This is a genomic window from Streptomyces sp. NPDC050732 (genome assembly GCF_040654255.1).
In the GTDB taxonomy this organism is placed as follows: domain Bacteria; phylum Actinomycetota; class Actinomycetes; order Streptomycetales; family Streptomycetaceae; genus Streptomyces.
This window is the reverse complement of record NZ_JBFAHP010000025.1, coordinates 1-113,529: the sequence shown is the minus strand read 5'-3', so window position 1 is coordinate 113,529 and position 113,529 is coordinate 1. Positions and strand designations below refer to the sequence as shown.

Below are 113,529 nucleotides of genomic sequence, written 5' to 3'. Positions count from 1 at the left end.
GCCCTGACCGTCCTCGCCGTCGTCACCCTCGCGGTCTGGCTGCTCGCCTTCCTCGTCCCGTCGGGGCAGTACGACCGCGACCGCTCCGGCGCGCCCGTCGAGGGCACCTACCACCGCGTCGACTCCGGGCAGTCCTTCGTCGACCGTCTCAACGACCTCTTCCTGGCGCCCGTCAACGGGCTCTACGGAATCCAGGACGAGAAGACCTCGCTGGTCGCGCCCGACAACGTCGGCGCGCTGTACGGCAGCGCGGGCGTCTTCCTGTTCGTGCTGGCCATCGGGGCGTTCATCACCGTCGTCTTCGCGACCGGTGCCCTCGACCGCGGCATCGGGCGGCTCGCGCACCGGCTGCGCGAGCGCGGGGCCCTGCTCATCGCCGGTGTCATGGCCGTCTTCTCCGTGCTCGGCACGGTCGAGGGCTTCGCCGAGGAGACACTCGGCTTCTACGGCCTGATCGTGCCGCTCATGCTCGCCCTCGGCTACGACCGCATGACCGCCGTCGGCGTGATCATCCTCGGCGCGGGGGTCGGCGTGCTGTGCTCGACCGTCAACCCCTTCGCGACGGGCGTCGCCTCCTCCGCGGCCGGTATCTCCCTCGGCAACGGGATCGTGCTCCGCTTCGTCATGTGGTTCGTCCTGACCGGCGTCACGGTCGCGTACGTGATCCGGTACGCGAAGCGCGTACGGAAGGAACCGGGGCGCTCGCTGTCCGGGTTCCTGCCGGGCGACCGTGAACAGTCCGCCACCGAGGCGGAGGAGGTGCCGGAGCTGACCCGCCTGCACAAGGCGGTGCTCGTCGCCACCGCGCTGGTCTTCGCCTTCATGATCTTCTCGGTGGTGCCCTGGTCGAGCGCGCTCACCGGCAAGGCCGACGCGCGGCCGTACGGCTTCGAACTCGGCTGGTCCTTCCCGCAGTTGGCGGCCCTCTTCCTGTGCGCGGCCGTCGTCGTCGGGCTCGTCGCGCGGATGGAGGAGCAGCGGCTCAGCTCCACGATCATCCAGGGCGCCGCCGACTTCGTCTCGCCCGCCCTCGTCATCCTGCTCGCCCGCGGCGTCACGACGATCATGAACAACTCGAAGATCACGGACACCGTGCTCCACTCCATCGAAGGCGTGGTGAAAGGCACCTCGTCGGGGCTCTTCGCGGTCATCGTCTTCCTCGTGAACCTGCCGCTCGCCTTCCTGATCCCCTCCACCTCGGGCCACGCCACGCTCGCCATGCCGATCCTCGCCCCGCTCGCCGACTTCGCCGGCGTCTCGCGCGCGGTCGTCGTCACCGCCTGGCAGGCGGCCAGCGGCTGGATGAACCTGTGGGTGCCGACGACGGCGGTGACCATCGGCGGGGTGGCGCTCGCGAAGGTCGGCTACGACAGGTACCTGCGGTTCGTGTGGCCGCTCCTCGCCGCCCTCGCCGTCCTCGTCTGCGGCTTCCTGGCGCTGGGCGCCGCGCTGACGTGAGCGTACGGGGGAGGGGCGGCCGTGGCGCCGACGTGGGCATACGTACGGTGGAGGGCATGGACGGCCTGAGCGAACTGGATCAGCGGATCACCGGGTGCCGCGCCTGCCCCCGCCTCGTCGACTGGCGCGAGGAGGTCGCGCGCACCAAACGCGCCGCCTTCGCCGACTGGACGTACTGGGGGCGCCCGGTGCCCGGCTTCGGCCCGCACGACGCCGCGCTCCTGCTCGTCGGCCTCGCGCCCGCCGCGCACGGCGCCAACCGCACGGGCCGCATGTTCACCGGCGACCGCTCGGGCGAATTCCTCTACCCGGCGCTGTACGACGTCGGCCTCGCCTCCCGCCCCACCGCCGAGAGCGCCGACGACGGCCTGGAGCTGTACGGCACCCGCATCACCTCGCCCGTGCACTGCGCCCCGCCCGCCAACAAGCCCACCACGGAAGAGCGTGACACCTGCCGCTCCTGGCTGGTCAGCGAGCTGAAGCTGCTCGCGCCGACGCTCAGGTCGGTGGTCGTGCTCGGCGGCTTCGGCTGGCAGGCCGCCATGCCCGCCTTCGCGGCGGCGGGCTGGCGGGTGCCGAAGCCGCGCCCGGCCTTCGGGCACGGCGCGCACGTCCGGCTCGAAGGCGGCGAGGGCCAGGAGCCGCTCGACGTCTTCGGCTGCTTCCACGTCAGCCAGCGCAACACGTTCACGGGACGCCTCACGCCCGCGATGCTGCGGGAGGTGCTGCGCTCGGCGGCCTTCGAGGCGGGCCTGCACCCGAACGGCCCAGCAGAGTGAGCCGCGCCCGGCACTGATTCCTAGCGTGAGGACGTGGACGAGACTCGTACGGCCAAGCCCTCCGACGCCCTCGGGGCCAAGCCCTCCGGCGCCGCCTACCGCAATCTGGCCGTGGCGACCATCGGCTTCACCCTCACCTTCTGGGCCTGGGACCTGGTGGCGCCGCTCGGCAGCGACTTCAAGGACCGCCTCGGCCTGAGCTCCTTCGAGCAGTCCCTCCTGGTCGCCGTGCCGGTGATCGTCGGCTCGCTGGGCCGGGTGCCGGTCGGCGCCCTCACCGACCGGTACGGCGCCCGGCTGATGTTCCCGCTCGTCTCGGCGCTCACGATCATCCCGGTGCTGCTGATCATTCCGGCGAAGAACAGCTTCGGCGCGATGCTCGCGGTCGGCTTCCTGCTCGGCCTCGGCGGGACGACGTTCGCCATCGGCATCCCGCTGGTCAACTCCTGGTTCCCGCCCGCCCGCAGAGGCTTCGCGCTCGGCGTCTTCGGCATGGGCATGGGCGGCGTGGCGCTCTCCGGATACTTCACGCCACGCATCGCCGAGCACGGCGACAACCTGCCGTACGTCATCGTGGCGATCGCGCTCGCCGCCTTCGCGGTGCTCGCCGCGTTCCTCATCAGCGACCGCCCCGACCGGCCCGTGCCCACCACCTCCCTCGGCACCCGCCTGGGGCAGGCGGGCCGGCTCCGGGTCACCTGGGAGCTCTCCGCGCTCTACGCGATCGGCTTCGGCGGGATCGTCGCCTTCGGCGTGTACCTGCCCACGTACCTGAAGACCTGGTACGACCTCTCGCCCACCGACGCCGGGACCAAGGCGGCCGGATTCGCGCTCGTCACCGTCGTCTTCCGACCCGTCGGCGGCTGGCTCTCCGACCGGCTCCACCCGGCCACGGTCACCACCGTCGCCCTCGCGGTGGTCGCCCTCTTCGCCGTCGTACAGGCCTTCGACCCGGCGCTGAACCCGGTGGGCACGATCTGCTTCCTCGTCATGGCGGCGGGTCTCGGCACCGCGAGCGGCAGCGTCTTCGCGCTCGTCTCCCAGGTCACCCCGCAGCCCCAGGTCGGCTCCGTCACCGGCATCGTGGGCGCGGTGGGGGGCCTCGGCGGGTTCGTGCCGCCGCTGGTCATGGGCGCCATCTACAGCGCCAAGGACTCGTACTCCATCGGCTTCATGCTCCTCTCCGACCTGGCGCTCGCGGGCTGCGTGTACGCGTACGGGCGGATGCGAAACGCCCGTGCGGAGTGACGAGGGCACCACCTAGGCTGCCCCGATGGGCCTCTATCCGGACATCGAACCCCACGACAGCGGCATGCTCGACGTCGGCGACGGCAACCGCGTGCACTGGGAGGTCTGCGGCAATCCGCACGGCAAGCCGGCCGTGGTCCTGCACGGCGGCCCCGGATCCGGCTGCACGCCCTTCTTCCGCCGGTACTTCGACCCCGACGCATACCGCATCGTCCTGCTCGACCAGCGCGGCGCCGGCCGGTCCACGCCGCCCGCGAGCGACCCGGCCACCGACATGGGCGTCAACACGGTCAAGCACCTGATCGACGACCTGGAACTGCTGCGGCGCCACCTGGGCGTCGAGAGGTGGCTCGTGTGGGGCGCCTCGTTCGGGTGTGTGCTGGGCCTGCGGTACGCGCAGACGCACCCGGACCGGGTCTCGGAACTGGTCCTCACCGGCATCGCCACGGGCAGCCGCGCCGAGGTGGAGCTCATGACGCGGGGGCTCGGGCGGATCTTCCCCGAGGCGTGGCGGGCGTTCCGCGACGCGGTGCCGGAGGAGGACAGGGACGGCGAGCTGGCCGCCGCCTACAACCGGCTCCTGGAGTCGCCCGACCCGGCCGTGCGGGCCACCGCCGCGCGGGCCTGGACGGACTGGGAGACGGCCTTCGTGCCCGCGCCCCCGAGGTCCGTCCCCCGCTACGAGGACCCCGACTTCCGGTTCCGCTTCGCGCGCACCGTCACCCACTACTTCGCCAACGACCACTGGCTCGGCGGCGACGAGGTCGTCCTGCGCGACGCGTACTCACTGGCGGGCATCCCGGGCGTACTGGTCCAGGGCAGCCTGGACTTCGGCAACCTCCTGGGCATCCCGTGGCGGCTCCGGCAGGCGTGGCCCGGCAGTGAACTCGTCCTCGTGGACGACGCGGGACACAACGCGGGGGCGCGTGGCATCGCGGACGAGCTGGCGACGGCGACGGACCGCTTCCGCCGGCCCTGAGCCGTTCCGCCCGACGCGGCGATACGCGGCGATACGCGGCGATTCCGCTCCGGCGGAGTGCTCCACCGCTCTTCCCCGGCGGAGTGCTCTTCCGCTCTTCCGGGTGAACTGCCGGGGACGGGCCCCGGCCGGGGCGCCTCGATCGCCCACACTCCGGGGAAAGCGCCGAGCACCGCCGGCGCCGGATCAGCCCGAACGACTGGAGCCGCCCGGTGTCCCAGCAGCCCTTCCGCCGTTCCCGTCCGCGACCCCGACGCACCCTGACCCGAGCGATCCTCGCCGCCGCCCTGCTCCTCGGCGCGGCGGTGACCGGCGGCGTGGCGGCGTACGGAGCGGGGTCCGCGGAGCCGGCCGAACCCGTGTTCTGGGTCGACCCGCACAGCGCCGCCGCCCGCCAGGTCGCGGAGTGGCAGGCGGCGGGCCGCACCGAGGACGCCCGCCTCATCGAACGCATCGCGGGGCGCCCCCAGGCCGTCTGGCTCAGCGACGAAGGCCCCGGCGCGGTCGTCCGCACCCATGTCGAGGCGGCGGCGATGGCGGGGCGCACCGCGGTCCTCGTCGCCTACTTCGTCCCGCACCGCGACTGCGGCTCCTACTCCGCGGGCGGCGCCCGCGACGCCGCGCACTACCGCCGGTGGATCGACGACTTCGCCTCCGGACTCGGCACCCGGGGCGCGTACGTGATCCTGGAACCCGACGCCGTCGCCCAGCTGGTGGCGGGCTGCCCGGAAGCCGACGCCGACGAGCGGTACGAACTGCTCGCCCACGCGGTCCAGCGCCTCAAGCGGCAACCGGCCACGAAGGTCTACGTCGACGCGGGGAACGCCGCCTGGATCCCCGACGAGCGGCGGCTGGTCGCCCCGCTGCGCCGCGCCGGGATCGCCGAGGCCGACGGCTTCGCGCTGAACGTGTCCAACCACCAGACGGACCAGGTGACCTCCGAGTACGGCCACCGGCTCGCCGCGGCACTCGGCGGCGACAAGCACTTCGTCATCGACAGCAGCCGCAACGGCAACGGCCCCTACTCGGGCAGCCAGCCGTGGTGCAACCCGCCGGGCCGCGCCCTCGGCACGCCGCCCACCACCCGCACCGGCACACCCCTGCTCGACGCCTACCTGTGGGTCAAGCGCCCCGGCGAGTCCGACGGCACGTGCCGGGGCGGGCCGCGGGCGGGCCAGTGGTGGCCGGAGTACGCACTGGACCTGGCGCGCAGGTCGCGCGGCTAGTCTTGCTGAACGGGGCCGTCGGGGACGACGGCGGTGGCGGTGATCTCGACGAGCTGGCCGCGGTAGCCGAGACAGGACGTGCCGAGCAGCGTCGAGGTGTGCGGGCCCGCGTGCAGGTCGCTGAGGCTGACGACGTCCCACGCCGTGGTGAGGTCGGCGGGTTCGTGCCCGACCACGTACACGGTGCTGGCCACGACCTGCGACAGGTCGCTGCCCACCGCGCGCAGGGCCTCGTCGAGGTTGGCGATGACCTGCTCCGTCTGGCGGGCGATGTCGCCCTCCCCGACGAGGTTGCCCTCGGGGTCGAGCGGGACGGAGCCCGCCATGAAGGCGAGCCGGGTGCCGGCTTCGACGACGGCGGCGTGGGCGTAGCCGGGGGGCGGGAAGAGGGTGGGCACGACGGTGCGGGCGGGCGTGGTGGCGCGTTCCGGGGAGGTCATGCCGCGATCGTGCGCGACATCGTTCGCGTACGCACCTGAATTCCGCGGAACTCGCGTGGCACCGGACGCCTCCCACTTGGTCGACCCGCGCGGTTCATGGCCCGGCACGCGTTGTCAGTGGCCTCGCCTAGGGTGGCGAGCACGGTGACAGGTGGCGTGAGCAGGGGCTGAGTGAGGCGGCGGTGGCGATGACGACGGAGGCGGCAGAGGAGGAGCGGGCCCCTTGGCGAGCCCTTCTCGTACGCTCCTGCGCCGCCGTCTTCCTTCCGGCGGAGGTGCCCCGGGAGGGACGTATCGCCTTCTGGCGCCCGGACGGCGGAGAGCTTCCGGACGAGGCCGGGGGTGACCTGTCGGGTGAGCCCGGGCCCGGGGGCGTACCGGAAGGGCTGCGCGGCGCCACGCGGGGCGACCTCGTCGTCGCCCGCAAGCACGGCAAGGGCGCCCGCGCCCGCACCGTCCCCGCCCTGTTCCTGCCCGTCACCGACGCCGTCTCGCTGCTGCTCCGCACCGCGCGCCCGCACCCCGCCGCGGCCTGCTGGGCCACGGCCGCGCGGCACGCGCTGCACCTGGCCGCGCGGGGCAGGCTGCTGCCCGGCCTGACCGCCGGGGACAGGGACGCGTGGCGGGCGGGCCCGATGGACGAGGCCGACGTCGCGCACTTGCGGGCCATCGCCGCGGCGCTGCCCGCCGAGGCGCACGCGGTGCCGCTCGCGGGCCCCGGGCCGCTGCGGCTGTCGCAGCCGTTCGCCCTGGTCAGAGCGTTCGTCGACGCGGTGGTCGACGCCCTGCCACGCACCCCCGCGGCCGCGCACGCGGTCGGCGCGCCGTTCGCCGCGCGCGAGCCGCAACGCCTGCCGGGCGCTCGGGAGTGGGCCGCAGAGGTCGCCGCCGGAATGGACGCCGGCGTCCGGGTCTCGCTCCGCCTCGACCTGCGGGCCCACGAGGTGTTCGACGGGGGCGAGTACTCCCGGGACGGGACGGCTGACACCGAGGGTTCCGTGGCCACCGCGGGGGACGGCTCCGTGGCCGCCCGGCAGGGCTTCGCCGCCGCAGCGGACGGATCCGGCGAGGCGGTGCCCCGGGCCGCCGTGGCGAGCCCGGCCGCCGCCGTCGTCCAGGTGCACAGCCTCGCCGACCCGGCACTCGTGACGGACGTGCCCGGCCTCTGGGCGGGCACCGACCACTTCGGGCCGCGCGCCCGCGTCGACACGCTGCTCGCGCTGCGGCGCGCGGCCCGTGTGTGGCCGCCGCTCGGCCGACTCCTGGAGCGGCCGCGCCCCGACGTGCTGCCGCTCAGCGAGGAGGAGCTGTACGACCTCCTGGGCGCGGCGGCCGGCCGGCTCGCCGCGGCCGGGGTGGCCGTCCACTGGCCGAGGGAGCTCACCCGGGGCCTCACCGCCACCGCTGTGGTCCGCCCGGCCCCCGGCACCGCCGCCGACAACTTCGACTTCTTCAAGACCGAGAAACTCCTCGAATTCCGCTGGCAGGTGGCCTTCGGCGACCAGGAGGAGCCGCTGACCGACGCGGAGCTCGACGTCCTGGCGGAGGCGCACCGCCCGGTCGTCCGCCTCCGCGACCAGTGGGTCGTCGTCGACCCCGAGATGGTCCGCAAGGCGCGCAAGCGGGACCTCGGCCTGCTCGACCCGGTCGACGCCCTGTCCGTCGCGCTCACCGGCACGGCCGAGGTGGACGGCGAGCGCGTGCCCGCCGTCCCCCTCGGCGCGCTGGCCCGGCTGCGCGAGCGCGTGACGGACGACCTCGATGTGCTCGCCCAGCCGCCGGGCCTGCACGCCACCCTCCGGGACTATCAACTCCGCGGTCTGGCCTGGCTCGACCGCATGACCTCCCTGGGCCTCGGCGGCTGCCTCGCCGACGACATGGGCCTCGGCAAGACGATCACGCTGATCGCCCTCCACCTCCACCGCCGGCACCCCGCGCCGACGCTGGTGGTCTGCCCCGCGTCGCTGCTCGGCAACTGGCAGCGGGAGATCGAGCGGTTCGCCCCGGGCGTGCCGGTGCGCCGCTTCCACGGGACGGGCCGCACCCTCACCGGCCTGGACGCCGACGGCGGCTTCGTCCTCACCACGTACGGCACGATGCGCACGAGCGCGCCCGAACTGGCCGAGCAGGCCTGGGGCCTGGTCGTCGCGGACGAGGCGCAGCACGTCAAGAACCCGCACGCGGCGACGGCCAAGGCGCTGCGCACGATCCCCGCGCCGGCCAGGGTCGCGCTCACCGGCACCCCCGTGGAGAACAACCTCTCGGAGCTCTGGGCGCTGCTCGACTGGACGACGCCGGGACTGCTCGGCCCCCTGAAGGCGTTCCGCGCCCGCCACGCGCGCCTCGTGGAGGGCGGCGATCCGTCCGGGACCGGAGAGAACGACGAGGCGCTTGAGCGCCTGGCCCGGCTGGTCCGCCCCTTCCTCCTGCGCCGCAAGAAGTCCGACCCGGGCATCGCCCCGGAGCTGCCCCCGAAGACCGAGACCGACCACCCGGTCACCCTCACCCGCGAACAGACCTCCCTGTACGAGGCGGTGGTGCGCGAGACGATGGCCCGCATCGAGGCGTCGGAGGGCATGGCGCGCCGCGGCCTGGTCATGAAGCTGCTGATGGCGCTCAAGCAGATCTGCAACCACCCCGCGCAGTATCTGAAGGACGGCATGCTCACAACCCGCACCGGCCGCCCCCGCTCGGGCAAGCTGGAGCTCCTGGACGAACTCCTCGACACGATCCTCGCCGAGTCGGAGAGCGCGGGCGCGGTCCTGATCTTCACGCAGTACGTGCAGATGGCCCGCCTCCTCGAAGCGCACCTGGCCGCCCGCGGCATCCCCACCCAGCTGCTGCACGGCGGCACCCCGGTCGCGCGCCGCGAGGAGATGGTGGACCGCTTCCAGTCCGGCGAGGTCCCGGTCTTCCTGCTCTCCCTGAAGGCGGCGGGCACGGGCCTCAACCTCACCCGGGCGGGCCACGTGATCCACTACGACCGCTGGTGGAACCCGGCGGTGGAGGAGCAGGCCACCGACCGCGCGTACCGCATCGGCCAGACCCAGCCGGTCCAGGTCCACCGCCTGGTCACGGAGGGCACGGTCGAGGACCGCATCGCCGAACTCCTCGCGGCGAAGCAGGCGTTGGCGGACGCGGTGCTCGGCGACGGCGGCGAAGCGGCCCTCACGGAACTGTCCGACGCGGAGCTCGCGGACCTCGTGGCGCTGAGGAGGACGGCATGAAGCAGCGGAGCGGGCCGCCCGGCCACGGTGGTGGCCTGGGCCGGGCCAGCGGGATGAGCGAGACGAGCCGCATGGGCAGCGGCCGCGTCTTCCCCGCCCTGCCGGCGAACCCCGACCCCGGCGCCCCCTTCGCCACCTCCTGGTGGGGCAACGCGTGGCTCGACGCGCTGGAGGGCAGCGCCCTGGACCAGGCCCGCCTCGCCCGCGGCCGTGCGTACGCGCGCGAGGGCGCCGTCGACACCATCACCGTCGCGCCGGGCCGCATCGTCGCGTACGTCCACGGCAGCCGCCCCCGCCCGTACCGCGCGGAGATCCGCCTGCGGACGATGCTTCCCGAGCACTGGGACCGCTTCCTCGACGCCGTGGCCACCGACCCCGCGCGCATCGCGGCGCTGCTCGACAAGGAGATGCCGCACGCTCTGGCCGACGCGGCGGTCCGGGCGGACGTCCCCCTCCTCCCCGGCGCACGCGAGCTGGCTCCCTCCTGCACCTGCCCGGACCGCGGCCACCCCTGCAAACACGCGGCCGCCCTCGCCTACCAGACGGCCCGCCTCCTGGACGCGGACCCCTTCGTGCTCCTGCTGCTGCGCGGCGGCGAGGAACAGGACCTCCTGGACGAACTGTCGCACAGGAACACGCGGTTGTCGGCGGCGGAGCAACACGAGTCGGCGACCCGGAAGGCACCCGACCCGCACTCACCCGAGCCACACTCCTCCGCGACCACCCCGGGCCAGACCACCCCAGACCCCGCCCACCCCGGCCCCGCCCTCCCGAGCGTTCTGGCGCGAGAGGCCCTGGCCACCGAGTACCGCTCCCCGCTCCCGCCCCCGCTCGCACCGCCGGCGCACGCGGGCGAGCCCCCGGTCCTCCCGTCCCTGCCCGGCGCGCCGGACCCGACGGCGCTGGAGTTCCTGGTGACGGACGCGGCGGCCCGCGCCCACGCGTTCCTCACGACGGGCGCGGACCCCTTCACGGCCGTGTCCCCCTGGCACGACGCGGTCCGCCTGGCCGCCTCGCACCCCGGCCTCACCGGCCGCCGCACGTTCAGCCGCCAATTCGCCGAACTGGCCAGGTCCGTGGGGCACACCCCCGCCGACCTCTCCCGGGCGGCGGCGGCCTGGCGCCAGGGCGGCGAGGAGGGCCTTGCGGTCCTCGAATCCCCCTGGGACCCCCCGGCGGGCCCCTTCGACCGCGCCCGCGGCGCCCTGACCGCGGCGGACCTCCCCCGCATGACGATCCACCACAACCACCTCACGAACGCCGAGCGCACCCTCCAGCTCCGCTACGGCCGCGACGCCCGCTGGTACCCGTACCGAAGCGAGCCGGGCGCGGACGACTGGTGGCCGGAGGGGGAGGCGGACCTGGACCCGGTGGGGGCGCTGTCGGGGGTGACGGAGGCGTAGGGCGGCCGGGCCCGTCGCGTCACGCCCGAAGGTGCGCCAAGAGGTCGTCGCCCGCCGGGTAGGGACGCTCCGGGGGCAGCAAACGGGATGCCTCCACTCCCTTCCCGTCCCGTACGAGTGCGTGGATCTCCCGTGCGCGGTCGGTGACGTCCGTGATCGACACCGTCCACTCGTCCGCGTACCGCCGTGACGCCTCGCCGGACAGGCCCAGTTGGAGGGAGCGGTGGGGGAGCGGGTTGAGGTGGAGGTCGCGTTCCGGGTCCCACTGGACTCGGGCGGGGGTCCGGTGCAGGGTGCGCTTCCAGGTCGCCCGGTCCGGGTGGAGGCCGCGGACGTAGTGGGAGAGACACGCGTTGCGCAGCGCCCAGTCGAAGCCCTCGCGGGTGATCTCGACCGCCAGGACCGTCTCCTGGCCCTCCTTCGTTGCCCAGCCGCACCGGTACATCATCCAGAGGAAGGACGGCTTGATCCACGTCATGCGGTCCCGTTTCCAGGCGTCGGGAAAGCGTCCGGTGCGGGCGGCGGGAACGCCGAGTTCCGGCCGGTAGGCCTGGTAGACGGTGACGGTCGAATCGGTGTGCAGGGCGCGGATCTGGTGGTTCATGGTCGACCAGCGTGCATCCGGCGGCGCCGGACCGCCAGCGAATTGTCGGTGGTGCGCGCTACCGTAAAAGCCTCGTGTACGGAGAAGGGGGTCCGGTGGACGCTGAGTTGACGGCGCTGGCGGCGGCGGGGGCGACGGCGCTCGTGCAGCAGATGGTGACCGAGAGCTGGGCCCAGGCGCGGGACCGGGTCGCCCGGTTCTTCGCGCGGGGCAGTGGTGAGGAAGGGGCCCTCGCGGGGGAGCTGGAAGAGGCGCGGATCGAAGTCGTCGCCGCGCGGGGCGCAGAGGACGAGGCGACCGCGGCCGACGTGCAGGCGGAGTGGCGCTCCCGCCTCCGCCGCAGGCTCGCGGCGGACCCCGGGGCGGCCGCCGAACTGCGGGCCCTCCTCGCAGAACTGTCCCCGGATGCCGACGCGCCGGCACAGCGCGTCACCATCACGAACAACACCATCAGCGGTGGCACCATTCACGGCACGTCGATCCAGGCAGGCACCATCGGGACGACCATCGGAACCCAGAACAACAGCGGCACCGGCCAGTGATGCGGCGGCAGCGGCTCCCGTCCAGCCGTCCAGCCGTCCGCCACCGCCGCGCGTTCCGTCTAGAAGTCGACCCGCGTCCGCTCGTCCAGCCGCGCCACCGAGTCCTGCGCGAACGCCTTCTCGTAGTCGCTGCGGATCTCCTCGATCTGCCTGTCCCGCTTGCGCGCCTCGGTCGTCGGGTACAGCAGGATCAGTTCGTACGAACGCTCCCGCTCGATCCTGCCGTTGGAGTCGCGCCACTGCCCGCGCCCGTCCTGGATCGTCAGCCCGTCCGGGAAGCCCGGTGTGACCTCCTTGTCGATGAAGGCCATGAACTGCTTGTCGGTCACCGCAGGCCCGCCGTCGGGCCGTTCCGTGCCGAAGAAGAGCCGCGTCTCGGTGAACGGCTTGCCGCGGGCGACGGTCGACGTGGCGGCCGGTCCTGCGGCGCCTGCCGGGCTGTCGTCCTCCAGCGAGGCGTACGCGGCGGGAGCACCGACGGCCAGCACGGCGGTGGCGGCGGCGGCCACGGCGAGCCGGGTGCCGGAGACGCGGGGGAAGGTGAGGGCCACAGGGCGTTCCTTTTCCGAGGAGGGGTGGTCCATGACGGCGGCAAACCGTAGCGGACTGCCGTGCGTCCGGTGTCCTTCATCCGGCGATATGGCCTGATTGGCCCAGCCGGTAGGTCGTGAGGTCCCGCCAGCCCTTCCCGGGACCGTCGGTGACGATCAGGTGGACGGTGTCCACGCGACTGACGATCGGGAGTGACGGGGCGAGTGTCGTCTCCAGGGCGTCGTAGGCCGCCTCGTAGGTGGCCGGGCCCTCGTGGTTCGCGAGGGTGAGGTGGGGGGCCAGGGGTGGGGTGAAGACGCCGCGGTAGGGGACGGCTTCGGGCCAGCGGGTCGTGAGGGAGTGGGTGAGGGCGCGTACGGGGGCGTCGGGGGCCGGCGGGAGGTAGAGCACGCCCGGATAGCGGCGGAACTCCCGGAACGTGAGGGTGAAAGGGGCGTGGGCCGCGAAGAGGTCCGCGAGGTCCGCGTGGGTGGACGCGGTGAAGCGGGTCTCGTTCAGGAACGGGTACAGCACCGTCACGTGGGCCGGAAAGCCCGCCCTCACCAGCGGGTTCGCTTCGGGGATGCGGATGGTCAGGGCCGTGTCGCCGGGCAGGTCGGGCCAGCCGTCCGACTCGTCGGTGCCCGCCGACGCGGCCCGTTCCCGTGTCCCGGTGCTCACCGCACGCGGTGCAGGCGTGCCGAGAGGTGGTGCTGCAGCGGTTGGCCCACGGCCGCGAGGTCGTGGGTGAACGTGAGGGTGTCGTCGTCCGTCAGCGTGTAGCGGCGGCGGGTGGCCGTGACCTCCTTGGCGGTGGGGGTGAGGGCCACGTCGTGGGTGGAGAGGTCGAACGTGCCGTCGGCCGCGTGGCCCACCGCGATCTCCGCGATGCCGGTGGGCTGGGTGACCAGCGCCTCCACCCGGCCGTCGGGCTGCAGCCGCCACCAGCCGCTCTCCCGGGCCGCGGGACGCAGCGGAACACCGTCGGTGTCGGCGTCGGTGTCGAGCAGCCACGCCCGGGCCTCGTAACGGAGGAAGGGCCGGCCGTCGTGGCTGAAGGTGACCTCCTGCGCGTACGAGAAGTCCGCGGGGAGCGTCGGGTACTCGCCGCGCCCCCGCCCGCGCCACGTGCCGAGGAGCCCGAGCACGGGCCCGAGCAGCGCGTGCGGCGCGGGCGCCTCGTCCGGGTGGCTGCTGTCGGGATACGGGTGCTCCGGTGCGGGCTCGAACACGGTGGGCTCCTGGGGATGGTCGGGCGGGCGGGTGCCGGGCGAAGTTCGGGTGCCGGAGGAAGCTTAGGGGGCGCGCCCTTCGAAGGGGTGGTCCGTGCTCCGTCGCCGTAACGTGCCGTCTTCCCCTGCGTCACCCAATTCCCGTACGTTGCACCGGACTTGCCAAGGCGTGGCGGGAGAGGGCGGTGGGCGTGATGGTGCGCAGGAGCGTCGGCAGGAGTGCGCGCAGGAGTGCGCGCAGGGGTGCGGGCAGGAGTGTGGGTGGGCTGCTGGTGGGGGCCCTCGTGTGCTGGGGTGTGCTCGGCGGGGCCGGGGCCGGGACCGTAGCCTCCGCGGGCCCCCGTGGCGCCGACGAGCCCGCGCCGGGAGCCTCCTACTCCGCCACCACCGGCGTCGGCGTCCACAACGCCTACGAGAAGGCGAAGTACCCGTACTTCGCGGACGCCCTCGACTCCGGTGCCGCGATGCTCGAACTCGACGTGTGGACGAACGCGTTCGGCAGCGGATGGCGGGTGTCGCACAACAACCCCCTCGGCAACGACAACAACTGCGAGAACGCCCAGAGCCCGGCCGAGCTGCGCACCAAGGCACGCAACCAGAGCCTCGCGGGGTGCCTGAAGGACATGCGCAGCTGGCACGACGCGCACCCCGGCCACCGGCCGGTCCTCGTGAAGGTCGAGTTGAAGGACGGGTTCCAGGGGAAGCGGGGGCGCGGCCCCGCCGACCTGGACGCCCTCCTGACCGGCGTGCTCGGCGACGCCGTCTACCGCCCGGGCCAGCTCGCCGCCGGGCACGCCACCCTCGACGACGCCGTACGGGACAGGGGCTGGCCCGGACGCGCCGAGCTCGCCGGCAAGTTCGTGGTCGAACTGATCCCCGGCACCGTCGAGCGCGGCAACCCCGCCGACACCCTCTGGACCGACCGTGAGTACGCCACCCACCTGCGCGACCTCGCCGCCGCGGGACGCCTCGGGGACGCCGCCGCCTTCCCCGCCGTCCTCGGCGCGGAAGCGGGCGATCCGCGCGGCCGGTACCAGGACGCGTCGCTCCGGCCGTGGTTCGTGCTGTTCGACGGGGACGCCGCCGCGTACGCGGGCGGCACCATCGACACCCGCTGGTACGCCGACCGGCGGTACCTCGTCGTCATGACCGACGCCCACAACGTCGCGCCCGCCATCGACGGGACGCGGCCGACCGAGGCCCAGGCCAGGGAGCGGGTCGCGCTGCTCGCGCGGAAGCACGCCAGCGTCGTGTCCGCCGACTGGTACCCGCTGCCCGGCGTCCTCTCGACCGTGCTCCCGCGCGGCTGAACCCGGCCGCGGCCGGGCCCCGGAGGCCCCGCACACCGAACGCTCAGGGCTGGATCCGCATCCACACCGGCGCGTGGTCCGACCCGGTCGCGTCCCTCCGTACCGCCGGATCGCCGTCCGCCACCGACGGCAGCGCGCCCGCCGCGGCGCCCGGCGCGCCCGTGTCCGCCGTCCGCACCTGGTCCAGGAGGCCCCGGCTCACCAGGACGTGGTCGATGAGCTCGCGGCGGCCGGCGTGGATGCGGGAGAAGCGCCGGTCGGGCGGGATCAGCGGGGCCACGTTCCACAGCCGGGTCGCGTCGCCCTTGTCCGGCCTGTCGAAGCCCGGCGTGCCGATCTCGGAGCCGGGCGGGCCGAGCAGGATCTGCGTCGTCGCGGCGCCGACCTCGTCGTTGAGGTCCCCGAGCACCGCGACCCCGTGCTCGCGGCCGTCGCCGTGCAGCAGCCGGTCGGCGAGCGCGCGCACCGCGGTCGCCTCGGCGGCGCGGCGGTGCAGGGCGTACGCCGCGTACCGCGCGCGCTCGCCCTCGTCCAGCGGCTGGAAGCGAACCCCGGGGCGAACCCCGGGACGGCCCCCGGAGCGACCCCCGGGATAGGACAGCAGCTTCGACTTGAGGTGGCACACCACCACGTCGAAGAAGAACGCGCGCGTCGACACCGTCACCGCGAGAATCCCGCGCCCGGCGCGCGACGTCGTCCGGCCCGTGTCATCGGCCTGCACCGGCCGCACCCGTTCCGGAAAGGCGGCCTCGTCGGCGACGACGGAGACCGGGAGGCTGGTGAGGAAGCCGACCCGGATGCCCCGGTCGTCCGCGTGCCGGGAGAGCGTGAGGTGCCAGGTGCCCTCCAGCAGGCTCGCCAGATCCTCCAGGGCCGCCCGGTCGCCGACCTCCTGCACACCGAGGACGCTCGGCCCCAGCGCGGTGACCGCCGCCGCGAGCGAGGCCAGCTTCGCCTCGTACGTGACCTTGTCCTTGGGGCCGTACTCCCCGCCGGGCCGGTAGAGGTTCTCCAGGTTCCACGTGCCGACGATCATGTCCGCCTCCCGTGTGGTCGGACTCGGTCCCCTCGGCCGGTCGGCGGGTGAGGCCAGCGTGCCCGCGAAACCGTCCCCGCGACAGGGCCGCCGGATGCGCACTCGCACTACCGTGAAGAGATGACGCCGCCTCCCGCGACAGGCCCCGCCGGACTCACCCCCCGCGGCCCCCACGGCCCCGCCGACCTCGTCGTCACGGGCTGCACGGCACTGACCCACGACCCGCACGGCGAGATCGTCTTCGTCGACGACGCCACGATCGTCGTACGCGACGGGCTCATCGCCTCCGTCACGGCGGTCGGCGCCCGGAATGCCACCGCCGCCGAGCACGTCACCGCCCCCGAGCACCTCCCCGCCGCCGAGCACATCGACGGCCGCGGCACCGTCGCCCTCCCCGGCCTCGTCAACTGCCACACGCACACCCCGATGGTGGCCCTGCGCGGCCTCGCCGAGGACCTGCCGGCCCACGCGTGGTTCAACGACTGGATCTGGCCCGTCGAGTCCAACCTGACCGAGCGCGTCGTCGGGCTCGGCGCGCGGCTCGCCTGCGCCGAGATGATCCGCGGGGGCGTCACCACCTTCGCCGACCACTACTTCGCCATGGACGCGGTCGCCGCCGCCACCGAGGAGAGCGGCCTGCGCGCCCTCCTCGGCCAGACCTACTTCAGCTCGCAGGGGCCCGAAGGACGCGCCGCCTCCCTCGACTTCGCGCTGCGGCTGCGCGGCGCCGCCGACGGCCGCATCACCACCTGCCTCGCCCCGCACGCCCCCTACACCGTCGAAGGACCCGACCTCGCCGCGACCGCCGAACTCGCCGGGGAGCACGGCCTCCTCGTCCACATCCACGCCGCCGAGAACCGCGAGCAGACCGACAACAGCCTGGCCCGCCACGGCCGCACCCCCATCGAGGTCCTGGAGCGCGCCGGACTCCTCGACGTCGACCTCCTCCTCGCCCACGCCACCGGCCTCGACACCGTCCGCGACCTGCCCGTCCTGCGCGGCGCGGCGGAACGCTCCGGCGGCCGCGTCGCCGTCGCCTCCGCGCCGCGCGGCTACCTCAAGTTCGGCTGGGACACCACGCCCGTACGGGCCCTGTGCGAGGCGGGAATCCCGGTCGGCCTGGCCACGGACGGCGCCGCCTCCAACAACACCCTCGACGTGTGGGAGTCCATGACGCTGACCGCGCTCGTCCAGAAGTACGTGGAACGCGACCCGACCTGGCTCACCGCACGCCAGGCCCTGGACCACGCCACCCTGCAGAGCGCGCGGGCCGTCGGGCTCGGGGACGAGATCGGCAGCCTCGCCGAAGGGCGGCGCGCCGACCTCGTCCTCGTCGACGTGACCGGACCGCACACGCAGCCCGTGCACGACCTCGCGGCCACGCTCGTGCACAGCGCGCGCTCCGGCGACGTGCGCACCACGATCGTGGCCGGCCGCGTCCTGATGCGCGACCGCGAGCTGCTCACCGTCGATGTGTCGGAGGTGGTGGGGGAGTTGGGCGCCCTGCTGCCGGGACTCGTCGACCGGAGCCACGGGAAGCGGATCCAGGAGTACGAGGGATGAGTGACGGCGCGGGCTCCCGATGACTCGCGATGGCGCCCGATGATTCTTCGGAACTTTTTCGCCCGCGAGCGATGAGTTCCGCGAACCCCGCCGGTCCACCCTTCGCAGACGTACGCCCGAAGGGTGGAGGAGACACGCCATGGGACTTCCGGACATCGTCACGCGCGAGGAGTGGCTCGCCGCGCGTGAGGAGCTGCTGGCCAAGGAGAAGGCGGCCACCCGCGCGCGCGACGCGCTCAACGCCGAGCGGCGCCGGCTGCCGATGGTCGAGGTCGACAAGGAGTACTACTTCGACGGTGCCGACGGGAAGGCGACGCTGCTCGACCTCTTCGACGGCAAGGACCAGCTGATCGTCTACCACTTCATGTTCGCCCCCGAGTGGGACGCGGGCTGCCGCAGCTGCTCCGGTTTCCTCGACCAGATCGGACACCTCGCGCATCTGCGGGCCCGCTCCACGAACTTCGTCGCGGTGTCGCGCGCGCCCTTCACCAAGCTGCTGACCTTCAAGGCCCGGATGGGCTGGACAGTTCCTTGGTACTCGACGAACGGCGGCGACTTCAACCACGACTTCCAGGCGTCGTCCCCGGAAGAGCCGCACGACGTGCCCGCGATCAACTGCTTCCTGCGGTACGGCGACCGCGTCTTCCACACCTACGCGACGTTCGCCCGCGGCCTGGACGGCGTCGGCTCCACCACCAGCCTCCTCGACCTCACCGCGCTCGGCCGGCAGGAGGAGTGGGAGGAACCCGCGGGGCGCGCCTCGGTGTTCGGGGCCCCCGCGGGCAGCTCGCGGGTGCGGTACCACGACGAGTACGAGGACTGAGCCGGGCCCCGGACCCCGGGAGAACCCTGGGAAATGCCCCTACTCCGTCTCAGTTGCGTCACGCCGCGCACCCGCGGGGCCGCCCCGCGCGTTCTCCTCAGTACAGAGTCCGTGCACCGCGGACGTGACGGAACGGCACGGGGGACAGGGATCATGATGAACGGACGAATGGTGTTGGAGCGGTTCCCCGCGGGCGGGCCGCGCGGATCGTGGCCCGCGGAGGAATTCGCGCGGGCCCGACGGCAGGAAGGACAGCGCGCGGAGGTCGTGATGGACCTCGCGTCGGACGCCTTCCTGGTGATCGTGCGCGCGCCCGACGAGACCGCGGAGCTCGCCGCCGTCTGACGCGCGGCCCCGGACCACCGGGACCACCGTGGAGCGGAGCCGGGCGCTCACGCGCTGAGGGCCCGCGACCAGCCCGGTGTGGTCCCCGTGACCCGGCACAGCGCCAGATACAGCGGGATCGGCGGCGTGTAGGGGACGTCGTCCGCGGGACGGTTGATCAGGACCGGCGGACAGTCGGCGTCCCGCACCACCGCGCCCGCCGAGTAGGCGACGGGCGACGGCCACTCCATGGCGACGTCCGAGTCCGCGGGCACGATCCACCACCAGCGCGCCCCGTCCTCGTACACACACCCCACGCGGGGCAGCCTGGACATCAGCCGGGGTCCGAACGCCGCGGGCACCGCCACCGCGTCGCAGCCGAGCGGCTCGGTCATCCCCTCGGGCAGATCGAGCCGCAAAGGCGGTGGCGTCGGTCTCCCGGTGCGCTGCCGCCGTCGCGACAGACGGACCAAGGTGTTCAGATCCAACGGCCGCACCGTACCCGCGCTCACATGCCCCCCGCCCGTGTCACTGCCACGCTCGTTCGTTTCGTTCTCCGCGTGCGCCGGTCCGCGCACACGCCGTTCCGTACAACCCGTTCGTACAATCCGTTCCCGGCACACGCCGGCGTCGGTCAGGACGCCGACCGCCGCAACTCCGCCCACACCGTGAGCCCGAAACCGGGCCCCGCGTCGTGGACGCCCCACGCGCTGCTCACCGCGTCGACGAGGAGCAATCCCCTCCCGTGCTCCTCGTCGGCCCCCCTGTGCGCGGGGCGCGGCGTCCCTGAACCGCACCCCTCGTCACGCACGGCTATTCGCAGCTTCTCCGGATCCGCGCAGAGCTCGCAGATGATCCGCCGGCTCGCGGTGTGCACCACGGCATTGGTGACCAGTTCGGAGAGAACGAGTGCCGCCGCGTCGCAGGCGTCGTCGTCACGCACCGCCCACCGGTCCAGCTGCGTACGCATCAGGCTTCTCGCCTGTGCGACGGAGCCCGGACGCGGTGCGAGGGCGAAACTGACGCAGACCTCGGCGGCCTCGGGCCAGGCCTCGGCGAGATCGCCAAGTCGGCCTTCAGCGGCGTCGGTTCGTAACGGCGCGGGCGGAGTCACGCTCTCCACTATCGCCCCGCCCAGAACACCTTGGCAAGACCCACTCTGAAAAGTGCACAGTGGCGTGTTCCTCCGTGACGGCGCATGGCACACTGCTCGCTACAGCTCGCGGTGCGGTGTGAGTTGAAGCAACGCGGAGTCAGGTGGAGGTAGGAGACGTGAGCGAACCGCGGTCAGCCCCGACCGTCGGCCAGGTCGTTCTCGGTCGTCGCCTGCAGGATCTGCGCGAGAGCGCGGGCCTGAAACGCGAGGAGGCCGCGAAGATCCTCCGCGTCGCCCCCGCCACCGTCCGGCGCATGGAGACCGCCGAGGTCGCCCTGAAGATCCCGTATCTCCAGCTGCTCCTGAAGTCCTACGGCGTCGCGGACGACGAGGCCGACGCCTTCGTCACGCTCGCCGAAGAGGCCAACAAACCCGGCTGGTGGCAGCGGTTCCACGACATCCTGCCCGGCTGGTTCAGCATGTACGTCAGCCTGGAGGGGGCCGCCAGCCTCATCAGGTCGTACGAACCCCACTTCGTGCCGGGCCTCCTGCAGACCGAGGAGTACGCGCGCGGCGTGATGCGGTCCGGCGCCATCGGCCAGACCCGCCCCACGGACATCGAGCGGTACGTGGCGCTCCGCATGGAACGCCAGGCGCTGCTCACCCGGGACGACGCGCCCCGGCTGTGGGTGGTCATGGACGAGACCGCGCTGCGCAGGCCCGTGGGCGGCGCCGACGTGATGCGGGAGCAGTTCGACCGGCTCCTCGAAGCCGCCGAGCTGCCCCATGTCACCCTGCAGGTCGCCACCTTCGCGGCGGGCCCGCACCCCGGGACGTACGGACCGTTCGTGCTCTTCCGCTTCGCCATGGCGGAGCTGCCCGACATGGTCTACAGCGAGTACCTGACCGGCGCCGTCTACCTGGACGCGCGCAAAGAGGTGGCCACCCACCTGGAGGTCATGGACCGCATGGCGGCGCAGGCCGCCACCGCACAACGCACGAAGGAGATCCTCCGGGACCTCCGCAAGGAGCTGTGACATGGACCGACATCGAGCCGGAACGCGCCCTGCCGGTCCGCGTTCACCCGGAGCCCGCGACGACTCGCGCAGCGAGCTCCGGGAGTCCCGGATCTACAACGGCATGCCCGCCCGCGACCTGGGCACCGAGGGCTGGCACAAGCCCTGGAGCGGCGGCAACGGCGGCAACTGCCTGGAAGCCATGAAGCTGGCCGACGGGCGCGTCGCCGTGCGCCAGTCCGCCGACCCCGACGGTCCCGCGCTGATCTACACGCACGGGGAGATCACCGCGTTCATCGAGGGTGCCAAGGCGGGCGAAGCGGACTTCCTGCTGTCGTGACCGCCGCCGTTCGCCGTCGACGTTTGGAGTCCGCATGACCGACCCGTCGTACATCGACACCAGCAAGCCGCATCCCGCACGGATGTACGACTGGTTCCTCGGCGGCAAGGACAACTACCCGGTGGACGAGGAGATGGGCCGACAGCTCGTCGCCATGGACGGGCGGGTCCTGACCACGGCGCGGGCCAACCGGGCGTTCATGCAGCGCGCCACGCGCTGGCTCGCCTCCCAGGGCGTACGGCAGTTCCTGGACATCGGCACCGGCATACCCACCGAGCCGAACCTCCACCAGATCGCTCAGGCGATCGTCCCGGACGCCCGCGTCGTCTACTGCGACAACGACCCCATCGTCCTCGCCCACGCCGAGGCGCTCCTGCGCTCGACGCCGCAGGGCGTCACCGAGTACATCCAGGCGGACTTCCGCGAGCCGGCGAAGATCCTCGAAGAGGCCGCGCGGGTCCTCGACCTCGACCGGCCCGTCGCCCTGTCGCTCGTCGCGCTGCTGCACTTCATCGCGGACGAGGACGGCGCGTACGACCTGGTGGACCGGATGATGCGCGCCCTGCCGGCCGGCAGCCACCTGGTCCTCTCGCACGGCACGGCCGACTTCACCCCGGCCACCGCGAAGCAGGCCACGGAGCTCTACAAGGCGCGCGGCATGACCCTGGCGCTGCGCACACGCGCGGAGGTGGAGCGCTTCTTCCAGGGGTACGAACTGGTGGACCCCGGCGTGGAGATCCTCGACCGGTGGAAGCCGGAGCCGGGCGAGCGGGGGCCGGCGCCGGAGGAGGGTCCGACGCCCGGGTACGGCGGGGTGGCGCGGAAGCTCTGATCGCGGCAGGGCGGGTCCGGGGCAGGGCGGGTTCAGGTCAGGCCGAGGACGAAGCACGCCGTCGCGGCGAGCGACGCGACACCGCGGACGTGGTTCCACACGGTCCACTCCCTGACGTACGTGCGCCAGTACGCGGCGCCCTCCGCGCTGTCCGGGTCGACCTCGGCGAGGGCGTCGTTGCGGGGGACGTTCGCCACGACGGTCACCCCGAACGAGCCGACCAGATACAGCGCGCTGCCGAGCAGCAGTTCGACCGTGCCGTCGTCCGGCCAGAGCACGAACGTCACGACGGCGAGCACCGCGCAGAGGCCCGTCGCGCCCAGGAACACGGCCATGAAGGCCGGGGTGACCGCGGTGACGTTGATCCGGTTCATCGCGGCGATGCCCTGCGCGGGGGGCAGCGCCGCGAGACCCTTCATCACGAAGGTGGAGAACGCGGCGAAGACCCCGGCGACGAGGCCGCAGGCGAGGGCCCCGAGCACGGTGAGCACGAAGTACGGTCCGTCGATCATGACAACTCCCGTGGGGCCTTGGGCGGTTACGTCGGTCGGTGGAGCGGCGTCGGGTGACGGAGACTACGTCGGCCGACGGTGGCGAGTGATCCTGCAGTGCGGCCCCGATCCACCACAAGTCAATTCCCGTCGGCCCACGACCGCCATACGCGACGCTCGCGGCCGCATACGCCGCCGTCTCGGCGGCGTTACGCGCCTGACCGGCGCGGGTCGTCCTCGTCCCGCGGCTCGCGCCACTCCCGCAGCGTCGCCTGCACCGCGGCGCCGATCCGCCGCCGCGCCTCCCCGCGCGGCACCCCGCTCATCAGCAGCCGGTCGTACGGCGTGGCCGTGTGCCGCACCGCCGCCGCGACCGCCGCCGTCACCGCCCCCTCCGAGAGCGCACGCCCCGCCGCGCTCCGCCCCACCCGGCCGCTGCCGCGCACCGACGCGTGGGCGGCGACGGCACGGGCCCGGTCCTGCGGGCAGCCGGGAAAGATCCGGCGTATCTCCGCGGCGAACGCCTCCGTGAACCGCACGTCCTCCGCGGCCCGCCGCGCCGCGTCGCGCGCCCGGCGCCGCGCCCGCGCCTCCGCGTCGGCCAGGCACCGCTCCTCGGCGCGCGCGAGCGCCGCCTCCTCGACGAGTACCCCCTGCCGTTCGTAGCGGGCGCGGCGGCGGTGGAAGCGGACGACCACGGCCGACAGGCCACTGTCCTCGCGGGCCCGTCGCGTGAGCGCGGTGTCGCCGCGCGGCAGGTACACGAGGTGCCCCAGGTCGGCGCAGTCCAGGCAGCGCGGCTCGCCGCCCTCCAGGACGAGCAGCGGAAGCGGTCCGGAACGGCACTCCGCACAGTGCCTCCGCCGCAGCGGCTGGAAGACCAGGAGCCCGGTGCGGGCTCCGGTGCGGGCGGAGGGGATGACCGGGGAGCTCGTCATGCCCCTTTCATCCCCGCGCCCGTTCGCCGCGAAGCGGCGCCTCCGGTACCTGTGGTGCCGGTGCCGGCACCGGGCATCATGGGCCCGTGCGACTCGAACCGATCACCTGGGAACGCCTGGCCGACACCCTCGCCGACCGCCTGCTCGACCTGAAGACGGCCGACGGCGGGGCGTGGCCGCGGGTGGCCGTCGACGGGGCACCGGCCGGCGGCACCGGTGAACTGGCGCGCCTGGTGGGCGACGCGCTGCGCCCGCGGGGGCGGAGCGCGCTGGTCGTCGGCACGGAGGGCTTCCTGCGGCCCGCGTCGCTCCGCTTCGAGTACGGCCACGAGGACGTGGAGGCGTACTACAGCGGGTGGTTCGACACGGGCGCGCTGTGGCGCGAGGTCTTCGGGCCGCTCGACCCCGGCGGCACCGGGCGGGTCCTGCCCGATCTCTGGGACCCGGCGACCGACCGCGCGACCCGCAGCCCGTACGTCGGACTCCCGCCCGGCGGGCTGCTGTTGCTGCACGGACCGCTGCTCCTCGGCCACTGGTTCCCGTTCGACCTGACCGTGCACGTGCGGCTCTCGCCGGGCGCCCTGCGGCGGCGCACGCCGGAGAGCGAACGGTGGACGCTGCCGGCCTTCGAGCGGTACGAGGCGGAGGTGGACCCCGCGGCCGCGGCCGATGTGGTGGTGCGGGCGGACGACCCTCGGCATCCGGCGTGGACGTGCCGATAGCTCGGGCTCCGGATGCGGGCCGCGGTGGGCGCCGCGAGAATGAGGAGCGCCGGGACCAGCCGCGCCTCCGCGCCGCTCCGGACACTGCCCGGCAACGGGAGGTAGCGATGACCACCGCCGGAGACATCATGCACCGGGGTGCCCAGTGGATTCCCCGTCACGAGACCCTGGACCGCGCGGCCCAGTTGATGCGCCGACTCGACGTGGGCGCGCTGCCCATCAGCGACGAGAACGAACGGCTCTGCGGCATCCTCACCGACCGCGACATCGTCGTCGGCTGTGTGGCCATGGGGCGCGACCCCGCCCAGGTCACGGCGGGCGAGATGGCCAAGGGCACCCCGCGCTGGATCGACGCGGGCGCCGACGTCGACGAGGTCCTGCGGGAGATGCAGGGCCACCAGATCCGCCGCCTTCCGGTGATCGAGAACAAGCGGCTCGTCGGCATGATCAGCGAGGCCGACCTCGCCACCCACCTCACCGACGACCAGCTCGCGGGCTGGGTCGAGAGCGTGTACGCCAAGAAGTGACCCGGGCGGTGCCCCGGGCGGCGCGCCGCCTCACAGCCAGCCGTTCCGCCGGAAACCGCGGTACAGCAGCACACAGGCCGTCACGATGACGGACATGACGAGCGGATAGCCGAACCGCCAGTGCAGCTCAGGCATGTGGTCGAAGTTCATGCCGTACATGCCGCAGACCATCGTCGGCACCGCGATGACCGCCGCCCATGCGGTGATCTTCCGCATGTCCTCGTTCTGCGCGACCGTCACCTGCGCGAGGTGGGCCTGCAGGATCGAGTTCAGCAACTCGTCGAACGCGGCGATCTGCTCGGTGGCCCGCTTCAGGTGGTCGTCGACATCCCGGAAGTACGCCTGTATCTCCGGGGCGATGATCCGCATCGGCTGGGTGGCGAGCACCTGGAGCGGGCGGCCGAGCGGCACCACCGCCCGCTTCAGTTCGAGCAGTTCGCGCTTGAGCTGGTAGATGCGACCCGGGTCGGCCCGCGCGCCGTCCGGGGCGAACACGTCCGTCTCGACCTGGTCGATGTCCGCCTGCACCGCGTCGGTCGACGCGAGATAGTCGTCCACGACCTGGTCGGCGATGGCGTGCAGCACCGCGGCCGGGCCCTGCGCGAGCTGCTCGGGCGAGGCCTCCAGCTCCTCGCGCAGCGGCCCGAGCGAACCGTGCCTGCCGTGCCGGACCGTGATGACGAAATCCCGGCCCACGAAGACCATGATCTCGCCGGTGTCCACCACCTCGCTGGTTGCGGTCAGCACGCCGTGTTCCACGTAGCAGACGGTTTTGAACACGGCGAACAGCGTCTGGTCGTACCGCTCCACCTTGGGGCGCTGGTGCGCGTGCACCGCGTCCTCCACCGCGAGCGGGTGCAGCCCGAAGAGGTCGGCGATGTCGGCGAACTCGTCCTCCGTCGGCTCGTGCAGCCCCAGCCAGACGAAGCCGTCCCCGGACTTGCGGATCCGCTCCACCGACTCGACCAGATCGCGGCCCTGCGGCTCGCGCACCCCTTCCCGGTACGTCACGCAGTTCACCACCGACGAACCCAGCGGGGAGCGGGCCGGGTGGCTCAGGTCGACGCGGGTCCCGCGGCGGGCCAGGCGCGCGACCTTCCGCAGGCCGCCGACTCCGCGCAGGCCGCCGACCTTGCGCAGGTTCCCGACCTTTCGCAGATTGCCTGCCATCGACATAGGGGCTCCTCGTGGTGACGACTTGGCGTGCCAGTCTGTCAGCACGGTCCGGCCGCTCGCCAAGGCCTGTGGGAACGGAGTGCTCCGTTCCGGATTGACCGGTTCTGCCTCCCGGGAGCAAGCGGGACAACTGGGATGATCGCGGCATGACGCACATCGACGGTCATCTTCTCGACCCCCGGCAGTACCCCGGCCCCCGGCAGCTCGCCGAGCACCGGCAGCTCTCCGCCGCCCGCCAGTCCGAGGCGCGGTCGCGCTCCGACGCCTTCGCCGCCCTCTTCGACCCCACGACCTTCGGGCACATCGAACGCCTCGGCATCGGCCCGGGCTGGCGCTGCTGGGAGGTCGGCGCGGGCGGCACTTCCGTGATCTCCTGGCTCGCCAGGCGGGTCGGCCCCACCGGCCGGGTCCTCGCGACCGACATCGACACGTCGTGGCAGACGCGGGCGGCACGCGCCCCCCTCGAAGTGCGGGTCCACGACGTCGCCGCCGACCCGCCGCCCGCGGGAGGCTTCGACCTCGTGCACGCCCGGCTCGTCCTGTCCGACGTCGGTGACCGGGAGCGGGCCCTGGCGTCGATGCACAGGGCGCTGCGGCCCGGCGGCAGACTCCTCGTCGAGGAGCCCGACCCCGCGCTCCAGCCGCTGGCCTGCCCCGACGAGCACGGCCCCGCCCAGGAGTCGGCGAACCGGCTGCGCCGCGCGGTGTGCGCCCTGCTCGCGGAGCACGGCGCCGACGTGGCGTACGGACGCGGGCTGCCCCGGCTGCTGCGCGAGGCGGGCCTGCGCCGGGTGGAGGCCGACGCGTACTTCCCGCTCGCCTCACCGGCCTCGGCGGCCCTGGAGACCGCCACGCTCCAGCAGCTCCGCCCCGAACTGACCGCCGCGGGCCTGGCCACGCCCGAGGACATCGACCAGCACCTGACCGGCGTCGCGACAGGCGCCCTGGACCTGGCGGCCCCGCCCCTCATCTCGGCGTGGGGGAGGAAGGCGTAATCGGCGCGCGGACGGAGCAACCCTGCGGAGGGCGCGACGGCCGTCAGGCTGTCGGCGTCGGGTCCGGCGGCCTGCCGCCGACCAGTTCCACGGCCCGCGCCCCCGCCAGGCACCCCTCCGCCGCCGCCTCGCCCAGCTCCGCCCCGCCGAGCCGCGCGGCGAGGAACGCGCCGGTGAACGCGTCACCCGCCCCCGTCGAGTCGCACACGCGCGCGGGCACCGCGGGAACGCGGACCAGCACCTGACCGTCCCGCGCCACCAAGGCCCCGTCGGCGCCCGACTTGACCACCACGGCCGGAAACCGGTGGCTCAGCTTCGACGCCGCGTCCGCCGGGTCGGCGAGCCCGGTGAGCAGCTCGGCCTCGTCCCGGCTCGGCAGCAGCACGGCCACCCCGTCCACCGCCGAGAGGAACCGCTCCACGCCCGTCTCCGCGAGGAACCCCGCCGACGCGGGGTCGACGGTCACCGGCACGCCGCGCGCGTGGGCCGCCGCCAAGGCCGCGCGGGCCGCCGCCCGGCCGGGTTCGGCGAAGAACAGGTAGCCGGACAGGTGCAGCAGGGCCACGCCGTCGAGGAGATCGGGGGACCAGTCGGCGGGGGAGAGCCGCAGCGCGGCACCGCTGTCCGTGAGGAACGTCCGCTCGGCCGCGGCACCGCCGTCCACCAGACAGATCACCGTCCCCGTAGGCGCCCCCGAGTCGACGACCAGCCGGGGCCGCACCCCCGCGCGCGTGAGCGCGGCCTCGTGCCACGCGGCCGCGTCGGCGCCGACCCGCCCGAGGAACCGCACGTCGGGGCAGCCCCGATGCGCCGCCCAGCAGGCCACGTTGGCGCCCGCGCCGCCGGGCACGGTGCGGATGGCGGCGGCCGTGTCGGTGCCGGGTGCCAACGCCGTACGGTGCCGGGCCACGATGTCCGTGACGACGTCCCCGACGACCAGCAGGGCACCGGAGCCCGAGGACGCGGTCGCCCGCTCCCTCACCGGTCCCGCCCGGCCCAGGCCGTCGCGATCCGCCCCGCGAGCCGGACGTTGCCGCGGACGGCCGCGAGGTTGGCCTCCAGCGACGCGCCCCCGGTGCGCCGCACCAACTCGCCCAGCAGGAACGGCGTGATGGCCTGCCCCGTGATGCCCCGCTTCTCGCACACCTCCAGCGCCTCGGTGAGCACGCGCGCGTGGAGCGACGGATCGAGCTGCTCGTCGCACGGCACCGGGTTGGCCACGATCAGCGCCGACTCCGGTCCGCCCAGCGTGTCCTGCGCCCGCATCGCCTCGGCGACCTCACCGGGTGTGCGCAGCGTCCAGTCCACCGGGTGCCCGGAGTCCGCGAGATAGAAGCCCGGAAAGCGGTCGGTCCCGAACCCCGCCACCGCGACGCCCAGCGTCTCCAGGCGCTCCAGCGTCGCCGCGACGTCCAGTATCGACTTCACGCCCGCGCACACCACCGTGAGCCGCGTGCGGGCGAGCAGGCCCAGGTCGGCCGACTCGTCCTGCGACTGCGTCCACTGCCGGTGCACGCCGCCGAGCCCGCCCGTGGCGAACACGCGCACGCCCGCGCGCGCGGCGAGCAGCGCCGTCGCCGACACCGTCGTCGCCCCGCTCGCGCCCGTCGCGACGGCGAGCGGCAGATCGCGGTGGCCCAGCTTGCGGATGCCGTCCTCGTTCGCGACCCGGTCCAACTGCCCCTTGTCCAGGCCGACCCGGGGCTTCCCGTCCAGTACGGCGATCGTCGCGGGGACGGCGCCCTCGTCCCGTACGACCGCTTCGAGTTCCTCGGCCACCTGGAGATTGCGCGGGCGCGGCAGGCCGTGCGCGATGATCGTGGACTCCAGGGCCACCACGGGGCGTCGCTCCGCGACAGCCGTCTGCACCTCGTCGGACACCACCAGCACGGGCCTGCCTCCTGCCTGTCGGGTCTCCCCTCATCCCTGGCGGGCGGCGCGCCCCGGCAAACCCCCGCCCGCGAGCGGCCTCCCGGCCCCCGGCTAGGGTGACCGGACATGACCACGAATGATCAGACCGCTGCGTCTTTTGCCGTGCACATTGCGGATGTCGAGCTGGAGGCCGAGCCGCTCGACCCGGCGCAGATCGTCTCCGGCGACCCGGTGGTGACCGGCAAGGTGCTGTGGGAGTCCGCCGACGGCAAGCAGCTGCGCGGTATCTGGCAGATCACGCCGGGTGTGGTCACCGACACCGAGGCCAATGAGCTGTTCGTGGTCGTCAGCGGCCGCGCCACCGTCGAGGTCGAGGGCGGCGACACCCTGGAGATCGGCCCGGGCGACGCCGCCGTGCTGCGCGAGGGCGACCGCACCACCTGGACCGTGCACGAGACGCTGCGGAAGGCGTACCACATCACGCTCCCGTGACCACCGGCACGCGGCACGCGGCACGCGATACGTGGCCAGGCCGTCAGGCCTTCTTGACCGACCTGCGGGCGACGAGCGCGGCCATCGGCAGCAGTACGCAGACGCCGACGAGGTTGAGCCAGCCGTAGCTCGCCCGCGCCACGATGAGGCCGGCGGCGGCGCCACCGATGCCCGCCGCCGCGTTCATCGTCAGGTCCGACAGGCCCTGCACGGCGGCCCGGGCGGGCTGCGGCACCGAGTCGGTGAGCAGCGCGGAGCCGGAGACCAGCCCCGCGGACCAGCCGAGGCCCAGCAGGAAGAGCCCGGCGGCGGTCTGGCCGTGGCTGGGCCCCGCCGTGCCGGCGAGCAGCGCGGCACAGCACAGCAGCCCCACGGCGAGCCCGATCACGGAGAGCCTGCCGAACCGGTCCGCGAGCCAGCCCATCACCGGCGAGAACGCGTACATGCCCGCGATGTGGCCGCTGATGACCAGGCCGACCAGTTGCAGGCTCGCGCCGTGGTGCCCCAGGTCGACCGGGGTCATCACCATGATCGAGACCATCACGGTGTGCGACGCGGCGACCGTCACCAGAGCGAGCCGGGCCATCGGCGACGCCGCCACCGCGGCGATGCCGGCCTTCAGCGAGCGGCTCTGCGAGGTCCCGCTGTCCTGCGGGGCCAGCGCGCGGGCGGTGAGCAGCGGGTCGGGCCGCAGCAGCACCGCCACCACCAGCGCGGCGGCCGCGAAGATCCCGGCGGCGAAGAGGAAGGGGCCTGCCTCCTCGGGAATGGAGGTGCCCTTGAAGACCCGGCTCGCGGGCGCGGAGATGTTCGGGCCGAGCACGGAGCCGATCGTGGTGGCCCAGATGACGTGGGAGATGGCCCGGCCGCGCCGGTCGGGCTCGGCGAGGTCGGCCGCGGCGAACCGCGCCTGCAGCGTGGCCAACGAGCCCGCCCCGAAGGCCGCCATGCCGAGCAGCAGCAGGGCGAAGCTCTCTACGACCGAGGCGAGCACGACGATCCCCGCGCCCAGCGCGCCGATCACATACGCGAGGACGAGCCCGGCACGCCGCCCGCGCGCGTTCATCAGCGCGGCGAGCGGCAGCGACAGCAGGGCCGTGCCCGCCACGGAAGCGGTCGACGCGAGTCCGGACAGCGCCTCCGTGCCGCTCACGGCGGTGGCCAGCATCGGAGCCAGGGCGATGCCGATCGGCACCCCGAGGCCGCCCAGCATCTGACTGGCGATCAATACCGCGTTCGTACGGCGGCGGAGGGCGGTCAGCGCCTCCGGCCCGGGTATGTCAGGGGCGTCGAGGGTCGAAGTCACTGACGCAGTGTGCCAGGGCGTTCCCCCGCACGAAACGGGGAGTTCTCGGAACATCCGAAAGGAGGAGTCCTCAGAACAGCGGCTGCGGCAGCACGCCCTCCAGGGCCAGCAGCCGCCGCTTGGTCTCCAGGCCGCCGCCGAAGCCGCCGATGCCGCCGTCGCTCTCCACCACGCGGTGGCACGGCACCACGACCGGCAGCGGGTTGGCGCCCATCGCGATGCCCACGGCCTGGGCCGCGCCCGGGCTGCCGACCCGGCGGGCGAGGTCGCCGTACCCCACCACCGTGCCGTACGGCACGCCGGTGGCGAGCTCGCGCAGCACCTGGCGGTTGAAGCCGGATATCAGCGACCAGTCGAGCGGCAGCCCGAAGTCGCGCAGGTCACCCGCGAAGTAGGCCGCGAGCCGGCGTACCGGCTCGGCGAGCAGGGGGGAGTCCGGCGCGTGGACCGGCTCGGCGCCCAGGCGGGAGCCGAGCCGGTCCAGAGTCGTGTCGCGCACCGCCTCGGTGGCGTGGAAGGCCACGGTGACGAGCCCTTCGCCGGTCGCGGCGAGCAGCAGCGGACCGATGTCGCTGTCGACGACGGCCCACACGGCCGCACGCTGGTCCTGCGCAGTGGCGTTCATGTCGACCACCGTACGACCGGCCACTGACAACGCGGCCGGCCGACGGTGAAAGGGGTGGTCTCGAAAGGGGTGGTCCGTCAGTCCTCGCGCAGCGCCTTGCGCACGACGTCGGGCTTGTTGGTGATGATGCCGTCCACGCCGAAACCGGCCGCGCGCACCGCGCCCGGCGCGTCGTTGACGGTCCACGTGAAGATCTCCAGCGGCTTGCCGTGCGGGCCCTTGAGATCGTGGATCGCGGAGACGTAGTCGGCCGAGATGGAGGTGTGCGTCGAGTTGATCTGGTCGGCGAACCGCGCGTAGGAGGGCAGGTCGGCGACCGCGGGGGTGCCGAGGAAGCCGGTCTTCACATCAGGCCGCAGCTTGTGCACCGTCTTCACGCTGTCCGCGCTGAAGCTCTGGATGACCAGCCTGCTCTTGACGTGGCGCCGGTCGAGCCAGCCCTCCTTGTGCAGCACCTGAAGGCCCTGCTTCTCGATTCCCGGGTACAGCTCGGGCTTCTTGAACTCGAAGACCAGCTTCTGGTGGTTGTGCGAGACCCGCCGCATGTACTGCTTCAGGGTCGGCACGCGCTCACCGGCGAACTCCGGGCCGAACCAGCTGCCCGCGTCGAGTTTCGCTATCTCCGCCGCCGTGAAGTCCGCGACCTTCCACGGAGCGCGGTCGGGGAAGAGCTCCTCGACGTTCGTCGTCCGCTTCAGGGTGTCGTCGTGCATGATCACCAGCTCGCCGTCCTTGGTCCGCTGGACGTCGTTCTCGACCCAGCGGAACCCCATGGCGCGGGCCTTGTCGATGGCCGCGAGGGTGTTCTCCGGAGCGTAGGCCGAGGCGCCGCGGTGGGCGACGACCAGCGGCCTGTCGTGCCGGGCGGTGCCCGATGCCGCAGGGGCCGTGTGGGGCTGCGCGGTGGCGGCGGCGGTGGGGAGGACGAGTGCACCGGCTCCCAGGAGGGCGACGGTGGTGGCGGCAGCACGTGCGTACACGGGTACTCCTCGCGTCGTGTGATCGCGGACCGGTCGAGAGTGACAGTCCTCTGCCAACGGGAAACAGGTGCAGGATGGCCACAGGTTGAACGGAGTCATCACCGACGAGGACCCCGCGCGTGGGGAAAGCGATTCTTTGCCGGAAAATCGTTCGAACGTCCCGGCGTGAGCTTTACTCTCTGCCTCAGCCGACGGTCTTTCATATGACCGACGGTAGGGGGTATATGGGACGTTTCATTGCATTTGGGCACGAAAAGCGGAAGGGCTACCGCGCATGCAGGGCACGGTCGACGGGTTCAGCTACGGAGTCGTCACACCGGTGGTGGCCTATCTCATGGCCTGCCTCGGGGGCGCGCTCGGCCTGCGCTGCACGACCAGATCGCTGCTCCTCGCGCACTCCTGGCGGCCCGGCTGGCTCGCGCTCGGCTCGGCCGCGATCGGCTCCGGCATCTGGACCATGCACTTCGTGGCGATGATGGGCTTCACCGTGGAGGAGGCCCCGATCCACTACGACAAGGCGCTGACCTTCGCGAGTCTCGCCGTCGCCATCGTCATGGTCGGCATCGGCATCTTCATCGTCGGCTACCGCGGCGCCACGGGCACCGCCCTCTTCACCGGCGGAACGATCACGGGCCTCGGCATCGCCTCGATGCACTACCTCGGAATGGCCGGTATGCGTCTTCGCGGGACGCTGGAGTACGACACCCTGACCGTCGCCGCCTCCGTGGTGATCGCCATGGCCGCCGCGACCGCCGCGCTCTGGGCGGCGGGACAGGTCAGGGGAATCCTGTGGAGCCTCGGCGCCAGCCTCGTCATGGGCCTCGCCGTGAGCGGCATGCACTACATGGGCATGGCGGGGCTCAGCGTCCACCTGCACGACTCGGGGGCCACACCGCCCGGCGACTCGCCCGCCGAGATCCTCGCGCCCATGATGATCGGCCCGCTCGCCTTCCTGCTCCTCGCGGGCGTGATCGTGATGTTCGACCCGCTCATGGTGATGGGCGGCCAGGCGGACGTCAGGAAGCCCGCGAACGGCGGCCGCGCCCGGCAGTCCTACCCCGTCCCGCGCTCGGGCGACCGGCACGTGCCCGCCCGCCGCCGGACCCGGTCCAGGTCCCGCACCCGCCCCGGCTCCCGCTCCCCGCAGAACTGGTGACCGGGCCGCGCCACCGCTGACCCGGCCGGTGCCGGGCGGCCGATCCGGCCCGGTTGTCAGTGCGGGGTCGTACGGTTGATTCCATGCGGCCCGTATCCAAGATCGAACGCACGGTGGCACCTTTCGAGGTCGTCAGTCCGTACCAGCCCAGTGGCGACCAGCCGGCGGCCATCGCCGAGCTGGACCGCCGCATCCGCGCAGGTGAGAAGGATGTCGTCCTCCTCGGCGCGACCGGCACCGGCAAGTCGGCCACCACCGCGTGGATGATCGAGAAGCTCCAGCGCCCCACCCTCGTCATGGCGCCGAACAAAACGCTGGCCGCCCAGCTGGCGAACGAATTCCGCGAGCTCCTGCCGAACAACGCGGTGGAGTACTTCGTCTCGTACTACGACTACTACCAGCCCGAGGCGTACGTCCCGCAGTCCGACACCTACATCGAAAAGGACTCCTCGATCAACGAGGAGGTCGAGCGCCTGCGCCACTCCGCGACGAACTCGCTGCTCACCCGCCGTGACGTGATCGTGGTCGCCTCCGTCTCCTGCATCTACGGCCTCGGCACCCCGCAGGAGTACGTGGACCGGATGGTCCCGCTCAAGGTCGGCGACGAGATCGACCGCGACCAGCTCCTGCGCCGCTTCGTCGACATCCAGTACACGCGCAACGACCTGGCGTTCACCCGCGGCACCTTCCGCGTCCGCGGCGACACCATCGAGATCTTCCCGGTCTATGAAGAGCTCGCGGTCCGCATCGAGATGTTCGGCGACGAGATCGAGGCCCTCTCCACCCTCCACCCGCTCACCGGCGAGGTCATCAGCGACGACGACCACCTGTACGTCTTCCCGGCGTCCCACTACGTAGCGGGACCCGAGCGCCTGGAGAAGGCGGTCAACGGCATCGAGAAGGAGCTCACCGAGCGCCTCGCCGAGCTGGAGAAGCAGGGCAAGATGCTGGAGGCCCAGCGCCTGCGCATGCGCACCACGTACGACCTGGAGATGCTCCGCCAGATCGGCTCCTGCTCCGGCGTCGAGAACTACTCGATGCACTTCGACGACCGCGCCCCCGGCACCGCCCCCAACACCCTCCTGGACTACTTCCCCGAGGACTTCCTCCTCGTCCTGGACGAGTCGCACGTCACGGTCCCGCAGATCGGCGCGATGTACGAGGGCGACGCCTCCCGCAAGCGCACCCTCGTCGACCACGGCTTCCGGCTGCCCTCCGCGCTGGACAACCGCCCCCTGAAGTGGGAGGAGTTCCTCGGCCGTATCGGCCAGACGGTCTACCTCTCGGCCACCCCGGGGAAGTACGAGCTCTCGCGCGGCGACGGCTTCGTCGAGCAGATCATCCGCCCCACCGGCCTCGTCGACCCCGAGGTCGTCGTCAAGCCCACCGAGGGCCAGATCGACGACCTGGTGCACGAGATCCGCCTGCGCACCGAGAAGGACGAGCGCGTCCTCGTCACCACCCTCACCAAGAAGATGGCCGAGGACCTCACCGACTACTTCCTGGAGCTCGGCATCCAGGTCCGCTACCTCCACAGCGACGTCGACACGCTGCGCCGCGTCGAGCTCCTGCGCGAGCTGCGCGCCGGCGAGTACGACGTCCTGGTCGGCATCAACCTCCTCCGGGAGGGCCTCGACCTGCCCGAGGTCTCCCTGGTGGCGATCCTCGACGCCGACAAGGAGGGCTTCCTGCGCTCCGGGACCTCCCTGATCCAGACCATCGGCCGCGCCGCGCGCAACGTCTCGGGCCAGGTCCACATGTACGCCGACAAGATCACCCCGGCCATGGAGAAGGCCATCGACGAGACCAACCGCCGCCGGGAGAAGCAGATCGCGTACAACACCGAGAGGGGCATCGACCCGCAGCCGCTGCGCAAGAAGATCAACGACATCGTGTCGGCGATCGCGCGCGAAGAGGTCGACACCGAACAGCTCCTCGGCTCCGACTACCGCAAGCCCAAGGCGGGCAAGGGCGCCAAGGCCCCGGTGCCCTCGCTCGGCAGCGAGGCGGCCGCCCCCGCCAAGGCGAAGGCCAAGGGCAAGAAGGGCGCGGAGACGGTCCCGACCAACCGCCCCGCGGCCGAGCTGGCGGAGCAGATCGAGGAGATGACCGAGCGCATGCGCGCGGCCGCCGCCGACCTGCAGTTCGAGATCGCCGCCCGGCTGCGCGACGAGGTGTCCGAGATGAAGAAGGAGCTGCGCCAGATGAGGGAGGCGGGACAGGCCTAGAGAGCCGCCCGGGGGAGGGGTGGCGGCGTACTGCCCGGTCTGTTGCAAGACCGCCACAAAGTGTGACCCGCGGTGCTGCACCGCAGGTCGGCCTGCATAGGGTGCTGGGCAACCGCAAGAGGCGGTTGCCCAGGCAGTTCGAGAGGGGACAGCGCGTGACGGTCAACATGACCAAGGGTCAGGCCATCAGCCTGCAGAAGGACGACGGGGGCGCCCTGTCCGCGGTGCGCATGGGACTCGGGTGGCAGGCGGCCCCGCGCCGCGGCCTGTTCGGCTCGCGCACCCGCGAGGTCGACCTGGACGCCTCGGCGGTGCTGTTCGCGGACAAGCAGCCGGTGGACGTCGTGTTCTTCCGCCATCTGGTCAGCGACGACGGCTCGGTGCGGCACACCGGGGACAACCTCGTGGGCGGCGTCGGCCAGGGCGGGGACGACGAGGCGATCCTCGTCGACCTCCAGCGGGTCCCCGTCCACATCGACCAGATCGTCTTCACGGTGAACTCCTTCACCGGCCAGACCTTCCAGGAGGTGCAGAACGCGTTCTGCCGCCTGGTCGACGAGACCAACGGCCAGGAGCTCGCCCGCTACACCCTCGACGGCGGCGGCCAGTACACCGCGCAGATCATGGCGAAGGTGCACCGCGCGGGCACGGGCTGGCAGATGACGGCCATCGGCAACCCGGCCAACGGCCGCACCTTCCAGGACCTGATGCCGTCGATCCTGCCGCACCTGTAGGCATCACATGTAGGTGAGCACCATCCGTACGTACGAGGGGGAACGAACGCGATGACGGCCGAGCTGGTGCGGGGGCAGAACCACCCGCTTCCCGCGACCCGCCTGGAGATCCGCGTATCGGCCGGCCGGCCGGTCGTGGCGGGCGCCACGCTCGGCGACGACCGGGGCAGGGTCCGCGGTGTGGAGTGGGTGGCCCACCCGGGCTCGCCCACCCTGCCGGGCCTCGAAGTGTCCAAGCAGGCGGCGGCCGACCACCGCCTCGCCGTCGACCTCGACGCCCTGCCGGACACCGTCCACCGCGTCAGCGTCCTGCTGGCGCTGCCCGTCGGTGCCGGAGCCCCGGCCAGTTTCCGTGCCCTCGCCGCCCCCTTCGTGGCGGTCACCGGTCTCGACGGCACCGAGATCGCCAGCTACACCATCACCGACCTGGACGCCGAGTCCGCCGTCGTCGCCCTGGAGCTCTACCGCCGCCAGGCCGCCTGGAAGGTCCGCGCCATCGGGCAGGGCTACGCGGCAGGCCTCGCCGAGATGCTCACCGACCAGGGCCTGCCCCAGGCCCGCGAGCTGGCAGGCGCGATCAACGACGCCGTGGCCCAGGGCCTGGCCCGCTCGGTGGCGGTGCCGCCGCCCCGCCCCACCGACACCCGGGTGCGCACCGCGCCCCAGGGCCCGGCCACCACTGACCGGGCACCCCAGGCACCCACGGCCTCGGACCGGGCCGCGTCGCCGCAGGGACCCACGGCCTCAGACCGCGCCGCGACGCCTCAGGGACCCACGGCCTCGGACCGGGCCGCGGCGCCCCAGGGCCAGGCCGCCGCAGACGGCGCTTCCGCCCCGCCGGCCCCGCCCAGCGTCCCGGGCCCTGTCGACTACACCCACCCGGGGCGACGGCCGGCCACCGCGCCCCCGCCGCCACCGCCCGCCGTGCCCCCGGCCCAGCCCGGGCAGCCCGCCCAGCCCGTCGCCGGGGATGCCACCGGCTGGTCCCCGGAGGAGCGGCTCTACAACCAGGTGTGGGGCATGTTCGAAGACCTGGCCCGCACCACCGCGGCGTACCGGAGCGCCGTCGACTTCGCCGACTCCCGCATGGAGCAGGAGCTCGACAAGGTGCTCTCCGACCCGCGCAGCCGCATCGGAGGCGCGGCCGACCCCGCTCGGGAGGCCGCCCGCGCCCGGCACGCCGACCTCGTCGACCGGGCCAGGGCCGCCCTCGACCGCGACCTCGCCCAGCTCGCCGCCGAGGCCGACGTCGTCGAGCCCGCCCTCCCTCCGGCGTACGCGGCGTGGCACAGCCCCGCCTGGCACGCCTACCGCGCGCCCATGGAGATCCCCATGGCGCTGCGCCTCGGCGATCTGCACCTCCCCGAGCGTGTCGACCTCCGCATCCCGCTCCTCGTCCGGCTGCCCCTGGAGCGGGGCCTGTGGATCGACAGCGGCAAGGCCCTGACCAACCACGCCACCGACTCGACCGAGCTGCGGCGGCTGGCCGTCGACACCGCGGTCGCGCACGCGGCCCGGCTGCTCGCGGCCTATCCGGCGAACGAGTTCCAGGTGCACGTCATCGACGCGGCGGGAGCCGCCGCGCCCGCTCTCGCGCCGCTCGTGACGGCCGGTGTGCTCGCCGGGCCCCCGGCGTCCGGCGCGGCCGGCGTCTCCGAGGTGCTCGCCAAGCTGACCCAGCGCGTCGACCTGGTGCAGATGGCGGTCCGCGGCGGTGCCGCCGACGCGCTGCCCCCGGACCTGGACACCGCCGAGCAGCTCCTGATCGTCAACGACTTCCCGCACGGCTTCGACGACCGCGCCGTGACCCAGTTGCGCTACCTCGCGGACGAGGGCCCGGCCGTCGGTGTGCATCTCATGATGGTCGCCGACCGCGAGGACGCCGCCGAGTACGGCCCGCTGCTCGACCCCCTGTGGCGCGGGCTCCTGCGGCTGACGCCGGTGCCCGACGACCACCTGGCCGACCCGTGGGTCGGCCACGCGTGGACGTACGAACCACCCGTCGTCCCGCACGGCAGCCAGATCCTGCGGCGGCTCCTCGACCAGGTCGCCACGGCCCGGCGCAACGGCGGGCGTTGACGGCAAAGCGACTTTTGTACTCCGCTGACCAGGCATTTTGGCTTCTGTTTGCCATCTCCTTTACCAATGCTTGGTGTTTCGCGTACTCTTGCATCAGCGGAGGGGAGTACTCCCGGCTGCGACGTACCCGTCAATACGGACCGCCATCGGTCCCGGGGCGTCGGCCCGATCCATGGCGGTGACCGCCTCGGGTGGAAGAGACCTCCGGCAGCGACGACGCTGATCAGTAGCCGTACGAAGCCGGAGGCGCAGTGGACGTTTCAATGACCATGTGGGTGACGACCGTTCTCGGTCTGTGTGCCCTGATCGCGGTCGACTTCTTCATCGGGCGCAAGCCCCATGACGTGTCGATCAAGGAAGCCGGAGTCTGGACGGTCGTCTGGATCATCCTCGCGGCGCTCTTCGGCCTCGGCCTGCTGATCGCCGGCGAGAGCCAGGCGTCCGGCGAGTTCTTCGCGGGCTTCATCACCGAGAAGTCGCTCTCCGTCGACAACCTCTTCGTCTTCATCCTGATCATGGCGAAGTTCTCGGTGCCGAGCCATCTGCAGCAGCGTGTGCTGCTGTTCGGCGTGCTGATAGCGCTGGTCCTGCGCGCGATCTTCATCGCCGCCGGCGCCGCGGTCATCGCCAACTTCTCCTGGGTCTTCTACATCTTCGGCGCGTTCCTGATCTACACCGCCTGGAAGCTCATCCAGGAGGCCCGTGCCGACGAGGAGGAAGAGGACTGGGAGGAGAACCGCCTCCTGAAGTCCATCGAGAAGAAGTTCGGCGTCTCCGACCGGTACGAGGGCACGAAGCTGTTCGTCCGGAAGAACGGCAAGAAGATCATGACGCCCCTCATGGTCGTCATGCTCGCCATCGGCACCACCGACGTGCTCTTCGCGATGGACTCCATCCCCGCGATCTTCGGCCTCACCCAGGACCCGTACATCGTCTTCACGGCCAACGCCTTCGCCCTGATGGGCCTGCGGCAGCTGTACTTCCTCATCGGCGGCCTGCTCAGGAAGCTGGTCCACCTCAGCTACGGCCTGTCGGTGATCCTCGGCTTCATCGGTGTGAAGCTCGTCCTGCACGCCCTCCACGAGAACGGGGTGCATGTCCCCGAGATCTCCATCCCGGTCTCGCTCGGCGTCATCTGCGGCGTCCTGGTGATCACGACGATCACCAGCCTCATCGCCTCCAAGAAGCAGGAGCGGCAGGCCGCGGCCGAGGCCGCGGACGACACCCGCAAGGACAGCATCGAGGCCTGATCAAGGCCTGACGGTCAGCTCTCCCGCCCGGCACCGGGCGGGAGAGCACCGAGTAGCGGCACCCAGGCGCCCGGGGCAGCATCGAGTCATGGTCACTCGGCTCCGGGCGCTCGGCATGCAGTGGACGGCCGTGGTGCCGGTCCTCGCGATCCTTCTTCTCGCGCTCACCTGGGGGCGGGACTTGCCGGGCCCGGTCGTCGCCGTGGTCACGCTGGTCCTCGCCGGGGCGGTGCTCGCCGCCGTCCACCACGCCGAGGTGATCGCGCACCGCGTCGGCGAACCCTTCGGCTCGCTCGTCCTCGCGGTCGCCGTGACGATCATCGAGGTGGCCCTCATCGTCACCCTCATGGCCGACGGCGGCGACAAGAGCTCCACTCTCGCCCGCGACACCGTCTTCGCCGCCGTGATGATCACCTGCAACGGCATCGTCGGGCTCTGCCTCCTGGTCGGCGCGCTGCGCCACCGCACCGCCGTCTTCAACCCCGAGGGCACCGGCGCCGCCCTCGCGACCGTCGCGACCCTGGCCACGCTCTGCCTGGTCCTGCCGACGTTCACCACCACCAAACAGGGCCCCGAGTTCTCCACCGCCCAGCTGACCTTCGCCGCGGTCGCCTCCCTCGTCCTCTACGGCATCTTCGTCACCACCCAGACCGTGCGGCACCGCGAATACTTCCTGCCCCTCACCAAGCAGGGCGAAGTCATCGACACCGATGGCCACGGTGGGGGCCCCTCGTCCCGGGCGGCGCTGATGAGCCTCGGGCTGCTCGCACTGGCGCTGATCGGGGTGGTCGGCCTGGCCAAGGGCGTCTCCCCGACGATCGAGTCCGGCGTGGAGAGCGCCGGCATGCCGCACGCCGTCGTCGGCGTGATCATCGCGCTCCTCGTGCTGCTCCCGGAGACCATCGCGGCCGTGCGCGCCACCCGCCGCGACCGCGTGCAGACCAGCCTGAACCTCGCCCTCGGCTCGGCCATGGCCAGCATCGGGCTGACCATCCCGGCCGTCGCCGTCGCGTCCGTGTGGCTGTCGGGCCCGCTCGTGCTGGGCCTGAGCTCGACCCACATGGTGCTGCTCGCGCTCACCGTGATCGTCGGAACGCTCACGGTCGTGCCCGGGCGCGCCACGCCGCTGCAGGGCGGGGTCCACCTGGTGCTGTTCGCGGCGTTCCTGGAGCTCGCGGTCACCCCGTAGCGGCCGCCGGCTCGGGGCTCACGACCGGCCGTGTCTCCGGAAGCAGCGCGAAGCAGCCGAGGCTCAGCAGCGCGATGCCCGTCAGATACGCGGCCACACCCCACGGCTTCCCGTCCCCCTGCGCCGCCGCCGTCGCCACGATCGGGGTGAGCGCGCCCCCGAGCACCCCGCCGAGGTTGTAGCCGACCGCGGCGCCCGTGCAGCGCACCCGGGGCTCGTACAGCTCCGGCAGATACGCGCCGATCACCGCGAACATCGTGATGAACGCGAGCATCGCCACCAGGAACCCGGTGAACATCAGCAGCGGCTCCCCGGTCGAGAGCAGCGCGACCATCGGGAACATCCACAGGGCCGACGCGGCGCACCCGAGCAGGCACAGCGGCCGCCGTCCGTACCGGTCGCCGAGCACGGCCGCCACCGGCGTCAGGGCGCCCTTCACGAGCACCGCCGCCATCACGCAGGCCAGCATGACCGTGCGGCTGACGCCGAGCCGCTCCACGCCGTACGAGAGGGACCAGGTGGTCACGGCGTAGAACACCGCGTACCCGACGGCGAGTGCGCCCGCCGTCAGGAGTACGAGGCGCCAGTGTCCGCGCACCACTTCGGCGAGCGGCACGCGCGCGTGCTCACGCAGGCGCAGGAAGTCCGGGCTCTCCGCGAGCGAGGAGCGCAGCGCGAGGCCCGCCGCCACGAGCAGCCCCGCCGCCCAGAACGGCACGCGCCATCCCCAGGCCGCGAACTGCGCGTCGGTGAGCGTCGCCGACAGGGCGAGCATGACGCCGTTGGCGAGCAGGAATCCGATCGAGGGGCCGACCTGCGGGAAGCTCGCCCACAGGCCGCGCCGCTCGGGCGGCGCGTGCTCCGCGGTCAGCAGCACGGCGCCGCCCCACTCGCCCCCGAGTCCGAGCCCCTGCAGGAACCGCAGGACGAGGAGCAGCACGGGAGCGGCGGCTCCGATGGACCCGTACGTCGGTACGCAGCCGACCGCGACCGTGGCGACTCCGGTGAGCAGCAGCGACACGATGAGCACGGGCCGTCGCCCGTGCCGGTCACCGATGTGCCCGAAGAGGATGGAGCCGAGGGGCCGCGCGACGAAGCCCACTCCGAAGGTCGCGAAGGCGGCGAGCGTGCCCGCGAGCGGCGAGAAGGTGGGGAAGAACAGCGGCCCCAGGACCAGTGCGGCGGCCGTTCCGTAGATGAAGAAGTCGTAGAACTCGATGGCGGTCCCGGCGAGCGAGGCGGCCGCGAGCCGCGGCAGTGACGGCGGTGCGGCCGGGCGTGGGGGCTTCGTTTTGCGCATGCCGGATCAACTACCCACAGTCACTGCCAGTAACGCATGGCGACTGCCCTCGCTGTGACCGGCTAATAGGCCACGTCTAGTAGGTCACGTCTAGTCGTCTAGTAGGTCACGGTGATGCGGCGGGCCGGGCCGTCGACCCGCACGATTCCCCCGTAGGGGATGACGACTTGGGGATCGGTGTGCCCGAGGTCCACGTCGAAGACCGCCATGGTCCCCGGCGCGTACGCGGCGAGCGCCTTCTGGACGGCCTCGCGCTGCTCGCGGACGTACGCCGCCTTCCCGGCGGTGTCCGAGGGGCGCTGGAAGGACCAGGCCTTGGCGCGGCCCATCAGGAGGGCGGGGAAGCGGTGCAGCAGCCCGCGCTCGCCCATGTTCCGCAGGATGCGGAACACGTCGTCGGCGGCGGGCAGTTCCTCCGACGTCTCCAGGAACAGGACGCAGCCGTCGTACGCCGACAGGTCCCGCTGGATCTCGCGGTCCGCCATCAGGAGCCAGGAGAGTATCTCCAGGTTGCCGCCCCAGGAGCGGCCCTCCACGACCCGCTCGGGCCCGTGCCAGAGCCAGCCGCCGCCCGGCTCCGTGGACGGTTCCGCCAGGAGGAGCGCGGGGTCCTCCCAGGGCAGGTCGACGTCGCGATAGCGCTCGGCGGGACGCAGTTCGTAGGGGCCTGAGGTGAAGAGCGCGGCGCGCAGCGAGTCCGCGGTCTGCGGTGCCATGGCGCCGGGGCGGCCGAGCTCGCACATGACGGACGCGCCGTGATAGCCGACGATGCCGGACTGCCACAGATGGGCGAGCAGATTGGTGTTGTCGCTCCAGCCGAAGAACGGCTTCGGGTGCGCGCGGATCAACTCCCGGTCCAGGTACGGCAGGACGGTGATCTGGTCGTCGCCGCCGATGCTCGCGATGACCGCCTTGACGGTCGGATCGGTGAACGCCGCGTGCAGGTCGTCGGCCCGCTCCCGGGGTGTCGAACCCATCTTCCGGGTCGTCGGATACTCGACGGGTTCCAGGCCGAACTCCTCGCGGAGGCGCTTCAGGCCCAGTTCGTAGGGGAGCGGGAAGAGTTCGGGCAGCCCGCTGGAGGGGGAGAGCACGGCGACGCGGTCGCCCGGCGAGGGCTTCGGCGGGTACACGGGTTCGACGATCATGACGGGAGCGTAGGCGGGCACTACGGAGAGCGCATCCGACTTCGGGCCCCTCCCGCGCGCGGGAGGCGTGATAGACCTCCCTTATGACGCGCAGCCTCGCCACCGCCCCGATCATGGTCCTGAACGGCCCGAACCTGAACCTCCTCGGCCTCCGCCAGCCGGAGATCTACGGCACGGACACCCTCGCCGACGTCGAGACCCTGTGCGCCAAGGCGGCGGCCGCGCACGGCGGCACCGTGGACCTGCGACAGAGCAACCACGAGGGCGAGTTGGTCGACTGGATCCACGAGGCGCGCGAGCACCACGTGGGCATCGTCATCAACCCCGCGGCCTACTCCCACACGTCCGTCGCGATCCTGGACGCGCTCAACACCTGTGACGGAATGCCGGTGTTGGAGGTGCACATCTCCAACATTCACCAGCGCGAGGCGTTCCGGCACCACAGCTACGTCTCGCAGCGCGCCGACGGCGTCATCGCGGGCTGCGGTGTGCAGGGGTACGCGTTCGCGGTGGAGCGGGTCGCGGCGCTGGTCGCCGCCCGCGCCTGACGCGTACGCGCGCCCCTCGGTTCACCAGCCCCGCGCGCGCCACTCGGCGAGATGCGGCCGCTCGGCGCCGAGCGTCGTGTCGCCGCCGTGGCCGGGATAGACCCACGTCTCGTCCGAGAGCGTCCCGAAGATCTTCGTCTCGACGTCGTCGATGAGGCTCGCGAAGGCCTTCGGGTCCTTCCACGTGTTGCCGACGCCGCCCGGGAAGAGGCAGTCGCCGGTGAACACGTGCGCGTGGCCGTGCGGGTCGTCGTAGACGAGCGCGATCGAGCCGGGGGTGTGGCCCACCAGGTGGCGCGCGGTCAGCGTGACCCGACCGACCGTGATGGTGTCGCCGTCGTCGACCAGGACGTCCGTCGGGACGGGGATGCCCGCGGCGTCCTCGCGGCCCGCGTAGGTCCGCGCGCCGGTCGCCGAGACGACGTCGGCGAGGGCCTGCCAGTGGTCGCCGTGCTGATGCGTGGTGACGACGGACGCGATGCCGTCGTCACCGATCAGCGTCAGCAGCGTCCCGGCGTCGTTCGCCGCGTCGATCAGCAGCTGCTCGCCGGTGGCCCGGCAGCGCAGCAGGTAGGCGTTGTTGTCCATCGGCCCGACCGCGACCTTCGAGATCATCAGGTCCGGCAGCTCGTGCACATCCGCGGGTCCGCCGACCTTCACCGCTCCGCTGTACGTCATGTGCGTCAGCCTATAGCGGGGGCAGGGCGGGCAGGAGGCCGCCTTCGGCCGTGAGTGCGGAGCCGTCGCGCCGGCCGGCGAGCCAGCCGACCAGGTCGGGCGCGGACCCGGAGACGGTGACCTCGGCGTCGCCCCGGCGGCCGGTGCTCCAGGTGTGCGTGCCGTTCGTGATCCAGGTGGGCGGCACGTCGGGGTTCCCCGCGAAGCGTGCCGTCAGGAACGTGATCTCCCGCTGCACGAACTCCTCGGGCAGGTCCTCCAGCTCGTAGCCGACGCCGAGGTCGACGTGGTGCAGCTCGACCTCCACCCACCGCCGGAACGGCACCCGCGACGCGGAGTCGGTCACGCCATTGCGCATCGTGATCGTCCGGGACCAGTCGGCGGGGACCGCGGCCTGCGCCTCGAAGCGGCCCGCGCTCTCCCGCACGTCGTCGAGCTGCACGCCCAGCGGCCGCGGGGCGTCGCGCGCGATGTCGGCGTCCCGCGCCTCCGCGCTGACGTACATCGGCCGGCCGGCCAGGACGTTCACCAGGGCGTCCGCGTTCCGCGCGAGGTGGGCGAGGACGTGGCCGCGGGTCCAGCCCGGGAGCCGGGACGGCTCGGAGATCGCGGCACTGTCCCATTTCGCCGCTGCGCTGAGCAGCCGTTCGGTCGCGTCCCGTACAGACGCCAGGTCGCGCACATGATCAATCATGCGGTCGACGATAGCTGCGCCACACGTTCGGGTGAAGAGCTCCGGAGCCGACCGTAATTCGAATGCACGTGCTATATGGTCGAGAGAGGCATCGGGCATTCTTGAAGGTCCGGGTTTGTTGTGCATGTGGAACCAGGGAAGCAGCCCGGCGTTGTCAGTGGCTCGCCCTAGTCTGTGAACGACCGGGGTTCTGCCCCTGTCACCACTCTCAAGAAAGGTGCGGACCGGCGTGGCCGACCGTCTCATCGTCCGTGGCGCGCGCGAGCACAATCTCAAGAACGTCTCGCTCGACCTCCCGCGTGACTCCCTCATCGTCTTCACCGGACTCTCCGGGTCGGGCAAGTCCTCGCTCGCGTTCGACACGATCTTCGCCGAGGGCCAGCGGCGGTACGTCGAGTCCCTCTCCTCGTACGCCCGGCAGTTCCTCGGTCAGATGGACAAGCCGGACGTCGACTTCATCGAGGGCCTCTCCCCGGCGGTCTCCATCGACCAGAAGTCGACCTCGCGCAACCCGCGCTCGACGGTCGGCACGATCACCGAGGTCTATGACTACCTGCGCCTGCTCTTCGCGCGCATCGGCAAGCCGCACTGTCCCGAGTGCGGCCGCCCCATCTCCCGCCAGTCGCCGCAGGCCATCGTCGACAAGGTCCTTGAGCTGCCCGAGGGCAGCCGCTTCCAGGTCCTGTCGCCGCTGGTGCGCGAGCGCAAGGGCGAGTTCGTCGACCTCTTCGCCGACCTGCAGACGAAGGGGTACTCCCGCGCGCGGGTCGACGGACAGACCATCCAGCTCTCCGAGCCGCCCACGCTCAAGAAGCAGGAGAAGCACACCATCGAGGTGGTCGTCGACCGCCTCACGGTGAAGGACTCCGCCAAGCGCCGCCTGACCGACTCCGTGGAGACCGCCCTCGGCCTCTCCGGCGGCATGGTCGTGCTCGACTTCGTCGACCTCGCCGAGGACGACCCCGAGCGCGAGCGCATGTACTCGGAGCACCTCTACTGCCCGTACGACGACCTGTCCTTCGAAGAGCTGGAGCCCCGCTCCTTCTCCTTCAACTCGCCCTTCGGCGCCTGCCCCGACTGCACCGGCATCGGCACGCGCATGGAGGTCGACCCCGAGCTGATCGTCCCGGACGAGGACAAGTCGCTCGACGAGGGCGCCATCCACCCCTGGTCGCACGGCCACACCAAGGAATACTTCGGCCGGCTCGTCGGAGCCCTCGCCGACGCCCTCGGCTTCTCCACCGACATGCCGTGGGCCGGACTCCCGCAGCGCGCCAAGAAGGCCCTCCTGTACGGCCACAAGACCCAGATCGAGGTCCGCTACCGGAACCGGTACGGCCGCGAGCGGGTCTACACCACCGCCTTCGAAGGTGCCGTCCCCTTCGTCAAGCGCCGCCACAGCGAGGCCGAGAGCGACGCCAGCCGCGAGCGCTTCGAGGGCTACATGCGCGAGGTGCCCTGCCCCACCTGTGAGGGCACCCGCCTCAAGCCGATCGTCCTGGCCGTCACGGTCATGGGGAAGTCGATCGCCGAGGTCTCCGCGATGTCCATCAGCGACTGCGCGGACTTCCTCGCCGAGCTGAGGCTGGGCGCCCGCGACAAGAAGATCGCCGAGCGCGTCCTCAAGGAGGTCAACGAGCGGCTGCGCTTCCTGGTCGACGTCGGCCTGGACTACCTCTCGCTGAACCGCGCCGCGGGCACCCTCTCCGGAGGCGAGGCCCAGCGCATCCGCCTGGCCACCCAGATCGGCTCCGGCCTGGTCGGTGTCCTGTACGTCCTGGACGAGCCGTCCATCGGCCTCCACCAGCGCGACAACCACCGCCTGATCGAGACCCTCGTCCGCCTGCGCGACATGGGCAACACCCTCATCGTCGTCGAGCACGACGAGGACACGATCAAGGTCGCCGACTGGGTCGTCGACATCGGCCCCGGCGCGGGCGAGCACGGCGGAAAGGTCGTGCACAGCGGCTCCATGAAGGAGCTCCTCGCCAACGACAAGTCCATCACCGGTCAGTACCTCTCGGGCAAGAAGGCCATCCCGGTGCCGGACATGCGCCGCCCGGCCGACCCGTCCCGGCAGCTGACGGTGCACGGCGCCCGGGAGAACAACCTCCAGGACATCGACGTCTCCTTCCCGCTCGGCGTGCTCACGGCGGTCACCGGCGTCTCCGGCTCCGGCAAGTCGACGCTGGTCAACGACATCCTCTACACCCACCTGGCCCGTGAGCTGAACGGCGCCAGGTCCGTCCCCGGCCGCCACACGCGCGTGGAGGGCGACGACCTCGTCGACAAGGTCGTCCACGTCGACCAGTCGCCCATCGGCCGCACCCCGCGGTCGAACCCGGCGACGTACACCGGAGTCTTCGACCACGTCCGCAAGCTCTTCGCGGAGACCATGGAGGCGAAGGTGCGGGGCTATCTCCCCGGGCGCTTCTCCTTCAACGTCAAGGGCGGCCGCTGCGAGAACTGCTCCGGTGACGGCACCATCAAGATCGAGATGAACTTCCTCCCGGACGTGTACGTCCCGTGCGAGGTCTGCCACGGTGCGCGGTACAACCGCGAGACGCTGGACGTGCACTACAAGGGCAAGTCCATCGCCGAGGTCCTCGACATGCCCATCGAGGAGGCGCTCGACTTCTTCGAGGCCGTGCCCGCCATCGCCCGTCACCTGAGGACGCTCAACGACGTCGGCCTCGGTTACGTGCGCCTCGGCCAGTCGGCGCCCACGCTCTCCGGAGGCGAGGCCCAGCGCGTGAAGCTGGCCTCCGAGCTCCAGAAGCGGTCGACGGGCCGGACCGTGTACGTCCTGGACGAGCCGACCACCGGTCTCCACTTCGAGGACATCAGCAAGCTGATCACGGTCCTCTCCGGCCTTGTCGACAAGGGCAACACGGTCATCGTCATCGAGCACAACCTCGACGTGATCAAGACCGCGGACTGGGTCGTCGACATGGGCCCCGAGGGGGGCAACGGCGGCGGTCTCGTCGTCGCCGAGGGCACCCCCGAGGAGGTCGCGGGAGTGCCGGCCAGCCACACCGGCAAGTTCCTGCGGGACATCATCTCGGCCGACCGGATCAGTGACGCGATGCCCTCGCAGGGGCGTGGGGGCGGTAAGGGCGCCGCTAAGAAGTCCGCCGCCAAGAAGACCGCGGCCAAGAAGACGGTGGCCGCGAGCGCTGTGGCCGTCAAGAAGACGGCCACGGCCCGGACGGACACCCCCGCGAAGAAGGCCGCCTCTACGAAGGCGTCCGCCAGCACTCGGAAGGCGGCCGCCGCGAAGAAGACGGCAGCTCCGAAGAAGGCAGCCGCTACCAAGAAGACGGTCGCCACCAAGAAGGCGACCGCCGCGAAGAAGACGACGCGGGCCCGCAAGGCCTGAGCAGGTCCGCTGGGCCTGCCTGAGCGGGTCCGCTCGGCTGGGGTCGGTTCGGTAAGGCCTTGCGGGATCGGTTGACCGGGTCCGCAGGGTCCGGGGCGGGTCGGGTCGGCAAGGCCTGATCGGGTCCGCAGGGCCTGGCCGGGTCCGCACGGCGTGGCCGTATTCGCGCGGGCCGGCCCGGCCGCCCGGGCCCGATCGAAGCGCCCCGCCCCCACCTGGGGCGGGGCGCTTCGCGCTGTCCGGACGGGGGCGGGCGGCGGCCCGAACACGTCTTGTCGGGTGCCGCGTTCCCGTGGTCGGCTTGGCACATGCCCGTACGCAGCGAACGCGCAGGCCTCGTCACCACCATCGTGCTGTCCCGCCCCGCCGCGCGGAACGCCGTCGACGGCCCCACCGCCCGCGCCCTCGCCGATGCCTTCCGCGCCTTCGAAGCCGACCCGGACGCCGCCGTCGCCGTCCTGTGGGGCGAGGGTGGCACCTTCTGCGCCGGCGCGGACCTCAAGGCCATCGGAACCCCCGACGGCAACGAGGTGTCCGAGGAAGGCGACGGCCCCATGGGCCCCACCCGGATGCGCCTGTCCAAACCGGTGATCGCGGCGATCTCCGGCCACGCCGTCGCGGGAGGCCTCGAACTCGCCCTCTGGTGCGACCTGCGCGTCGCCGAGGAGGACGCCGTCCTCGGGGTGTTCTGCCGCCGCTGGGGAGTCCCGCTCATCGACGGCGGGACGGTGCGGCTGCCCCGCCTCATCGGGGAGGGACGCGCCCTGGACCTCATCCTGACCGGCCGCCCCGTCGGCGCCGCGGAGGCGCTCGGCATGGGGCTGGTGAACCGGACCGTCCCCGTCGGTACCTCGCGCGCCGCGGCCGAGCGCCTCGCCGCCGAGATCGCCGCGTTCCCGCAGACCTGCCTGCGGCACGACCGGCTCTCCCTGCTCGAACAGAGCGGCCTGCCCGAACGGGAGGCGATGGCCGGCGAGCTGCGCCACGGCCTGCACTCCCTGGCCGGGGCAGCCGAGGGCGCGGCACGCTTCGCCGCGGGAGCGGGCCGGCACGGAGTATTCACGGACCGCTGAGAACGCCCCCGCCCCGCGCGACTCCCTGGCTTGGCGTGACCTCTGCCTCGGCGTGACCTCTGCGCCGGCGTGGCCTCCTGCCTCCGTGACTCCCTGCCCGGCGTAGCCTCCTGCCCCCGCGACTCTCTGCCTAGGCGTCACCCCTGCCCTGGCGTGGCTTTCTGCTCCCGCGTGCTCCCTGCCTCGGCGTCACCCCTGTCCCGGCGTGGCCTTCTCCTCCCCGCGGCTCCCTGCCCCAGCGTCGCCTCCTGCCCCCGCGACTCCCAGGCCCGGCGTCGCCTCCCGCCCCCGTGACCCCCTGCCCCGGCGCACCTCCCTACCCCCGTGTGGCTCCGAAGGCATCGAGCCCTACGGCCCGAGCCCCATGGCGGAGCCCCGCGGCGGCCCCTCAGGCCAGTTCCGCCGCGTACGGCGGCTCCGCTCCTGCGCGCGAGCAGGTCAGGGCCGCCGCGCGTGTCGCGAACCGCAGTACGTCGGTCCAGGTCTCGGTGCCGAGACCGGCCAGCGCCTCCGGTGACAGCGCGTCCCGGGCCGAAAGGCCGTGCAGCAGCGCCGCGTTGACGGTGTCGCCCGCGCCGATCGTGTCCACCACGTCGACCGCCTCGCCGGGTACGCGGAGCTCCGTGCCGTTCCGCGTGTACAGCGACAGGCCGTCGCCGCCCCGGGTGACGACCACCGCGGCGGGCCCCGAGGCCAGCCACTCGTGCGGGGTGCCGCCGAGCCAGTCGGCGTCCTCCTGCGACAGCTTGAGGAGCGAGACCGACGGCAGCCAGCTCTTGAACCGCGCCCGGTAGGCGTCCGCGTCCGGGATCAGACCGGCCCGTACGTTGGGGTCGAGGGCGGTGAAGACGCCGCGTGCCGCCGCCCGGCGCATCAGTTCCTCGTACGCGCTCGCGCCCGGCTCCAGGACGAGCGAGCAGGTGCCGAACGACATCGCCCGTACGCCGTCGGGGAGCCGGTCGGGGGCCTCGAAGAGCCGGTCGGCCGTGCCCTCGACATAGAAGGTGTACCCGGCCGAGCCGTCCGCGCCGATCGAGGCGACGGCGAGCGTCGTCGGTTCCTGGCCGCGCTGCACGGGCAGTCCGTCGGCGGCGACCTCCACGCCGGCCGCCCGCAACCCGTCGAGCAGCGCCTCGCCGAACGCGTCCCGCGAGACGCGCGAGCAGAACGCGACGGGGGAGCCGAGCCGGCCGAGCGCCACGGCGGTGTTGTACGGGCCGCCGCCGAGCCGCGGCGCGAGCACGGGCAGCCCCGCGCCGCCCGCCGCCTCCGCGCCCGCCCCCTCGTCCGTTCCGCCGCCCACTCCCTGCGGTACGAGGTCGATCAGGGCCTCTCCTGCGACGACAATCACGGGTGGTTCCTCTCGGGCGCTGTCTGGGCCGTCTCGCCCGCTCAGGCTAGGCCGTGCGCGGGCCCGCGCACGGAAGCGGGCGGCACTCGGGCACGCCCGTGCCCGACACGGACGCGGCGCTGTGCGCCGGTATGGTCTGATCCGTCACCGATGACGCCTCTGACCTGTGGAGACACCATGTCCGGCACGCCCCCCGCCCGCCGCACCGTGCTGCGGGCCGCCGCTCTCGCCCCGGCCGTCGGACTCGGGCTCACCGCCTGCTCGTCCGGCGACGGATCGAACCGGTCGGTCCCGACCGCGCCGGTGGATCTCGGGAAGGCCGACGACGTGAAGGTGGGCGCGTCGAAGCTGTACAAGGACAGCAACGTCGTGGTCAGCCGGATCTCCGACGACGAGTACAAGGCGTACAGCACGATCTGCACCCACGCGCGCTGCCCCATCCAGAACCTGGAGGGGCACAAGCTGGTCTGCCAGTGCCACGGCAGCCAGTTCGACGCCATGAACGGCAAGGTGCTGAAGGAACCGGCCGTCGAGCCGCTCGTCGAGCTGCCGGTGAAGGTGGAGAACGGCAAGATCGTCGCGGGCCCGGAGAAGAACGCCTAGCCTCCTTCCGGAGGGCAGGGAGGGCACGGGCTCATTCCCAGTCCCATGCGATCCCCAGGATCCCCGCCCGCACCTGCGGCTCGACCACGTGCACCGAGCGGTGGCTGCCGCTCAGCGTCAGCTCCTGGCGGCCGCCGCGCGGGGCCGCCGCGGAGTGCTGGGTGAAGCGGTGGCAGCGTACGGGCAGGGCCGCGTCGTCGTAGCGGATCTGCAGCGCGTACTGACCGCCCGCGTAGGTGAAGCCGCGCTGGTACTCGGTGGCTTCCCCGGCCGTGCCGTCCTCGAAGCCGTAGCCGAACAGATGGGTGTCGCCCGCACGCAGCCGCGCGTCGAAGAGCAGCTCGGCGACCAGCACCCCCGTCCCCTGGTGCCAGCGCACGCGTCCCGTGCGGCAGTTCTCCAGGGCACGCACGCGGACGCGGTCGGGAGCGCACCCGGGATCGCCGTGGTGGATGGCCACATAGCGGTCCACGCCGTCCCGGTGGGCGCGCACGACGTGCTGCGACTCGCGGCCGACCAACTCGCGGCCCGCGCCGATCCGCACCCGCTCGTGGTGGCCGATGGTGTGCAGCCCGCCGTCGACGGGGGAGCCGAGCTCGGCGAGGAGCGAGCGCAGCACGTCGGAGGCCTCCACCAGGGAGCGGTACGAGCGGGCGGCGGGCCGGGTCCGGTCGGCGCGCTCGGCCGGCCGGACGAGCAGCCGGATCAGTGACTCCTCCGGGAGCTGAAGGATCTCCTCCAGGGCCCGCACGGCGCGCAGGGACTCGGCGCGCTGGGGGCGGCGGGCGCCCTGCTGCCAGTAACTCAGGCTCGTCACGCCGACATTGACGCCGTGCCGGACCAGGTGGTGGCGGATGCGCTGCAGGGGCAGCCGCCGGGTGGCGATGGCGGTGCGCAGCGCGAGGTGGAACGGGCCGGTGCGCAGGGCGGCCGCCAGCTCCGCGGGCTCGTCGTCCGCCGTCCGTGCCGCGTCCGTCGTCCGTACCGCGTCCTCCGCCGTCCGTGCCGCGTCCGCGGGCGCGCCTTGCGCGTACCGGGTGGCGTGCCGCATGGGGGCCCCTATCTGTGAACGTTCACTCCAGCCGCCCGGCGTTCGCGCCGGTCGGAGCGGGCCACCAGGTCGGCGTACGACGTCCGTTCACATCCGTACGCCGCCGTTCACGGCCCAAGTAATTCCGCATTGAAGCGTGTTGACCTGCACCCGACAACACTCGATGCTCAATCGCAGCGTCCGGACGCGCTCCTCCACACCCCACATCCCCGCTCGGGAGGAACGCGATGCGCCCACCGATCAGCAGGAGCAGCAGCACGGGAAGACGCAGACGTCTCTGCGTGCTCGCCGCCGTCACCGCGGCGCTCCTGACCGCACCCGCGGCCACGGCCACGGCGGCCCCGGCCCCGGCCCCCGCCACGTCGGCCGCGACCGCCGCCGACCCGTCCGTACTCGCCGCCAAGCGGCTGAACATCACCATGCAGGCACAGCAGAAGACCAACTGGTGCTGGGCCGCGGCCGGCAACACCATCGCGACCTTCATGGGCCGCAACTACAGCCAGAACCAGTTCTGCAACGCCGCCTTCGGGCGCAGCCAGAACACCGAGTGCCCCAACAACCAGGCCACACTCGGCAACGTCCAGAACGGCCTGCGCTGGGCGGGCGTCAACCCCGGCTCGTACGTCACCGGCTGGCTGCGGTACTCGACCGTGCAGACCGAGATCAACGCGAACCGCCCGGTCGAGACCCGCATCCAGTGGTCCAACGGCGGCGGCCACATGCATGTCATCTACGGCTACGACGACGCGAGCAGCTGGGTCTACTGGGGCGACCCGTGGCCCTCAAGCGACCGCTACAACTGGGCCTCGCACGCCTGGTACGTCGACAACGACACCTTCTCCTGGACCCACTCGCTGTACCGGATCGGGGCGTGAGAGCGATGACCCGTCACCTTCCCCGCCAGACCCGCCACCTCCCCCGCCCCCTGGCAGGGACCGCGCTCGCGGGCACGGCCGCCGCCCTGCTCCTCGGCCTCGCGGCCCCCGCTGCCTCCGCCGACTCCGGCCCGCCGGTGCCCTCCGCCGCGTCCCGCGACGCGGCGCACCGCGCGGCCGGGGCGCCGAAGACCCTCGACACGCTCTCCCGCTTCTTCTCGCGGGAGGGAGCGGTCACCAGGTCGGCCGCCGACCCGCGGGTCGAGGGCAAGGCCGTGCCCGTGTACTACCTCTCCGCGGACTTCGTCGCCGGCAAGAAGGGCGCGCCGATCGCCCGCCTGCAGTTCCTCGCCAGCAAGGCGGTCTCCTCCGACGGCCAGGAAGCCTCCCTCTGGACCGTCGAGCGGGGCGGCTCGTGGCAGGTCGTGAACATCGCCACCGGGGACGACGAGACCCACTACGCGCGCGTGGGCGCGAAGAAGGCCCCCGGAGGCACCGTCTTCCACGAGCCGCAGATCAACGCCTGGTACGTCCGGGACGACCGGGACGGCGACCACGCGCGCGTGCTGCCCCTCGACAAGGACGCGGTACGCGCCGTGGGCGCCGACGGGACGACGGTCGCCGCCTACCGCGACCGTGTACGGAAGGCGTACGGCGACAAGCTGCCCGGCTCCGCCTACGAGAAGTCCGGCAAGGCGGGCGGCTACGACACGGGGAAGCCCGCGCAGGCCCCCGCCGAGGCCCCCGCGCAGGCCTCCGTCCAGGACGAAGGGCCGGTCACGGTGGCCTCCTCGATAGCGGGCGCGGGCGCCCTGCTCGCCCTCGGCCTCTCCGGAGCGGCGCTCGTCCGGCGCCGCGCCGCACGGCAGGCGGGCTGACCCCCGCGAGCGGCGGCCGGGCCACCGGCCGCCGCTCCCACCGGCTGATCAGTACGCCGCCCCGGACTGTCGGTGCCCGCCAGTAGGCTGTCCGACATGGCCGACCCTTCCAGCTACCGCCCCAAGCCGGGACAGATCCCCGACGCCCCGGGGGTCTACAAATTCCGCGACGAGCACCGCCGGGTGATCTACGTCGGGAAGGCCAAGAGCCTGCGCCAGCGCCTGGCCAACTACTTCCAGGACCTGGCCGGGCTCCACCCGCGCACCCGCTCCATGGTGACGACGGCCGCCTCCGTCGAGTGGACGGTGGTCACCAACGAGGTCGAGGCGCTCCAGCTGGAGTACACCTGGATCAAGGAGTTCGACCCCCGGTTCAACGTCAAGTACCGCGACGACAAGAGCTATCCGTACCTCGCGGTGACGATGAACGAACAGTTCCCGCGCGTCCAGGTGATGCGCGGCGCCAAGAAGAAGGGCGTGCGCTACTTCGGGCCCTACGGCCACGCCTGGGCGATCCGCGACACCGTCGACCTCCTCCTGCGCGCCTTCCCGGTCCGCACGTGCTCCGCGGGCGTGTTCAAGAACGCCGCCCGCACCGGCCGCCCCTGCCTCCTCGGCTACATCGGCAAGTGCTCGGCGCCCTGTGTGGAGCGCGTCACGGCCGACGCCCACCGTGAACTCGCCGAGGACTTCTGCGACTTCATGGCGGGCCGCACGGGCACGTACATCCGCCGGCTTGAGCGGCAGATGGCGGACGCCGCCGAGGAGATGGAGTACGAGCGGGCGGCCCGCCTGCGCGACGACATCGAAGCCCTGAGGAAGGCGATGGAGAAGAGCGCCGTCGTCCTCGCGGACGCCACGGACGCCGACCTCATCGCCCTCGCCGAGGACGAGCTCGAAGCCGCCGTGCAGATCTTCCACGTGCGCGGCGGCCGGGTCCGCGGACAGCGCGGCTGGGTCACCGACAAGGTCGAGGCGGTCACCAGCGGCGACCTCGTCGAGCACGCCCTCCAGCAGCTGTACGGCGAGGAGAGCGGCGACGCCGTGCCCAAGGAGGTGCTCGTCCCCGCGCTGCCCGACCCGATAGAGCCGGTCCAGGAGTGGCTGACCGAGCGCCGCGGCGCGAGTGTCTCCCTGCGCATCCCGCAGCGCGGCGACAAGAAGGCCCTCATGGAGACCGTCGCGCGGAACGCGCAGCAGTCCCTCGTCCTGCACAAGACCAAGCGCGCCTCCGACCTCACCACGCGCTCGCGCGCCCTGGAGGAGATCGCCGCCGCCCTGGAGCTCGACAGCGTCCCCCTGCGCGTCGAGTGCTACGACATCTCGCACCTCCAGGGCGACGACGTGGTGGCGTCGATGGTCGTCTTCGAGGACGGCCTGGCCAGGAAGAGCGAGTACCGCCGCTTCCAGATCAAGGGCTTCGAGGGCCAGGACGACGTCCGCTCCATGCACGAGGTGATCACCCGTCGCTTCAAGCGCTATCTCGCCGAGAAGGAGAAGACGGGGGAGTGGGTGGACGAGGAGACGGGGGAGATCGCCGACCTCGGGCCCACCGAGGAGGACGGCCGGCCCAAGCGGTTCGCGTACCCTCCGCAGCTCGTCGTCGTGGACGGCGGGCAGCCGCAGGTCGCGGCCGCCCAGAGGGCCCTGGACGAGCTCGGCATCGACGACATCGCGGTCTGCGGCCTCGCCAAGCGCCTGGAGGAGGTCTGGGTCCCCGGCGAGGACGACCCGGTGATCCTGCCGCGCACCAGCGAGGGCCTGTACCTCCTCCAGCGGGTACGTGACGAAGCCCACCGCTTCGCCATCACCTACCAGCGCAACAAGCGGTCCAAGCGGTTCCGCGCCGGGCCGCTGGACGCCGTGCCGGGTCTCGGCGAGGCCCGCAAGCAGACGCTGATCAAGCACTTCGGTTCGGTGAAGAGGCTGCGATCCGCGACAATCGACCAGATCTGCGAGGTCCCGGGAGTGGGCCGCAAGACGGCCGAGGCCGTCCTCGCGGCCCTCGCCGGGGCGGTTCCCGCCGGCCCCGCCGTGAACACGGCGACCGGAGAGATCATGGAAGAGGAGGAGCCCGTGACCGCGGGCGCCTCGGAAGAACGACGGGGGCAGGAGACATGAGCGAGCACGACGAAGGTGAAGAGCAAGTGACTGCGGGCACGCCCATCGAGACGCCGGGAGTCCCCGACGCCGCGATCCCCGAGCTGGTGATCATCTCCGGGATGTCCGGCGCCGGACGCAGCACGGCGGCCAAGTGTCTGGAGGACCTCGGCTGGTTCGTGGTCGACAACCTGCCGCCGGCGCTGATCCCCACCATGGTGGAGCTCGGCGCCCGCTCGCAGGGCAACGTCGCCCGCATCGCGGTCGTCGTCGACGTGCGCGGCAGGCGCTTCTTCGACAACCTCCGCGAGTCCCTCGCCGAGCTGGAGTCGAAGAACGTCACGCGGCGCATCGTCTTCCTGGAGTCCTCCGACGAGGCCCTGGTCCGCCGCTTCGAGTCGGTCCGCCGCCCGCACCCGCTGCAGGGCGACGGCCGCATCGTCGACGGCATCGCCGCCGAGCGCGACCTCCTGCGCGAGCTGCGCGGCGACGCCGACCTGGTCATCGACACCTCCAGCCTGAACGTGCACGAGCTGCGCGCCAAGATGGACGCCTCGTTCGCGGGCGAGGAGGAGCCCGAGCTGCGGGCCACCGTCATGTCCTTCGGCTTCAAGTACGGCCTCCCGGTCGACGCCGACCTCGTCGTGGACATGCGCTTCCTGCCCAACCCGCACTGGGTCCCCGAGCTGCGCCAGTTCACCGGCCAGAACGAGGAGGTCGCCGCGTACGTCTTCAACCAGCCCGGCGCCAAGGAGTTCCTCGACCGGTACGCCGAACTGCTCCAGCTCATCGCCGCGGGCTACCGCCGCGAGGGCAAGCGGTACGTGACCATCGCGGTCGGCTGCACGGGCGGCAAGCACCGCTCCGTCGCCATGTCCGAGAAGCTCGCGGCGCGCCTGGCCGCCGAGGGCGTGGAGACCGTCCTCGTCCACCGGGACATGGGGCGCGAGTGAAGCCGACCCGCCGGACCGTCCGCCTGAGCCGACTGGGCCGCAAGCGGGGCACCCAGCCGAAGGTGGTCGCGCTCGGCGGGGGCATGGGCCTGTCCGCCTCGCTCGCCGCGCTGCGCCGCATCACCGGAGCCGGAGACCTCACCGCCGTCGTCACGGTCGCCGACGACGGCGGCTCCAGCGGCCGCCTGCGCGACGAGCTCGGCGTGCTCCCGCCCGGCGACCTGCGCAAGGCCCTCGCCGCGCTGTGCGGCGACGACGACTGGGGCCAGACGTGGTCCCGTGTCATCCAGCACCGCTTCCAGTCCAAGGGCGACCTGCACGAGCACGCGGTCGGCAATCTGCTGATCGTCGCCCTGTGGGAGCAGCTCGGCGACCATGTGCAGGCCCTTGACCTGGTCGGCCGCCTGCTCGGCGCGCAGGGCCGCGTCCTGCCCATGTCGGCCGTGCCGCTGGAGCTGCAGGCCCTCGTCAGGGGCCACGACCCGGACCGGCCCGACGACGTGGACACGGTGCGCGGGCAGGCCACCGTCGCGCTCACGCCCGGCGAGGTCCAGTCCGTGCACGTCGTCCCGCACGACCCGCCGGCCGTCCCCGAGGCGGTCGCCGCCGTCCTCGACGCGGACTGGGTGGTGCTCGGCCCGGGCTCCTGGTTCTCCTCGGTGATCCCGCACCTCCTCGTGCCGGAACTGCTCGACGCGCTGACCGCGACGAAGGCCCGAAAGGTCCTCTCGCTCAACCTCGCTCCGCAACCGGGAGAAACCGAAGGGTTCTCTCCGCAGCGTCATTTGGAGGTTTTGGCCCGACACGCCCCTAAACTCGCCCTGGACGTGGTGCTGGCCGACGAGGCCGCCGTGCCCGACCGTGAGTCGCTCACCGATGCCGCCAAGCGGCTCGGCGCCACGGTCGAGCTGGCGCCGGTGGCCCGGCCCGACGGGACTCCGAGGCACGACCCGGAGCTCCTGGCAGCCGCGTACGACCGTATTTTTCGGATGCATGGAAGGATCGGCCCATGGCGATGACGGCAGCGGTGAAGGACGAGATCTCCCGGCTCCCCGTCACCCGGACCTGCTGCAGAAAAGCAGAGGTCTCGGCGATCCTGCGGTTCGCGGGCGGCCTTCACCTGGTGAGCGGCCGCATCGTGATCGAGGCGGAGCTGGACACCGCGATGGCCGCCCGGCGGCTCAAGCGGGACATCCTGGAGATCTTCGGGCACAGCTCGGAGCTGATCGTGATGGCCCCCGGCGGCCTGCGGCGCGGCTCGCGTTACGTCGTCCGGGTGGTCGCGGGCGGCGATCAGCTGGCCCGCCAGACGGGCCTCGTGGACGGCCGCGGCCGCCCCATCAGGGGCCTGCCGCCGCAGGTGGTCTCGGGGGCCACCTGCGACGCCGAGGCGGCCTGGCGCGGGGCGTTCCTCGCGCACGGCTCGCTCACCGAGCCCGGCCGCTCCTCCTCCCTGGAGGTGACCTGCCCGGGCCCGGAGGCCGCGCTCGCCCTGGTCGGCGCCGCCCGCAGGCTGCAGATCGCGAGCAAGGCCCGCGAGGTGCGGGGCGTGGACCGCGTGGTGGTACGCGACGGCGACGCGATCGGCGCGCTGCTCACCCGCCTCGGGGCGCACGAATCGGTCCTCGCCTGGGAGGAGCGGCGGATGCGGCGCGAGGTGCGCGCCACCGCCAACCGCCTGGCCAACTTCGACGACGCGAACCTGCGCCGCTCGGCCCGCGCGGCTGTCGCCGCCGGCGCCCGGGTGCAGCGCGCGCTGGAGATCCTCGCCGACGAGGTCCCTGAGCACCTCGCGGCCGCCGGACGCCTGCGCATGGAGCACAAGCAGGCGTCGCTGGAGGAGCTGGGCGCGCTCGCCGACCCGCCGCTGACCAAGGACGCCGTCGCCGGCCGCATCCGACGGCTGCTCGCCATGGCCGACAAGCGGGCCCAGGACCTGGGCATCCCGGGCACGGAGTCCAGCCTCACCGAGGAGATCGCGGACAACATGCTCGCGGAGAACATGGCGGTCTGACGCCCGTCCCGTACCTCTCCTCCGTGTCCTGAGCCGCTGGTGCCCCACCGGGCACCAGCGGCTTTCGCCTGCCCGTCCCGCACGCCTTCACCCAGCGTATTGACATGATCATGCACTGTCACGAGCCTGGCATCCCGCACATGTGTGCCGGACAACCGCAAGGGGGGCTCATGAGACGAAGAGCGAGCGCGAGATCGGTTCTCGCCGCGAGCGCACTGATCGTCGGCGGACTTGTCACCGCCCCGCACGCCCGGGCCGACGGGCCCGCGAAGGCCCCGGCCGCCGACGACCCGGCAGCTGTCAGCGTTTACCGGGCGGAGGTCACCGAGAAGCAGATCCCGATCCTCGTCGAGGCGGGCCAGGACGCCCACGAACTCGCCGGACAGGCACCCGAGCGCGGCACCGGCCGCGTCGAGCTGTATCTGACCGAGCGCCAGGCGAAGGCCATCGAGCGCAAGGGCATCGAGCTCAGCGAGCACAAGGTGTCGGCGGCGACGCAGAAGCGGCTGAAGGCCGCGGGGGACGGCGTCTACCGGCCGTACAGCGGAAAGGGCGGCCTCCAGGAGGAGATCGTCAGGACCGGGCAGGCCCACCCCGGCCTCACCAAGGTCGTCTCCATCGGCAAGACCATCCAGGGCAAGGACATCCTCGCCCTGAAGCTCTCCAAGAACGCCAAGAAATCCAAGGACGGCTCCAAGCCGTCCACGCTTTACCTGTCCAACCAGCACGCGCGCGAGTGGATCACCCCCGAGATGACCCGCCGCCTGATGCACCACTACCTGGACAACTACGGCAAGGACAAGCGCATCACCAAGCTCGTGGACTCCACCGAGCTGTGGTTCGTGCTCTCCGCCAACCCCGACGGCTACGACTACACGCACGCCGCCGACGGCAACCGCCAGTGGCGCAAGAACCTCCGCGACATCAACGGCGACGGGAAGACCGCGCCGGGCGACGGCGTCGACCTCAACCGCAACTTCGCCTACAAGTGGGGCTACGACAACGAGGGCTCGTCCCCGAATCCGTCCTCCGAGACCTACCGCGGCACCGGCCCGATGTCCGAGCCGGAGACCAAGGCGCTCGACCGCTTCCAGAAGCGCATCGGCTTCACCTACGGCATCAACTACCACTCGGCGGCCGAACTGCTCCTCTACGGAGTGGGCTGGCAGGTCGCGACGCCCACTCCGGACGACGTGCTCTACCGGGCGCTGAACGGCACCCCCGAGAAGCCCGCCGTCCCCGGCTATCACCCACAGGTCTCCTCCGAGCTCTACACCACCAACGGCGAGGCCGACGGACACGCGGGCAACATCAACGGCATCTCGATGTTCACCCCGGAGATGTCCACCTGCCAGACCGCGTCGAACGTGGACCCCAATGACGCGTGGAAGCCCGAGGACTGCGCGTCCATCTTCACCTTCCCGGACGACGAGAAGCTGATCCAGCAGGAGTTCGCCAAGAACGTCCCCTTCGCGCTCGCCGTCGCCGAGACGGCGCTCCACCCGGACCAGCCGGTCTCCGTCACCGGCATCGAGGCCCCCGACTTCACCCCCGACACCTTCACCACGTCGTACGCGCGCGGCGGGGACCAGGAAGTCGCCGTCACCGTCCGCAAGTCGGTGCGTGACAAGGAGCTCAAGTACCGCGTCAACGGCGGCCGAACGCACGAGGAGGACCTGCGGGCCTGGAAGGGCGGCGAGACCTACGGCGGCGAGGACAACCTCCACTTCGACGAGTACCGCGCCGAGGTCGAGGACGCCCGCGCGGGCGACAAGGTCGAGGTGTGGTTCACCGGCCGCAACAAGAAGGGCCGCACCGAGAGCAAGCACTTCACCTACACCGTCGCCGAACGCCCCAGGGCCAACACGCTCGTCGTCGCCGAAGAGGGCGCCACGGCGACCCAGACCCAGAAGTACGTCGACGCGATCAAGGCCAACGGCCGCTCGGCCGCCGTCTGGGACGTCGCCAAACAGGGCGTCCCGCACCCGCTCGGCGTCCTGTCGCACTTCTCCGCCGTCGTCCACTACACCGGCGACCCGGTGCCCGGCGCACCCACCCAGCTCGCCCTGCGCGACTACCTCAACGAGGGCGGCAAGCTCATCGAGTCCGGCGAGCGCGCCGGCGGCGACGTCGACCTCGGCGACGCCCTCACCGACGACTTCGCGCAGTACTACCTCGGCGCCTACGAACGCCTCTCCGCACCCGGCGCCAACAGCTTCAAGGGCAGCGGCGCCCTCGACGGAGTGAGCACCCCGCTCGCCGCCGCCGACGCCAACCCGCTCGACAAGGCAGGCCGCTTCACCGTCACCTCCGACAGCCTGCCGCCCGAGAAGTTTCCGCAGTTCAGAAGCGCGGCAGCGGGCTCCTACCCCGGTCTCAGCAACCCTTACGCACCCTTCGCGGGCCAGGGCATGGCCTCGGCCACCCACGCCGACCAGGACTGGAAGCGGCTGACCCGCACCATCGACCTGACCGGCGTCACGGCCGCGGACCGGCCCGAGCTGCGGTTCGCGCTCAACTGGAACCTGGAGCCCGGCTACGACCACGGGCTGCTCGAAGCCCACACCGCGGGCGCCGACGACTGGACCACGCTGCCCGACAGGAACGGCAACACGTCCACCACCGTCCCCGCCGAGTGCGCGGCCGGCTTCTTCGTCAACGGCCACCCGTTCCTGCGCCACTACCTGACCGTGGGCGCCGACGCCTGCACGGCCACCGGCACCAGCGGCTCCTGGAACAGCTTCACCGGCTCCTCCGGCGGCTGGAAGCCCGTCGCCTTCGACCTGAGCGCCTACGCGGGCAAGAAGGTCGAGGTGTCGCTCAGCGCCGTCACCGACCCCTCCAGCGGAGGCCGCGGTCTCTTCGCCGACAACGCGCAACTCGTCGTCGGCGGCACCGCCACGGAGACCGAGGGATTCGAGACATCCCTCGGCTCCTGGAGCGTCGCACCGGCCCCGGCCGGAAGCCCTAATATCACAGGCGACTGGGCGCGGACCGGCGAGCTCTACCGGTCCTTCGCGGCGGTCACAGCGCGTGACAGCGTGCTGCTCGGCTTCGGGTTCGAGCATGTGCCCGGAAAGGCCGGGAGGGCCGCTCTTATGGGCGCCTCCCTGGCACATCTGCGCAGCTGACAGTGCGTAATCGGGACCAAGGTCCCGGTGGCCCGTACCCCTACTGCGGGGTACGGGCCTTTGTGCCGCTTACGGCCCCTCTCGATGTCACCTCAGAGGCTTCAGAGAGGTAGGGTCGGAGGCGGTCGGGGACATCCCATACAACTCGCCGGCGTCTAAAACCGGCGTACCAACGAGGAGATCGGTTTCGTGACGATCCGCGTAGGCATCAACGGCTTTGGCCGCATCGGTCGCAACTACTTCCGCGCCCTGCTTGAGCAGGGTGCGGACATCGAAGTCGTGGCTGTCAACGACCTGGGTGACACCGCGACCACGGCCCACCTGCTGAAGTACGACACCATCCTGGGCCGCCTCAAGGCCGAGGTGTCGCACACCGAGGACACCATCACGGTCGACGGCCACACCATCAAGGTGCTGTCCGAGCGCAACCCCGCCGACATCCCGTGGGGCCAGCTGGGCGTCGACATCGTGATCGAGTCCACGGGCATCTTCACCAAGAAGGCCGACGCCGAGAAGCACATCGCCGGTGGCGCGAAGAAGGTCCTCATCTCGGCTCCGGCCAAGGACGAGGACATCACCATCGTGATGGGCGTCAACCAGGACAAGTACGACGCGGCCAACCACCACGTCATCTCCAACGCCTCCTGCACCACCAACTGTGTGGCGCCGATGGCCAAGGTTCTCGACGAGAACTTCGGCATCGTCAAGGGCCTGATGACGACCGTGCACGCGTACACCAACGACCAGCGCATCCTGGACTTCCCGCACAAGGACCTGCGCCGCGCCCGCGCCGCCGCCGAGAACATCATCCCGACCACCACCGGTGCCGCCAAGGCCACCGCGCTGGTCCTGCCGCAGCTCAAGGGCAAGCTCGACGGCATCGCGATGCGCGTCCCGGTCCCGACCGGCTCGGCCACCGACCTGGTCGTCGAGGTCTCCCGCGAGGTCACCAAGGACGAGGTCAACGCCGCGTTCAAGAAGGCTGCCGACGACGGCGACCTGAAGGGCTACCTCTTCTACACCGAGGACCCGATCGTGTCGTCCGACATCGTCAGCGACCCGGCCTCCTGCACCTTCGACTCGTCGATGACGATGGTCCAGGACGGCAAGTCGGTGAAGATCCTCGGCTGGTACGACAACGAGTGGGGTTACTCCAACCGTCTGGTCGACCTCACGGTCTTCGTCGGCGGTCAGCTCTGACCATCAGAGCAGGCAACCAGATGTGAGCACAGGGTCCGGACCGCGCAACGCCGCGCGCTCCGGGCCCTGTTGCGCGTTCGCCCTCCCAAGGAGCCCAGTAGTGAAGACGATCGACGAACTTCTCACCGAAGGGGTCGAAGGCAAGCGGGTCTTCGTCCGCGCCGACCTCAATGTGCCGCTCGACGACGGCACCATCACCGACGACGGCCGCATCCGCGCCGTCCTGCCGACCGTCAAGGCCCTCGCCGACGCGGGCGCCAAGGTCGTCGTGGCCTCGCACCTGGGCCGCCCCAAGGGCGCCCCGGACCCGGCCTTCTCGCTCGCCCCCGCGGCCGCCCGGCTGGGTGAACTGCTCGGTGCCGAGGTGGCGTTCGCGACCGACACGGTCGGCGAGTCGGCCAGGTCGACGGTCGAGGGCCTCGCCGACGGCCGGGTCGCCGTCATCGAGAACCTTCGCTTCAACGCCGGCGAGACCTCCAAGGACGACGCCGAGCGCGGCGAGTTCGCCGATCAGCTGGCCACCCTGGCGGATGTCTACGTGGGCGACGGCTTCGGCGCCGTGCACCGCAAGCACGCCTCCGTGTACGACCTGCCGGCCAAGCTCCCGCACTACGCGGGCTACCTGATCGCCACCGAGGTCGGCGTCCTCAAGAAGCTCACCGACGACGTCAAGCGGCCGTACACCGTCATCCTCGGCGGCGCCAAGGTCTCCGACAAGCTCGACGTCATCGACCAGCTGCTCGACAAGGCCGACCGGCTCCTCATCGGCGGCGGCATGGCGTACACCTTCCTCAAGGCCAAGGGGTACGAGGTCGGCATCTCGCTCCTCCAGGAGGACCAGATCCCGGTCGTCACGGAGTACATGGAGCGCGCCGAGAAGAACGGCGTCGAGCTCGTCCTCCCCGTCGACGTCCTGGTCTCCACGGACTTCCCCGACCTGAAGACGAAGGCCAAGGCCACGTTCGAGACCGTGGACGCCGACGGCATCCCCGCGAACATGGAGGGCCTGGACATCGGCCCCAAGACCCGTGAGCTCTTCGCCTCGAAGATCGCCGACGCCGAGACCGTCTTCTGGAACGGCCCGGTCGGCGTCGCCGAGCACCCCGACTACGCGAACGGCACCGCCGCCGTCGCGCGGGCCCTGCTCAACTGCGACGGCTTCACCGTGGTGGGCGGCGGCGACTCCGCCGCGGCCGTCCGTAACCTGGGCTTCGACGAAAACGCATTCGGCCACATTTCCACCGGTGGCGGCGCCTCCCTCGAATACCTTGAGGGCAAGACGCTCCCCGGCCTCGCGGCACTGGAGAACTGACACCTGATGACTACGCGCACTCCGCTGATGGCGGGCAACTGGAAGATGAACCTCAACCACCTTGAGGCCATCGCCCACGTCCAGAAGCTCGCCTTCGCCCTGGCGGACAAGGACTACGAGGCCTGCGAGGTCGCCGTCCTGCCGCCCTTCACCGACCTGCGCTCCGTGCAGACCCTCGTCGACGGCGACAAGCTCAAGATCAAGTACGGCGCCCAGGACATCTCGGCGCACGACTCCGGCGCCTACACCGGCGAGATCTCGGGCCCGATGCTGGCCAAGCTGAAGTGCACCTACGTCGCCGTGGGCCACTCCGAGCGCCGCCAGTACCACAACGAGACCGACCAGATCTGCAACGCCAAGGTGAAGGCCGCCTTCAAGCACGGCCTGACCCCGATCCTCTGCGTCGGCGAGGGCCTGGACATCCGCAAGGCCGGTCAGCAGGTCCAGTACACGCTGAACCAGCTCGACGGCGGCCTGAAGGACGTCCCGGCCGAGCAGGCCGAGACCATCGTGATCGCCTACGAGCCGGTCTGGGCCATCGGCACCGGCGAGGTCGCGACCCCCGAGGACGCGCAGGAGGTCTGCGGCGCGATCCGCGGCCGCCTCGCCGAGCTGTACTCCCAGGAGCTCGCCGACAAGGTGCGCATCCAGTACGGCGGCTCCGTCAAGGCGAAGAACGTCGCCGACATCATGGCGCAGCCCGACGTGGACGGCGCCCTGGTGGGCGGCGCCGCGCTGGACTCCGACGAGTTCGTCAAGATCGTTCGCTTCGGCGACCAGTGAGTATGCGCTAGCGGCGTTACGTCGTACCCTGACGGGGGCCGAAGCCTGCCTTCGGCCCCCGTCGTCGTTTCAGATCCGAGGAAGTTGGTCCAGCCGTGGTTATGGGGTTCTCGATCGCCCTGATCGTCTTCAGCCTGCTGATGATGCTGCTGGTGCTGATGCACAAGGGCAAGGGCGGCGGTCTCTCCGACATGTTCGGTGGCGGCATGCAGTCGTCCGTCGGCGGCTCCTCCGTCGCGGAGCGCAACCTCGACCGCATCACGGTCGTGGTCGGTCTGCTCTGGTTCGCCTGCATTGTCGCGCTCGGCCTGCTGATGAAGGCGAACAACTAGCGCCGCCCGCTGCCCGCTTGTCCGGTGCAGCCCAGCGTGCGCGGCTTATCATGGGGCTTGCGTCCGGGGGAGGGGTGTAACTCCCCACACTGGACGCGCGTTGGGCCTTACGTAAACTGAGGCGCCCGCAGCAGCACCATCACGCAGGGAGTTACGACCGTGGCAAGTGGCAACGCGATCCGAGGAAGTCGGGTCGGGGCGGGGCCGATGGGCGAGGCCGAGCGCGGTGAGTCCGCGCCGCGTGCGCGCATCTCCTTCTGGTGCTCCAACGGGCACGAGACGCAGCCGAGCTTCGCCAGCGACGCGCAGATCCCCGACACGTGGGACTGTCCCCGCTGCGGCTTCCCGGCAGGCCAGGACCGGGACAACCCGCCGGACCCGCCGCGCACCGAGCCGTACAAGACGCACCTGGCGTACGTGCGGGAGCGGCGCAGCGACGCCGACGGCGAGGCCATCCTCGCGGAAGCGCTCGCCAAACTGCGGGGCGAGATCTAGCACTTGAGAGCCGGCCGGGCACCGAAAGGTGTCCGGCCGGTTTCTTTCTCCCGGTACGTGTGCGGACAGACAGTTTCGGACATCTCATCCCGCTCCCTGATCGATTAGGTTGGAGGGTGCAGCGGGGCACATGGACGTACGCGCGTACGAGAGAAGGCTGAAGTCCGAGATGAACGCAGAAAGCCGCGCCAGGCTCGATCAGACTCCCGAATGGAAGGCGCTCGCCGAGCACCGTGAGCGGCTGGGGGAGGTGCAGCTGCGTGAACTGTTCGCCGCGGACCCGGCGCGTGGCACGGCGTACACCCTCCAGGTCGGCGACCTGCACATCGACTATTCCAAGCACCTCGTCACCGCCGAGACGCTGACGCTGCTGCGCGAGCTCGCCGCCGCGACCGACGTCTTCGGCCTGCGGGACGCCATGTTCCGCGGCGAGAAGATCAACACCACCGAGGACCGCGCTGTCCTGCACACGGCGCTGCGCGCGCCGCGGGACGCCGTGATCGAGGTCGACGGCGAGCACGCCGGGAACGTCGTGCCCGCGGTGCACGCCGTCCTCGACAAGATGAGCGCCTTCTCGGAGAAGGTCCGCTCCGGCGAGTGGACCGGGCACACCGGCAAGCGCATCAAGAACGTCGTCAACATCGGCATCGGCGGCTCCGACCTCGGCCCCGCGATGGCGTACGAGGCGCTGCGCTCCTTCACCGACCGCGGCCTCACCGTCCGCTTCGTGTCGAACGTGGACGGCGCCGATCTGCACGAGGCCGTGCGGGACCTGGACGCTGCCGAGACGCTGTTCATCATCGCCTCGAAGACGTTCACCACCATCGAGACGATCACCAACGCCACCTCGGCGCGCGACTGGCTGCTGACCGGGCTGAAGGCCGGCCAGGACGCCGTCGCCAAGCACTTCGTGGCCCTGTCGACGAACGCCGAGAAGGTGTCGGAGTTCGGCATCGACACGGCCAACATGTTCGAGTTCTGGGACTGGGTCGGCGGCCGCTACTCGTACGACTCCGCGATCGGCCTCTCCCTGATGATCGCCATCGGGCCCGACCGCTTCCGCGAGATGCTCGACGGCTTCCACCTCGTCGACGAGCACTTCCGCACCGCGCCCGCCGAGTCCAACGTGCCGCTCCTGATGGGCCTGTTGGGCATCTGGTACGGCAACTTCCATGACGCGCAGTCGCACGCCGTCCTGCCGTACTCGCACTACCTCTCCAAGTTCACCGCGTACCTCCAGCAGCTGGACATGGAGTCCAACGGAAAGTACGTCGACCGGGACGGCAAGGAGGTCGACTGGCAGACGGGCCCGGTCGTCTGGGGCACGCCCGGCACCAACGGCCAGCACGCCTACTACCAACTCATCCACCAGGGCACGAAGTTGATCCCGGCGGACTTCATCGGCTTCGCCGAGCCGGTCGCCGATCTGCTGCCGGGCCTGGTCGCCCAGCACGACCTGCTGATGGCCAACTTCTTCGCGCAGACCCAGGCGCTCGCCTTCGGCAAGACACCCGACGAGGTCCGTGCCGAGGGCGTCGCGGAGGAGCTCGTCCCGCACAAGACGTTCAAGGGCAACCACCCGACGACGACGATCCTCGCCAAGGAGCTGACCCCCTCGGTCCTCGGCCAGCTCATCGCGCTCTACGAACACAAGGTCTTCGTGCAGGGCGCCGTCTGGAACATCGACTCCTTCGACCAGTGGGGCGTCGAGCTCGGCAAGGTCCTCGCCAAGCGTGTCGAGCCCGCGCTGACCGAGGGCGCCGAGGTGCCGGACCTGGACGGGTCGACGACGGCGCTGGTCGCCAAGTACCGCGATCTGCGCGGCCGCTGACGGCCCGTCGGAGTTAATCGGATGCGGGTGCCCCGTCCGGCGGGTGACACTGCTTCGGCTCTGTCACCCGCCGGGAGGGAACCCCGTCATGGACCAGCTGCTCGCCGCGCTCGCCGACCCCGAGAGACTCAGGCTGTACGCGCGCATAGTCCTCGACGACCTGCCGCCGGGCGAGGCCGACTCCGCCGTCGCCCGCAGGCACCTGGGACGCCTGCTAGCCAGTGGGCTCGTGGAGCGGCTGCCCGACGGGTCGCTGCGGGCCGATCCGGCCGTCTTCCGGCGCTCGCCCCTCCCCGTGGACACCCATCCCGCCGTGCCGCGCCGTCTCACCGGCTTCTTCGCGCACGGCCGCCTCACGGCCATTCCCGTACGCCCGGTCGTGCGCCACGAACTCCTCGTCCACCTCACGGACACCCTGTTCGACGCCGACCGCGTCTACAGCGAACGCGAGATCAACGACGCGTTCCGCACCGTCCACGACGACACCGCGGCACTGCGGAGGTACTGCGTCACCGACGGCCTCCTCGTCCGCGACCAGGACGGCAGCAGCTATCGCCGCGTCCCCGCCCACGCATGAGGGCCCCGCACCGAGTGGTGCGGGGCCCTCATGCGCGTACGACCGGAGGCCGCTACGCCACGGCCGGCGGATACAGCTCCGGCGGGAGCTGTGAGGCCGCCGCGGCGTCCAGGAGCCACAGCGTGCGTGAGCGGCCGTAGGCGCCGGCCGCCGGGGCCTGCACCTCGCCGGCGCCGGACAGGGCGATCGCCGCGGCGTTCGCCTTGTCCTCGCCCGCCGCGAGCAGCCACACCTCGCGGGCCGCCCGGATCGCCGGGAGCGTGAGCGAGATACGGGTCGGCGGGGGCTTCGGCGCGCCGTGCACGCCGACCACCGAGCGCTCCGTCTCACGCACCGCGGGCAGCTCGGGGAAGAGCGACGCGACGTGCGTGTCCGGGCCGACGCCGAGCATCAGGACGTCGAAGGACGGCACGGGGCCGTGGTCCTCCGGGCCCGCGGCGGCGGCCAGCTCGGCGGCGTAGTGCTCCGCCGCCGCGTCGACCTCGTACGGACCGTCGGAGGCGGGCATCGGATGCACCCGGGCCGGGTTGACCGGCACCGAGTCGAGCAGCGCCTCCTTGGCCTGGGTGTAGTTGCGCTCCGGGTCGCCGTCCGGCAGGAAGCGCTCGTCGCCCCACCACAGGTCGAGCCGCGACCAGTCGACCGCGTCCTTCGCCGGGGACGCACCCAGCGCCGCGAGGAGGCCGTTGCCGTTGCGGCCGCCGGTGAGGACCACCGACGCGGAGCCGCGGGCGGCCTGCGCGTCGACGATCCTCGTGATGAGGCGGGCCGCCGCGGCCTGCGCCATCAGCTCCTTGTCGCGGTGGACGACGAGCTGCGGGGCCGCGCTCACTTCGCGGCCGCCTTCTTCGCGGCGGCCTTCTTCGCCGGCGCCTTCTTCGGCTCGGCGGCGGCCGCGGAGTCACCGGAATCCCGGGGAGCCTCATCGGCCGTCTCGGTCACCCGCTCGGCGGGCGTCTGCGCCAGCCGGTCCACGCCGTACTTCAGCGCGGAGGCGTAGGTGTCGTCCGGGTCGAGGCGCCGCAGTTCCTCGGCGATCAGCTCGGCCGTCTCGCGGCGCTTGAGCGCCACCGCCCGGTTGGGCTGGCCCTCGATGTGCAGCGTGGCGAGCGAGCCGTCGGCCCGGTCGAGCACGATGGGGCCGCAGTCGGTCTCCATACGCACACCGGTGAGACCGGGGCCGGGCGAGAGCGCCCGCTTCACCGGTACGTCGAGCCGGTCCGCGAGCCACATGGCGAGCAGCTCGCAGCTCGGGTTGAACTCCTCGCCGTCGACCTGCACCGACTTCACCTTGCAGGCGATCTGGTCCAGGGCGGCCGCGAGCATCGAGCGCCAGGGGGTGATGCGCGTCCAGGACAGGTCCGTGTCGCCGGGGTGGTAGGCGGCGGCGCGGGCGGTCAGCTCCTCGATGGGGTGCTCGGCCGCGTACGTGTCCGTGACGCGCCGCTGGGCCAGGGCGCCGAGCGGGTCGTTGGCCGGGTCCAGCGGGGCGTTCACCGGCCACCAGACGACCACGGGGGCGTCGGGCAGCAGCAGCGGAAGCACGACCGACTGGGCGTGGTCGATGACCTCGCCGTACAGCCGCAGGACCACCGTCTCGCCGGTGCCCGCCTCCACGCCGACCCGTACCTCGGCGTCGAGGCGCGAGGTGGTGCGGTCACGGGGCGAGCGCGCGGCCCGCTTGATGACCACGAGGGTGCGCGAGGGGTGCTCGCGGGACGCGTCGTTGGCGGCCTTCAGGGAGTCGTAGGCGTTCTCCTCGTCGGTGACGATGACGAGGGTCAGGACCATGCCGACGGCCGGGGTGCCGATCGCCCTGCGGCCCTGCACGAGCGCCTTGTTGATCTTGCTGGACGTGGTGTCCGTAAGGTCGATCTTCATGGCCGACGCCAGCTCCGTCCGTCTCGTGCGAGCATTTCGTCCGCCTCGGTCGGGCCCCAGGTGCCGGCCGGGTACTGCGCGGGCTTGCCGTGCTTGTCCCAGTACTCCTCGATCGGGTCGAGGATGTTCCAGGACAGCTCGACCTCCTCCGTGCGCGGGAAGAGGTTGGCGTCGCCGAGCAGGACGTCGAGGATCAGGCGCTCGTACGCCTCCGGGCTCGACTCGGTGAAGGACTCACCGTACGCGAAGTCCATCGACACGTCCCGGATCTCCATGGAGGTGCCGGGCACCTTCGAGCCGAACCGGACCGTGATGCCCTCGTCCGGCTGGACGCGGATGACGATCGCGTTCTGCCCGAGCTCCTCGGTGGCGGTGTGGTCGAAGGGGGAGTGGGGAGCGCGCTGGAAGACCACCGCGATCTCCGTGACCCGGCGGCCGAGCCGCTTGCCGGTGCGCAGGTAGAAGGGCACGCCCGCCCAGCGGCGGTTGTCCACCTCCAGCTTGACCGCGGCGTAGGTGTCGGTCTTCGACTTGGGGTCGATGCCGTCTTCCTGGAGGTAGCCGACGGCCTTCTCGCCGCCCTGCCACCCCGCGGCGTACTGCCCGCGGACCGTGTTCCTGCCGAGGTCCTTCGGCAGCCGGACGGCGCCGAGCACCTTCGCCTTCTCGGCGACCAGCGCGTCCGCCTCGAAGGAGGCGGGCTCCTCCATCGCGGTCAGCGCCATCAGCTGGAGCAGGTGGTTCTGGATGACGTCGCGGGCGGCGCCGATGCCGTCGTAGTAGCCGGCGCGGCCGCCGATGCCGATGTCCTCGGCCATCGTGATCTGGACGTGGTCGACGTACGACCGGTTCCAGATCGGCTCGAACATCTGGTTGGCGAAGCGCAGCGCCAGAATGTTCTGGACGGTCTCCTTGCCGAGGTAGTGGTCGATCCGGAACACCTGGTCCGGGGCGAACACCTCGTGCACGATCGCGTTCAGTTCGCGGGCCGACGCGAGGTCGTGGCCGAACGGCTTCTCGATGACCGCGCGGCGCCAGCAGCCCTCCGGGGCGTCCGCGAGCTCGTGCTTCTTGAGCTGCTGGACGACCTGCGGGAAGAACTTCGGGGGCACGGAGAGGTAGAAGGCGAAGTTGCCGCCCGTCCCCTGTGCCTTGTCGAGCTCCTGGATGGTGGCCTTGAGCTGCTCGAAGGCGTCGTCGTCGTCGAAGTTGCCCTGGACGAAGCGCATGCCCTGGATGAGCTGCTGCCAGACCTCCTCGCGGAACGGCGTGCGGGAGTGCTCCTTGACCGCGTCGTGGACGACCTGGGCGAAGTCCTCGTCCTCCCAGTCGCGGCGGGCGAAACCAATCAGGGAAAAGCCCGGCGGCAGCAGGCCTCGGTTGGCGAGGTCGTAGACGGCGGGCATCAGCTTTTTACGGGACAAATCGCCCGTGACGCCAAAGATGACCAGGCCCGACGGCCCCGCGATACGCGGGAGCCGTCGGTCTGCGGCGTCACGCAGCGGATTGCTGCTTGACAAAGTGGGTCAGCCCTTCGCGGGAGCGAGGCGCTTGAGCTCGGCCTCAGTCGACTTGAGCAGGTCGTTCCAGGACGCCTCGAACTTCTCGACGCCCTCGTCTTCGAGGAGCTGCACGACCTCGTCGTACGAGATGCCGAGCTTCTCCACGGCGGCGATCTCGGCGCGAGCCTGGTCGTAGGTGCCCGCGATGGTGTTGCCGGTGATCTGGCCGTGGTCGCCGGTGGCTTCCAGGGTCGCCTCGGGCATCGTGTTCACCGTATTGGGCGCGACGAGCTCGTCGACGTACAGGGTGTCCTTGTACGCGGGGTCCTTGACGCCGGTCGAGGCCCACAGCGGACGCTGCTTGTTGGCCTGCGCCTTGTCGAGCGCGGCCCAGCGGTCGGAGGAGAAGACCTCCTCGTACGCCTCGTAGGCGAGCCGGGCGTTGGCGAGCGCGGCCTTGCCCTTGAGGGACTTGGCCTCGTCCGTGCCGATGCCGTCGAGGCGCTTGTCGATCTCGGTGTCCACGCGGGACACGAAGAAGGACGCCACGGAGTGGATCTTGGACAGGTCCAGGCCGCGCTCCTTGGCCTTCTCCAGGCCCGCGAGGTACGCGTCCATGACCATGCGGTAGCGCTCAAGGGAGAAGATCAGCGTGACGTTGACGCTGATGCCGAGGCCGATGACCTCGGTGATCGCCGGGATGCCCGCCTGGGTGGCCGGGATCTTGATGAGCGCGTTCGGGCGGTCCACCAGCCAGGCGAGCTGCTTGGCCTCGGCCGTCGTGGCCTTGGTGTTGTGCGCGAGACGCGGGTCGACCTCGATGGACACGCGGCCGTCCTGGCCGCCCGTCGCGTCGAAGACCGGACGCAGGATGTCGGCGGCGTCACGGACGTCCGCCGTCGTGATCATCCGGATGGCTTCCTCGACGGTGACCTCGCGGGCGGCGAGGTCCGAGAGCTGCTGGTCGTAACCGTCGCCCTGCGAGATGGCCTTCTGGAAGATCGAGGGGTTGGTGGTGACGCCCACGACGTGCTGCTGGTCGATCAGTTCGGCGAGGTTGCCGGACGTGATCCGCTTGCGCGACAGGTCGTCCAGCCAGATCGCGACGCCTTCTTCGGAAAGGCGCTTGAGTGCGTCTGTCATGGAATTACATCTCCTACTTGGTCGTATATGGGCGTCAGCGCTGAGCGGCTGCGATCGATTCCCGGGCCGCCTCGGCCACCGCGTCGGCGGTGAAACCGAACTCGCGGAACAGCACCTTGGCGTCCGCCGAGGCACCGAAGTGCTCCAGCGAGACGATGCGGCCCGCGTCGCCCACGAAGCGGTGCCAGGTCAGACCGATGCCGGCCTCGACCGCCACGCGCGCCTTCACCGACGGCGGCAGCACGCTGTCGCGGTACCCCTGGTCCTGCTCCTCGAACCACTCGACCGACGGCATCGAGACGACGCGCGTCGGAACACCCGCGGCCTGCAGCTGCTCGCGCGCCTCGACGGCGAGCTGGACCTCGGAGCCGGTGCCGATGAGCACGACCTCGGGCGCTGTGCTCTTTCCGTCGGGCCCTTCGGCCTCGAAGAGGACGTAGCCGCCCTTGGCGGCGTCCTCGTTGCGCTCGTACGTCGGCACGCCCTGGCGGGTCAGCGCGAGGCCGTGCGGGGCGCCCTTGCCGAACTCCTTGGTGTAGCGCTTGAGGATCTCGCGCCACGCGACGGCGGTCTCGTTCGCGTCGGCCGGGCGCACGACGTTCAGGCCCGGGATGGCACGCAGCGAGGCCAGGTGCTCGACCGGCTGGTGGGTCGGGCCGTCCTCGCCGAGGCCGATGGAGTCGTGCGTCCACACGTACGTCACCGGCAGGTGCATCAGCGCGGACAGGCGGACGGCGTTGCGCATGTAGTCGGAGAACACCAGGAAGGTGCCGCCGTAGATGCGGGTGTTGCCGTGCAGCGCGATGCCGTTCATCTCCGCGGCCATGGAGTGCTCGCGGATGCCGTAGTGGATCGTGCGGCCGTACGGGTCGGCGCCGGGCAGCGGGTTGCCCGTGGGCAGGAACGACGACGTCTTGTCGATCGTCGTGTTGTTCGAGCCCGCGAGGTCGGCGGAGCCGCCCCACAGCTCGGGGACGACCGCGCCGAGCGCCTGGAGGACCTTGCCGGAGGCGGCGCGCGTGGCGACGGCCTTGCCGGTCTCGAACTCCGGGAGCTTCTCCTCCCAGCCCTCGGGCAGCTCGCCCTTGGCGATGCGGTCGAACTCGGCGGCGCGCTCGGAGTTGGCGGTGCGCCAGGCGGCGAAGCCCTTCTCCCACTCGGCCTTGGCCTCACGGCCCCGGTCGAGCGCCTTGCGGGTGTGCGCGAGGACCTCGTCGGAGACCTCGAAGGTCTGCTCGGGGTCGAAGCCGAGGACGCGCTTGGTGGCGGCCACTTCCTCGTCGCCCAGCGCCGAGCCGTGGGCGGCCTCGGTGTTCTGCGCGTTCGGGGCGGGCCAGGCGATGATCGAGCGCATCGCGATGAAGGAGGGGCGCTCGGTCTCGGCCTTGGCGGCCTGGATCGCGGCGTAGAGGGCGGCGGGGTCGAGGTCGCCGTTCTCCTTGGGCGCCACGCGCTGGACGTGCCAGCCGTACGCCTCGTACCGCTTGAGGGTGTCCTCGGAGACCGCGGTCTCGGTGTCGCCCTCGATCGAGATGTGGTTGTCGTCCCACAGCAGGATCAGGTTGCCGAGCTTCTGGTGCCCGGCCAGCGACGAGGCCTCGCCGGAGATGCCCTCCTGGAGGCAGCCGTCGCCGGCGATGGCGTAGATGAAGTGGTCGAACGGGGACGAGCCGGTGGCCGCCTCCGGGTCGAAAAGGCCGCGCTCGTAGCGGGCGGCCATCGCCATGCCCACGGCGTTGGCGACGCCCTGGCCCAGCGGGCCCGTGGTCGTCTCCACACCCACCGTGTGGCCGTACTCCGGGTGGCCCGGGGTCTTCGAGCCCCAGGTGCGGAAGGCCTTCAGGTCGTCCAGCTCCAGGCCGAAGCCGGCCAGGTAGAGCTGGATGTAGAGGGTCAGGGACGAGTGGCCCGCAGAGAGGACGAACCGGTCGCGGCCGGTCCAGTCGGCGTCCGCCGGGTCGTGGCGCATCACCTTCTGGAAGAGGGTGTACGCGGCGGGCGCGAGGCTCATGGCCGTACCGGGATGGCCGTTGCCGACCTTCTGTACGGAATCCATGGCCAGGACGCGGGCGGTGTCAACGGCCCGCTGGTCCAGTTCGGTCCACTCGAGGTCTGTGGTGGTCGGCTTGGTGCTCACCCTGAGTCAGGGCTCCTCTCCACATGTCGAATGCCGGCGGCGTAGATCCCACCGGCCGCTGTCGAGCCTACCGCTGCTAGAACGCTCATTTTTTCGAGTCATTCCAGACTGCAGTGACATGCGAGGATCCGCCTGTCGAAAGGAAAGCGGAGGTATTCCGCAAGTGAATATGGGCTCGCTCATATGTCCGCTCAAAAGGCCACCGGTATCGCCCATTTGTCCGCTCAATGAACGCCCGGTTCCGCTCATGTGACACAGCGGCGCGACACGGACGCCGTCCGGCCCGCCGCCCAACACGACCCGACCCCCGCGAAGAGCGGGGTATGGGCAACGTCTACAGTGGCGTGGTACGCGCGGGCCTTTACCGGATCTTCATGTCTGAAGGTGCTGGTCGGCCTGCTGGGATGTCTCTGTCAGGGGTGTGCGTGACGGCCGTTGAATCCCGTCCAGCGGGGGTTTCCGGGACGGACCTTAGCCCGAGCCATCGGCCGTTCGGGGCTCGTGTCAAGGCGTTCGTGGCGCTGACCAAGCCGCGGATCATCGAGCTTCTGCTCATCACCACCGTTCCGGTGATGTTCCTCGCCGAACAAGGGGTGCCCGACCTCTGGCTGGTCTTCGTGACCTGCCTCGGCGGCTACCTCTCCGCGGGGGGCGCCAACGCGCTCAACATGTATATCGACCGCGACATCGACGCGCTCATGGACCGCACGTCGCAGCGGCCCCTGGTGACCGGCATGGTCAGCCCGCGCGAGTGCCTCGTCTTCGGCATCACTCTCGCGATCGTCTCCACCCTGCTGTTCGGCTTCGCCGTCAACTGGCTCTCCGCCTGGCTCTCGCTCGGCGCCCTGCTCTTCTACGTGGTCGTCTACACGATGATCCTGAAGCGCCGCACCTCGCAGAACATCGTCTGGGGCGGCATCGCGGGCTGCCTGCCGGTCCTCATCGGCTGGTCCTCGGTCACCAACTCCATGTCGTGGGCGCCGGTCGTCCTCTTCCTCGTCATGTTCTTCTGGACGCCGCCGCACTACTGGCCGCTGTCCATGAAGGTCAAGGACGACTACGCCCGCGTGGGCGTGCCGATGCTGCCGGTCATCGCCTCGAACAAGGTGGTCGCCCGCCAGATCGTCCTCTACTCCTGGGTGATGGTCGCCGTCTCCCTGCTGCTCCAGCCGCTCGGCTACACCGGCTGGTTCTACACCGCGGTCGCGCTGGTCACCGGCGGCTTCTGGCTGTGGGAGGCGCACGGGCTGCAGAGCCGCGCCAAGGCCGAGGTCACGGGCGGCAAGCTCAAGGAGATGCGGCTCTTCCACTGGTCGATCACGTACGTCTCGCTGCTCTTCGTCGCGGTGGCGGTGGACCCCTTCCTCCGGTAGGGGCGCCGCCCGCCGCGTGGCCGATGCCACGTCGCCCGCCTGTCGCCAGGTGATCTACCCGTCGGTAGCATCCTGCTCATGGCAGACACGCAGCAGGTGGACGACAGCAAGCAGGCCGCTCGCGCCGAGCGCAGGGCCGCCAAACTCGCCAAGGAGATCGGCACCTTCGCGCAGGCCCACGGCGGTGCCGAGGGGCAGATCGCGTACATCGGCCACGAGGGCACCCGGATCGTCCTCGTCGGCGGGGACGGCAACTGGGGCGACCTGGTGGCGCCCACCTACGCCGTCGCGCAGAGCGCCGTGGAGAAGGCCGGAATCACCGTCCACGAGGAGTTCGACGGCGAATTCGCCGCCAAGGTGAAGACCGGCCCCTACGAATGGACCCGAATGGCGGGCATCCAGCTCGGCGGCCCGAAGAACGACTGAGCGCGACAGCGGCCGGGAGCAACACCAACACCTGACACCCGGGTCACCCGTTAGGACCGTAGGAGCACGGTCCACCCCACGGGAGCCCGGATGATCGAAACGCCGTCCCTGGTGGACCAGTACTGCCATGGCGTCCTCCGCACGGAGCTGGGTCTCGGCACCTTCGAGGCCCACCTCGGCCGGGGCGGGGGGCCGCCCGCCCCCGGCACCACCTTCTTCGACACCCAGACCGGCTTCGCGGTGCGCCGCTGGTGTCCGCCGCTCCTCGGCATGGAGCCGCACTGCCCACCGGCCCGCTATCTCGCCCGCCGCCGCGAACTGGGCGTACTGGAAACGGGCCGGCGGCTGCTCCGGGGCAGCGGCATCACGACCTACCTCGTCGACACAGGGCTGCCGGGAGACCTCACCGGACCCGGCGAGATGGCCTCCACCGGCGACGCCGACGCGCGCGAGATCGTCCGCCTGGAATTACTGGCCGAGCAGGTCGCCGACACCTCGGGCACCGCCGACTCGTTCCTCGCCAACCTCGCCGAGTCCGTGCACGCCGCCGCCGCGGGAGCCGTCGCCTTCACCTCGGTCGCGGGCGTACGGCAGCCGCTCGCGCTCGCCGCGGAACCGCCCGGGCCCGGCGAGGTGCGGGGCGCGGTGGAGCGCTGGCTGGCGGGGCGGCAGGTGGGCGGGGCGCTCACCGACCCCGTGCTGCTGCGGCACCTGCTGTGGGTCGCGGTGGCCTCGGGCCGGCCGCTGCAGCTGCACGCGGGCGCCGGGGACCCGCAGACGTACTTCGGGGACTTCGCGCGCGCCACCGCGGGCCTCGGCACCGACCTGGTGCTCCTGCACGGCTATCCGTACCACCGCAGTGCCGCGCATCTCGCGGCCGTCTTCCCGCACGTGTACGCCGACCTCGGCCCCGCGCTCGTCCGCACCGGGGCGCGCGCGGCGGCCGTGCTCGCCGAGATCCTGGAGCTCGCGCCCTTCGGGAAGCTGCTGTTCTCCAGCGGCGCCCACGGGCTCCCCGAGCTGCACGTCGTCGGGGCACACCTGTTCAGGGAGGCCCTCGGGCGGGTGCTCGGCACCTGGGTCGCCGAGGGCGCCTGGTCGCTCACCGACGCGCAGCGCGTGGCCGGGCTGATCGCCGCGGGCAACGCGCGGCGGGTGTACGGACTCTCAGACGGCCGAGAGGCGTGAGTCGTCCGCCTGCGCGGGCACATCGGCCGTCGTGAGCGGCCGCTCCCGCAGGGAGAGCAGCACCCGCACCACGGCGATCCACACCAGGCAGGAGCCGAACATGTGCAGGCCGACCAGGAGCTCCGGCAGGTCAGTGAAGTACTGGACGTAACCGATCGCGCCCTGCGCCAGCAGGATCAGGAAGAGGTCACGGGTGCGGGCCAGCGGGCCGCGCGGCGCGTCGACCGCCTTCAGGACGAACCAGAGGGCGAACGTCAGCGTCACCACGATCCAGGCGAGGACCGCGTGCAGCTTGCTGACCGACTCCCAGTCGAAGCCCATCCGCGGCACGTCGCTGGAGTCGCCCGCGTGCGGCCCGGAGCCCGTCACGACCGTGCCCACGGCGATCAGCACCGCGGAGGCCGCGACCAGAGACCACACGAGCTGCACCACGGCCTTGCCGACCAGCGGACGCGGCTCGGCGTCGCCCTCGCGGGTCCGCTGCCACATCGTGATGGCGACGGCGATCAGGGCGGAGGAGAGCAGGAAGTGCGCCGCGACCGTCCACGGGTTCAGGCCGACGAGGACCACGATGCCGCCGAGGACGGCATTGCCCATCACCAGCCAGAACTGCGCCCAGCCGAGCAGGGTGAGGCTGCGCCGCATCGGCTTCTGGGAACGCGCCGCGATGATCGCCCAGCCGACGGCCGCGCACAGCACGTACGTCAGCATGCGGTTGCCGAACTCGATGACGCCGTGGAAGCCCATCTCGTGGGTCGCGGTCAGCGAGTCGTCCGTGCACTTGGGCCAGGTGGGGCAGCCGAGGCCCGAGCCGGTCAGCCGGACGGCGCCGCCCGTCACCACGATGACCACCGTCATGACGAGGGAGATCAGGGCCGCCTGCTGGACGGTCCGCTGGGTGGGGGTCCAGCGCTCGGCGATGAAGGCGAGCGGGTTCCGCACGGCTTGAGCGATGTCGGCTCGGGTCACGTTTGGCACGCGCACCATCGTAGGGGGCCGCTTGTGCATGTCTTCACGAGGGGCAGGCGCACACGGAATGTGCGCCGCAGGTCACTCCCAGCGGAAGAACTTCGCCGCCGCGCCCAGCCCGAGCACCGCCCACACCGCGAGGATCCCGAGATCGCCCCAGGGCATGCCCGCGCCGTGCTGCAGGACGTCGCGCAGCCCGTCCGAGAGCGCCGAGATGGGCAGCCACCCGAGCACCGTCCGGGCCGCGTCGGGGAACTTGTCGAGCGGCACGATCACACCGCCGCCCAGGAGGAGGAGCAGGAAGACGAGGTTCGCGGCGGCGAGCGTCGCCTCCGCCTTGAGCGTTCCCGCCATCAGCAGGCCGAGACCGGAGAAGGCCGCCGTGCCGAGCACCAGGAGGAGCAGTACGGAGACGGGGTTGCCATGCGGCGACCAGCCGAGCGCGAACGCGATGACCGTGAGCAGCACGATCTGCAGGACCTCCGTGACCAGCACGGAGAGGGTCTTGGCCGCCATCAGGCCCCAGCGGGGGAGCGGCGAGGCGCCGAGCCGCTTGAGCACGCCGTAGCGCCGCTCGAAGCCCGTCGCGATGGCCTGGCCGGTGAACGCCGTCGACATCACGGCGAGCGCGAGGATGCCGGGCGCGAGGAAGTCGACGGCCTCGCCCTCGCCCGTGTCGACGACGTCGACCGCGCTGAAGAGGACGAGCAGCAGGGTCGGAATGATGACCGTGAGGAGCAGCTGCTCGCCGTTGCGCAGCAGCATCTTCGTCTCCAGGGCCGCCTGCGCCGCGATCATGCGGGCGAGGGGGGCGGCGCCCGGCTTAGGCGTGTACGTTCCGGCGGCGCTCATCCGCGCAGCTCCTTACCGGTCAGTTCCAAGAAGACGTCTTCGAGGGTGTGGCGTTCGACGGAGATCTTGTCCGGCATGACCCCGTGCTGGGCGCACCAGGAGGTGACGGTGGCGAGCAGTTGGGGGTCGACCGTGCCGCTGACGCGGTAGGAGCCGGGGGTGAGTTCGGCGGCGGCCGAGTCCGGCGGGAGCGCCTTGAGCAGGGAGGCGACGTCGAGGCCGGGGCGGCCGGTGAAGCGCAGGGTGTTCTCGGCGCCGCCGCGGCACAGCTCGTCGGGGCTGCCCTGGGCGATGACCTTGCCCGCGTCGACGATGGCGACGTCGTCGGAGAGCTCCTCGGCCTCGTCCATGTGGTGCGTGGTGAGGATGACGGAGACGCCGTCGCGGCGCAGGTCGCGGACGAGCTCCCAGGTCGCCCGGCGCGCCTGCGGGTCCAGGCCGGCGGTCGGCTCGTCGAGGAAGACGAGCTCCGGCCTGCCGACCACGGCCATGGCGAGCGCGAGGCGCTGCTGCTGGCCGCCGGAGAGTCGCCGGTAGGTGGTGCGGCCGCAGCTGCCGAGGCCGAGGCGTTCGATGAGCGCGTTCACGTCCAGCGGGTGCGCGTGCAGCGTGGCCACGTGGCGGAGCATCTCGTCGGCGCGGGCGCCGGAGTAGACGCCGCCGGACTGGAGCATCACGCCGATGCGGGGCCGCAGCGCGTCGGCCTGGCGGGCCGGGTCGAGGCCGAGTACCCGGACGGTGCCGGAGTCCGGCTTCCGGTAGCCCTCGCAGGTCTCGATCGTGGTGGTCTTGCCCGCGCCGTTGGGGCCGAGGACGGCGGTGATGCCCGCCCCTGCCGTCAGGTCGAGACCGTCGACCGCGGTCTTGGTTCCGTACCGCTTGACCAGACTCTCGATCTGGAGGACGGGCTCGTTTCGCATGGTGAGCCAGTCTAGGGACGCGGGGAGGCCCGCGGACGGGCGGGCCCTTGAGGCCGAGTGGCCAGTGATCGTTTCCGCAGGTCAGCTTAGGTTTGCCTAAGTGATGCAGCGCACCGCGCGGTGATCGCGACGTGGGTTGTCAGGCTCTGAGGAATTACGCAACAATGGCGTTGTGAAAAACGTTGGCGAGGCTCCGCAGGAGGAACTCGCGACCGGTGAGCGGTCCACCCGCAACCGTGTCGCGCGCTCCATCCTGGATCACGGCCCGTCCACCGTCGCCGATCTCGCGAAGCGCCTCGGCCTCACCCAGGCCGCCGTCCGCAGACACCTCGACGCCCTCGTCCACGAGAACGTGGTGGAGCCCCGTGAGCAGCGGGTCTACGGCGCCCGGACCCGCGGCAGGCCCGCCAAGGTGTTCGCCCTGACCGACTGCGGCCGCGACGCCTTCGACCAGTCGTACGACAAGCTGGCCGCGGACGCGCTCCGGTGGATCACCGAGCGTCACGGCGAGGGCGCGGTCGTCGACTTCGCCCGGGCGCGGATCGCCGCCCAGGCCGAGACGTACAAGAAGGCGATGGACGCCGCGCCGCCCGAACAGCGCACCGAGGCTCTCGCGAAGGCGTTGACCGCCGACGGGTACGCTGCTACGGCGCGCAGCGCACCGGTCGGCGAGCAGCTCTGCCAGCACCACTGCCCGGTCGCCCATGTCGCCGAACAGTTTCCGCAGCTGTGCGAGGCGGAGACGGAAATGTTCTCCACGCTGCTCGGCACGCATGTGCAGCGACTCGCCACCATCGCCCACGGAGACGGCGTCTGCACGACGTTCATCCCACGCAGCGGCGGCGGCAGCGGCAGCAGCACCACACGGACCACCCCATCAGCATCAGCAAGCACGGCCGGGAGGAACCCCGCATGACGCTCCCCACGGAGACTGCCCACCCCGAACTTGAGGGTCTGGGCAACTACGAATACGGCTGGGCCGACTCCGACGTCGCCGGTGCCTCTGCCAAGCGCGGCATCAACGAGGACGTCGTCCGCGACATCTCCGCGAAGAAGTCCGAGCCGGAGTGGATGACCAAGCTCCGCCTCAAGGGCCTGCGCCTCTTCGACAAGAAGCCCATGCCGAACTGGGGCTCGGACCTCTCGGGCATCGACTTCGACAACATCAAGTACTTCGTGCGCTCCACGGAGAAGCAGGCGGAGTCCTGGGAGGACCTGCCCGAGGACATCAAGAACACGTACGACAAGCTCGGCATCCCCGAGGCGGAGAAGCAGCGCCTCGTCTCGGGTGTCGCGGCCCAGTACGAGTCCGAGGTCGTCTACCACCAGATCCGTGAGGACCTGGAGGAGCAGGGCGTCATCTTCCTGGACACCGACACGGCGCTGAAGGAGCACCCGGAGCTCTTCAAGGAGTACTTCGGAACCGTCATCCCCGTCGGTGACAACAAGTTCGCCTCGCTGAACACCGCCGTCTGGTCCGGCGGCTCGTTCATCTACGTCCCCAAGGGCGTGCACGTCGACATCCCGCTCCAGGCCTACTTCCGCATCAACACGGAGAACATGGGCCAGTTCGAGCGGACCCTGATCATCGTGGACGAGGACGCCTACGTCCACTACGTAGAGGGCTGCACCGCGCCGATCTACAAGTCGGACTCGCTGCACTCCGCCGTCGTCGAGATCATCGTGAAGAAGGGCGGCCGCTGCCGCTACACGACGATCCAGAACTGGTCGAACAACGTCTACAACCTGGTCACCAAGCGCGCCGTGGCGTACGAGGGCGCGACCATGGAGTGGATCGACGGCAACATCGGTTCCAAGGTCACGATGAAGTACCCCGCCGTGTACCTCATGGGCGAGCACGCCAAGGGCGAGACGCTGTCCATCGCCTTCGCGGGCGAGGGCCAGCACCAGGACGCCGGCTCCAAGATGGTCCACATGGCGCCGAACACTTCGTCGAACATCGTCTCCAAGTCGGTGGCGCGCGGCGGCGGTCGTACGTCGTACCGCGGCCTCGTCGAGATCGGTGAGGGCGCCGCGGGCTCGAAGTCGAACGTGCTGTGCGACGCGCTGCTCGTCGACACGATCTCCCGCTCCGACACCTACCCGTACGTCGACGTCCGCGAGGACGACGTGTCGATGGGTCACGAGGCGACGGTCTCCAAGGTCTCCGACGACCAGCTCTTCTACCTGATGAGCCGCGGCATGACGGAGTTCGAGGCCATGGCGATGATCGTCCGCGGCTTCGTCGAGCCGATCGCCAAGGAGCTGCCCATGGAGTACGCCCTGGAGCTGAACCGGCTGATCGAGCTGCAGATGGAGGGTTCGGTCGGTTAAGACCGGACACCGTCCCGCAGCGAGCAGATTTCTTACGCAGAGAGAGAGCACGACGACAGCCATGGCTGAGGCTCAGAACATCCCGGTCGGGTCGACGACCGCCGGATCCATCGCGGTGGCCGCCGAGTCCACCGTCGCCACCCGCATGAGCGCGCCCCCCTCCTACGACGTGGCGGACTTCCCGGTCCCCCACGGCCGCGAGGAGGAGTGGCGGTTCACGCCGCTGGAGCGGCTGCGCGGCCTGCACGACGGGACCGCGGCGGCCAGCGGCGGCATCCGCGTCGAGGTGAGCGCCCCCGAGGGCGTCACCCAGGAGACCGTCGGCCGGGACGACGCGCGCGTCGGCAAGGCGGGCAAGCCCGTCGACCGCGTCGCCGCCCAGGCGTACTCGTCCTTCGAGAAGGCCTCGGTCATCACCGTCCCCAAGGAGACGGTGCTCAGCGATCCCATCCGCATCGCTGTGCACGGCGAGGGCGGCACCGCCTTCGCGCACCAGGTGATCGAGCTGGGCGCGTTCGCCGAGGCCCTCGTCGTCATCGACCACACCGGTGACGCCGTGCTCGCCGCCAACGTCGACTTCGTCGTCGGCGACGGCGCCAAGCTCACCGTCGTCTCCGTCCAGGACTGGGACGACAAGGCGGTGCACGTCGCCCAGCACAACGCGCTGGTCGGCCGCGACGCCTCCTTCAAGTCCGTCGTCGTCACCTTCGGCGGCGACCTGGTCCGCCTGCACCCGCGTGTCACCTACGCGGGCCCCGGCGGCGAGGCCGAACTCTTCGGCCTGTACGTCACCGACGCGGGCCAGCACCAGGAGCACCGCCTCCTGGTCGACCACAACACCCCGCACTGCAAGTCGAACGTCGTCTACAAGGGCGCGCTCCAGGGCGACGACGCGCACGCCGTGTGGATCGGCGACGTCCTCATCGAGGCCGCCGCCGAGGGCACCGACACGTACGAGATGAACCGCAACCTCGTGCTGACCGACGGCGCCCGGGTCGACTCCGTGCCGAACCTCGAAATCGAGACCGGCGAGATCGTCGGCGCGGGCCACGCCTCGGCGACCGGCCGCTTCGACGACGAGCAGCTCTTCTACCTCCAGTCGCGCGGCATCCCGGAGGACGAGGCGCGCCGCCTGGTCGTCCGCGGCTTCTTCGCCGAGCTCGTCCAGCAGATCGGTCTGCCGGACGTCGAGGAGCGCCTCATCGCGAAGATCGAAGAGGAGCTGGAGGCGACGGTCGCATGACGTTCGTACGCGCCTGCGGACTGAGCGAGCTGGAGAAGGACACCCCGAAGCGGGTGGAGCTCGACGGCACGCCGGTCTCGGTCGTCCACACCGAGGGCGAGGTGTTCGCGATCCACGACATCTGCTCGCACGCGAACGTCTCCCTCTCCGAGGGAGAGGTGGAGGACTGCCAGATCGAGTGCTGGCTGCACGGCTCCAGCTTCGACCTCCGCACCGGCAAGCCGTCCGGCCTCCCCGCGACGCGCCCCGTCCCCGTATACCCCGTAAAGATCGAAGGGGATGACGTGCTCGTCTCCCTTTCCCAGGAGTCCTGAGGCACCCATGGCAACGCTTGAAATCAAGGACCTGCACGTCACCGTCGAGGCCGACAACTCCACCAAGGAGATCCTCAAGGGCGTCGACCTGACCGTGAAGCAGGGCGAGACCCACGCCATCATGGGCCCGAACGGCTCCGGCAAGTCGACGCTCGCCTACTCGGTCGCGGGTCACCCCAAGTACACGATCACCCAGGGCAGCGTGACCCTCGACGGCGAGGACGTCCTGGAGATGTCCGTCGACGAGCGTGCCCGCGCCGGCATGTTCCTCGCCATGCAGTACCCGGTCGAGGTCCCCGGCGTCTCGGTCTCCAACTTCCTGCGCACGTCGGCGACGGCGATCCGCGGCGAGGCCCCCAAGCTGCGCACCTGGGTGAAGGAGGTCAAGTCCGCGATGGAGCAGCTCCAGATGGACCCGGCCTTCGCCGAGCGCAACGTGAACGAGGGCTTCTCCGGCGGTGAGAAGAAGCGCCACGAGATCCTCCAGATGGAGCTCCTCAAGCCGAAGATCGCGATCCTCGACGAGACGGACTCCGGTCTGGACGTCGACGCGCTGCGCCAGGTCTCGGACGGCGTGAACCGCGTCCGCGAGACCGGCGAGGTCGGCACGCTCCTCATCACGCACTACACGCGCATCCTGCGCTACATCAAGCCCGACTTCGTGCACGTCTTCGCGAACGGCCGGATCGCCGAGTCCGGCGGCGCCGAGCTCGCCGACAAGCTGGAGGCCGAGGGCTACGAGGCTTACACGAAGGGCGGCGCATCCGCGTGACAGTGGCCCACCAGGGGCTTTCCGGCCTCCTCGACACCGAGGCGATCCGCAAGGACTTCCCGATCCTGGATCGCACGATCCACGACGGCAAGAAGCTCGTGTACCTGGACAACGCGGCGACGTCGCAGACGCCGCGTCAGGTCCTCGACGTACTGAACGAGTACTACGAGCAGCACAACGCCAACGTTCACCGCGGCGTGCACGTCCTCGCCGAGGAGGCCACGGCGCTCTACGAGGGTGCTCGTGACAAGGTCGCGGAGTTCATCAACGCGCCCAGCCGTGACGAGGTCATCTTCACCAAGAACGCCTCCGAATCGCTCAACCTCGTGGCCAACATGCTCGGTTGGGCCGACGAGCCCTACCGCGTGGACCACGAGACCGAGATCGTCATCACGGAGATGGAGCACCACTCCAACATCGTGCCGTGGCAGCTGCTCTCGCAGCGGACCGGCGCGAAGCTGAAGTGGTTCGGTCTCACGGACGACGGCCGGCTCGACCTCTCCCACATCGACGAGATCATCACGGAGAAGACGAAGATCGTCTCCTTCGTGCTCGTGTCGAACATCCTGGGCACGCACAACCCGGTCGAGGCCATCGTGCGCCGCGCCCAGGAGGTCGGCGCGCTCGTCCTCATCGACGCCTCGCAGGCCGCCCCGCACATGCCGCTGGACGTGCAGGCACTGCAGGCCGACTTCGTGGCCTTCACCGGTCACAAGATGTGCGGCCCGACGGGCATCGGCGTGCTGTGGGGACGCCAGGAGCTCCTGGAGGACCTGCCCCCGTTCCTCGGCGGCGGCGAGATGATCGAGACCGTGTCGATGAACTCGTCGACGTACGCTCCCGCGCCGCACAAGTTCGAGGCGGGCACGCCCCCGGTCTCCCAGGCCGTCGGCCTGGGCGCGGCCGTGGACTACCTCTCGGCCATCGGCATGGACAAGATCGCCGCGCACGAGCACGCGATCACGGAGTACGCGGTCAAGCGCCTTCTGGAAGTCCCGGACCTCCGCATCATCGGTCCGACGACGGCCGAGGAGCGCGGCGCCGCGATCTCCTTCACGCTCGGTGACATCCACCCGCACGACGTGGGCCAGGTGCTCGACGAGCAGGGCATCGCGGTCCGCGTGGGTCACCACTGCGCGCGCCCCGTCTGCCTTCGCTACGGAATTCCTGCGACCACGCGAGCGTCGTTCTATCTGTACTCCACGCCCGGCGAGATCGACGCCCTCGTCGACGGCCTGGAGCACGTACGGAACTTCTTCGGCTGAGGGGCTGACCGGGACGTGAAGCTGGATTCGATGTACCAGGAAGTCATCCTGGACCACTACAAGCACCCGCACGGGCGTGGTCTGCGCGATGGCGACGCCGAGGTGCACCACGTCAACCCGACGTGCGGCGACGAGATCACGCTGCGCGTGAAGTACGACGGGTCGACGATCGCCGACGTGTCGTACGAGGGCCAGGGCTGCTCCATCAGCCAGGCCAGCGCGTCGGTCCTGAACGACCTGCTGGTCGGCAAGGAACTCGCCGAGGCGCAGAAGATCCAGGCGGTGTTCCTGGAGCTGATGCAGTCCAAGGGCAAGCTGGAGCCCGACGACGCGATGGAGGAGGTCCTGGAGGACGCGGTCGCGTTCGCCGGTGTCTCCAAGTACCCCGCGCGCGTCAAGTGTGCTCTGCTGAGCTGGATGGCGTGGAAGGACGCGACGGCCCAGGCACTGGGCGACAACGACGGGGCCGCTGAAAGGAAGACGGCATGAGCGAGAACGAGACACTCACGACGAAGCCCGCTTCGGAGGAAGAGGTCCGCGAGGCGCTGTACGACGTCGTCGACCCCGAGCTGGGCATCGACGTCGTCAACCTCGGCCTGATCTACGGCGTGCACATCGACGACGCCAACATCGCCACGATCGACATGACGCTGACGTCGGCGGCCTGCCCGCTGACGGACGTCATCGAGGACCAGGCGAAGTCCGCGACGGAGGGCATCGTGAACGAGCTCCGGATCAACTGGGTCTGGATGCCGCCGTGGGGACCGGACAAGATCACGGACGACGGGCGCGAGCAGCTGCGGGCGCTCGGGTTCAACGTCTGACGGGCAGGTCCTCGTAAGGCCCTCCACGCCGGTGGCGCGGGGGGCCTTACGCATGCTCCCGGCCGCGTTGCGTACGCCCGTACGCAACGATATGTACACTCGTACGCATGGGATACGCACTGCTGGCCGCGGCCATCGCGGCGGAAGTGGCCGGGACGACGGCCATGAAGTACAGCGAGGGCTTCAGCAGGCTGGTGCCCTCGCTCATCACGGTCGCGGGCTATCTGCTCGCCTTCACCCTGCTCGCACAGACCCTGAAGACCCTCTCCGTCGGCACCGCCTACGCGATCTGGGCCGGTATCGGCACCGCCGCCGTCGCCGCGATCGGCATGATCTTCCTGGGGGAGTCGGCCAACCTCGTCAAGATCGCGGGCATCGCCCTGGTGATCGCGGGCGTCGTCGTGCTCAATCTCGGCGGGGCGCACTGATGCCCCGTCGCTACGACCCCGAGCGCCGTCAGCGGATCATCGACGCCGCGATCCGCGTGGTGGGGAAGAAGGGCATCGGCGGGCTCAGCCACCGCTCGGCCGCCGCCGAGGCCGACGTGCCGCTCGGCTCGACGACGTATCACTTCAAGACGCTGGACGAGCTGCTGGTCGCCGCGTTGCGGCAGGCGAACGAGGGCTTCGCGAAGGCGGTGGCTGCGAGCGGTGACTTCGCGGACCCGCGCGCTGACCTCGCCGCGGAGCTGGCCCGGCTCCTCGGCGACTGGCTCGCGGGGGAGCGCACCGGCGTCGAGCTGGAGTACGAGCTGTACCTCGCCGCCCTGCGCAGACCCGCCCTGCGCCCCGTGGCCGCCGAATGGTGCCGGGGCGTCACCGACGTCCTGGTGCCCCGCACCGACCCCGTCACCGCGCGCGCCCTGGTCGCCCTCATGGACGGGATCTGCCTCCAGGTGCTGCTCACCGGCGGGACGTACGACGAGGCGTACGCGCGCGAGATGCTCGGCCGGCTGCTCGCGCCCGCGCAGGGGGAGCCCGGACCCTGAGACCGGTTCGCCCGCGCGAGGCACCTCCGGTTAGGTTTCACCCATGACCGACACGAATGCTTCCCGCACCACCGGCGCCGTCGCCGCAGGCCTCGCCACCGTCGCCGCCGACGGCACCGTTCTCGACACCTGGTTCCCCGCCCCCGAGCTCGTCGCCGAGCCGGGACCCGCCGGCAGTGAGCGGCTGACCGCCGAGCGCGCCGTGGAACTGCTCGGTGAGGGCGCCGCGAAGGCCATCGGGCCCGACGCCCGCCGTGGCGTGGAGATCATCGCCGTACGTACGGTCATCGCGTCCCTCGACGACAAGCCGCTGGACGCCCACGACGTCTACCTGCGCCTGCACCTGCTCTCGCACCGCCTGGTCAAGCCGCACGGCGTGAACCTCGACGGCCAGTTCGCCTTCCTCGCCAACGTCGCCTGGACCTCGCTCGGCCCGGTCGCCGTGGACGACGTCGAGAAGGTGCGGCTCAACGCCCGCGCCGAGGGCCTGCACCTCGCGGTGACCTCCGTCGACAAGTTCCCGCGCATGACGGACTACGTCACGCCGAAGGGCGTCCGCATCGCCGACGCCGACCGGGTCCGCCTCGGCGCGCACCTCGCCGAGGGCACCACCGTCATGCACGAGGGCTTCGTGAACTTCAACGCGGGCACCCTGGGGACCTCGATGGTCGAGGGCCGGATCTCCGCGGGCGTCGTCGTCGGCGACGGCTCGGACATCGGCGGCGGCGCCTCCACGATGGGCACGCTGTCCGGCGGCGGCAACGTGCGGATCGTCATCGGCGAGCGGTGCCTGATCGGCGCCGAGGCCGGGGTCGGTATCGCGCTGGGCGACGAGTGCGTCGTCGAGGCCGGCCTCTACGTCACCGCGGGCACGCGCGTCACCCTGCCCGACGGACAGATCGTCAAGGCCCGCGAGCTCTCCGGCGCCTCGAACATCCTCTTCCGGCGCAACTCGGTCACCGGCACCGTCGAGGCCCGCCCGAACAACGCGGTGTGGGGCGGCCTGAACGACGTCCTGCACAGCCACAACTGACCGTTGACGGCCGTGCCCTGCGGCCGTCCACTCAAGCACTGCTCTGAACTGCTGTGGAGTTGTAGGCAGTCGGCAGCGGTGGTCACCAGTGAGCGCCCTTCCATGGCCCTGAGACGTCAGGGAGGGCGCTTCAGGGCCTGAGTTGAAGCGCGACCGTCTCAACCCCGTTCTGTACGGCAAGAAAGGGCCCGAGGGGTGCGTCCCCTTGGCCCTTTCTGCATGAACAAGCTGGTGGTCGACTCCAAGTCAAGGGGAGTCGATGACCAGGTCTTCGGCGGTGAGCTGGTCCGCCTACCGCTTCTGCTTCAGGTAGAAGTAGAGGTAGACCGGCTGCTGGCAGGTGCTGTCTTCCCTCTGCCTGTAACTGATCTGCGTCTTCGCGATCAGGTACGCCTTGTGACTCTTGACCTTCAGCGTCTTATTGATCTTGTACTTCCGGTGGTGGGCGCCCTTGGCGACATTTCCCGGATTCACCTTGTTCCAGCGTCGCGAGTTGTCGTCGACCAAGGCGTAGTTACCAACGTGAATTGCGCGCCCGTTGGAATGCCGGATGTCGATGCTTTTGACGCGGATGGAGCTCTTCGTCACCTTCCCCAACTTCCAGGTGACGATCGCGTTATAGGTGTTGTTGTCGTAACAGCCACGATCGCCCGACCTGTCAACGCCGGCTATGCCCGAGCGGACGGTCTGGGTCCCCGACTTAATCTTGGCCCAAGAGTCTGCCCCGGGCTTCATTCCTGCGGCGGAGGATGTGCCGGCGCCGAGTGTCGCGACCATACCGGTGACGGTGGCGATGGTCGCGAGAGTGGCCCCTCGTCGGGCTTTGAGCAACATGATGTATCCCCAATTTGCCTGATGGTCATGTCAGGTTGTTCCGCGTCACGTGGTGACTGCACCAAGTTCTCATGTCTCGCTCCCAGTAGCTGCTCATCTGAGCAAATTTTGAGGTTCGGGACAACGGTGAGTCAGGTCCCTCACGCACTTAGGCGTCATCTCATTCCGCTGCCGGATAAGCTGCTGCTCGTAACCGGCTGATAGATGGCCGGACCGATGGCGTCTGTACGGGGGCAGCATGAATGGGGCAGGTGCGCGGGCGCTGGTCCTGGGGGCCGTGGTGGTCCTCGGGGCGGTCGCTGGGTGCGGGCAGAGTACCGGGCAGTCCCACGACCGTGCCCGCGGAGCCGCGCACGAGGCGAGCCGGGCGGTGAGCGGTGACCACGGCTACCCGCTGCGCAGGAGCGACCTTCCCTGGAGCGGCAGCCCGAGCCCGTTCAACGCGCAGGTCAAGCTCGCCGACGGGCGGCGCGTGGCCATGCACTACATGCGGGGCAAGGGGCTCTTCGTGCAGGACTACAGCCCCCGCGCCAAGGGCTGGTCCAAGCCGGCCGTCGTGTACAGGACCAAGACCGACGCCTGTCAGGGCATCACCCTCAAGGTCAAGGACGGCACCGTCGCGGCCTTCGGTGACTTCGCACGGTACTGCGCGGACGGCGAACCGCCGACCGAGTCGGTCGCCGCGGTGACCGTGGGACGGCTGACCAAGTGGGACAAGCACCTGACGGCCGACTTCGACGGCTGGGAGAAGATCGTCGTCGCCCCCGGAGGCAAGAAGGTCACGTTCAGCCGGGGCAGCGACACGTTGCGCTGGACCAGGGCCGCCGGATTCCCGGCCGCCCGCTGACGCGTGACGCGTTCCGACCGGAGCGGCCATCCCTCGAAGGAGAGGGGTGGCCGCTCCGTTTTTTCTTTCCGTGAGGAGGCATAGCGGGGGGCGCCCGGACCCGTCCTCATCCATGCGGAGGGCAACAGGCCCGCCAGGGAGCGAAGGTGACGATGGATGTCCAGGAGCAGGAGCGTTTCCGGGAGTTCGTGGAGACGAGATCGTCGGCGCTGCTGAAGACCGCCGTACTGCTCAGCGGGGGCGACCGGCACGCGGGTGAGGACCTGCTGCAGAACGCGCTCGTCAAGGCGGCGGGACGCTGGCAGCGGATCGACGAGCCGGAGGCGTACGTCCGGCGGATCCTGTACCGGCAGCAGGTCAGCCGCTGGCGGCTGAAGTGGCCGCGGCGCGAACAGTCCTTCGCCGAGCCGCCCGAGCGCGCCGGGTCCGGCGACGGCACCTCCGCCGCGGAGCTGCGCGTCGTGATGCGCGGAGCGCTGGCCAAGCTCACCGCGCGCCAGCGGACCGTGCTCGTCCTGCGCTACTTCGAGGACCTGCCGGAGGCCGAGGTGGCCGCCGTCCTGGGCTGCTCCGTCGGCACCGTGCGCAGCACGACACACCGCTCCCTGGCCCGGCTGCGGGGTCTCGCGCCCGAACTGGCGCACCTCGACCGGCACGACACCGCCGAGCGGCCCGCGTCCCCCGACTTCTCGCCGATGGAGGTACGACCGTGAAGGTGACAGATCTGGTCCGCGAGTCGCTGCGGGAGCAGGCGGACCAAGGGAGCTTCGTGCCGGGGGACTTCGCCGACCGGGTGCTGGCCGTGCGCAGGCGGCGCAGGTCCCGGACGATCGTGGGCGCCTCGCTCGCGGTGGTGACGGCCACCGTCGTGGCGGTGGCCGTACCGGTCCTCGGCCCGGACTCCGCGCACGACGGCCCGCGCCCGGCCAGTGAGCTGCGGAGCGGCGACGTCCTCGCCCACCCCGGCCAGGCACCGCCCCGCGACCTGATCGCCGCGGGCGACACGGCGCTCGCCGCGTACAGCACGAACAAGCGCGTCAAGCAGCCCGACGGCGATGCCGTCCGCACCCGCACCTACCGGCTCCTCGACCAGAAGACCGGCACCTACCGCGAGGACCCCCGCTGGTCCTGGCTCGACGTCGCCCCCGGGATGCGGACCGCCGCCGTCCTGGAACGCGGCCTGCCCACCAAGCGGATCGGTCTGCTGGACCTGATCACGGGCAAGGTCGAGCGCTGGATCCCGGTGGACCACGGGGTCGGCGGCGTCGAGTTCTCCCGCGACGGCAGGAAGCTCGTCGCGACGACGTACGCGGACGACCCGGACAGGCTCGACAAGGACCGGCCGATGAGCGACGGCAAGCACACGGAGCCGGGCCCCGCCGAGCCGAGCAGGACCGGCTTCTACGTCCTCGACGTGGCGTCGGGGGACGGCAGGTGGAGCAAGGTGAAGACGGAGACCGGCGGGTGGGGCATCGAGGACATCAACACCCGCCAGGACTTCGCCTTCAGCCACGACGGCTCCCTGGTCTACACGGGCCTGACCTCCGCGCCGCACCAGCAGTACTACGACTTCGAGGGCCGTGAGCGGAGCACCCCCGCGAAGGAGAAGTACCTGCACTGGTTCGTCGACGCCGGGCTCTCCCCGAACGGAAAGCTCGCCGCCGGTGACTTCGCGGGCGGTACCCGCACCACCGCGACCGAGGTCAACGACCCCCTCACCGGCAAGCGCGTCGCCAAGATCCCCGGCCAGCAGCTCCTCGCCTGGGCCGACGACAAGCGGCTCATCGCCTGGGACATCGCGCCCGGTACGAGCGAATACCGCAACCGTCTCGTCCTCGTCACCATCGGGAGCAAGAAGACCGTCCCGCTCAGCGGCTACCTCCCGTCGAAGGCCGACGCCGCCGGACGCTGGACACCGGTCTTCGCCCGGCGCTGATCATCCCTTGGTATGGATAGCGTCGCCCGGTCCGGGTACTCGGGCCTCCCAGCCAGAAGGGAGGCGGAACCCGTGACCGGGACCATGGGTGAGCAGCCGACGCGCGATCACCAGCAGCACTCGGTGGGAGAGCTCGTCGAGCAGGCCACCGCACAGCTTTCGGAACTCGTACGTCAGGAGATGCGGCTCGCCGGCCAGGAGATGGCCGAGAAGGGCAAGCGCGCGGGCCGCGGTGGAGGGCTCCTCGGAGCGGCCGGCGCGATCTCCTACATCGGGCTCATGGCGCTGGCGGCCACAGCGGCCGCGGCGCTCTCACTGACCATGCCCGTGTGGGCCGCCGCCCTCATCGTCACCGGCGTGCTGTTCGCCGTGGCCGGGGTACTCGCCGCGCTGGGGCGCAAGCAACTGGCCCGCGCGGCGCCCCCCGTGCCGCAGAAGGCGATGGACAGCGTCAGGGCGGATGTAGACGAGATCAAGGAAAGGGCCCACCGATGACGGACACCCCGAAGGACGCCACGAGCACGGGTGCGAAGGGGCCGGACGAACTGCGCCGGCAGATCGACGAGACCCGCAGCAACCTGGGTGAGACCGTCGAGGAGCTGGCGGCGAAGGCGGACGTGAAGACCCGCGCCCGGGAACGGGCCGCGGTGGTCAAGGGTCAGGTACAAGGAACGGCGGCACAGGTGAAGGACAAGGTGACGGAACAGGCGGCGCGCGCCAAGGGCAAGGCCGCCGACGAGGCGGGACACGCGAAGACCGTGACGGCCGAGAGCGCGGCACGCGCCAAGGACAAGGCGGTCGAGGGCGCGGCCCGGGCCAAGGAGGCCGTGCTCGACGGCAAGGCGCGCGCGGAACAGCACCCCGCCGTGGTCCAGGCCGAGGAGAAGGTGGCCGAGGCCGCGCGCCGGGTGCAGGAGGGCACGCCCGAACCCGTACGGGCCGTCGCGAACGGCCTCGTGACCAGCGGGCGCCGCCGCCCTGGGGCGTTCGCCGCGGCGGGTGCGGGCCTCCTGCTCGCCTACGTGGTGCTGCGCCGACGCAAGGGGGGCCGGTCATGAGCGGGGTCCAGGTCCTCTACAAGCCGCTCGGCCTGGCCTTCGGCATGGCCGGCGGTGCGCTCGCGGGCGCGCTGTTCAACCGCACCTGGAAGGCGGTGGCGGGGCAGGACGACGCGCCGGACGCGCACGACGAGGAACGCGACTGGGGCGAGATCCTCGCCGCGGCCGCGCTGCAGGGCGCGATCTTCGCCGTCGTCAGGGCCGCGGTGGACCGCGGCGGCGCGATCGGCGTGCGGCGCGTGACGGGCCGCTGGCCGGGCTGACGCCGACAGACGGCGACACCACCGGAGCGCCGGGGAGCCCGCGTTGACGGCGCCCGGCGCCCGGAGGAAGCTCGGCGCATGGCCTCGACGCAGCACCATCCGTACGCGCGCTACGTCGCGATCGGCGACAGCCAGACGGAGGGGCTCGGGGACGGCGACGAGGAGCACGGCTACCGCGGCTGGGCCGACCGGCTCGCCGAGCTCCTCGCCGCCCGCAACCCGGGCCTCAGGTACGCCAACCTCGCCGTGCGCGGCCGCCGCACCGCGCGGATCAAGGCGGAGCAGCTGGCTCCCGCCCTCGCGCTGAAGCCGGATCTCGTGACCGTCATGGCGGGCATGAACGACCTGGTGCGGCCGGGCTTCGACGCCGCGCACGTCGCCGCCGACGTCGAGGAGATGTTCACCGCACTCACCGCGGCGGGCGCGCGGGTGGCCACGGTGACCTTCCCGGACATCGGGCGGGTCTCGCCGCTCGCACGGCGTGCGCTGCCCCACGTCCTGGAGCTGAACGCCCGGATCCGCGCGGCCGCCGACCGCCACGGCGTGCTCGTGTTCGACACGTTCCCGTACCGCATCACCACCGATCCGCGGCTGTGGAGCGGGGACCGCATGCACGCCAGCCCGCTCGGCCACGCCCGGATCGCCGCGGGGATGGCGGACGTGCTCGGGGTCACCGGGCACGAGAGCTGGCTGAGCCCGCTGCCGCCGCTGGCCCCGGTCTCCGTGCTCGGCGCGGTGACGGCGGAGGCACGGTGGTTCGCGGGGTTCATGGGGCCCTGGCTGTGGCGGCGGGTGCGGGGGCGCTCGTCGGGCGACGGGCGGGCGGCGAAGCGCCCGGCGCTCGCGGAGGTGGCGGTGGCGGTGGCGCCGGCACGCGAGCACCGCGGGGCTTGACTTCAAGTTCGGTTGAGGTAGGAGCGTTGTGCTTGTCCCCGCCGGGCCCGGCCCGGTGCCGGGGGCGACATCGACAACGACAGCCACAGCGACATCCACCTCGACCGAGACGGACGGCCCGCCATGCCCGCGACCCCCACCCTCAGCACCGGAACCCTCCCCGACCCCACCCGCCGCGACGCGGGACTCACCTTCATCAGTACGTGGAGCACCGGTTCGCCCGAGCGGCAGCGAGCCACTCTCGACGCCATCGTCAAGGCCTGGGAGACCCGCCCATGGCCGCACGAGGGCCTCCTCTCGTACACCGTGTACGCCGGTTCCGACGGCTCGACGGTCCTGCACCACTCGCAGTGGCGCGACGAGGAGGCCTACCAGGACTTCTTCGCGAGCGCCGGGAACGGCAGGGACGCCAGGAACGCCGACATCGACGCGGCCGTCCCGGGCATCGACCGGCTCGGCCTGAACAAGACGCGGCTGTACCGGAGTTGGACCGACGGGCGGGGGCGCGAGGGGCGCGAGCCCGGCGCGATCGTGATCGTGCAGGTCGACTTCGACGGCCCCGACGCCGACCGGCAGCGCGCCTGGGTGGACGGGGTGGTCGAGGCCCTGGACAGCGGGCCCGCAGGCACCGAAGGTTTCGGGCTGTACGCCGCGCACTTCCACGTCAGCACCGACGGCAGGCGGGTCGTCAACTACGCGGAGTGGGCCAGCGAGCGGGCCCACATCGACGCGCTCGCCTCGCCGGGCGACGGGGTCGGCTCGCCCACGCCCGAGTGGCGGCGGGTGCGGGAGTTCCCCGGCGTACGGGACGACTCGGCGGTGGCCCGGTACCGGTTCGCGTACAACTTCGTACCGAGCAAGGCGTAGTTTCCCGGCGCCGTCCTGCCGACGGCTCCGCCCCGCCTGGACAGTGCGGGGTGGCGGCGGGACGGTGGGAGTATGCGGGGCGTCATCACATGAGCGGCGGCGACAGGCCGGACCGGGACAGGGCGGACCGGAACAGGCCGGGCCGGCGCAGGCCCGGCAGGGGACGGACCGGCCGCGGTCGGTCCGACGGCGGCGGCCCCACCGACACCGCCGGAGCAGCCGGAGTCACCGATCCCGCCGATGCCGCCGATGCCGCGGAGGCGGGCCGCACCGGCCTGGCGTTCGAGATCGTCCGGGAGCTGGAGGTCGAGGGATCACCCGCCCGGCTCTGGGCCGCCCTCACCACCGGCACCGGCGGCTGGCTGTGGCCAGTGGAGTACGAGCCCCGCGAGGGCGGCGCCGCCCCCTCCGGCGGCACCGTCACCCGCTGGGACCCGCCCCATCGCCTCACCGCCCGCGTCGAGGACCCGGACCGCGTGCCGGGCCAGACCCTCGACGAGCTCGACCACCTCATCGAGCCGCGCGACGGCGGGCGCCGCTCCTGGCTGCGCCACGTCCACAGCGGCGTCTTCACCGGCGACCGGGACGCGCGGTACGACGGCCTGGTCCAGTGGACCGACTTCCACCTGCACACCCTCGGCCAGTACATGGCGTACTTCGAGGGCCGCCCCGTCACCTTCTCGGCCGCCGGCGGCCCGCCCGCCTCCGGCGCCCCGGACGCCTTCGGCAGGCTCGCCCGCGCCCTCGGCCTGCCCGACGACGCGATGGACGGGGCCCGCGTCCGCGTCCAGGCCCCCGGCGGCGAACTGGACGCGGTGATCGACTTCCGCAGCCCGCACTTCATCGGCCTGCGCGCGGACGAGACGCTGCACCGCTTCTTCGGCCGCGGCCGCTTCGGCGCCCGGGTCGGCGTCAGCGTCCACGACTTCGGCGCGCACGCGGACGCCAAGCGCACCGAACTGGCGTGGCAGGACTGGCTGCACCACCTCTACGGCTGACCGCCTCCACGGCCGGTCGCCTCCACGGCCGACCGCTGTCACGGTTGGCCGCCGGGCACCGTCAGGGGCGGAAGCGCAGCACCTGCGGGTCGTGGTCGCTGTTCTGCTCCGCGAACTCCGCGTTGATGTGCACGCTGTCGTAGCTGAAGTCGTCCGCGTCCCCCACTCCCGGGCTGGTCAGGATCTGGTCCAGGACCTGGGAGTTGCCCTGGTAGACGTACGAGTAGCGCTCGCTCCTGGGCAGCGACCTGATGGCCGCGCGCAGCGCGCCGCCGTCCTCCAGGGCCTTGGTGGTCGCCGAGAACTCGAAGTCGTTGATGTCCCCGAGCACGACCACGTCGGCGTCGCGCCGCACCGCGCGGATGTCCTTCACGAAGCCGTTCACGGCCTGCGCCTGCTTGAGCCGCTTGGCCTCGGAGGAGCGGACCGGCGGCTGGTGGTGCGAGGTCAGCCCCTCGTCGCCGCCCTTGGAGCCGAAGTGGTTGGCGATCACGAAGACCGTGCGGCCGCGGAAGACGAACTCACCGGCCAGCGGCTTGCGGCTGTCCGCCCACGCGTCGTTCAGCGGATCGACGCGCCCGGGGGAGTGGCTGAGCGCGGGCCGGCCCTTCTCCCGTACGACCTCCGTGGGCGTCGTCGCGTCGCCGGGGGCGCGCTCGGTGAAGGAGACGCGCTCGGGGTTGTGGAGGAAGACCTGCCGGATGTTGCCGCCGGGCTCGCCGCCGTCCTTGTTGTTCTGCGGGTCGACGGAGTGCCACGCGTAGCGCGGCCCGCCCGCGGCGACGATCGCGTCGGTGAACTTCTTCAGCGTGGCGTCCGCGGAGACCGTCCCGTCGTTCTTCGCGCCGTTGTCGTCCTGGATCTCCTCCAGGGCGAGGATGTCGGGCGAGGCGAGGTTCGTGACGACGGCCGAGGCCAGCGCGTCGAACTTCTGCTGCGGGTCGCCCGGGTCGAGGTTCTCGACGTTGTACGTGGCCACGGCGAGCTCGCCCTTGGCCTGCCGCCGCGTCTTCTCGCGCGCGAGGCCCTTGCCGGCGACGCCGCCGAGCTCGCGGGCCACCAGGGTGTAGCCGCCGAACTGGTTGAAGTCCAGGGGGCCTTCGGCGCCGCCGCGCAGCACGTCACCGACGTCCGCCTTCGGGAAGGGCTTCTCGGCGACCGGCGCGAGCTGCTGGATCTGGAGCCGCCCGCCGTTCTGCGCGTCGTACGAGCCGTAGACGGTGCCGCCGCGCCTGTTCCGGTTCTCGTGCTTCTTCACCGTCACCCACAGCTCGTTGTACGCGTCGGTCGCGCCGACGACGCGCGAGCTGCCGACCCGTACGTTCATGCCCTCCAGGGACTCGTACAGGTCAAGGGCGTACGAACGGGGCTTCAGCGGCAGCGCGTTGATGCTGCCGCCCCGCGCGGGGTCACCGGCCGGGGCGTACGCGGCGGGCACGGACTTCGCGCCGATCGTGACGGGCGCGGGCAGCGGGTTGCCGGACGACTCCACGGTCACCGTCGGCTTCGTGATCTGGGTGAGGGACTGGTTGCCGGATCCGGCGCCCCCGGGCACGTACTCCGAGACCGTGCCGGAGACCCGGACCGCGTCGCCCGTCCGCACGGTGAGCGGCGCCGAGCCGGTGAAGACGAAGACCGCCTCGCTGGTGGCCGGGTCGGCGTCGGCCGCGCTGTCGGCGGACTGGATCCAGAAGCCCTTGGAGCCGTACCCGCGGACGCCGGTCACGATGCCCGCGACGTCCGTGACCTGCTGTCCCGCGAGGGGTGAGACGCGGGTGGTGCCCTGGATGTCGTGGACGCGGACCTCGTCGGCGGACGCGGCGGAGGACGAGACCGCGAGCAGTCCCGCCGCGAGGGCGACGGCGGTGACGGCACTGACGGCGGCGGATCTCGGTATCTGGGGCATCAAGGAACTCCGGGTGAGGGAAGACGGTGAGGGAGGAAGAGAACAGCAGGAAGAAAACAGCAGGCAGAGAACTGCAGGCACAGGGCGCCCGGACGGACGCTCTACGCGCGTCAATCTCTTGCCTGACCAGGGGAGTTGTCAAGGTTCTCCGGGTGCCCATTCCCTGTACGTCTTCTGACAGGGACATGAACCGGGCGGCATGGTGCCAAATCCGTCTAGGCTTGCCCCTTGCCGATCCGTACTCCCGGCGCCCCGCACCCCCGGAGGAGAACCAGCCGATGTCCGTAAGCCCCGCCACCCTGCCGCCGGTGCTGCTGCACTCCGAAGCGGAACTCGCGCGGGCCGCGCTCGCCACACCGCTGCTGTCCCGCGCCGTCCGGCTCGCCCGCTGGGCGGGGCCCGGCACCCGGGTCGGCGCGGGCGGCGAGCTCGTCGACGCACAGCTCCCGGCGGCCGCGGCCGAGCTGGGCCTCGAAGCGGAGGGCATCGACGAGGAGGACGTGGCCGCGTACACGAGCGAGGCCTGGCGGGTCGCGGTGGACACCGGCCTCGTCGAGGTCACGGACGCCGAGGAGGAGGGCGGGGAAGGCACCGTCACCCAGGGTGAGGACCTCGCGCTGCTCTCCGCGGGCGGCCCGCAGGACGTCCTCGGCGTCTGGCTCGGCGCCCTCGACACCGTGTACGCGGACGCCACCGTGCCCGACATGGAGAACCTCCTCGACGTCCTGGAGGAGAAGGGCGAGGTCGACTTCGCCGAGCTCGGCTGGGACCCGCAGGCCGAGGCCGACTTCCTGGACGGCGTCCTCGGCAACCTCTACCTGCTGACGGTGGGCGACGCCGCGGGCGGCGAGGGCCCGGTGCCGCTGCCCGCGCTCGCCGCCTCGATGATCGTCCCCGACGACATGGGCGAGCCCACCGACGACGTCCTCGAACAGGTGTCGGACGCGATGATGAAGCTCGACGACCAGTTCCGGCTCTTCGAGCCGCTCGGACTCGTCGAGTACCAGCCGGTCGACGAGGCGCTCATGGCCGACGCCGACGAGGACACCACCGAGGGCCCGGTCCCCGTCGACGAGGAGGACGTCAGCCGCTACGGCATGGTCCGCCTCACCCCCCTCGGCCTGTACGGCGTCCGCGCCCGCATGCTGGAGGCCGGGGTCGACGCGCCCGCCGTCGGCGACCTCGCGGACAAGGGCGCCGACGTGCTGCTCGACGGCACCTCCGGCTTCCCGCAGCACGCCGCGCAGGCCGAGATCGAGCAGTGGCTCGCCCGGCACGAACCGCTGGACGCCGCACGGGAGCTGCTCGCCGCGGCGCGCGGCGGCGACGAGGGCGCGCCGCTGCGCAGGCTCCGCTGCCAGCAGGCGCTCTCCCTGGTCGGGAACGAGGCGGAGCCGGCGCTCCGCGACGTCCTCGACGACCCGGAGCTCGGCGGTCTGGCCCGGGTGTGGCTCGCCGAGCACGGTGCCGCGGACGTGCCCGCGCCGTCGGAGGCGCTCATCTTCTGGCTGACCATCGACACGCTCGCCGCGCAGCTCGCCGCCGAGGGCAACTCGGACGAGCTGCAGGGCCTGGTCGAGGGCCTCGCGGAGCAGCACAGCGGCTTTTTCGCCACGGCGTGGCGCGTCGAGCACCCCGCCACGGCCGACGTCCTGGACGCGATGGGGCGCCTGCACCCCGACAAGAAGGTGGCGAAGGAGGCCCGCAAGGCGGCGTTCAAGGCGCGGAATATCTAGCCCGTCCGGCGATTGAGGACGAGCCCGAAGGGCGATGACAGCACCCCGGGTGGGCCCAGCAGTGCGGGCCCACCCGGAATCCGCTCACCCCGCCGGAGGCGTCTCGTACCGCGTCGTGTGCTTGAACGACGACGTGGCCCCGTCGAACCCGTACGTGCCCCGGTACGCCGGAGGATTCTGGTACTCGCCGACGATCGTGATCGTCGTCGCGCACGAGCCCTGCCCGGCGCGCTTCGCGTCGAGCCGCATCGTCTCGCCGATCGAGCCGCCCGTGATGTCCCACGGCGCGCCGCAGATACCGGACTTGATCTGCCCGCCCGTCACCACGTGCGGATAGGTGGTCGGGTTGTACTTCACCTCGATGGCGAACGTGACGGCGCCACTGTGCAGCGTCAGCCTGCAGTCCGTCGACAGAGCCTCGGCCGACACGTCGGCGGCCGGCGCGGCGAACGCCTCGTCGCGCGTCTTGACCTCGGCGCCCTGCGGATTGTGGAAGCGGTGCTCCGCCGTCCGCGACTGGCCGCCCTTCTGCTTACGTGCCTGAGAGGTCATGGAAAACCCTCCTTCCGTCCTGACCGTCAGGCCAGCAGCTCGGCGATCTCCACGCGCAGCAGCGCGCGGACGTTCTCGATGTGGTTGACGATGGTCGCGACCGACGAACCGGCGAAGAGCAGCCCCACCGCGACGTCGTCCTGCGAGGTCACCAGCGAACCGGAGTCGCCGCCCGCCGAGATGTTCGTCGTGACGATCTGGTCCTTGAACCGGGCCGTGCCCGCGGTGCCGTAGTTCACGTCGACCGTCGCGTCGACCGCGATGATCCGGCCGAAGCTGATGTTCGTCGTCCTGCCGGACTTCTTCACCAGGTCGCCGACGGCCACGTTGGCCTTGCGCCGCCAGGCGCGCGGGGCGCCGCTGAAGTACTGCTCGCGCGTCGCGTCCTGGAAGTCGACCGCGCCGAGCGCCGCGTCCACCACGTTGTTGTGCCGCTCCAGCGGGATCTGCGGGGCGAACTGGATGGTGATGAACCGCTCCAGCGTCGCGATGCGGTCCGCCGGGTCCTGCCCGCCGTCGAAGACGCCGGGCTGCACGATCGCGCTGCCCAGCTGCGCCCGGTTGGAGTCGGCGAGCACGTGGTTGTTGGAGAGGATGTAGAACTTCGACGGTGTGCCGAGACCGGCACCCGGCGGGTCGACGGAGGCGCCGGGCAGGAAGTCGTAGACCACGCTGCCGAGCGTGCCCGCGGTCACCCGGACGTTGCCGACCGAGAAGCCGGAGGGGCACGGGCGCATCCGCCGCTTGAGGAGCTGCGGCTCGAACGCGCCGCGCCCTGCGAGCTCTTCGAGCTGTGGCTGTCCGAGGCCCGCGAGCTGTTCGCTGACGCTGCCGTCCGGGCCGTACGTGACCGACGCGCGGTCCTCGGCGCGCCGGCCGCCGGGCCTGCTCTGCTGGCGCTGCGCCGCGATGTGGCCGATCGCGACGACGTCGGTCGGGGTGCCGTCGTCCATCTGGCGCGGGACGACGTCCCGCTCCGGGAGCATGGACTCCGGGACCTTCTGGGTGACGAACACGATGACCGCGGGCTCGCCGGTGGGCTCCCCGTCGCTCCACTTCACGCCGTGGCCGAAGCCGACGACGTTGGACAGCGGCTGCTGGGGCCGCAGGAAGTCGGACATCGCCTGCTGACGGGAGCTGTCGCTCAGCTGACCGCCGGTGGGTCCTCGCATCAGTTCGGGCTGGCTCACCACGCCAGACCACCTCTTCCCCTTTGAAGGGTGGGGGTTCCGGGCCGCGCCGGGGCATCGCTCCCGCTACGTCCCGCCGTCCTGCGCGTCGATCTCGCCGATGGCGATCACGCGTACGGGGACACCGTCGAGCGTGTCCGGAACCAGGTCTTCGTCACGGAGGCGGTCGCGGGGCACTCGGTGGGTGACAAAGACGACGATCACGTCCTGACCCGAGTGCTCGTCCTTTCCGATGCCGACTCCGGTGACATTGGCCAGCCTCATCAGCCGGCCCTCATGGAGGCTGCGTGCCTGATGTGCGTCCACTCGGCTCGCCTCCCCGTGCGGGTGGTGCAGCTCTGCACGTGGTGATGTCTATTGCGGTGTGCATCGCGGGTCAAGGTGTTCTGCGGTGATTCTTCGCTTTACGGGCGATCCGCCCCTGTTGACCTTGTCATGAAAGGAGGCAGGAAAGGAGGCCCCTCGGCGTCGGGCGGCGTTCAACCGCCGTTTATGCGGGGGCGGGACGGTGGCGCCGACAGCAGCCCGGCCGTCCGTACCGTCTTCGCGTCCTCAGGAGAAACGATGTCGCTCACCCGCAGGGATTTCGCCAGACGCTCCGCGCTCACCGGTGCGGGGGTCGCCCTGGCAGGCAGCGTCGGCGCGCTCGCCACCGCGCCCGGCGCCCTCGCCGCGACGGAGGTCGAGGAGGCATCCGACGCCGACGCCGTCGGCCACGGCCACGGGGGCCACCACGGCCCCGGCTACGGCCCCCTCCTGCCCGACCCCGAAGGGCTCCTGGCGCTCCCCGCCGGATTCTCGTACCGCGTCCTCACGCACAGCGGGAAGACCAAGCTGGAGAGCGGCGAGTTCACGCCGTCGAACCACGACGGCACCGCCACCTTCCGCGGCCCGCGCGGCACCACGCTCCTCGTCAACAACCATGAGCTCGGCGGCCCCCGCAGCAAGTGGAAGCACCCCGTACCGCTCACCGAGGGCCTCGTCTACGACCCCGCCGCGGCCGGCGGCTGCACCGTCGTCGAGGTCCGCCCCGACGGGCGGGTCGCCGAGTGGGTCGGCATCGCGGGCACCGCCACCAACTGCGCGGGCGGCAGCACCCCTTGGGGCACCTGGCTCACCTGCGAGGAGACCGAGGACCGGGCCGGCCAGAACGGCATGACCAAGGACCACGGCTACGTCTTCGAGGTCGACCCCCTGGATCGCCGGGCCAACCGCGCCCCCAAGCCCATCAAGGCCCTCGGCCGCTACGCCCACGAAGCCGTCGTCGTCGACCCCGAGCGCGGCCACCTCTACCTCACCGAGGACGCCTCCAGGCCGAACGGCCTCCTCTACCGCTGGACCCCGCCCCGCGGCTTCGCGCACGGCCGCGGCAAGCTGCGCACCCTCGCCGACGACGCGGGCGTCCTGAAGGCCCCCAAGTGCTTCGACTCCGGCGGCCGCTTCGTCGACGACCTGTCCCGCGCCACGAAGATCGGCACGGTCTATGGCGTCGACTGGGTCGAGGTCCCCGACCGCGACGCGCGGACCGTGCCCGTGCGCGAACAGTTCGACGACGGCGACATCACGCGCGCCCGCAAGCTCGAAGGCATGTGGTGGGGCGACGGCGGCGTCTACATCGTCGCCTCCTTCGCCCGCGACGAGAGCCCCGTCCCGCACGACGGACAGGTGTGGTTCTACCACCCCGGCCGCCGCACCCTCACCCTGAAGGTGCTGCTCGGCGTCAACAAGGACCCCGGCAAGGACGGCGCCTTCGACGGCCCCGACAACATCACCGTCTCGCCCTACGGCGGCCTGGTCATCGCGGAGGACGGCGACGGCATCCAGCACCTCTTCGGTGCGACGGAGAGCGGCCGCACGTACCCGATCGCCCGCAACGAACTCAACGCGGGCACCGCGGAGAAGCCGGAGTACAGCGAGTTCACCGGCGTCACGTTCTCGCCCGACGGCAGGACCCTGTACGCCAGCATCCAGACGCCCGGCATCCTGCTCGCCATCACGGGCCCGTGGAAGCGGCAGCGGCGCTGACCGCGTGACGCGCTCTGTCACGCGGTCCGTCACGCGTTCCGTGGCGTGTTCCGTGGCGCGTTGACCGCCCGCAGGGACGAGGTGCCGACCCTGGCGTACCAGCCGTCGGCGTCGGCGGCGAGCCAGGTGACGGCCTCGTCGACGGGCCACTCCTCCAGCGTCCTGCCCGTACGCAGACTCAGCGCCCGGCACACCTGCCCGGCGGTGACATAGGCCGTGCCGCCGCCTATGGCGGGCGGGCAGCGCGCGATGGCGTCGAACGACGTCCGCCACAGCTGCCGCCCGCCACGGCCGTCACCACGGCCCTCGCCACCGCTCCCGGTGAGGTCGATGGCCTGCAAGGTCCTGGCGTCCAGCCAGTTCAGCAGGATGCCGTCCCGGGCGACCGGGCCGCGCCGGCCGCCGCCCGGCAGCGTCGGCCAGCCGGTGTCGAGCCCGGCGGTGGGGTGGCTCCACAACCGCTTGCCGCTCTCGGGACTGAACCCGACCAGATCCTCCCCGCCGACGAGCAGCAACCCCGTACCGGAGGCGTACCCCAGGGCCGTGACACCGCTACCGCTCCCGCCCCCGGCGGTCAGCCCGAGCGGCTCCCTGCGCAGCCGCTCGCCGGTCCGTACGTCGATGAGATGCAGCTCGCCCGTGTCGCCGAGAAGGCCGAAACGGTCGCCGCCTCGGCCGCTTGGCGCGGGGAGTGTGACCGGCGCCGTGCGCGCCTGCTGGTCCTTCCCGAACGCGGTGTACGTCCATGCCTCGCGGCCCGTCACCGCGTCGAGGCAGAACACGCGGGGGTCCTGCGCGCCGGTGTCCGGTACGAGGAGCACCCTGCCGCCCGAGACCGCGGGTGCCCGCCAGTCGCGCGTGTCCTCCTTGCGGCGCGTGCGGGGGGAGCCGCCCTCGGGCAGCGTACGCATGCGCAGTACCCGGTCCTGCGACGCTCCGCCGCCGTCGTCCAGCGTGACGAGCCGCCCGCCCGCGACGGTGAACCACTTCACGGCACCGCGCCACGGCTGCTCGGGCCGCCACGGGTCGCCGCTCTCCAACTCGTAGCCCCTGTCCATGAGTTCGGGGGCGATCAGCAGCGACCCGCTCAGGACACCCCAGAGCGGTTCGCGGGCGGCGTCCGCGGGAGCCTTGTCGTACTGCCAGCGGCTCGTCCCGTCCGTGGCGTCGACGGCGCGCACCAGCCCCTGTGTGGTGAAGCCGCTCCTCGGCCCGTGCACCAGGACGGTGTCCTCGGCGAGCAGCGCGGCCTCGATGCCACCGCCTGTGCCGCCCGCCTCCCCCAACAGGGCCCACCGCTCACGCCCGGCCCGCCCCGCCCCCTTCCGCAACACGGGCCCGCCCTGCTCCCCCTCCGCCCCCGACCCCCTCTTCGGCACCCGAGCAACGGCCCACCCGGCAACCCCGGCAAGCCCCACCCCTCCGGCAACAAGCAGGGCACGACGGGCGAGGGGGCGGGGATGGGGGTCGGGGTGGGGGTGTTCGGTTCGGGGGGAGGGGGTGGGTGGGGGTGTGGGGCGTGGGTGGGGTTCGGGTGGGGTGTTGCTGGCGGTGTGAGTGTGGGTGTGGATGTGGGCGGGGGCTGGGGCATGGGCGCCGGAGCTGGTGCGGCTGCCGGTGCTGCCGCGCCCGCCGCCGCTGTCGCTCGCTTTGCGTGCGGCCCCGCTGTCGCTGTTGCCGGAGCCGCTCTTCCTCCCGCGCCCGCCGCTGGCGCTGCCGGAGCCGGTGCTGCCGCGCCCGCCGCCGCTGCCGCCGCCGCTGCCGCCGCTGCCGTCGGCGGAGCCGGTGCGGCTCCCGCTGTCGGTGCTGCTGCCGCTGGCGTGCCCGCCCTTGCCGCCGCCGTCGCTCGCTTTGCGTGCGGCCCCGCTGTCGCTGCTGCCGTAGCCGGAGCCGCTCTTTCTTCCGCGCCCGCCGCTGGCGGTGCCGGAGTCGGTGCTGCTGCCGCGCCCGCCGCTGGCGCTGCCGGAGTCGGTGCTGCCGGCGCTGGCGCTGGCGCTGGCGCGCCCGCCCCTGTCGCTGCCGCTGCCGTTCGCTTCGCGTGCCGCCCTGCTGTCGGAGCCGGTGCTGCTGCCGCCCCTGGTGCTGCCGGTGCCGTTGCTCGTCTCCCCGATGGCCTCGTTGTCGGTGCGGCTGCTGGCGCCGTCGTTCGCTTCGCTGGCGCCCCCGCTATCGGTGCTGTCGCCCGTGGCGGTGCTGCCTGCGTCACCGCTGCTGGCACCCCCACTGTCACTCTCGCCCGCCTCACCAGCGATCAGCGACCGCAACGGTTCCTTCCGCCACCACAGGGGCCCGTCCGGGGCAGCGGTGCGGGTCAGTATCTGTGTCACGGAGGGGCGTTGGTGCGGGTCCTTGTTCAGGCAGTCGGCGACGAGGGCGCGCAGGCCTGCCGACTCCGGGACGCCCACGAGGTGGGGCTCCTCGTGCGTCGCGCGGTAGAGGAGGACGGCGACGGGGCCCGAGCCGAAGGGCTGTTCGCCCGTCGCGGCGAAGGCGAGCACCGCGCCCAGCGCGAACACGTCGGCGGCCGGCCCGACGTCACCCCCGGCGACCTGCTCCGGTGCCATGAACCCGGGCGTGCCGAGCATCGATCCGGCCTGGGTGAGACCGAGCTCCCCGGCGGCACGGGCGATGCCGAAGTCGATGACGCGCGGACCGTCGGCGGTCACCAGCACGTTGGACGGCTTGAGGTCGCGGTGCACGATGCCCGCCGCGTGGATGCTCCCCAGGGCCTCGGCGAGGCACGCGCCGAGCGACCGCACGCCCGCCGCGCCCAACGGCCCGCCCGCGGCGACCGCGCGGCGCAGGGTGACCCCCGGCAGGAACGCCGTGGCGAGCCAGGGCACGGGGGAGTCCGGGTCGGCGTCGAGCACGGCGGCGGTGTGGGCGCCCGTGACCGCGCGCGCCGCGGTCGCCTCGCGCCGGAACCGCTCGCGGTAGACCGGGTCGGCGGCGAGGTGTTCGTGCACGGTCTTGACGGCGACGAGCCGCCCGCCGGGACTGCGCCCCAGATAGACCTGCCCCATGCCCCCGGCCCCGAGCCGCCGCACGATCCGGTGCCCCCCGAGCCGCCGCGGATCACCGTCCAGGAGTGGGGTCCCCGGCATGAGGGGAGCCCCGCTCATACGGCACCGCCGCCGTGAGGAAGGCGCCGCGTCCACCACCCGCGTCCGCGCCGAACGCACCTCGTCCGGGCGCCCGGTCCCGAAGCCCACCCCGCGTGGGCCCGCTGTGGGGCACCGGATGCTCCGCGGGGCGATGCGGGCGATGCGTGCGTGGGGGGCCGGGTCATGTCCGGGGCGCCTTCGGGCCGCGGAGCGTGTGCAGGGTGCGGCCCGCGCAGACGTGGAACAGGCCGTCGTGCGCGGCCGCCAGCTTCATGTCGGACGCGGGGGCGACCGGCGCCGCCCAGGAGGCGTCACCCGTCCGTACGTCCAGTGCGTACACCCCCCACACCCCCTCGCCCGAGCCGCCCGGCTCCGGCCCCGAGACCAGCACCACGCCGTCCGACACCACCGGCACACCGTCCTCCACGTCCCGGAAGCCGGGGCGGGACCACCGCCTCCTGCCCGTACGGGCGTCCAGCGCCTCGACGCCGTCCGGCGAGGACGCGAGCACCAGACCGCCCGTGGCCCGCGCCGCGACGTCCGTGACCGCGCCCGCGGGCCGGTCCCACACGGTGCGGCGGGTCGCCAGGTCGACCGCCACGATCCGCTCCTCCGACGCGAAGTAGCCGACCCCCTCGGCGCCGGGGTGGGCCTGCGGGCGGCGGGCGCCGTTCGCGACCTCCCGCTCCACCGTGCCGTCGGACGCCTTGAGGACGACCAGCGGATCGTGCCGCGCGTACCGGTCCGTGCCGGGGGAACCGGAGCTCCGGGACGCCGTGGCCACCGCTATCCGGCCGCCCGCGTCGTCCACGCCGATCACCCCCGCCGCGCGCCCCTCGTGGAACCACAGCTCGTCCCCTGTACGCGCGTCGAACCCGTACGCCCGCCAGGGCCGGTCCAGCGTGCCGCGCCGCTCCTGCAGGGTGTCGTACGAGGCGTAGGTGAGGAGGCAGGCGACGCCGTCCGCCAGGGCGAACAGGCCGTTGCCGCCCTCCAGTTCGCTCGGGGGCGGGTCGAGAGGGCGGGGCGGCCGGTGCGGGTTGCGCGTCAGGACGCCCGAGGTCCACGCCTCCCGGCCGCCGGCCACGCGCAGCACGATCAACTCGGGTTCGAAGAGGCTGTCCCGGAGTACGTAGACCAGGTCGCCGCGCGTGTCGACGCTCCGCAGGTCCTCCTCCGGGTAGGTCCAGCGGAGCGTATTGGTCTCCGCGTCCAGCCGGACGAGCCCCTTGTCGTCGAGTACGTAGAGGTCCTTGCCGCTCCGCAACAGGGCGCCGCCATACTCCACTTCACCGATCTCACGGCTCCAGATCACCTCACCGGCAGGCGGGCGGGGCGTGTCGTCGCGGCGCGCGGCGCCGGACGTGCCGCCGCTGCCGCCCCCGCCGTTGAGGACGACGGCCGCCGTCGTGCTGCCCACGGCTGCGAGCACCCCGCCACCCCAGGCGAGGAGGCGACGCCGGGAGGTACGGCGCGCCGGTGGAGGTGGAGTGTCGCGCTGGACGGCCGAAGGCGGAGGCGACCCGTCGGCGGGGCCGGGCCCGTAGCCGGGGCCACGGGACGGAGGCTCGGCCCGCAAGCCGGGATCCGACGGTTCGTGGCCGGGGCCGGGGCCGGGGCCGGGGCCGGGTTCCGGCGGCACCGGACGGAAGCCCGCGCTCGGCGGCTCGTGGCGGAGGCCGGGGTCCGACGGCTCGGTGCCGGGGCCCGCCGCTGCTCCATGGCCGAAGTCCGGGCCCGGCGGCTCGTCGCCGCTGGAAGAGGGCGGACCGTCACCCGCGGCGCCCCGCCCCAGCAGCTCCGCGACCTTGTCCTCCTGGCGGCGGATCAGTCCGGCGATCGGCTCCTGTTCCCACCACGGCTCGTCCGGCGCCCGCTCGGCGCACCAGGCGAGGACCTCCGCGACCGTGGGCCGGCCGGCGGGGTCGCGGGCCAGGCAGCGGGTGAGTAAGGCCTCCCAGGCGGGGTCCGGCACGCCGAGCAGGTCCGGGTCGTCGTGCAGCGTGCGGTGCAGGACCTCGGGGGCGCCGCCCGAACCGAAGGGGCCGCGTCCGGTCGCCGCCACCGCGAGGACCGCGCCGAGCGCGAACACGTCGGCGGCCGGCCCCGGCGGCCGCGCGTCCGCCGCCAGCTGCTCGGGGGCGATGAAGCCGGGCGAGCCGATGGCCTCGCCACTGGCGGTGAGGCTCTCGTCGGCCGCGCTCTTGGCGATCCCGAAGTCGATGACCTTGGGGCCGTCACGCGTGACGACGACGTTGGACGGCTTCACGTCGCGGTGCACGAGCCCCGCCGCGTGCACCGCCGCGAGCGCCTCGGCCAGCGCGGCCCCCAGCGCGGCGAGCTCGGCGGGCCCGAGCGGGCCGTGCGCGGCCACCGCCTTCGGCAGGCCGGGGCCCGCGCAGAACTCGATGGCGAGCCAGGGCTGTTCGGCGTCCGGGTCGGCATCGAGCACGGCGGCGGTGTACGGACCGGTGACCGACCGCACGGCGGCCGCCTCACGGCGGAAGCGCTCGCGGAACTCCGGCTCCGCGGCGAGGTGCGCGTGGACCGTCTTGACGGCGACCGGCCGCCCGGACGCGGACCGCGCGAGGTGGACGCGGCCCATGCCGCCCTCGCCGAGCAGCGCGACGATCCTGTACCCGCCGACCTCCACGAACGCTCCTTCCGGCGGCCCCCGCGGGCCCTCGGGACGACAGGACATCTGACGCTGACGGTCTGTGCGACGCCTGTGAGGCATCGTACGGTTGCGCTGCACGGCGGCTGGGGCCGCTGCATTGACCTTTGCGGCAGCTCTTCCGGTGTGTGATTTTGGGGTGTTTAACTCTTACGGGTGATCTTGAGTGGTTCCCCGTGTGGGGATCGGGAGTGCAACTACCTTTCGGTCATGGCCAAGTTGTGCGAGCACTGTTCGGCCCCGGTGAAAATGCGGCGGCGGCGCTTCTGTAGCAATCGGTGCAGCCTTCAGGCGACCGCTGAGCAGCGGGCTGCTTCGAAGCGGCGGCCGAAACCGGTATGCCCTCAGTGTGGGAAGCCCATCCAGAACCGAGGGGCCGAACACTGCAGTAGAGAGTGCGCCAACGTCACCCGGAAGCAGGTTGCTTTGGCGCGGCGTGGAGCTGCGGCCCCCTGCCGTCGGTGTGGCTCGACAGCCCGCAGCGCCAGATCCAATGGGCCCTACTGTTCGTGGGCGTGCTTCAACGAGGATCGCTATGAGAGGACGGGAACGTTCGCCAGGTGGTTCGAGGCCTGGCGGTCGGGAGGAGTGAGCGGCACACGGGAGGACGGCAGTCCCGACTGGCGTGTTCGCCAAGCCCTTGTCCTCTTGCGCGGCCAGAGATGCGAACTGTGCGGCTGGAACAGGACCAACCCCGTGTCCGGGCGGGTTCCACTTCATGTGGACCACATTGACGGCGACCGATCCAGGAACCGTCCCGAGGATGTCCGCCTGCTGTGCCCGAACTGCCATGCGCTCACGCCGACGTACCAACACCTGAACAACCCGAGGGTCAGTCCCATCCGGGAGAAGGCGAGCAGACGGTACAGAGACGTATGGCTGAACCAGAACTGAACTGCCCGGCCAAGGGCTACCGCTTCGGCGACATCCTCAACCTCGTGCACGCGGCGCCCGACCCGGCCAAACCCTGGCAGGGCCCCCTGTTCCGGTACGCGCTCGACCGCCGCCACCACCCGGAGACCGCCGTGCCGCCCGAGGGCGCGCGCGTGCTCGCCGCGCACCGCGAGCTGATGGCGCTGCCCGTCGCGGAGCGGCGCGCGGTGGTCACCGGCGCGGGCGGCGCCGAGCGGCTCGCCGCCGCGGGCATCACCTGGGAGGCGCTCGCGGGATGGCTGCAGGGGCCCATGGACAAGGCGGCCTGGGAGGCCGTGATCCCGTCGATGGGCGCCATGGCCCTCGTCCGCAACCTGCGGAACTTCGACGAGGCGGGCGTCTCCGACGAGGTCGCGGCGACCGTCGCGGCCAGGCTCGCCGACCCCGAAGCGGTCGCGACGTCGCGGCAGTTTCCCTTCCGCTACCTCGCGGCGTACCAGCACGCGCCGTCGCTGCGCTGGTCGTACCCGCTGGAGCAGGCCCTCGGCCACTCCCTCGGGAACGTGCCGTCGCTGCCGGGCCGGACGCTGATCCTCGTCGACCGGTCGGGTTCGATGTGGTCGCCGCTGTCCGACCGCTCGCAGCTCAACCGCGCCGACGCGGCCGCGATCTTCGGCACGGCGCTCGCGCTGCGGGCCGCCGACGCGGACCTCGTCCAGTTCGGCAGCAGCAGCGCGCGGGTGAAGTACCGCGCGGGCGAGTCCGTCCTGAAGATCCTCGGCCGCTTCGGCGACCTCGGCGGCACGAACACCACCGAAGCGGTGCGCCGCTTCTACAAGAAGCACGACCGGGTGCTGATCGTCACCGACGAGCAGGCGGCGTACAACTACCACGGCGACCCGACCGAGCAGGTCCCGGCGGACGTCCCCGTCCACACCTGGAACCTGGCGGGCTACCGCGCGGGCCACGGCGCCTCCGGGCAGGGCAACCGGCACGTCTTCGGCGGCCTCTCGGACGCGGCGTTCCGCACGGTGGGGCTGCTGGAGGCGGGAGCCGACGCCGACTGGCCGTGGGTGGCCGCTCGATAGGCGTCACCGTACGTTTCCGTAAGGGTGCGGGCCGTCACGACCGTACCCCGTTCGGGTCGTCCGTGACCGGGGTTTGTGTGTCTGTTCCATACCGATGTGAAAGCGGTGTGAGCTCAGAGCATGGTGCGTCGGGTGTCCGGGGGCGCATACTTCAGATATGACGAGGCCCGCCGGCTCGCGCCGCCACCTGCCGAACAGTCCCTTCAATGTGCCTGCCCCGCCCGCCCCACCCGTAGAGCAGTTCGCCGTGGGTGACCGGGTCTCCCACGACCAGTACGGACTCGGGAGGATCGTCGGTGTCGAGGGCGAGGACGCGGTCGTCATCGACTTCGCAGGCCGTCAGGGACGGTTCCTGAGTCCCTACCCGAAGCCCGGTCGAGGATGCGCTGCCAGACCTCATGGGCGGCGCCTTCGCCTTCGAATCGCCCGAACTGCACGAAGTTGG

At 71.7% G+C, this 113,529-nt stretch carries 105 protein-coding genes and 3 pseudogenes; 70 read left to right on the top strand and 38 right to left on the bottom strand.

What is annotated here, in order from left to right:
• Positions 1-3 precede the first annotated feature (3 nt).
• The 5 genes from AB0H82_RS23160 (at position 4) to AB0H82_RS23140 (ending at position 5,690) form a co-directional block, all read left to right on the top strand.
• Positions 4-1,458 (top strand): Na+/H+ antiporter NhaC family protein, encoded by a 1,455-nt coding sequence (locus AB0H82_RS23160; protein WP_362995619.1) that lies wholly within the window; start codon positions 4-6, stop codon positions 1,456-1,458.
• 56 nt (positions 1,459-1,514) lie between these two features.
• Positions 1,515-2,237 carry a uracil-DNA glycosylase gene (locus tag AB0H82_RS23155; protein ID WP_362995589.1) on the top strand — a complete coding sequence of 241 codons (723 nt, stop codon included), beginning with the start codon at positions 1,515-1,517 and terminating at the stop codon, positions 2,235-2,237.
• Positions 2,238-2,270: 33 nt separating this feature from the next.
• Positions 2,271-3,485 carry an MFS transporter gene (locus tag AB0H82_RS23150; RefSeq protein WP_362995587.1) on the top strand — a complete coding sequence of 405 codons (1,215 nt, stop codon included), beginning with the start codon at positions 2,271-2,273 and terminating at the stop codon, positions 3,483-3,485.
• Between the two features lie 25 nt (positions 3,486-3,510).
• Positions 3,511-4,464, top strand: a complete 954-nt coding sequence (gene pip / locus AB0H82_RS23145) for a prolyl aminopeptidase (protein WP_362995585.1) — start codon at positions 3,511-3,513, stop codon at positions 4,462-4,464.
• A 305-nt stretch (positions 4,465-4,769) separates the two neighbouring features.
• Entirely contained in the window at positions 4,770-5,690 is a 921-nt protein-coding gene (locus AB0H82_RS23140; RefSeq protein WP_362995617.1) for a glycoside hydrolase family 6 protein, read from the top strand.
• On the opposite strand, the gene AB0H82_RS23135 is transcribed toward AB0H82_RS23140, so the two are convergent.
• Positions 5,687-6,130: a RidA family protein gene (locus AB0H82_RS23135; RefSeq protein ID WP_362995583.1), complete on the bottom strand. Its 444-nt coding sequence runs from the start codon at positions 6,128-6,130 to the stop codon at positions 5,687-5,689. The genes AB0H82_RS23140 and AB0H82_RS23135 overlap by 4 nt on opposite strands.
• Before the next feature lie 188 nt (positions 6,131-6,318).
• Here AB0H82_RS23135 and AB0H82_RS23130 point away from each other — a divergent pair, with 188 nt between their 5' ends.
• Positions 6,319-9,357, top strand: coding sequence for a DEAD/DEAH box helicase (locus AB0H82_RS23130; RefSeq protein ID WP_362995615.1), 3,039 nt, complete (start codon positions 6,319-6,321; stop codon positions 9,355-9,357).
• Positions 9,354-10,760 carry an SWIM zinc finger family protein gene (locus AB0H82_RS23125; RefSeq protein ID WP_362995581.1) on the top strand — a complete coding sequence of 469 codons (1,407 nt, stop codon included), beginning with the start codon at positions 9,354-9,356 and terminating at the stop codon, positions 10,758-10,760. The genes AB0H82_RS23130 and AB0H82_RS23125 overlap by 4 nt, the downstream gene beginning before the upstream one ends.
• A 19-nt stretch (positions 10,761-10,779) precedes the next feature.
• Here the strand turns inward: AB0H82_RS23125 and AB0H82_RS23120 are convergent, their stop codons facing one another.
• A complete protein-coding gene (locus AB0H82_RS23120; RefSeq protein ID WP_362995579.1) occupies positions 10,780-11,364 on the bottom strand; it encodes a DUF4291 domain-containing protein in 585 nt (194 codons plus the stop codon).
• 95 nt (positions 11,365-11,459) lie between these two features.
• Here AB0H82_RS23120 and AB0H82_RS23115 point away from each other — a divergent pair, with 95 nt between their 5' ends.
• On the top strand, positions 11,460-11,906 hold the full coding sequence (locus AB0H82_RS23115) for a hypothetical protein (RefSeq protein ID WP_362995577.1): 447 nt from the start codon (positions 11,460-11,462) through the stop codon (positions 11,904-11,906).
• Positions 11,907-11,965: 59 nt separating this feature from the next.
• Here AB0H82_RS23115 and AB0H82_RS23110 read toward each other — a convergent pair whose 3' ends face one another.
• From AB0H82_RS23110 to AB0H82_RS23100, 3 genes are all read right to left on the bottom strand, one after another.
• Entirely contained in the window at positions 11,966-12,457 is a 492-nt protein-coding gene (locus tag AB0H82_RS23110) for a DUF3574 domain-containing protein (RefSeq protein WP_362995575.1), read from the bottom strand.
• A 76-nt stretch (positions 12,458-12,533) separates the two neighbouring features.
• Positions 12,534-13,118 carry a 2'-5' RNA ligase family protein gene (locus AB0H82_RS23105; RefSeq protein WP_362995573.1) on the bottom strand — a complete coding sequence of 195 codons (585 nt, stop codon included), beginning with the start codon at positions 13,116-13,118 and terminating at the stop codon, positions 12,534-12,536.
• On the bottom strand, positions 13,115-13,669 hold the full coding sequence (locus AB0H82_RS23100) for an FABP family protein (protein ID WP_362995571.1): 555 nt from the start codon (positions 13,667-13,669) through the stop codon (positions 13,115-13,117). Before AB0H82_RS23100 ends, AB0H82_RS23105 begins: the two co-directional genes overlap by 4 nt.
• Positions 13,670-13,941: 272 nt before the next feature.
• On the opposite strand from AB0H82_RS23100, the gene AB0H82_RS23095 reads away from it, so the two are divergent.
• Entirely contained in the window at positions 13,942-14,979 is a 1,038-nt protein-coding gene (locus AB0H82_RS23095; RefSeq protein WP_362995569.1) for a phosphatidylinositol-specific phospholipase C domain-containing protein, read from the top strand.
• Between the two features lie 43 nt (positions 14,980-15,022).
• Here AB0H82_RS23095 and AB0H82_RS23090 read toward each other — a convergent pair whose 3' ends face one another.
• A complete protein-coding gene (locus tag AB0H82_RS23090) occupies positions 15,023-16,015 on the bottom strand; it encodes an endonuclease/exonuclease/phosphatase family protein (RefSeq protein WP_362995567.1) in 993 nt (330 codons plus the stop codon).
• A 120-nt stretch (positions 16,016-16,135) separates the two neighbouring features.
• On the opposite strand from AB0H82_RS23090, the gene AB0H82_RS23085 reads away from it, so the two are divergent.
• The 3 genes from AB0H82_RS23085 to AB0H82_RS23075 all read left to right on the top strand — a co-directional run bounded on the left by AB0H82_RS23085 (position 16,136) and on the right by AB0H82_RS23075 (position 18,746).
• Positions 16,136-17,578, top strand: coding sequence for an amidohydrolase (locus tag AB0H82_RS23085; RefSeq protein ID WP_362995565.1), 1,443 nt, complete (start codon positions 16,136-16,138; stop codon positions 17,576-17,578).
• Between the two features lie 139 nt (positions 17,579-17,717).
• Positions 17,718-18,401, top strand: coding sequence for a DUF899 domain-containing protein (locus tag AB0H82_RS23080; protein ID WP_362995563.1), 684 nt, complete (start codon positions 17,718-17,720; stop codon positions 18,399-18,401).
• A gap of 153 nt (positions 18,402-18,554) precedes the next feature.
• On the top strand, positions 18,555-18,746 hold the full coding sequence (locus AB0H82_RS23075; protein ID WP_362995561.1) for a hypothetical protein: 192 nt from the start codon (positions 18,555-18,557) through the stop codon (positions 18,744-18,746).
• Positions 18,747-18,793: 47 nt separating this feature from the next.
• Here the strand turns inward: AB0H82_RS23075 and AB0H82_RS23070 are convergent, their stop codons facing one another.
• On the bottom strand, positions 18,794-19,213 hold the full coding sequence (locus AB0H82_RS23070) for a hypothetical protein (RefSeq protein WP_362995559.1): 420 nt from the start codon (positions 19,211-19,213) through the stop codon (positions 18,794-18,796).
• A 146-nt stretch (positions 19,214-19,359) separates the two neighbouring features.
• Complete coding sequence (locus AB0H82_RS23065) at positions 19,360-19,839, bottom strand: ATP-binding protein (protein WP_362995557.1); 480 nt, start codon at positions 19,837-19,839, stop codon at positions 19,360-19,362.
• Between the two features lie 158 nt (positions 19,840-19,997).
• On the opposite strand from AB0H82_RS23065, the gene AB0H82_RS23060 reads away from it, so the two are divergent.
• The 3 genes from AB0H82_RS23060 (at position 19,998) to AB0H82_RS23050 (ending at position 22,009) form a co-directional block, all read left to right on the top strand.
• The gene (locus tag AB0H82_RS23060) at positions 19,998-20,858 is read left to right on the top strand and encodes a helix-turn-helix transcriptional regulator (RefSeq protein WP_362995555.1); all 861 of its coding nucleotides are present in this window, start codon (positions 19,998-20,000) and stop codon (positions 20,856-20,858) included.
• 103 nt (positions 20,859-20,961) lie between these two features.
• Positions 20,962-21,177: a DUF397 domain-containing protein gene (locus tag AB0H82_RS23055; protein WP_362995613.1), complete on the top strand. Its 216-nt coding sequence runs from the start codon at positions 20,962-20,964 to the stop codon at positions 21,175-21,177.
• A gap of 34 nt (positions 21,178-21,211) precedes the next feature.
• Positions 21,212-22,009: an SAM-dependent methyltransferase gene (locus AB0H82_RS23050; RefSeq protein ID WP_362995553.1), complete on the top strand. Its 798-nt coding sequence runs from the start codon at positions 21,212-21,214 to the stop codon at positions 22,007-22,009.
• Positions 22,010-22,041: 32 nt separating this feature from the next.
• Here AB0H82_RS23050 and AB0H82_RS23045 read toward each other — a convergent pair whose 3' ends face one another.
• Both AB0H82_RS23045 and AB0H82_RS23040 read right to left on the bottom strand, forming a co-directional pair.
• A complete protein-coding gene (locus AB0H82_RS23045) occupies positions 22,042-22,521 on the bottom strand; it encodes an anthrone oxygenase family protein (RefSeq protein WP_362995551.1) in 480 nt (159 codons plus the stop codon).
• A 188-nt stretch (positions 22,522-22,709) separates the two neighbouring features.
• On the bottom strand, positions 22,710-23,438 hold the full coding sequence (locus AB0H82_RS23040; protein ID WP_362995549.1) for a DUF2293 domain-containing protein: 729 nt from the start codon (positions 23,436-23,438) through the stop codon (positions 22,710-22,712).
• Positions 23,439-23,524: 86 nt separating this feature from the next.
• On the opposite strand from AB0H82_RS23040, the gene AB0H82_RS23035 reads away from it, so the two are divergent.
• Together AB0H82_RS23035 and AB0H82_RS23030 are read left to right on the top strand one after the other, a co-directional pair.
• Complete coding sequence (locus AB0H82_RS23035; protein WP_362995547.1) at positions 23,525-24,160, top strand: uridine kinase; 636 nt, start codon at positions 23,525-23,527, stop codon at positions 24,158-24,160.
• A gap of 107 nt (positions 24,161-24,267) precedes the next feature.
• Positions 24,268-24,687: a CBS domain-containing protein gene (locus AB0H82_RS23030; protein ID WP_362995545.1), complete on the top strand. Its 420-nt coding sequence runs from the start codon at positions 24,268-24,270 to the stop codon at positions 24,685-24,687.
• Positions 24,688-24,717: 30 nt separating this feature from the next.
• On the opposite strand, the gene AB0H82_RS23025 is transcribed toward AB0H82_RS23030, so the two are convergent.
• Positions 24,718-25,863 (bottom strand): magnesium and cobalt transport protein CorA, encoded by a 1,146-nt coding sequence (locus AB0H82_RS23025; protein WP_362995543.1) that lies wholly within the window; start codon positions 25,861-25,863, stop codon positions 24,718-24,720.
• A 146-nt stretch (positions 25,864-26,009) separates the two neighbouring features.
• Between AB0H82_RS23025 and AB0H82_RS23020 the strand changes: the two genes are divergently transcribed.
• Entirely contained in the window at positions 26,010-26,858 is an 849-nt protein-coding gene (locus AB0H82_RS23020; RefSeq protein ID WP_362995541.1) for a methyltransferase domain-containing protein, read from the top strand.
• Positions 26,859-26,901: 43 nt separating this feature from the next.
• On the opposite strand, the gene AB0H82_RS23015 is transcribed toward AB0H82_RS23020, so the two are convergent.
• Both AB0H82_RS23015 and AB0H82_RS23010 read right to left on the bottom strand, forming a co-directional pair.
• The gene (locus AB0H82_RS23015) at positions 26,902-27,840 is read right to left on the bottom strand and encodes a sugar kinase (protein WP_362995539.1); all 939 of its coding nucleotides are present in this window, start codon (positions 27,838-27,840) and stop codon (positions 26,902-26,904) included.
• Complete coding sequence (locus AB0H82_RS23010) at positions 27,837-28,748, bottom strand: pseudouridine-5'-phosphate glycosidase (RefSeq protein ID WP_362995537.1); 912 nt, start codon at positions 28,746-28,748, stop codon at positions 27,837-27,839. Before AB0H82_RS23010 ends, AB0H82_RS23015 begins: the two co-directional genes overlap by 4 nt.
• A 108-nt stretch (positions 28,749-28,856) precedes the next feature.
• Between AB0H82_RS23010 and AB0H82_RS23005 the strand changes: the two genes are divergently transcribed.
• Complete coding sequence (locus tag AB0H82_RS23005; protein WP_362995535.1) at positions 28,857-29,222, top strand: cupin domain-containing protein; 366 nt, start codon at positions 28,857-28,859, stop codon at positions 29,220-29,222.
• 43 nt (positions 29,223-29,265) lie between these two features.
• On the opposite strand, the gene AB0H82_RS23000 is transcribed toward AB0H82_RS23005, so the two are convergent.
• The 3 genes from AB0H82_RS23000 to AB0H82_RS22990 all read right to left on the bottom strand — a co-directional run bounded on the left by AB0H82_RS23000 (position 29,266) and on the right by AB0H82_RS22990 (position 32,133).
• Positions 29,266-30,528 carry an MFS transporter gene (locus AB0H82_RS23000; protein ID WP_362995534.1) on the bottom strand — a complete coding sequence of 421 codons (1,263 nt, stop codon included), beginning with the start codon at positions 30,526-30,528 and terminating at the stop codon, positions 29,266-29,268.
• Between the two features lie 70 nt (positions 30,529-30,598).
• A complete protein-coding gene (locus AB0H82_RS22995) occupies positions 30,599-31,153 on the bottom strand; it encodes a methylated-DNA--[protein]-cysteine S-methyltransferase (RefSeq protein ID WP_362995532.1) in 555 nt (184 codons plus the stop codon).
• A 77-nt stretch (positions 31,154-31,230) separates the two neighbouring features.
• The gene (locus AB0H82_RS22990) at positions 31,231-32,133 is read right to left on the bottom strand and encodes a glycerophosphodiester phosphodiesterase family protein (protein ID WP_362995530.1); all 903 of its coding nucleotides are present in this window, start codon (positions 32,131-32,133) and stop codon (positions 31,231-31,233) included.
• A 274-nt stretch (positions 32,134-32,407) separates the two neighbouring features.
• On the opposite strand from AB0H82_RS22990, the gene AB0H82_RS22985 reads away from it, so the two are divergent.
• The 6 genes from AB0H82_RS22985 to AB0H82_RS22960 all read left to right on the top strand — a co-directional run bounded on the left by AB0H82_RS22985 (position 32,408) and on the right by AB0H82_RS22960 (position 40,769).
• Positions 32,408-33,289: an MHYT domain-containing protein gene (locus AB0H82_RS22985; RefSeq protein ID WP_362995528.1), complete on the top strand. Its 882-nt coding sequence runs from the start codon at positions 32,408-32,410 to the stop codon at positions 33,287-33,289.
• A gap of 83 nt (positions 33,290-33,372) precedes the next feature.
• Positions 33,373-35,517: an excinuclease ABC subunit UvrB gene (gene uvrB / locus AB0H82_RS22980; RefSeq protein WP_362995526.1), complete on the top strand. Its 2,145-nt coding sequence runs from the start codon at positions 33,373-33,375 to the stop codon at positions 35,515-35,517.
• Between the two features lie 155 nt (positions 35,518-35,672).
• Positions 35,673-36,251: a TerD family protein gene (locus AB0H82_RS22975; RefSeq protein WP_219692232.1), complete on the top strand. Its 579-nt coding sequence runs from the start codon at positions 35,673-35,675 to the stop codon at positions 36,249-36,251.
• 51 nt (positions 36,252-36,302) lie between these two features.
• Positions 36,303-38,330, top strand: coding sequence for a TerD family protein (locus AB0H82_RS22970; protein ID WP_362995524.1), 2,028 nt, complete (start codon positions 36,303-36,305; stop codon positions 38,328-38,330).
• A 251-nt stretch (positions 38,331-38,581) separates the two neighbouring features.
• Positions 38,582-39,580: a TerC family protein gene (locus AB0H82_RS22965; RefSeq protein ID WP_362995522.1), complete on the top strand. Its 999-nt coding sequence runs from the start codon at positions 38,582-38,584 to the stop codon at positions 39,578-39,580.
• Between the two features lie 88 nt (positions 39,581-39,668).
• Complete coding sequence (locus AB0H82_RS22960) at positions 39,669-40,769, top strand: ionic transporter y4hA (protein ID WP_362995520.1); 1,101 nt, start codon at positions 39,669-39,671, stop codon at positions 40,767-40,769.
• Here the strand turns inward: AB0H82_RS22960 and AB0H82_RS22955 are convergent.
• Both AB0H82_RS22955 and AB0H82_RS22950 read right to left on the bottom strand, forming a co-directional pair.
• Positions 40,759-42,069 (bottom strand): MFS transporter, encoded by a 1,311-nt coding sequence (locus AB0H82_RS22955; RefSeq protein WP_362995518.1) that lies wholly within the window; start codon positions 42,067-42,069, stop codon positions 40,759-40,761. The genes AB0H82_RS22960 and AB0H82_RS22955 overlap by 11 nt on opposite strands.
• A gap of 98 nt (positions 42,070-42,167) precedes the next feature.
• On the bottom strand, positions 42,168-43,214 hold the full coding sequence (locus AB0H82_RS22950) for a S66 peptidase family protein (RefSeq protein WP_362995611.1): 1,047 nt from the start codon (positions 43,212-43,214) through the stop codon (positions 42,168-42,170).
• An 86-nt stretch (positions 43,215-43,300) separates the two neighbouring features.
• Here AB0H82_RS22950 and aroQ point away from each other — a divergent pair, with 86 nt between their 5' ends.
• Positions 43,301-43,765, top strand: coding sequence for a type II 3-dehydroquinate dehydratase (aroQ, locus tag AB0H82_RS22945; RefSeq protein WP_362995516.1), 465 nt, complete (start codon positions 43,301-43,303; stop codon positions 43,763-43,765).
• A 21-nt stretch (positions 43,766-43,786) separates the two neighbouring features.
• Here aroQ and AB0H82_RS22940 read toward each other — a convergent pair whose 3' ends face one another.
• Together AB0H82_RS22940 and AB0H82_RS22935 are read right to left on the bottom strand one after the other, a co-directional pair.
• Positions 43,787-44,443, bottom strand: a complete 657-nt coding sequence (locus AB0H82_RS22940; RefSeq protein ID WP_362995514.1) for an MBL fold metallo-hydrolase — start codon at positions 44,441-44,443, stop codon at positions 43,787-43,789.
• 10 nt (positions 44,444-44,453) lie between these two features.
• Complete coding sequence (locus AB0H82_RS22935) at positions 44,454-45,137, bottom strand: maleylpyruvate isomerase family mycothiol-dependent enzyme (RefSeq protein WP_362995512.1); 684 nt, start codon at positions 45,135-45,137, stop codon at positions 44,454-44,456.
• Positions 45,138-45,366: 229 nt separating this feature from the next.
• Between AB0H82_RS22935 and uvrA the strand changes: the two genes are divergently transcribed.
• Positions 45,367-48,516, top strand: a complete 3,150-nt coding sequence (gene uvrA, locus AB0H82_RS22930) for an excinuclease ABC subunit UvrA (RefSeq protein WP_362995510.1) — start codon at positions 45,367-45,369, stop codon at positions 48,514-48,516.
• A 308-nt stretch (positions 48,517-48,824) separates the two neighbouring features.
• Complete coding sequence (locus tag AB0H82_RS22925) at positions 48,825-49,589, top strand: crotonase/enoyl-CoA hydratase family protein (RefSeq protein ID WP_362995508.1); 765 nt, start codon at positions 48,825-48,827, stop codon at positions 49,587-49,589.
• A gap of 388 nt (positions 49,590-49,977) precedes the next feature.
• On the opposite strand, the gene AB0H82_RS22920 is transcribed toward AB0H82_RS22925, so the two are convergent.
• On the bottom strand, positions 49,978-50,940 hold the full coding sequence (locus AB0H82_RS22920; RefSeq protein ID WP_362995506.1) for a carbohydrate kinase: 963 nt from the start codon (positions 50,938-50,940) through the stop codon (positions 49,978-49,980).
• 177 nt (positions 50,941-51,117) lie between these two features.
• On the opposite strand from AB0H82_RS22920, the gene AB0H82_RS22915 reads away from it, so the two are divergent.
• On the top strand, positions 51,118-51,543 hold the full coding sequence (locus AB0H82_RS22915; protein ID WP_362995504.1) for a Rieske (2Fe-2S) protein: 426 nt from the start codon (positions 51,118-51,120) through the stop codon (positions 51,541-51,543).
• 31 nt (positions 51,544-51,574) lie between these two features.
• Here AB0H82_RS22915 and AB0H82_RS22910 read toward each other — a convergent pair whose 3' ends face one another.
• Positions 51,575-52,594, bottom strand: a complete 1,020-nt coding sequence (locus AB0H82_RS22910) for a hypothetical protein (RefSeq protein WP_362995502.1) — start codon at positions 52,592-52,594, stop codon at positions 51,575-51,577.
• A gap of 227 nt (positions 52,595-52,821) precedes the next feature.
• Between AB0H82_RS22910 and AB0H82_RS22905 the strand changes: the two genes are divergently transcribed.
• The 14 genes from AB0H82_RS22905 (at position 52,822) to AB0H82_RS22840 (ending at position 69,075) form a co-directional block, all read left to right on the top strand.
• Entirely contained in the window at positions 52,822-53,469 is a 648-nt protein-coding gene (locus tag AB0H82_RS22905; RefSeq protein ID WP_362995500.1) for a papain-like cysteine protease family protein, read from the top strand.
• Between the two features lie 5 nt (positions 53,470-53,474).
• The gene (locus AB0H82_RS22900; RefSeq protein ID WP_362995498.1) at positions 53,475-54,347 is read left to right on the top strand and encodes a hypothetical protein; all 873 of its coding nucleotides are present in this window, start codon (positions 53,475-53,477) and stop codon (positions 54,345-54,347) included.
• A gap of 96 nt (positions 54,348-54,443) precedes the next feature.
• Complete coding sequence (uvrC, locus tag AB0H82_RS22895) at positions 54,444-56,468, top strand: excinuclease ABC subunit UvrC (RefSeq protein WP_362995496.1); 2,025 nt, start codon at positions 54,444-54,446, stop codon at positions 56,466-56,468.
• Complete coding sequence (gene rapZ, locus AB0H82_RS22890) at positions 56,465-57,400, top strand: RNase adapter RapZ (protein WP_362995495.1); 936 nt, start codon at positions 56,465-56,467, stop codon at positions 57,398-57,400. The genes uvrC and rapZ overlap by 4 nt, the downstream gene beginning before the upstream one ends.
• Positions 57,397-58,419: a uridine diphosphate-N-acetylglucosamine-binding protein YvcK gene (gene yvcK, locus AB0H82_RS22885; protein WP_362995493.1), complete on the top strand. Its 1,023-nt coding sequence runs from the start codon at positions 57,397-57,399 to the stop codon at positions 58,417-58,419. The genes rapZ and yvcK overlap by 4 nt, the downstream gene beginning before the upstream one ends.
• Entirely contained in the window at positions 58,410-59,414 is a 1,005-nt protein-coding gene (gene whiA / locus AB0H82_RS22880; protein ID WP_362995491.1) for a DNA-binding protein WhiA, read from the top strand. The genes yvcK and whiA overlap by 10 nt, the downstream gene beginning before the upstream one ends.
• A 170-nt stretch (positions 59,415-59,584) precedes the next feature.
• Positions 59,585-62,545 (top strand): M14 family zinc carboxypeptidase, encoded by a 2,961-nt coding sequence (locus AB0H82_RS22875; RefSeq protein ID WP_362995489.1) that lies wholly within the window; start codon positions 59,585-59,587, stop codon positions 62,543-62,545.
• A 189-nt stretch (positions 62,546-62,734) separates the two neighbouring features.
• Positions 62,735-63,745 (top strand): type I glyceraldehyde-3-phosphate dehydrogenase, encoded by a 1,011-nt coding sequence (gene gap, locus AB0H82_RS22870; RefSeq protein WP_362995487.1) that lies wholly within the window; start codon positions 62,735-62,737, stop codon positions 63,743-63,745.
• A 100-nt stretch (positions 63,746-63,845) separates the two neighbouring features.
• Positions 63,846-65,057: a phosphoglycerate kinase gene (locus AB0H82_RS22865; RefSeq protein WP_362995485.1), complete on the top strand. Its 1,212-nt coding sequence runs from the start codon at positions 63,846-63,848 to the stop codon at positions 65,055-65,057.
• A gap of 6 nt (positions 65,058-65,063) precedes the next feature.
• Positions 65,064-65,840, top strand: a complete 777-nt coding sequence (tpiA, locus tag AB0H82_RS22860) for a triose-phosphate isomerase (protein WP_362995483.1) — start codon at positions 65,064-65,066, stop codon at positions 65,838-65,840.
• A 101-nt stretch (positions 65,841-65,941) separates the two neighbouring features.
• Positions 65,942-66,172 carry a preprotein translocase subunit SecG gene (gene secG / locus AB0H82_RS22855; RefSeq protein ID WP_055702100.1) on the top strand — a complete coding sequence of 77 codons (231 nt, stop codon included), beginning with the start codon at positions 65,942-65,944 and terminating at the stop codon, positions 66,170-66,172.
• Between the two features lie 159 nt (positions 66,173-66,331).
• Entirely contained in the window at positions 66,332-66,667 is a 336-nt protein-coding gene (locus AB0H82_RS22850; RefSeq protein ID WP_329389108.1) for an RNA polymerase-binding protein RbpA, read from the top strand.
• Positions 66,668-66,836: 169 nt separating this feature from the next.
• Complete coding sequence (gene pgi / locus AB0H82_RS22845; RefSeq protein WP_362995481.1) at positions 66,837-68,498, top strand: glucose-6-phosphate isomerase; 1,662 nt, start codon at positions 66,837-66,839, stop codon at positions 68,496-68,498.
• A 295-nt stretch (positions 68,499-68,793) separates the two neighbouring features.
• A complete protein-coding gene (locus tag AB0H82_RS22840; protein ID WP_362995609.1) occupies positions 68,794-69,075 on the top strand; it encodes a DUF2087 domain-containing protein in 282 nt (93 codons plus the stop codon).
• Between the two features lie 52 nt (positions 69,076-69,127).
• Here the strand turns inward: AB0H82_RS22840 and pgl are convergent, their stop codons facing one another.
• From pgl to tkt, 5 genes are read right to left on the bottom strand one after another with little or no spacing between them, the layout of a single operon-like run.
• Positions 69,128-69,907: a 6-phosphogluconolactonase gene (gene pgl / locus AB0H82_RS22835; RefSeq protein WP_362995480.1), complete on the bottom strand. Its 780-nt coding sequence runs from the start codon at positions 69,905-69,907 to the stop codon at positions 69,128-69,130.
• Complete coding sequence (gene opcA, locus AB0H82_RS22830) at positions 69,904-70,956, bottom strand: glucose-6-phosphate dehydrogenase assembly protein OpcA (RefSeq protein ID WP_362995478.1); 1,053 nt, start codon at positions 70,954-70,956, stop codon at positions 69,904-69,906. The genes pgl and opcA overlap by 4 nt, the downstream gene beginning before the upstream one ends.
• Positions 70,953-72,476 (bottom strand): glucose-6-phosphate dehydrogenase, encoded by a 1,524-nt coding sequence (gene zwf, locus AB0H82_RS22825; protein WP_362995476.1) that lies wholly within the window; start codon positions 72,474-72,476, stop codon positions 70,953-70,955. The genes opcA and zwf overlap by 4 nt, the downstream gene beginning before the upstream one ends.
• Before the next feature lie 6 nt (positions 72,477-72,482).
• Complete coding sequence (gene tal, locus AB0H82_RS22820; protein ID WP_362995474.1) at positions 72,483-73,601, bottom strand: transaldolase; 1,119 nt, start codon at positions 73,599-73,601, stop codon at positions 72,483-72,485.
• A 34-nt stretch (positions 73,602-73,635) separates the two neighbouring features.
• Complete coding sequence (gene tkt, locus AB0H82_RS22815) at positions 73,636-75,738, bottom strand: transketolase (RefSeq protein WP_362995472.1); 2,103 nt, start codon at positions 75,736-75,738, stop codon at positions 73,636-73,638.
• 419 nt (positions 75,739-76,157) lie between these two features.
• Between tkt and AB0H82_RS22810 the strand changes: the two genes are divergently transcribed.
• The 3 genes from AB0H82_RS22810 (at position 76,158) to AB0H82_RS22800 (ending at position 78,725) form a co-directional block, all read left to right on the top strand.
• Positions 76,158-77,111: a heme o synthase gene (locus AB0H82_RS22810; RefSeq protein WP_362995607.1), complete on the top strand. Its 954-nt coding sequence runs from the start codon at positions 76,158-76,160 to the stop codon at positions 77,109-77,111.
• 78 nt (positions 77,112-77,189) lie between these two features.
• Positions 77,190-77,537: a hypothetical protein gene (locus AB0H82_RS22805; RefSeq protein WP_362995471.1), complete on the top strand. Its 348-nt coding sequence runs from the start codon at positions 77,190-77,192 to the stop codon at positions 77,535-77,537.
• A 90-nt stretch (positions 77,538-77,627) separates the two neighbouring features.
• Positions 77,628-78,725, top strand: coding sequence for an amidohydrolase family protein (locus tag AB0H82_RS22800; protein ID WP_362995469.1), 1,098 nt, complete (start codon positions 77,628-77,630; stop codon positions 78,723-78,725).
• Here AB0H82_RS22800 and AB0H82_RS22795 read toward each other — a convergent pair.
• From AB0H82_RS22795 to AB0H82_RS22785, 3 genes are read right to left on the bottom strand one after another with little or no spacing between them, the layout of a single operon-like run.
• The gene (locus AB0H82_RS22795) at positions 78,705-79,733 is read right to left on the bottom strand and encodes a COX15/CtaA family protein (RefSeq protein WP_362995467.1); all 1,029 of its coding nucleotides are present in this window, start codon (positions 79,731-79,733) and stop codon (positions 78,705-78,707) included. The genes AB0H82_RS22800 and AB0H82_RS22795 overlap by 21 nt on opposite strands.
• Before the next feature lie 42 nt (positions 79,734-79,775).
• Positions 79,776-80,546, bottom strand: a complete 771-nt coding sequence (locus AB0H82_RS22790) for an ABC transporter permease (RefSeq protein WP_362995465.1) — start codon at positions 80,544-80,546, stop codon at positions 79,776-79,778.
• A complete protein-coding gene (locus AB0H82_RS22785; RefSeq protein WP_362995463.1) occupies positions 80,543-81,466 on the bottom strand; it encodes an ABC transporter ATP-binding protein in 924 nt (307 codons plus the stop codon). Before AB0H82_RS22785 ends, AB0H82_RS22790 begins: the two co-directional genes overlap by 4 nt.
• A gap of 172 nt (positions 81,467-81,638) precedes the next feature.
• Between AB0H82_RS22785 and AB0H82_RS22780 the strand changes: the two genes are divergently transcribed.
• From AB0H82_RS22780 to dapD, 11 genes are all read left to right on the top strand, one after another.
• Positions 81,639-82,382, top strand: a complete 744-nt coding sequence (locus tag AB0H82_RS22780) for a metalloregulator ArsR/SmtB family transcription factor (protein WP_362995461.1) — start codon at positions 81,639-81,641, stop codon at positions 82,380-82,382.
• Positions 82,379-83,800: a Fe-S cluster assembly protein SufB gene (sufB, locus tag AB0H82_RS22775; RefSeq protein ID WP_362995459.1), complete on the top strand. Its 1,422-nt coding sequence runs from the start codon at positions 82,379-82,381 to the stop codon at positions 83,798-83,800. Before AB0H82_RS22780 ends, sufB begins: the two co-directional genes overlap by 4 nt.
• A gap of 61 nt (positions 83,801-83,861) precedes the next feature.
• On the top strand, positions 83,862-85,043 hold the full coding sequence (gene sufD / locus AB0H82_RS22770; protein ID WP_362995457.1) for a Fe-S cluster assembly protein SufD: 1,182 nt from the start codon (positions 83,862-83,864) through the stop codon (positions 85,041-85,043).
• Entirely contained in the window at positions 85,040-85,357 is a 318-nt protein-coding gene (locus tag AB0H82_RS22765; protein WP_362995455.1) for a bifunctional 3-phenylpropionate/cinnamic acid dioxygenase ferredoxin subunit, read from the top strand. The genes sufD and AB0H82_RS22765 overlap by 4 nt, the downstream gene beginning before the upstream one ends.
• Before the next feature lie 7 nt (positions 85,358-85,364).
• Complete coding sequence (sufC, locus tag AB0H82_RS22760; RefSeq protein ID WP_362995453.1) at positions 85,365-86,129, top strand: Fe-S cluster assembly ATPase SufC; 765 nt, start codon at positions 85,365-85,367, stop codon at positions 86,127-86,129.
• Positions 86,126-87,394: a cysteine desulfurase gene (locus AB0H82_RS22755; protein WP_362995451.1), complete on the top strand. Its 1,269-nt coding sequence runs from the start codon at positions 86,126-86,128 to the stop codon at positions 87,392-87,394. The genes sufC and AB0H82_RS22755 overlap by 4 nt, the downstream gene beginning before the upstream one ends.
• 15 nt (positions 87,395-87,409) lie before the next feature.
• Complete coding sequence (gene sufU, locus AB0H82_RS22750) at positions 87,410-87,883, top strand: Fe-S cluster assembly sulfur transfer protein SufU (protein ID WP_362995449.1); 474 nt, start codon at positions 87,410-87,412, stop codon at positions 87,881-87,883.
• Positions 87,880-88,218: a metal-sulfur cluster assembly factor gene (locus AB0H82_RS22745; RefSeq protein ID WP_030358830.1), complete on the top strand. Its 339-nt coding sequence runs from the start codon at positions 87,880-87,882 to the stop codon at positions 88,216-88,218. The genes sufU and AB0H82_RS22745 overlap by 4 nt, the downstream gene beginning before the upstream one ends.
• Positions 88,219-88,325: 107 nt before the next feature.
• The gene (locus AB0H82_RS22740) at positions 88,326-88,646 is read left to right on the top strand and encodes a multidrug efflux SMR transporter (RefSeq protein ID WP_362995447.1); all 321 of its coding nucleotides are present in this window, start codon (positions 88,326-88,328) and stop codon (positions 88,644-88,646) included.
• Positions 88,646-89,206 (top strand): TetR family transcriptional regulator, encoded by a 561-nt coding sequence (locus AB0H82_RS22735; RefSeq protein ID WP_362995445.1) that lies wholly within the window; start codon positions 88,646-88,648, stop codon positions 89,204-89,206. Before AB0H82_RS22740 ends, AB0H82_RS22735 begins: the two co-directional genes overlap by 1 nt.
• Before the next feature lie 43 nt (positions 89,207-89,249).
• A complete protein-coding gene (gene dapD / locus AB0H82_RS22730) occupies positions 89,250-90,239 on the top strand; it encodes a 2,3,4,5-tetrahydropyridine-2,6-dicarboxylate N-succinyltransferase (protein WP_362995443.1) in 990 nt (329 codons plus the stop codon).
• Between the two features lie 291 nt (positions 90,240-90,530).
• Here dapD and AB0H82_RS22725 read toward each other — a convergent pair whose 3' ends face one another.
• Positions 90,531-91,073, bottom strand: coding sequence for a hypothetical protein (locus AB0H82_RS22725; RefSeq protein WP_362995442.1), 543 nt, complete (start codon positions 91,071-91,073; stop codon positions 90,531-90,533).
• Between the two features lie 238 nt (positions 91,074-91,311).
• On the opposite strand from AB0H82_RS22725, the gene AB0H82_RS22720 reads away from it, so the two are divergent.
• From AB0H82_RS22720 to AB0H82_RS22680, 9 genes are all read left to right on the top strand, one after another.
• Positions 91,312-91,920 (top strand): hypothetical protein, encoded by a 609-nt coding sequence (locus AB0H82_RS22720; RefSeq protein ID WP_362995440.1) that lies wholly within the window; start codon positions 91,312-91,314, stop codon positions 91,918-91,920.
• 152 nt (positions 91,921-92,072) lie between these two features.
• Positions 92,073-92,633 (top strand): SigE family RNA polymerase sigma factor, encoded by a 561-nt coding sequence (locus AB0H82_RS22715; RefSeq protein WP_362995605.1) that lies wholly within the window; start codon positions 92,073-92,075, stop codon positions 92,631-92,633.
• Positions 92,630-93,856 carry a WD40 repeat domain-containing protein gene (locus AB0H82_RS22710; protein ID WP_362995438.1) on the top strand — a complete coding sequence of 409 codons (1,227 nt, stop codon included), beginning with the start codon at positions 92,630-92,632 and terminating at the stop codon, positions 93,854-93,856. Before AB0H82_RS22715 ends, AB0H82_RS22710 begins: the two co-directional genes overlap by 4 nt.
• Positions 93,857-93,928: 72 nt before the next feature.
• The gene (locus AB0H82_RS22705) at positions 93,929-94,351 is read left to right on the top strand and encodes a phage holin family protein (protein ID WP_362995436.1); all 423 of its coding nucleotides are present in this window, start codon (positions 93,929-93,931) and stop codon (positions 94,349-94,351) included.
• A complete protein-coding gene (locus AB0H82_RS22700; RefSeq protein WP_362995434.1) occupies positions 94,348-94,914 on the top strand; it encodes a DUF3618 domain-containing protein in 567 nt (188 codons plus the stop codon). Before AB0H82_RS22705 ends, AB0H82_RS22700 begins: the two co-directional genes overlap by 4 nt.
• The gene (locus AB0H82_RS22695; RefSeq protein ID WP_362995433.1) at positions 94,911-95,177 is read left to right on the top strand and encodes a DUF4235 domain-containing protein; all 267 of its coding nucleotides are present in this window, start codon (positions 94,911-94,913) and stop codon (positions 95,175-95,177) included. The genes AB0H82_RS22700 and AB0H82_RS22695 overlap by 4 nt, the downstream gene beginning before the upstream one ends.
• A 78-nt stretch (positions 95,178-95,255) precedes the next feature.
• Positions 95,256-96,071, top strand: a complete 816-nt coding sequence (locus tag AB0H82_RS22690) for an SGNH/GDSL hydrolase family protein (protein ID WP_362995431.1) — start codon at positions 95,256-95,258, stop codon at positions 96,069-96,071.
• A 123-nt stretch (positions 96,072-96,194) separates the two neighbouring features.
• Entirely contained in the window at positions 96,195-96,938 is a 744-nt protein-coding gene (locus AB0H82_RS22685; protein ID WP_362995429.1) for an antibiotic biosynthesis monooxygenase, read from the top strand.
• 89 nt (positions 96,939-97,027) lie between these two features.
• Entirely contained in the window at positions 97,028-97,936 is a 909-nt protein-coding gene (locus AB0H82_RS22680) for an SRPBCC domain-containing protein (protein WP_362995427.1), read from the top strand.
• A gap of 61 nt (positions 97,937-97,997) precedes the next feature.
• Here AB0H82_RS22680 and AB0H82_RS22675 read toward each other — a convergent pair whose 3' ends face one another.
• On the bottom strand, positions 97,998-99,842 hold the full coding sequence (locus tag AB0H82_RS22675) for an endonuclease/exonuclease/phosphatase family protein (protein WP_362995425.1): 1,845 nt from the start codon (positions 99,840-99,842) through the stop codon (positions 97,998-98,000).
• Positions 99,843-100,120: 278 nt separating this feature from the next.
• On the opposite strand from AB0H82_RS22675, the gene AB0H82_RS22670 reads away from it, so the two are divergent.
• Positions 100,121-101,578, top strand: coding sequence for a hypothetical protein (locus AB0H82_RS22670; protein ID WP_362995423.1), 1,458 nt, complete (start codon positions 100,121-100,123; stop codon positions 101,576-101,578).
• 84 nt (positions 101,579-101,662) lie between these two features.
• Here the strand turns inward: AB0H82_RS22670 and AB0H82_RS22665 are convergent, their stop codons facing one another.
• The 3 genes from AB0H82_RS22665 to AB0H82_RS22655 form a co-directional block, all read right to left on the bottom strand.
• Positions 101,663-102,130: a hypothetical protein gene (locus AB0H82_RS22665; protein ID WP_362995421.1), complete on the bottom strand. Its 468-nt coding sequence runs from the start codon at positions 102,128-102,130 to the stop codon at positions 101,663-101,665.
• 26 nt (positions 102,131-102,156) lie between these two features.
• Positions 102,157-103,320, bottom strand: a complete 1,164-nt coding sequence (locus AB0H82_RS22660) for a hypothetical protein (RefSeq protein WP_362995419.1) — start codon at positions 103,318-103,320, stop codon at positions 102,157-102,159.
• Positions 103,321-103,386: 66 nt separating this feature from the next.
• Positions 103,387-103,584, bottom strand: a complete 198-nt coding sequence (locus AB0H82_RS22655; RefSeq protein WP_362995417.1) for a hypothetical protein — start codon at positions 103,582-103,584, stop codon at positions 103,387-103,389.
• A 300-nt stretch (positions 103,585-103,884) separates the two neighbouring features.
• Between AB0H82_RS22655 and AB0H82_RS22650 the strand changes: the two genes are divergently transcribed.
• A complete protein-coding gene (locus AB0H82_RS22650) occupies positions 103,885-105,345 on the top strand; it encodes an alkaline phosphatase PhoX (protein ID WP_362995415.1) in 1,461 nt (486 codons plus the stop codon).
• A gap of 29 nt (positions 105,346-105,374) precedes the next feature.
• Here the strand turns inward: AB0H82_RS22650 and AB0H82_RS22645 are convergent, their stop codons facing one another.
• Together AB0H82_RS22645 and AB0H82_RS22640 are read right to left on the bottom strand one after the other, a co-directional pair.
• The gene (locus tag AB0H82_RS22645; RefSeq protein WP_362995413.1) at positions 105,375-108,449 is read right to left on the bottom strand and encodes a protein kinase; all 3,075 of its coding nucleotides are present in this window, start codon (positions 108,447-108,449) and stop codon (positions 105,375-105,377) included.
• A 181-nt stretch (positions 108,450-108,630) separates the two neighbouring features.
• On the bottom strand, positions 108,631-111,102 hold the full coding sequence (locus tag AB0H82_RS22640; protein ID WP_362995411.1) for a protein kinase: 2,472 nt from the start codon (positions 111,100-111,102) through the stop codon (positions 108,631-108,633).
• Between the two features lie 923 nt (positions 111,103-112,025).
• Between AB0H82_RS22640 and AB0H82_RS22635 the strand changes: the two are divergent.
• Both AB0H82_RS22635 and AB0H82_RS22630 read left to right on the top strand, forming a co-directional pair.
• Positions 112,026-113,084: pseudogene (locus AB0H82_RS22635) on the top strand (TROVE domain-containing protein); the annotation flags it as partial.
• 157 nt (positions 113,085-113,241) lie between these two features.
• Positions 113,242-113,454, top strand: a pseudogene (locus tag AB0H82_RS22630) (CarD family transcriptional regulator); the annotation flags it as partial.
• Here AB0H82_RS22630 and AB0H82_RS22625 read toward each other — a convergent pair.
• Positions 113,414-113,529, bottom strand: a pseudogene (locus tag AB0H82_RS22625) (histidinol-phosphate transaminase); the annotation flags it as partial. The pseudogenes AB0H82_RS22630 and AB0H82_RS22625 overlap by 41 nt on opposite strands.

Excerpts from the sequence above, each read along its gene's own strand:
- AB0H82_RS23155 (WP_362995589.1), top strand. The coding sequence starts at position 1,515 with ATGGACGGCCTGAGCGAACTGGATCAGCGGATCACCGGGTGCCGCGCC.
- pip (WP_362995585.1), top strand. The coding sequence starts at position 3,511 with ATGGGCCTCTATCCGGACATCGAACCCCACGACAGCGGCATGCTCGAC.
- AB0H82_RS23135 (WP_362995583.1), bottom strand. The coding sequence starts at position 6,130 with ATGACCTCCCCGGAACGCGCCACCACGCCCGCCCGCACCGTCGTGCCC.
- AB0H82_RS23130 (WP_362995615.1), top strand. The coding sequence starts at position 6,319 with ATGACGACGGAGGCGGCAGAGGAGGAGCGGGCCCCTTGGCGAGCCCTT.
- AB0H82_RS23125 (WP_362995581.1), top strand. The coding sequence starts at position 9,354 with ATGAAGCAGCGGAGCGGGCCGCCCGGCCACGGTGGTGGCCTGGGCCGG.
- AB0H82_RS23120 (WP_362995579.1), bottom strand. The coding sequence starts at position 11,364 with ATGAACCACCAGATCCGCGCCCTGCACACCGATTCGACCGTCACCGTC.
- AB0H82_RS23090 (WP_362995567.1), bottom strand. The coding sequence starts at position 16,015 with ATGATCGTCGGCACGTGGAACCTGGAGAACCTCTACCGGCCCGGCGGG.
- AB0H82_RS23085 (WP_362995565.1), top strand. The coding sequence starts at position 16,136 with ATGACGCCGCCTCCCGCGACAGGCCCCGCCGGACTCACCCCCCGCGGC.
- AB0H82_RS23080 (WP_362995563.1), top strand. The coding sequence starts at position 17,718 with ATGGGACTTCCGGACATCGTCACGCGCGAGGAGTGGCTCGCCGCGCGT.
- AB0H82_RS23075 (WP_362995561.1), top strand. The coding sequence starts at position 18,555 with ATGATGAACGGACGAATGGTGTTGGAGCGGTTCCCCGCGGGCGGGCCG.
- AB0H82_RS23055 (WP_362995613.1), top strand. The coding sequence starts at position 20,962 with ATGCCCGCCCGCGACCTGGGCACCGAGGGCTGGCACAAGCCCTGGAGC.
- AB0H82_RS23050 (WP_362995553.1), top strand. The coding sequence starts at position 21,212 with ATGACCGACCCGTCGTACATCGACACCAGCAAGCCGCATCCCGCACGG.
- AB0H82_RS23045 (WP_362995551.1), bottom strand. The coding sequence starts at position 22,521 with ATGATCGACGGACCGTACTTCGTGCTCACCGTGCTCGGGGCCCTCGCC.
- AB0H82_RS23040 (WP_362995549.1), bottom strand. The coding sequence starts at position 23,438 with ATGACGAGCTCCCCGGTCATCCCCTCCGCCCGCACCGGAGCCCGCACC.
- AB0H82_RS23030 (WP_362995545.1), top strand. The coding sequence starts at position 24,268 with ATGACCACCGCCGGAGACATCATGCACCGGGGTGCCCAGTGGATTCCC.
- AB0H82_RS23025 (WP_362995543.1), bottom strand. The coding sequence starts at position 25,863 with ATGTCGATGGCAGGCAATCTGCGAAAGGTCGGGAACCTGCGCAAGGTC.
- AB0H82_RS23020 (WP_362995541.1), top strand. The coding sequence starts at position 26,010 with ATGACGCACATCGACGGTCATCTTCTCGACCCCCGGCAGTACCCCGGC.
- AB0H82_RS23005 (WP_362995535.1), top strand. The coding sequence starts at position 28,857 with ATGACCACGAATGATCAGACCGCTGCGTCTTTTGCCGTGCACATTGCG.
- AB0H82_RS22995 (WP_362995532.1), bottom strand. The coding sequence starts at position 31,153 with ATGAACGCCACTGCGCAGGACCAGCGTGCGGCCGTGTGGGCCGTCGTC.
- AB0H82_RS22985 (WP_362995528.1), top strand. The coding sequence starts at position 32,408 with ATGCAGGGCACGGTCGACGGGTTCAGCTACGGAGTCGTCACACCGGTG.
- uvrB (WP_362995526.1), top strand. The coding sequence starts at position 33,373 with ATGCGGCCCGTATCCAAGATCGAACGCACGGTGGCACCTTTCGAGGTC.
- AB0H82_RS22970 (WP_362995524.1), top strand. The coding sequence starts at position 36,303 with ATGACGGCCGAGCTGGTGCGGGGGCAGAACCACCCGCTTCCCGCGACC.
- AB0H82_RS22960 (WP_362995520.1), top strand. The coding sequence starts at position 39,669 with ATGGTCACTCGGCTCCGGGCGCTCGGCATGCAGTGGACGGCCGTGGTG.
- AB0H82_RS22955 (WP_362995518.1), bottom strand. The coding sequence starts at position 42,069 with ATGCGCAAAACGAAGCCCCCACGCCCGGCCGCACCGCCGTCACTGCCG.
- aroQ (WP_362995516.1), top strand. The coding sequence starts at position 43,301 with ATGACGCGCAGCCTCGCCACCGCCCCGATCATGGTCCTGAACGGCCCG.
- AB0H82_RS22940 (WP_362995514.1), bottom strand. The coding sequence starts at position 44,443 with ATGACGTACAGCGGAGCGGTGAAGGTCGGCGGACCCGCGGATGTGCAC.
- AB0H82_RS22935 (WP_362995512.1), bottom strand. The coding sequence starts at position 45,137 with ATGATTGATCATGTGCGCGACCTGGCGTCTGTACGGGACGCGACCGAA.
- AB0H82_RS22925 (WP_362995508.1), top strand. The coding sequence starts at position 48,825 with ATGCCCGTACGCAGCGAACGCGCAGGCCTCGTCACCACCATCGTGCTG.
- AB0H82_RS22915 (WP_362995504.1), top strand. The coding sequence starts at position 51,118 with ATGTCCGGCACGCCCCCCGCCCGCCGCACCGTGCTGCGGGCCGCCGCT.
- AB0H82_RS22910 (WP_362995502.1), bottom strand. The coding sequence starts at position 52,594 with ATGCGGCACGCCACCCGGTACGCGCAAGGCGCGCCCGCGGACGCGGCA.
- AB0H82_RS22905 (WP_362995500.1), top strand. The coding sequence starts at position 52,822 with ATGCGCCCACCGATCAGCAGGAGCAGCAGCACGGGAAGACGCAGACGT.
- AB0H82_RS22900 (WP_362995498.1), top strand. The coding sequence starts at position 53,475 with ATGACCCGTCACCTTCCCCGCCAGACCCGCCACCTCCCCCGCCCCCTG.
- uvrC (WP_362995496.1), top strand. The coding sequence starts at position 54,444 with ATGGCCGACCCTTCCAGCTACCGCCCCAAGCCGGGACAGATCCCCGAC.
- rapZ (WP_362995495.1), top strand. The coding sequence starts at position 56,465 with ATGAGCGAGCACGACGAAGGTGAAGAGCAAGTGACTGCGGGCACGCCC.
- whiA (WP_362995491.1), top strand. The coding sequence starts at position 58,410 with ATGGCGATGACGGCAGCGGTGAAGGACGAGATCTCCCGGCTCCCCGTC.
- AB0H82_RS22875 (WP_362995489.1), top strand. The coding sequence starts at position 59,585 with ATGAGACGAAGAGCGAGCGCGAGATCGGTTCTCGCCGCGAGCGCACTG.
- tpiA (WP_362995483.1), top strand. The coding sequence starts at position 65,064 with ATGACTACGCGCACTCCGCTGATGGCGGGCAACTGGAAGATGAACCTC.
- secG (WP_055702100.1), top strand. The coding sequence starts at position 65,942 with ATGGGGTTCTCGATCGCCCTGATCGTCTTCAGCCTGCTGATGATGCTG.
- pgi (WP_362995481.1), top strand. The coding sequence starts at position 66,837 with ATGAACGCAGAAAGCCGCGCCAGGCTCGATCAGACTCCCGAATGGAAG.
- opcA (WP_362995478.1), bottom strand. The coding sequence starts at position 70,956 with ATGAAGATCGACCTTACGGACACCACGTCCAGCAAGATCAACAAGGCG.
- tal (WP_362995474.1), bottom strand. The coding sequence starts at position 73,601 with ATGACAGACGCACTCAAGCGCCTTTCCGAAGAAGGCGTCGCGATCTGG.
- AB0H82_RS22805 (WP_362995471.1), top strand. The coding sequence starts at position 77,190 with ATGGCAGACACGCAGCAGGTGGACGACAGCAAGCAGGCCGCTCGCGCC.
- AB0H82_RS22800 (WP_362995469.1), top strand. The coding sequence starts at position 77,628 with ATGATCGAAACGCCGTCCCTGGTGGACCAGTACTGCCATGGCGTCCTC.
- AB0H82_RS22795 (WP_362995467.1), bottom strand. The coding sequence starts at position 79,733 with ATGCACAAGCGGCCCCCTACGATGGTGCGCGTGCCAAACGTGACCCGA.
- AB0H82_RS22790 (WP_362995465.1), bottom strand. The coding sequence starts at position 80,546 with ATGAGCGCCGCCGGAACGTACACGCCTAAGCCGGGCGCCGCCCCCCTC.
- AB0H82_RS22785 (WP_362995463.1), bottom strand. The coding sequence starts at position 81,466 with ATGCGAAACGAGCCCGTCCTCCAGATCGAGAGTCTGGTCAAGCGGTAC.
- sufB (WP_362995459.1), top strand. The coding sequence starts at position 82,379 with ATGACGCTCCCCACGGAGACTGCCCACCCCGAACTTGAGGGTCTGGGC.
- sufD (WP_362995457.1), top strand. The coding sequence starts at position 83,862 with ATGGCTGAGGCTCAGAACATCCCGGTCGGGTCGACGACCGCCGGATCC.
- AB0H82_RS22765 (WP_362995455.1), top strand. The coding sequence starts at position 85,040 with ATGACGTTCGTACGCGCCTGCGGACTGAGCGAGCTGGAGAAGGACACC.
- sufC (WP_362995453.1), top strand. The coding sequence starts at position 85,365 with ATGGCAACGCTTGAAATCAAGGACCTGCACGTCACCGTCGAGGCCGAC.
- AB0H82_RS22745 (WP_030358830.1), top strand. The coding sequence starts at position 87,880 with ATGAGCGAGAACGAGACACTCACGACGAAGCCCGCTTCGGAGGAAGAG.
- AB0H82_RS22740 (WP_362995447.1), top strand. The coding sequence starts at position 88,326 with ATGGGATACGCACTGCTGGCCGCGGCCATCGCGGCGGAAGTGGCCGGG.
- AB0H82_RS22735 (WP_362995445.1), top strand. The coding sequence starts at position 88,646 with ATGCCCCGTCGCTACGACCCCGAGCGCCGTCAGCGGATCATCGACGCC.
- dapD (WP_362995443.1), top strand. The coding sequence starts at position 89,250 with ATGACCGACACGAATGCTTCCCGCACCACCGGCGCCGTCGCCGCAGGC.
- AB0H82_RS22725 (WP_362995442.1), bottom strand. The coding sequence starts at position 91,073 with ATGTTGCTCAAAGCCCGACGAGGGGCCACTCTCGCGACCATCGCCACC.
- AB0H82_RS22720 (WP_362995440.1), top strand. The coding sequence starts at position 91,312 with ATGAATGGGGCAGGTGCGCGGGCGCTGGTCCTGGGGGCCGTGGTGGTC.
- AB0H82_RS22715 (WP_362995605.1), top strand. The coding sequence starts at position 92,073 with ATGGATGTCCAGGAGCAGGAGCGTTTCCGGGAGTTCGTGGAGACGAGA.
- AB0H82_RS22700 (WP_362995434.1), top strand. The coding sequence starts at position 94,348 with ATGACGGACACCCCGAAGGACGCCACGAGCACGGGTGCGAAGGGGCCG.
- AB0H82_RS22695 (WP_362995433.1), top strand. The coding sequence starts at position 94,911 with ATGAGCGGGGTCCAGGTCCTCTACAAGCCGCTCGGCCTGGCCTTCGGC.
- AB0H82_RS22690 (WP_362995431.1), top strand. The coding sequence starts at position 95,256 with ATGGCCTCGACGCAGCACCATCCGTACGCGCGCTACGTCGCGATCGGC.
- AB0H82_RS22685 (WP_362995429.1), top strand. The coding sequence starts at position 96,195 with ATGCCCGCGACCCCCACCCTCAGCACCGGAACCCTCCCCGACCCCACC.
- AB0H82_RS22680 (WP_362995427.1), top strand. The coding sequence starts at position 97,028 with ATGAGCGGCGGCGACAGGCCGGACCGGGACAGGGCGGACCGGAACAGG.
- AB0H82_RS22675 (WP_362995425.1), bottom strand. The coding sequence starts at position 99,842 with ATGCCCCAGATACCGAGATCCGCCGCCGTCAGTGCCGTCACCGCCGTC.
- AB0H82_RS22670 (WP_362995423.1), top strand. The coding sequence starts at position 100,121 with ATGTCCGTAAGCCCCGCCACCCTGCCGCCGGTGCTGCTGCACTCCGAA.
- AB0H82_RS22665 (WP_362995421.1), bottom strand. The coding sequence starts at position 102,130 with ATGACCTCTCAGGCACGTAAGCAGAAGGGCGGCCAGTCGCGGACGGCG.
- AB0H82_RS22655 (WP_362995417.1), bottom strand. The coding sequence starts at position 103,584 with ATGAGGCTGGCCAATGTCACCGGAGTCGGCATCGGAAAGGACGAGCAC.
- AB0H82_RS22650 (WP_362995415.1), top strand. The coding sequence starts at position 103,885 with ATGTCGCTCACCCGCAGGGATTTCGCCAGACGCTCCGCGCTCACCGGT.
- AB0H82_RS22645 (WP_362995413.1), bottom strand. The coding sequence starts at position 108,449 with ATGCCGGGGACCCCACTCCTGGACGGTGATCCGCGGCGGCTCGGGGGG.